This is a genomic window from Halovenus anhuiensis (genome assembly GCF_037080055.1).
Lineage (GTDB): Archaea > Halobacteriota > Halobacteria > Halobacteriales > Haloarculaceae > Halovenus.
This window is the reverse complement of the sequence record NZ_JBAOJI010000005.1, coordinates 166,327-256,181: the sequence shown is the minus strand read 5'-3', so window position 1 is coordinate 256,181 and position 89,855 is coordinate 166,327. Positions and strand designations below refer to the sequence as shown.

The following is an 89,855-nucleotide window of genomic DNA, read 5'->3' as shown; positions in this document are numbered from 1 at the left end:
GCTGGCTTCATCGAGCCAATCACCGAGGAACTGCCCATCGAATACGCCGTCGAACTGAACCGACTGATCGAACTCGAAATGGAGGGCAGTCTCGGATAACTCCGAGGTGATTACAATGAGTACGCAGGTACACGCAAATCTGACAGAGGAACAGGTAACGGAGATCAGCGAGTCGCTCGGCGAACCCGAGTGGCTGCTGGAGACCCGTCTCGACGCGCTCGACGCGCTGGACGACCTCGACATGCCGTCGGTCATCCGAACGCCGGGTCGAGACTGGACGAACCTCGATGCGCTCGAATACGAGGAGTTCATCGATCCGCTGGAGATGGCCCAAGAGAAAGACCGCGTCGACGCCGAGGGCGTCGAGGTGCTCTCGTGGGCAGACGCAGTCGACGAGCACGGCGACCTGATCGAAGATCACTTCGGTAGCGTCGTCGATCCCGAGCGAGACTACCTCACAGCGCTGTCGACCGCACTCTTCAGTGCAGGAACGGTCGTCTACGTCCCTGAGGGTGTCGTCGCCGAGGACGTGAAGATCCGCACCCGGATCAACTCCCAGTCGCTGTTCAACTACACGCTCGTCATCGCCGAGGAGTCGGCGAGTGTGACGATTCTCGAACGGCAATCTACAGGCGAAGAGCTCGACGGACGACAGTACTACAGCGGTGTCGTCGAGGCAGCCGCCGGCAAGAACGCCCACGTGCAGTACGGAACCCTCCAGAATCTCTCGGAGGAGACCTACAACTACCAGGTCAAGCGCGGCCACGCCGCCCGAGACGCCCAGGTCAACTGGATCGAGGGCAACATCGGCACCCGTCTCACCAAGAGTTCCGTCGAGACCCGCCTGCTGGGCGACGGCAGCGAGTCGAAAATCGTCGGGGCCTTCTTCGGCCACGAGGATCAGCACATCGATATCGCCAGCCGCGTCTGGCACGAAGCCGAACACACGACGGCCGACCTCGTGACCCGGGGCGTCCTCGATGACGAGGCGCGCTCGGTATACGAAGGTGTTCAGGACGTCGGAACCGAAGCGTGGGATACCAACTCCTACCAGCGTGAGAACACTCTCATGCTGTCGGACGACAGCGAGGCCGACGCCTCGCCGAAACTGATCATCAACAACCACGACACCGAAGCGAGCCACTCCGCGACGGTCGGGCAGGTCGACAGCGAGGATCTGCTCTACATGAACTCGCGGGGAATCGGCAAGGAGCAGGCGACGAACATGCTCGTCGAAGGCTTCTTCGTCCCCGTCCACGAGGAGATCGAGGTCGACGAACTCCGCGAAGACCTCGAAGACCTCATCGCTGCTCGACTGCGGTAACATACCGTCTCTTTCGGTCATTTTTTGCGCCATCCCCGAGCAGAGCAAGGTATGTTCGGAACCAGCGGTATTCGCGGCCCAGTCGGCGAGGAGGTGACGGCAGCGCTTGCGCTGCAGGTTGGCCACGCACTCGGTATCGAGTACGACCGCGTCGTCGTCGGTCGTGATCCTCGCGAGAGCGGCGAGACGCTACAGGCCGCCGTGACCGCGGGTCTACGCGAATCGGGAACCGACGTGATCGACCTCGGCGTTGCAGCGACGCCAACAGTCGGGCGGGCGGTTGGCTGGGAGGACGCCGACGCTGGCGTCGCAGTTACAGCCTCACACAATCCGCCAGAGGACAACGGAATCAAACTCTGGCAACCGAGCGGACAGGCTTTCGACGCGGAACTGCGCAAGCAGATGACCGAGCGCATCGAATCGGAGGCGACCGCGCTCGCCGACTGGAACGCGTTCGGCGACCAGTCGGCAGTCGATCACACCGGGACACACCGAAAAGCACTGCTCGACGCGGTGGATATCGACGGAGACCTTTCCGTCGTCGTCGATGTCGGCAACGGCGCGGGCGGCGTGACGGCGGCGGTACTGGACGAACTCGGCTGTGAAGTCGAGACCCTGAACGCTCAAGAGGACGGTTCTTTTCCCGGGAGACCGAGCGAACCGACCGCGGAGAACTGCCAATCACTCGCAGAACTCGTCGCGTCGACAGACGCCGACCTGGGAATTGCCCACGACGGCGACGCGGACCGAATGCGCGCTGCGACGGCCGAAGGCGAATTCCTCTCTGGAGATGTACTGCTCGCGCTGTTCGGCCGCGCGGCAGCGAGCGAGGGCGAGGCCGTAGCGGTCCCGGTCGATACGAGTCTGGCCGTTGAGGACCACCTCGCCGACGGTGGAATCGAGACACGGCGGACGCCGGTCGGTGATGTCTACGTAGCGGAGGCGGCGAGTGAACCGGGGATCGTCTTCGGCGGCGAACCGAGCGGGGCGTGGATCTGGCCGGAGGAAACGCTGTGTCCCGACGGACCGCTGGCGGCCTGCCGGATCGCCGCGATGGCAGCGGAGACACCGCTGGCCGAGCGCGCCGCCGCCGTCGAAACGTATCCGATTCGCCGAGACAATATCGAGACGGATCGAAAGGAAGCGGTGATGGACGCAGTGAGCGAGCGCGTGACCGAGGAGTTCGAGGATATCTCGACGCTCGACGGGGTTCGGGTCGACCTTGGCGACGGCTGGTTTCTCCTCCGGGCGAGCGGGACCCAACCGCTCGTTCGGATGACCGCCGAGGCGCGGACAGAAGCGCGGGCTGGAGAGATTGCCGAGCAAGCGATGGAGTTACTCGGGGATGCCAGCGCGGAGTGACCGCGCTTACGGAATCGCCCCACCGGAGAGTCGACGCCTTCCGAGCGACAGCACAACACCGACGAGGAAGGCTGCCGCGAGGTTGACGACGAGACCGAGGACACCGACAGCGACGACGAAGAAAATCGAGTCTGTCTGGCGCAGACTGGTCCAGCCGAGTTGGAGGGCGACCAGTGCGAGGATGACACCGAGGACGGCGGTCGGGTAGGCGGTCACCATCCCGACCGCCAGCAGTGCAACGGCGATGTAGGCGACGCCGAGGATGACGTTTGCCCCGGCAGTGCGGGCACCGAAGGCATATTTTCCGGCGATCCCGCCGCTGCCGTGACACATCGGGAGCGCGCCGAACGGAACGGCGGCGAGGTTCATCACACCCATGCTCATCGAGAGTTCGTCGGGTGAGATGGTTCGATCGAAGTAATCACCGAGCAAGATCGAGGCCGCCAGCGCTGCGTTACCGACAGTCATCGCGAACTGGCCCAGCGCCGCCTCGATGGTGCCGGTCGTGAGCGAGAGTGTATCGAACTGAACGAATCCGGCTGGAACCGGCGGGAGGGTGGGTGCTGGAAGGCCGGTCTGAAGGGCGGCGACCACACCGCCGACGAGGAGGACGGCGAACGCTCCGAGGTTGCGGTAGCCAACTGCGATGAACGCCAGCGCTACGACGGCGGCGAGACCAGCGAGTCGGAAATCGGCCGCTCCGAGTCGGAGTCCAGTCTCCAGCAAGACAAGCGCGACGCCGAACTGAATCGCCCGCACCACCGGATTGCCGATGTATCTGCCGAGACGGCTGAGCGAGCCAGTCCCGCCGAGGACGAGCAACGCCGCGCCGAGGATCAGCCCCGCGAGCAGTAGTTCGCCGGTCGTAATTGAGCCGGCGATAACCAGCGCAGCCAGCGCCTTCATCGGTTCGATGGAGATCGGAACCCCGTAGTACAGCCCCCAGACGATCTGAAAGACACCGAACCAGACGAGCATGACCGTAAGCGAGAGTTCCGTCAGAACGGCGACCGTGACAACAATCGGAAGGACAGTGACGGAGTCGCCGACAGCACCCGTGAGTTCGTTCCACGCGAACTCGACTCCGAACTCCCGTCGGTCGAATGCCCGTCGCACACGCCCCACTTATCGGGCGAGCGGCAAGTACGTTAGCACAGCCTGGGGGGAGAGTTGCCACTCAGGTGTGCAGTAGATAAGAGAGAAATCGAAGAGAGTCAGAGAAGAACAAAGGAGGGCGGTCAGCAACTACCCCCGTCGCGTGGACCGGGCCTGGCGCACGTCCGCACCATCCCGGATCTTGTCTTCACACTGTGGACACACACGCGGTTTGTCGATACCGTTCGGTGTGAATACTCGTGCGTAATCCGCCGTAACGAATGCACCGCAGTTCTGACATTCCGGCATACAAGCTATCTGTATGGCCCCGTCGTAATAATGGTTGGTGATAATTGGGGTTTCGTCCCTACAGCGAGGACGAAACCGAACCGTCCTCGTCGAGTTCGATCACGCCGTCGAATAGCTCGCTGAACGACTCGCGGACCTCCTCGTCGTGAACGCTGCGGGCCAGGTGAAAGAGTCCAACAGCGTCGTACTCCTCGAGCAGTTCGAGCAGTTCGGCGACGGCCTCCTCGGCCTGCTCCTCGTCAGCGTAGTAGATCATCTCGGTGATCGAGTCGAGACTGACCCGCAATTTGCCGTCGTGGGAATCGAGAAACTCACGAGTCTCCTCGATGATCGCGTCGAGGTCTTCGGGCGTCGAGACGTACTTCACGTGATCGCTCGGACGGCGGGTGTAGCCGCGCTCGACCGAGAGCGTGTCGAGGATTGTCGCACGGTCCTCGTCGACTTCGTAGTGTTCGAGTTTCTGTTCGACTTCACGGGCAGTCGTTCGCGTCGAGATGACGAGCAGGTGGTCGGTATCCGTTTTGAAAAACTGCGTATCGATCCGGTCGGTTTCGCCGATACTCGGGTGAAAGAGAAGCAGGCCGGTTCCGCCTGGAATCGTCTCCGGCGTGTTCTCGATCGGCAGCGTGTACTCCATGTACCACTACTCCGGGGTGGTAGCGTCTTAAGTTTGCGGGCTTTCGCCGTTTTCGACCGGCGGAACAGCCCCGGCGAGATCAGCGTCTCGGAGACGGTCGAGTAGCGAATCCGGGCCGACAATCGTGACAGTCGACTCTTCGGCTTCCGAGCGTGCTGCAGGCGTGATCGATCCGGTTGTGACGACAACAGCCGTATCCGAGTTCTGGCTGTCCTCGACTGTCGTGGCACACTGTTTGATGAGTTTCCGGTCGACCGGCCCTGCGTCGGCCGCAACCGTCCACAACAGCAGCCGCTCGTCAGCCCCCTCAGCCACCGCAACAACGTCGTACACCGCCTGCCCGGCCCCGTCGAGCACCGACGTGTTCCAGCGACCCGCCCCCCAGAGCCGTGCGACGAGTGCTCGCAGTTCCGCCGCATCGACGCCGTCGATCCGTTCCTGGAGCGCTCCTGAGTCGATTGATTCTGTCGGCGATGGGTCGGAACTGTCGGCGCTCTCTCCCTGGTAGGTAGAGTCCGAAGCAGTCGAGGTGTGATCCGTCTGTTTCTGTGCCTGAATCCGGTCGAGAACCGACTCCGAGTGCTGTCCATCGGCCTCGAACTGTGGCGGAGTGCTCTCCGTATTGGGAGTTGGCTCGTGAGACTGTGTCGCTGTCGACCCCGAGTCGTGGAAGGACAGTCCTTCCATGCCGTCAGCGGTCGCCTCCGCCGAGTCGTCGGCATCCGAGTCAGAATCCGCGTCTTCACCGGCTGTTTCTGCCGGGTCGAATTCGATGGGATCTGTGGGGACGGCCTCTGTCGGACGGTCACCGTCGAGTCGGGCGTCGGTGGCCGCGATCCCGTTCTCGGCCGAGTCGAGTCGATCCGGACGAACTTCGCTGGCGAGTCGCCGGGCGTGCTCGAACTGTTCGCCCGCCCGCTCATACACCTGCGTGGCCTGCTTGTCCCGGCCCTGGACGGCCAGTTTGTCGCCGGAACGGAGCCACTGCCGACCCGCCTCGTAGTGATCGCTGATCGCGTCGTCGGCGATTTCGGAGGTCTGCTCGCGAATTAGTTCGCGGTCGGCGACGAACTCGCTGTCTGATTCCCCCCAGTCGAGGCCGAGCAGATCGTGATACAGATCCAGCGCTCGTTCCCACTCGCCCGCTGCGTCCTCGGGGTCGGCGAGTGCCATCGCACGGCGGCGCGAACTGTCGGCGTCGACAATCGGGCCGACCCGGAGCAGTTCGCGCTCCGCGGCCGCGCCACGCAGGCGGCTCTGAAGTGATTCTGTCGTCGGCGCGGACCCATCGATATCGAGCGCCTGCTGGTAGGCCTCGATGGCCTGATCGTACGACGCCGCGGCGGCCTCGTACTCGTTGTGTTGCCAGAGGGACTGAGCGCCTGCGTGTGCGCGGGCACCGTCCGCGCCGGCGAGTTCGCGTTCGACATCGGTGAGCCAGTCTCGGAGTTCGTCGGCACGGTCGCTGATCTGTGTCCGGGCCGCCGGTCCGACCTCAGCGATCCGGTGGATCGCCGTCTCGATGGTCTCTCTGGCACCGTCGAGGTGCTCGCGAGCGGCGTCGGGGTTGTCGGCTGCCAGCTCCTGCTCTGCGACACCCAGCGCCTCCTCCAGATCGTCGAGCAATCGGGCGGCGTTCGCCCAGATCTGTGCAGCCTCTTCGAGATACTGTCTGACTGCCGTCGGATCACCTGAACACGGAAACAGCCACACCTCGTCGGTCAGCGTCTCGATCGAGAGCGAACTCTTTCGCAACCCACTCTCGGTGCTCACCTCGACGATGTCGGGGAGTCGGAGCGTCAGCGAATCGTCGCCGCCCTGTTTGCCGACGACGAAGATGATCCGGAGGTCGGTCACGAGCGCGAACGCCTGAAACTGGCTGTCGGGTTCGAGCGAGCGCTCGTCGTCGCCTTCGATCGTCACGCCGGATTTCTTGTTCCGAAGCACGTATTTCGGCTGCTCGTTCCCGTCGAGATACTGGCCGAGCGGCTGACCGTCGAGATACGTCCCGCCGAACAGCCCGTCGGCTTCCGTCGTCTGGAGGATTTTGTGGTCCTGCCCGTCGGTGAGGTCAATTATCGTACCCATGCCCTATTCGAGTATCGTTCACTTCTATGTGGGGAACAGTAAATACTTCGGCAGGGACGGAGAGTCGATACCCTCTTTGGACGGGGGGTGGTACGGGCTGGTATGACAGATACCGTCACTCCACAGCGCGAGTACGGCAGCAAAGGCGGGATGGGCGTTATCGGTTGGACGATTGCGATCCTGATCGGTCTGCTCTTTCTCCCGGTACTGCCGTTCGTACTGCTCGTCGTGGTCGTTCTACGGCTATTCGGAGCCGGCAAGCGACCGCGATAACCCACCCGAGGCTTTTTCTACCAGCACTGGACCACCTCACTCCGATGGTCGACAACAGAGGGGACCGACGTGGGTGAGCGTGCGCTCGCGGCCTGTCACGACAAGAAAGGCCACTACGATCTCTTCCGGACGCAGTGGACCGAGTCAGAGCGACTCGTCAATGCCGCGGCGCGTGGAGAGTGTCCGAGAAAAGACGCCGCTGGCGACGACCAGTGGCGCCGGTGTGGCAGAAATTGCTGGCCCGATATCGTCGACGAACTGGATTATCTCCAACTCGACCTCTGTCTCCGCTGTTACCCGGACGGCGTGAGCAGCTATCTCCCGGTCTGGACCGGTATTCCGACTACAGAGGGCGATGAGACGGACATTTCCTGTGGTGTACTGCTCCGCGTCGAATCACAGAGCGAACTGACACGGCTCAGAGACCAGATTCGCCGAGAGAAAGAGCGACTCGGGGACGCGATCGAGAGGGGAGCGAAGAGCCGAAGAGATGCCCAGCAGTCCTTGTTGTGCGTCGGTGGTGCTCGCGAGCGATATCTCTCGGCGTCGGCGTCCGAACGCTTGTGGGGGTCAGAGTAGGTCGGGGAAATCGCCAGCCACATGTAGATCCGCGCCGGATCTGGGACTGTGACCGAGCAGGGATTGCAGGCCCACAGCGCACCGACGGTCAGCGAAGCACTCGATCTGCTCGAAAGCGGAATCGCCGGGGAGCGGTTGATCACGCTGTTCGGTCGGTGCCGCGTCGAGTACGACGGCCGGGCAGCGAGTTCGCTCGATGCGGGCAACAGACTCGTCGTTCTCAAACCTGACGGGACGATCCTCGTCCACACCGACAGCGGCCAACAGCCCGTGAACTGGCAGCCGCCGGGCTGTACCCACGAGGGGCGGCTAGACGACGGTGAGTTGCTCGTCGAGAGCGTTCGCACGAACCCGGACGAACGGCTGCTGGTCGCCTTCGAGCGAGTCGATCAGGTGGTCGTCTATGATGGGACCGGCGACAGCGACGTGACCGTGTTGGGCACCGAGGCCGACCTGCGTGATCGGATTCTCGACCGACCCGAACTGGTCGAGGAGGGGTTCGAGCCGCGAGCGACCGAACGCGACACCTCGGCGGGCGCAGTGGACATCTACGGGACCGACAGCGACGACAACGCGGTTGTGGTCGAACTGAAGCGCCGTCGGGTCGGCCCCGACGCGGTGAGTCAACTGAATCGGTACGTCGAGGCACTGGAATCCGACCTACACGCCGGGCGGACCGTCCGGGGGATTCTCGTCGCACCCTCTGTCACAGACAGAGCGCACAACCTCCTCGAACGGCGCGGACTGGAGTTCGTCTCAGTCTCACCGACGCCGGAGTAATTACTGCGGGTCGAACTCGTCGTTTTTGAGGCCTTTGCGGACCGGGGCGTGTTCTTCGTCGGTCGGCGGCGGAGCCGTCACGAGCAGGGCTTCGAGCCGAGTATCGTCGTCGGCTTTGATTCCACGATCAGTCTCGGCCGGGACGACGACGATGTCGCCCGGTGAAACCTCGTGGTCGGTCGAGCCTTCACGAACGATGCCGGTTCCGGACTTGATGTGAATCATCACGTCGCTCGACGGCGCGTGGACTGGGATGAACTGCCCAGGCTCGAAGTAGCCACAGACGACTTTCATCCGGTCGCTGTCGAAGATGCCCGATGTTGCAAACTGCTCGTCGTCGAAAATTCGTTCTGTGTCGAATGTTGTCTTTGGCATGTTATTGTGGGCAAACAGTCGATTCCATCGCTGGTCGCGGCTGTGCTGGGGCCATACACTCGTTAGGAGAAGCGGCCGGCGGGAGAAACTACTGCCGAATATCTCCGAGAGCGGTCGCTGGTGACGAAAAGGACTGTCACCCGGAACACTATCCGACGAGGATCTACTAGTGGATCCGCACTCAAAGTACGGCAGTATATTCATTACGTAAGCACGCCAATTTCACAGTATGCCCGTGAGTATTGACGAGTTCGAATCGGGGAACTTGCCGGAGGGGCCGAGCGTACCCGAACAGGTGATTACGTACCTCCACACGCACCAAGACGCGGCGTTTGCTCGGTCGGAGATAGCTACTGCCATCGACGAGAACCCGAACACGGTCGGCACCGCGCTCACGCGATTGAAAGAGCGTGATCTCGTCCGCCATCGAGGGCAGTACTGGGCAATCACCGAGGACGAACAACGGGTCGCCGCAGCGTACGATCTACACGACGTGAGCGAACAGATCGACGAAGCCGACGGTGGAATCGAGTCGGAGCGTTGGGACGCTGTCGCACCCGACCAGCCGCATCCGAGCGAACAGAATTCGAGCGAGGACGAGTGATCGATGGAGCCGGAACGCGGCGATGTCGTCGCGTGGCAGGGCCGAGTTAGTGATGAATTCGTGGATCGCGTCGTAGACTCACTGGAGATGTATCTGCGGTAGTTCGAAAGTGTACGCCCGGAACACTATCCGACGAGGATCTACTAGTAGGCCTGGCGAAGGTGGAAACACCATAATGCGAGGGGCTCTGCTGAACATCACCAGCAGAGGACACGAATGGCGTGCTGAATATAGAGCGTGTATGTTGCGGCGAGATTACTGAAGATCCGGCGCTGTTTTGTGCGATTCCCTATCGGTCAGCCCCAGAAATCAAGCACATTATCCACAGCTCTGTCAACGAAGCTTTCCTGATATCGCACCAGGAGTTGCATGGTGAGGTCCTCGTCAGCGACAGTATAGTACGTGGTCCGGCCATCCTCTACCTCGGAGACAATTCCGTTCTCGATGAGGCGTGAGACGTGCCAAGACACCGTCGCTGGTGACACACCGAGTTCCTCGGCAATCGCTCCGTTCCGGGCCGTGGACTCCTCTACTAAAAACAGCAGAATGTGGCGTGTCGTCTCGTACCGAAGTGAAGAGAGGATTGCACGCTCGTCCTCGGCAAGTTCCTCGGCGACGAACAGTCGGCGTTTGCCCTGGTGATCTTCGCTGGTAAGCACGTCGTAGTCTTCGAGGGTGGATAGGTGATGTTGGACGAGCCCCGTCTCCATGTCGAGGTCGCGCTTGAGTTGGCTGAAGTGGACCCCCGGATTTGCCTGCACGTACTCGAAGATTTCCTTGCGTGTCTCCAACTCAAGGACATCTTCCTTGTTATCGTGCGAGTTGCGTCTACCCATCGTGTGTGCCCTCAGTTCTATTCATATGAGCCGACTCGGCGTGTTCGAAGCGTCATGATGGCTGCCGCTCAAAGCGCCACACTACCGTCGCCAACAAGAGGAGTGAAATCCCGAGTGCGAACAGACTCGTGAGCAACTCGAAGTGGGGGATACCTTCTTCGAGAAACTCGTCACCCACTTCCAACAGGAGGTCGGTTGCGAGTAAGGCAGCGAGCAGCGCGAGTATCAGGACGCGACTCACCCGGGTGCGGTAGTAGGCAAGTGCAGTGATGAGAAACACCACCATCGTTATCAAGAGCGTGAGAGTCCGGATGAGTGTCTCCGGTTCGAACAGTTCAATTTCCGTCATCGGATATCAGAGTATGTTGAATGTGACTAAATGGTTGGTGGGTCGATAGGGTGTGTTGATCGAGCAGGGGGTGAGTTGGCTCTTACTCGCCAGTTTCCTCGTCTTCAGTCTGGGTCTCCAGCACCGTCCCGTCGTTCGCGTGGACAGCGACTTCGGTTTCCGAGCTGTCCGACGTCACGAACTCAACCTCATAGGCGGGTGTGCCGTCCTCAGCTTCGAGTTCGACTTCTTCGACGTTTCCGTCAGCCTCGGCAGTTGCGATATCAATCGCTTGCTCCTCAGAGAGTGAGACATCGCCGGGCGCAACGGACTCCTCGTCTTCTTTCATCTCATCCTCTTCGTTCTCTTCCATCTCCTCGTTCTCGTTTTCTGACTCTGTTTCGAGGACTGTGCCGTCATTCGCGTGAACGGCGACTTCGGTTTCGGCACCGTCTGCTGTCACGAATTCGACCTCATAGGCGGGTGTGCCATCCTCGCTTTCGAGTTCGACTTCCTCAACGTCTCCGTCAGCTTCGGCGGTTGCAATATTAATTGCTTCCTCCTGAGAGAGTGAGACTTCACTTTCTGCAACCGAGTCATCGTCATCGTCGCCATCGAGTGGTGACGACCCCGAGTCCTGCGCGAGTGCAAAGCCGCTGCCGGCAATGACGAACAGGGTGAGTGCGATGACGCCGATTGCTCCAAACATCGTTCGACGATTCAGATTCATTTCGTTTGTGCCTCCATATACAGGTAGGTGTCCAGTAGTAAAGTGTCGTTTGGTATATGAGTCTAACAGTGGTACGCGCCTCTAACGACTGAGTATGGCAGATTTTTCTACGTTAGTTAATATAATATCCCAAATAGTTAGATTACAAGATGGCGGAAACCCGGAGCCAATCCAGTTTGAGCAAAGTGAGATTGTCTCTCCGATGTTGAAGTGTTCAAAATGCCCGAAATCGGGATCTGATTCCGTGGAAGACTCGCGCCTTGTATTCACACGGTCATCCAACGCTGACAGATGTCAATACTCCCGGTAGACCTCATTCCGGGCTCGTCAGCATCGACTGTTTCCAAAAATTCGCTAGGAAGAGCGATTACTACGAAAGAACCGATCTCAACGGTATACCGTAGCTGAAGCAATAGATATTATTTATAGATATTTCTAGGAGAATACTCAAAATGTACGCCCGGAACACTATCGCGCGAGAAGCTACTAGTAGGCTCGGTGAACGTGGAAACCGGACAGAACTCCAGTCCAGACGTTCAAGTATGATGGCGGCGTAGCATGTTGTATGAGCCAAGTGACGAGACGTATCGTGCAGGAACTACACGACGAGCCACATCTCGAAGGCCGGCGAATTACTGTTCAGTTCATCAAAGAGCAGGTTGAAGGGCGAGAGCTCGCTCCGAGAACAGTCGCTGATCGCCATGACCTCGATGTGGCCGATGTCTATCGGGCGCTCACGTACTATCACGACCATCCCGAAGAGATGCGTACGATTGAACGCCAGCGGCAATCCGCAGTCGAGGAGCACGATCACTTGACCAGCGATCCTGACGATGTGCGCGACTAATGGGGTATCGTATCCTCGCTGACGAAAACGTCGAGCAGGCGACGATCCGCTACCTACGGAAACTCGGATACGATGTCGAGTGGGTTGGAGATGTCGAAGAACTCGGCCTCGGTGCTGGCGATGAATCGATCGCTACATACGGACGCGAGACGGATCGCCTCATTCTCACGCAGGATGACTTCTTCTTCACCCAGATCGATATCGAAGAAACAGTTGGGATTCTTTTCCAGAAGGATCAGACCCTTTCGGCCCAAGAAGTCGGAGACATTGTATACGAACTCTCCGAGTACATAGACCAGTCCGACGTGATGCTCGAATACGTGAGTCGAAACTGGCTATAGAGACCTCTCTCTCGGACATATAAAATGTACGCCCGGAACACTAACGACCGGCGTCATTCCCGGCGGTGTGCCTTGGTCGGCCGGCTAACCCTCGTGCCGGGCGGGTTATCCGTCAGGATAACCGGAATGCCGAGACGGCGTCAGCCGTCGAGGCGGGTCATCCGTCAAGATGACCAGTCGCGCGAGCGGCGGTCGCCGCTCGTGTGGCCCCGAACGGGGCCGGATATCGCATGCCCGGGTTCACCGCGCTGTCATCGCACCCGAGCGGGTCTGCTCACGCGGGGACTAAGGCATGCATTCGAAAGAATGCCGGCCAGTCGTTTAGACCCTTCGTACACCCAGATTCGACTAAACACGACGACCAGCCCCGAATCCGACCCCACAACTGGTGGACAGAGAGCGGTATCAGTATCGACAATTGTATCGGCGGCAGTACGGCAGTAACCCAATTTTTGGTAAATGGTGGCAGGAGAGGGTAAAAAGTGGCGTTTAAACGCTGTGAAAACAGACTAAACGGTATGAACGGTTGTGGACGGTGTCGACAATTAAGGGTAGACTACTCCGATGATAGAACTAAGAGAATGACTGAGAACCTTGAGATATTAGTTGTCGACGATACCGAGGGCTGTCGGGATCTCTACACGCTCTGGCTCGAATCAGATCACGGCGTTCGGACTGCCCCGAACGGAACAGTCGCACTCGAAGAGATCGATCCCAGTGTCGATCTCGTCCTCCTCGACCGGAACATGCCTGGTCCGTCCGGTCTCGACGTGGCGGCGGAGATCTGCAACGACGGATACGACTGCCAGATCATCATGATCAGTTCCGAGAGGGCGAATTTCTCCGTCGCGGAGTCGCCGGTCGACGAGTACATCCGGAAACCGGCCGATAGAGAAACCCTCGAAACGACGATCGAAAAAATTGGGACGCAGAAAGCCTACCAGTCAGCGCTGTTGGAGTTTTTCGCGGTCAGCGCGACTGTCGGTCGGGTCGAAGCGAGCGCCTCTCCCGAAGACCTCGAAAGCGTCGAAGAGTATCTCAAGCTCTGTGAGCAAGCCGAACACAAACACTCGCAAGTCAACACGATTCTCGAAGGAAGCGAAATCAACTGGAGTGCGGCGTTCGAGTCACTCGAAACAACGTCGGGATCGGACAAATCCGGGCTGACATCGCCGACAGCCTCGATCCGTCAGTCCCCCTGAGCCAACGAACGGCCCCGAGTCACCAGTCGACAGAAATTGTCTCTCGTGTCCAGTCGAAGTACTCACCACCTGACGGGCCCACAAGTGCGGTGACTTCTCCCGAATGATACGGATCGATCAGTGCCTCAACCCGGTATGTGCAGGGCGTGACCCACCTGTCCGCTGCGGACCACTGATATATCGCGCCACGAATCGGAATGTCCGCACCCGCCGTGTCGTAAGTCCACCTGCGATCCGGTGGAAACGGCTCTGTGATCGGTTCTGGAGAATCGATAGTGGCAGACTGAACGACCGCCATCAAGCTGTGAAACCCACCGGAGGCGACGCGAGTAGTGATTTCCCACTCGCAGGTCATGATGACTGTCTCTCTGGTCGTGACTGCCGTCGAACTGAAACCGAGTTTAGTATTGACCGGTTCGGATGGCCGAGTCGCCTCGTCGCTTTTGTCCGCGGTCCGGCTCTCACCCCGACTGAGGCGACCGACCGTGGTGAACGTCGAGAGCGACGCCAGTCCAACTCCGACCGAACTGAGAAATACGCGCCGAGAACGAGAAACGGCCGTGCTGACCGAGTCGGACTGGTCGTTCATGGATGTCATGCTATACTGTGACACGCAATAGTGTTTTTTGAACGAGGTTAGAAAGTATCGGCTTGCAGTCATGAATGCGGGTAGTTGGCCGCCGAAGGAGCGGTTCACTCTGACAGAGTAGCGGCACCGGCATCGAGACGGATAGCAGTGGATTTAAGCACCGAGTGGCTGGCCTACAGGTATGGAGCGTGTCGACGTAGCAATCGTTGGTGGTGGGCCCGCCGGCACTGCCGCGGCAGCGGCAGCCGCGTCGACGGGTGCGAACGCGCTCGTCATCGAGAAGGGAGTTCCGCGGGAGGACCGCGAAGGACTCGGACCCGACTCGACCGACGCGGCGGGGTTGCTCGACTACTGGATCGACCTGATGGATTTCGAGCCCGACGAGATACCCGACGACGTGATCCTCAGATCGCTGGACGGCGCGGATTTTATCGGGCCCTCGGAGACGTTTCGGATCGACGAGACGGGTATCGACGCGAGTTACCCGGAGTTCGGGGTGGCATTCCACCGAGCAAAGTTCGACGATTGGCTCCGCGAACGAGCCGAATCGGCCGGCGCGAACTACCAGATCGGCGATAGCGTGACGAACGTCGAGAGCACGGTCAACGGCAGCCACGAGCACACGCTAACGCTGTCGAACGGCGAGGAGATCACGGCGGAGTATCTCATCCTCGCCGACGGTCCCCAGCGGACGGTCACAACCGAGACCCTCGATCAGTTCACGACGGAGCACGCCATCGAGAACATTCTCAACCCGACCGAGGTGAACCACATCGCCTATCAGGAGCACCGCGAGGTACCCGAGGAACTCTACGAGCCCGGACGCCTGAAGTTCTGGTGGGGGCTGATGCCCGGCCACACGGCCTATCCGTGGGTCTTCCCGAACGACGGCCAAGTCGCTCGAATCGGACTGACGATGCCCATCGGGCTGGATATCGACGACTACGATCCACAGCTCTGGGAGTTGCTTCGCGAAGAGGATACTCAGATCCCGCAGGGCCGAACTTACATCGAGCGACTGATCGAACGCGAGTATCCCGAATACGATATCGAGGACTTCCCGCTGGCGGAGGACCGAGGCAAGCGAAAGGGAACCGAAACCTACGCCATCTCCTCGACGCGCCCCATCGAATCCCCGACGGAGGCAGGAATCGCGGTCGTCGGCGGGGCGATGGGTGGCACTTCGGCGTTTCACGAAGGTGGCGACCACGTCGCAGTCAGAACTGGCAAGATAGCGGGCCGACTCGCGGGCGAGGGCGATCTCAACGGGTACAACCGCGAGTGGCAAGCAGCGCTCGGGACCGAGTTCCTGCGTAACGTCACGATGGCCGAACTCGTCAGAGGGTACCAGCCCAGTGACTGGGATCGTACCTTCGGCGCGGCCGAGACGATGGTCAACCGCGGCGAGTACAACTGGCGGAGTACACTCAGAGCAGGTCTGACTGGGTTCAAACTGCTCTACGGCTACAAGCGGACGAGAAGCCGGTTCAAAAGCGGCAACTACGTGCAGTTCCGGGAGTCGGAGTACGTTATCTGAGGAGGGATCCGGCTGTGGGGGGCGTTACTCGTCGAGGATTCGACCGTTGGGGTCGATTTCGCCGTTTCTGATTCGTGTACTACTGATTCGGGTCCCGTCTTCTGCGACGACAAATGGTGCGGTGTGAATCTCCAATCGGTCTAATCCGCGTTCGAGACGGTCCTCGTTGAGTTCGTTCGCCCGACGCTGGGCCTTCGCTTCCGGCGAGACGATCAGGGCGTCGGCGTCCGCTCGCGTCGCGGCAGGGCCGTACGTATCCTGTAATTTGACGATTTCGTAGCTAGCCGAGTACGTCTCGGCGAGAATGTCGAGTTCTCCCGCCAGCGCCTCTCGTCGGTTGGGGTAGGAGCCGAGTTGCTTCGCGTGTTTCGAGTTCCCCCGTGTCTCGGTTGCCAGGTCGGATGAGGTCAACCCGACGATGACGTGCCCGTCGCCCTCGCCGTCGTGTGAGGCGGTCTGGAATGCCTTGTGTAGCAGTGCTCGATGTCCGTTGTGAATCGGTGTGAACGTCCCACCCAAAATTGCAGTCCGGTCGCTCCCTGTCACACCGGAGCTTTCGTGATACGGTCACCTATACGTACTGGTCTGGAGCTACAGGTAGCCCCGTTCGAGCAACAGTTCGCCGTTCAGTACCGACGCGCCGGCCGCACCGCGTAGCGTATTGTGTGCCAGGCAGTTGAACTGCAGTCCGCCCTCTGTCTCCTGAACTCCACCGGCCGCGATGGCCATACCGTTCTCCGTATCGCGGTCCAGCCGCGGCTGCGGTCGGTCAGGCTGCTCGAAGACGTGGATGAGCTGGTCCGGCGAACTGTGGAGATCCAGCGTCGGGTAGGATCGCAGAGCCTCCTTCGCTTCCTCGACGGTCGCATCCTCGGCGGTGTCGGTCCAGACGTTTTCGAGGTGGCCGTCCAGCGTCGGAATCCGGTTGCAGGAGGCGTCGACCTGTGCGTCGTGCCAGGAGACCTCTGCGCCGTCGAACTCGCCGAGCAGTTTCCGGGATTCGGTCTCCATTTTGTTCTCCTCGCCGCCGATGTGCGGAATCGCGTTGTCGATGATCTCCATCGAGGTGACGCCAGAGTAGCCCGCGCCCGAGACCGCCTGCAGCGTCGAGACGGTGATCCGGTCGAGGCCGAAGGCGTCGTCCAGTGCCGCCAGCGGCGGCACCATCGTGATCGTCGAGCAGTTGGGATTTTTGACGAGCGCGCCGTCCCAGCCGCGTTCGTCACGCTGGACCTCGATCAGATCGATGTGGTCAGCGTTGATCTCCGGGATCGTTAGCGGCACGTCGTCGTCAGCCCGCGCGTTCGAGGAGTTCGAGGAGACGATATACCCCGCCTCGCAGAAGGCCGGTTCGACCTCTTCGCCGATGCTCGACGGCAGCGAAGAGAAGATGATATCGATGTCGTCGGGAACGTCCTCCGGCGCCGTCGCGCCGACTGTCATCTCGGCGACCGAGTCCGGAATCGGCATGTTGATCCGCCACTTGGCCGCCTCTTTGTACTGCGACCCTGCGCTGTCTTCACTCGCGGTCAGTGCCGCAATCTCGAACTCCGGGTGTGGTTCGAGAAGTTGGATGAGCCGCTGTCCGACTGCCCCTGTCGCGCCGAGGATGCCTGCACGTACTGTCATACCGGGTCATAGGTCAACCAGCGGTCTAAACAGTTTGGAAATGGATCCCGCTACAACTCCGCGACTGCATCCTCGATCTCCTCGCGTGGGACCGGCGAAATCCAGTCGTCGGCCACCCAGTCGTAGGCAATCTCCCCATCCTCGTCGACGACGAACACCGACCGCATCGGTGTCGACGTATCGGACATTCCGCCACGCTCGGTGAGCAGATCGAACGCCTCCGAGGCGTCGCCGTCGGTATCGGAGAACATCCGGAACGGGCTATCGAGATAGCGGATGAAGGCATTCTGTGCGTACGGGCCGTCCCGACTCACACCGAGGACGGGCACGTCGAACTCGTCCCAGTCCGCCCGGTCGTATCGTTTCCACCAGTTCTCGTCGATTGCGGAGAACGCGAAGCCAAAGAAGACGAGGACGCCGCCGCCGTCCAGCGCCTCCTCCAGTGTCGTCGATCGGAACGTCTCGCCTGTACAGAGCAACGCCTCGAACTCCGGTGCCTGATCGCCTGCCGTCGGTGCCATACAACGCCGATGCAGGCGAGGGAGTAAAATACCGCCGGGTCCGGACTGCTCACCAGCCCGGGTAGTTCGCTGCCAGTTCGTCGAGCGCGTCGATCCGTTCGGTGCTGTGCGGGGCTTTCAGCGGCGAGACGCTGATCTTGTTCTCCATGATCGCCCGCCGGTCCGTCCCGTCGGGATCGGAAATCTCGCCGTGGGCGAGTTTCTCCCAGATGGGATTGACGAGTTCGATCTGGTCGCCGTCCTGCTGCGAAGAGAGTTCGTAGACGTGGGAGGGCCGGGTGATCTCCATCTCGCCGTCACAGACCTTCGCCGACGGAGCGTTGATGTTCAGGTAATCTGCGACCTCGAACAGTCCCTCCTCGAAGGCCCGGTCGGCGAGATACGTCGCGGCGTCGACGGCGGGGGCGTACGACTCCCGCGGGATCTCAGAGTCTTTCTCCCAGTCGGGACTGGGGACGTACAGCGAGGCAGCGATGCCCGGAACGCCGTGGAAGGCCGCCTCGACGGCAGCGCTCACCGTCCCGGACCGACCGAGCACGGCCGCGCCCATGTTCGCCCCCTGATTACAGCCAGCGACGACCAGATCGGTCTCCGGACACAGCGAAGAGAGACCGGCGACGACGCAGTCGACCGGCGTCCCCTCGATTACGTAGCCGAGTTCGTGCTCGCGGACGGCGACCCGCTGGGAGACAGATCGTCCGACTGCGCTCTGGTCGTCTGCCGGCGCGACGGCGGTGACCGACCCGATCTCAGAGAGCGCGTCGTACAGCGCGTGAAACCCCAGCGAGTCGATCCCGTCGTCGTTCGTCACCAGAATATCGAGGTCGTCCATGCCTCTATTCAGTGGGGATATACTTTCAAGCCTGCGCTCTTAGGGCCGCCGCGGATTGCTCACCCCGGCAGCCCTTCGACGACCGTCTCGCCGTCGACGACGAGATTGTACGCCCCCTCGTCGTCGTTCCAGAGGACGAGGACGTTCTCGATCTGCAGAAAGTCGCCGTAGTCGGCCGCCCGCAGATCCTCGTTCAGCAGTGATTCCTCGGTGAGCACGGCGAAGTGGTCGATCTGTTCGCTGCCGTCGCCGATCAGAAAGAGGGGATTCCCGCCATCGGAGAGGTCGTGGCTCAGTTTGATCCCCGCGCAGTCGATCCGGTCGGTGACGTGGCGTTCGGTTTCTGCCATCTTGGCGAAGCGACCCCCCGACAGGTCGATATCCAGCGCCCGCTGGCCGTCGGTTCGCAGCAGCGAGTACGCGTACTGCACGTCGACGTTGACGAACTCGCCGTCACCGGGTACCCTGTCGCTGTCGGTATCGAGTTCAGAGTTCCGCTCGCCCTCGTCGAGACGACGCTGGAAGGCGGGCACCTCGAGGTCGGGTTTACGGTCGAACGACCACGAGGTGCTGTCGGGTCGCTCGTGGGGCCACAGCCGCACCGTCGGCGCGTAAATCGTCGCATCGGCCTCTGACTCGACAGTCCGTTCGAGGTCGCGCAGGTCGGTCGCTGTGTTGCGGTCCGCCGGCGCGAGCGCACAGAGCGTGCCGTCGTCGGCGAGGTGGTCCATCAGATCCAGCAGTACCGCTTCCGGATCATCGAGTTCCGAGAGGACGTTCGCACAGAGGATCAGATCGAACTCGCCGTCGACTCCCACTGTTTCGATCGGATCGCGGTGAATCGTCGGGTGGAAGTTCTGGCCCGTCTCGTCGAGCAGCGCATCGAGCACGTCGGCCGCGTCGCTCGGTTCGACGGCGTGGTACTCGACGAGCGCCTCGTCCGGCAGTAGAGCGTCGACTGCGAGCGCCGGCCCGCCGACACCCGCCCCGACATCGAGGATGCGGAGGTTACCGGAGACCAGTCCGTCGGCAGCAAGATCAGCGAGGACGTGCTGCGTCGCCGCGAAGTACGTCGGCAGGTGGTAGATCGCGTAGCCGAGCGCCGTCACGTCGTCGTAGGTCACCTCGCCGCCGCTGAGATACTGCTGTTTGAAATCACGGATCGTCGCGCGCAGTCGATCACCGGAGGTGCCGTCGGGCCACCCCGGCCCGAACGCGTCCAGCAACTGCTCTTCGACGGCGAGGGCGATATCCTGCGGGAGGGCGGTAATCCCGCCGAAGGATACATCGATTGGATCGGTCGGCGCGGGTTCGAAGCGACCGTCCTCGCGTTCGATCAGGCCGAGATCCAGTGCGGATTCTCGGAGCACCTGTCGGACGGCCGCCGGATGGGGCTGTCCCTCGACGTATTCGTGGATCTCCTCCGGATCGATCGGTCTGACTTCCCGGAGGTACTTCGCGTTGTCGAGCACCTGGCTGCGCTGTGTGTCGTCCATGTTATTCGGATTCCTCGGGTGTTTCTAATCGCGCCGCGTCGTACAATCGCTCGAATGCGTCGGTGTCGGCCTCGGCGAGTTTTCGGGCCGCATCGGCGACATCGTCGGCCCCCTCGAAGGCCGACTGGATGTCGGCGTACACTCTGCTCTCACCGCCGGTGACCTGCTCGGTTAGCGCGGTCAGTTCGGTCGAAATCGGCGTCTGAAACCGCTCGGGGACCTCCTCGGCTGCCAAGCCGAAGGCGAGAACGGCGGCGTGGGTTCGGGCCTGCACCGTCTCCATCGCTTCGTCGTGGTCCGTCACTGTCGTCTCGAAGACATCGTTGCCCCGGGCGCGCAACGCGTCGAGGACTGTCTCGGTGATCGGTCCCGCCGCGTCGACGACAGTCGGGATGTTTCCTGGTTCGTTCTCCGGGGCAAAGAGGGGGTGGATACTCAGCCGCTGGCAGTCGGGGGCGTGTTCGGTCATTGCCGCGACGGGCCCGGCCATCGTGCCAGTCACGTCGAGTATCGCGTCGTTAGCGTGAGCAGCGTACGTTTCGATCACTTCCTCGGCGGCAGGGATGGGGACGGCGATACAGACCAGATCGGCGTTCGGGGCGGTCTCGGGAGTCACCGCCTGGCCGTCGAGGGCCTCGGCCGTCTCCCGGGCGCTGTCGGGGTCGGTATCGAGAACGGAGATGCTGGCTGTGGCCTCTGCTTCGGAGAGGGCCGTGCCGAGCCAGCGGCCCATTGCACCCGCGCCGACGAGGAGTACGTCCATCGGCCGGTCTTTGCGCAGGCGAGGGCAAAAGCGGTTCGATGCGGACAGAAAAAGGGACGACACCCTTTTCTGGCGGGCAACAAAAAGCGGTTGTATGTCCGAAGAACCTGAGGAAGGCGAATCTGAGAGCGAGGCACAGGGAGCAGACGGTGAGGAGAAGTCGTTCCGCGAGCGCGTCGAGGAAATCCGTCAGCGCCGCGCCGAGGAAGGCGAAGGCGAGGGCGAAGAAGGCGACCGCGCACCCCCAGAAGAGATGATGGGCGGGATGGGCGGTGGCGGCATGGGTGGCGGCGGCGGCGGCAACCCCTTCGCACAGATGATGGGCGGCATGATGGGCGGCGGCCCGGGCGGCATGGGCGGCGGTCCCGGCGGCATGGGTGGCGGTCCTGGTGGTCGACCCGGCCAGGAAGAGGACGACTCCGGCAACGAAGAACTCACGCGCGAGATGCGGAAACTCCGCGACGAGGTTCACGATATGCGGCGCTCGCTCGACCGCATCGCCGACGCGCTCGAAGACAACTGAACGGAACCGACGACTTTTGTTGCGGTCGATCACACGGACAGCGACAGCACTACTGCAGCGTAGCTGTGGGATAGCGGGAAAGCGCGAAAACGAGGCTGCCGGCGTTATTCCTCGTAGGCGAGGTTCATGACCCACTGCGAGAAGGTGTCGCTCTGTGCGTCGACTTCCTCGTCGCCGACGAACGGCGAGAGCATATCGCCGGCCATCAGCAGCGAGAAATCCAGATCAGCGGCTGTCGGGGAGAGATGGTAGGTGTTGTGGCCCTCGTAGACGGTCTCTTCGCGGTCGATCATCTCCTTCTCGACGAGGGATTCGACGATACGGCTGCCCTTGCGCGAGGAGACGTCGAGTTCCTTCCAGAAGTTACTCTGGTGGATGCCGCCGGTCTCGCGGATGAGTTCGAGCCCCCGGCGCTCGTCCTCGGTGAGTTCGTCCTCGGAAGTCTGCATGCTCATGTTCCATACACTGTAGGAGAGCCGGATAAATTTGACCTTCGATTCGCCCGCTCAAACCGAAACGAGAATTCACCAAGTGGCAGAACTGCTTTCAGAACTCGCTGGCCCACTCGAGGGCAGCCTCTCGGTCTTTGAACCCTTTCGTCTCCATCCCTTCGGCTTCGTTCTTATTACTGATCGCCAGTCGGCCAATGCCGTCTGCGACGTAGGCGGTCGCATCGAGTCCGGTTTCCTCGCCAAGGGCAGTCCACTGCTCGTTGATATGATCGAGCACATCTTTCGAGAGGCTTTCGGCGTTTCCAACTTCGACAACTGACGCAGCCATCGAATCCTGTGCTGCCACGTCCCGAAAATGTTCTTCCCCCTTCTCGAGTTCCCCCGATTCGAGCGCCTTCGGCATGTCCTCGATGCTCCAGATGCCGACACCGTCCGCCTGTTCGTACGTAACCTGTTCAGACACCTGTTTGTGCTGTGCCATAAGCAAACGATTACCGCAAAAGTTCAAAACGATATCTGTCCAAATCTCAGCTGTGATATCTTACGTGTCGGAATTGAACAATAATCAGAACGGAACCTCGACGGGTTCGAAAGCGGTCTCGCAGGGCGGCCCGTCGGCATAGCGGTAGCGGAGACCGTCTTCGCCAGCGTAGAGCAGCGACGACGAGCGCGTCCCGAACTGATCGCGGTGGATGCAGACGCCGTACTCGTGGTCGGCGATCACCGCCGCGGCGCGGTCCAGCCATCCTTCGCCAGTCTCACCGGGTTCGGGATGCAGCGCAGAGCGAACGGCATTGGCGTTTTCCGCCTGCTCCTTACCGTCGGCCTCTCGCTGTGGCGGAATGTCGTACCGGCCGTTCGCGCCGACATTGACGACGACGTGAACGCCGGGGTCGAGCGTACTGATTCGGCGGTTACCGTCGTACTCGGCCAGCAACGCACTCGATTCGTCCGCAACGAGCAGGTTGAACCCCTCGTAGGTTCGCTCGTCGAGGTCCTGTTCGACCAGCCGCATCGCGTCGTCGGCGGTCGATTCGCCCAGCGCGTCACGAACGAGCAGGCCGCGAGAGCGGTCGCCCTCCAACCTGGAAGGCGTCCAGCGGTTCGTTATCGCGACCAGCAGGCCGTCCTCGTTGTAGCCGATCCACGTGCCGGCCGCCTCGCGGTCCTGCGGGGCGAGAACTCGCTTGCCCCACTCACGGACTGCGGGCGGGTCGGACGGTCGGTCGAGAAGTTCGTCGCGGTTGGCCGCAAGAATCAGCGGCGCCTCCTCGAAACACTGCCACGCGAGGGTAATCGTACACACACTCCTCGGTACGGGGTCCACCCTCAAAAAGACAATTGACTTCGGGTGTGTGTCGGGAGAACAATTACAACGGTGGCCGCCACTGCTGTGAGTATGTTCAGCGACTGGACTGTGATCGATCTCAGTATCGGGATCGAAGACGGCCCGGCCAGCGAGCCGTATCCACCGAGGATCGACCGGATGGATCACCGTGAGGGGGCCGAATCGCTCGCCGAAAATCTCCGAGAGATGGATCTCGATGTGACCGCAGACGACTTCCCGGACGGCACGGCGCTCGCCTGGGAAGAAATCGAGGCGATCACTCACACTGGCACGCACATGGACGCACCGTACCACTACGGGGCCGAGAGCGAAGGGGCACCGGCCCGTCGGATCGACGACGTACCGCTGAAGTGGTGTCTCGGCGAGGCTGTCGTCCTCGACGTGCGCCACCTCGACGCGGGCGAGGAGATCAGCGTCGAGGATATCGAAAATGCGCTCGATGCTCTCGACTACGAGCTCACCGGCGAGGAGATCGTCCTGCTCCAGACGGGTGCGGACGAGTTGTGGGGCGAGGCAAGTTATCTCACCGAATTCCCCGGGATGGGCCGCGAGGCGACGCGGTTCCTCGTCGAGCAGGGAGTCCGTGTCATCGGAACCGACGCCTACGGCTTCGACAAACCCTTCGCGGAGATGGGCCGACGATTCGAGGAATCCGGCGACTCCGGAGAACTCTGGCCAGCCCATCTCGCCGGCCGCGACGGCGAGTACTGCCAGATCGAAAAGATGGCGAATCTGGGCGAATTGCCCCGGAAGACGGAGGTGCCACTGATCGCCCAGCCGATCAAAGTCGAGGACGGCAGCGCCGGGTGGGTACGTCCGCTGGCGGTCTTCCCGGAGGTGGTTGCATGAGCGAACGCAGTGAGCGAAAGCAACGACGCCGAATGTTCGATCCGGAGGTGGGCGCATGAAACTCGCCAGTTTCGAGGTCGACACACCCGTCGGCCCGCAACGGCGGGTGGGCATCGCCGACCACGGCGACCTGATCGACGTGACGACAGCCTACGCGGCCGCGCTCGCGGCCGACGGCGAGGCTGATCCGGTGACGATTGCGGAGGCACACGCCCCGCCAGAGATGGTGGCCTTCCTCGAACGCGGCGACCGCGCGCTGGAGGCGGCGCGGCGGGCACAGGAGTACGCCACGGATGCGGACGAGCAGACTGGCCCGAACGGCGGGCAACTCAGGTTCGCCGAAGACGACGTACGAGTGCTCGCACCGATTCCGCGGCCGAATTCGCTGCGGGACTTCATGGTCTACGAAGAGCACGTCAAAAACGCGATGGGCGAGGATCCGCCGGAGGTCTGGTACGAGATGCCGGTCTACTACAAGTCAAACGCCGACAGCGTCGTCGGCACCGGCGTCGACATCGAGTGGCCGGAGTACTCGAATCTGATGGACTACGAACTGGAGATTGCCGCCGTCATCGGCAAGCAGGGGACCGATATCGCCGCCGAGGAAGCCGGAGAGTACATCGCCGGCTACACGATTTTCAACGACTTCAGCGCGCGGGATATCCAGGGCCAGGAGATGGAGGCCCGCCTCGGCCCGGCGAAGGGCAAAGACTTCGCCAACGCCTTCGGGCCGTATCTGGTGACGGCCGACGCCTTCGACCCGGAGACAGCGACGATGCGAGCAGAGGTGGACGGCGAGACGTGGTCCGAGGGCACGCCCGGCGAAATGTATCACTCCTTTGCCGACATCATCGAACACGTCTCCCAGAGCGAGACGCTGCACCCCGGCGACGTACTCGGCAGCGGCACCGTCGGCGAGGGGTGCGGCCTCGAACTCGGCCAGTTCCTCGAATCCGGCAACACCGTGACCCTGCACGTCGACGGCATCGGCACGCTCGAAAATACAGTTCGGTAACGGCGTCCTGTCAGCTGTTCTGTCGTTTTCGAATACGATAATGCAGGGCCGGTGTTTAAGCCACCTCACCGTCGAGTATGAAGTATGGGTCGGGCGGAATCCAGCAGTGTCTCGACGGAAGCGACGGACGGAGAGACACGGGCACAATCGTCAGATGCGTACATTTCGCCGCTCGCTGATTTCCTGTTGCTGTTTCTCGTGACAGCGGGCGCAGCGCTCGCTATCGCAGTGCTGTTGTGACGAATCTTTAATTATCAGGCCGCAGACGTTACAGTGTGTCGAGAAACACGGGAATCATCGCGACCGTGATGAGCAACCAGTCGCTGCTCTGGGTGCTCGGAGTCGTCCCGTACGGACTCGGTGATACGGTGACCACGCTGGTCGGTCTCAAAAGCGACGGCGTAACCGAGGGTGGTCCGGTCGCGCTGTACGCACTCGGCCAGGGTGGGGTTCCAGGCTTTCTCCTGCTGAAGATCGGATTCATCGGCGTGTGTTTTCTCGTCTGGTGGGTCGTCCGGACGCCGGGCCGTGTCGCGATTCCGCTCGCACTCGTCGTCGTGGGAGCGGTCGTAACTGGCTGGAATCTCGTCGTGATCGCGACCTGAGTTTGCTGTCGACCAACTCGGAACGAGCGGGAATTTTACGCCGACCGGATGTACATGTAGCGCGGTGGTCGACCGACAGCGTCACAACTATGAGCCACCTGGACGCAGTGGCTGGTAATGCATCGGGCTGTCGAGGATGATGTCGTTCGATTGGCTGCCGGAGGGAGCGGATGATACTGACCGTCAGTACCGCGGTTATCCTCTTGGCAGGCTTGCTTGGGGGTGTCCTCGGGGCAACACTCGGCGCGCTTTCGGCACTCGGACTCGCCGGCGTAGTCATCGTCGGCGGCGAACTGGTGGAACTGTTCGTCCTCGACGGGACGGCGGTCGGCCTCCTCGCGACGCTCGGGGTCGATGGTGCACCCGTCGCCGTCGGCCCACTCTCGACGGTCGGTCTTGGACCGCTACTCGGCCCACACGTCACCTTCGTTGGTGGCGTCGCAGCGGCCGCCTACGCCGGACGGAAGGAGACGATCGACACCGGCTTCCGGTACCATCAGGCCAAACAGATCCGGCGGCCCCTGTTCGGTCGCCCGTGGACGATGCTCGTCGGCGGTGTGTTCGGCGTTGTCGGTGTGTTGCTCGGTGCAGTCGGCAGTTTCCTGCCGGTCGATCCGATTGCCTTCGCTGTCGTCGGGTCCGCTTTTCTCGCCCGTCTCACGGTCGGCTATCCACTGCTCGGTCGGTTCGACGGAGGAGTGCTCGATATGAGTCCCTTCGAGAACGGCGCGTACTGGGGCGACGACGGCTACGAGACGGCGGAGGGCATCGCTGGACGACACGTCGTCGAACCGTGGCAACCGGAGTACTACGAGTGGTGGATTGTCGCCCTGCTCGGCGTCGCGGTCGGTGCCGCGGGCGCGGCGGTTGCGCTGCTGAGCGAGAGCGCTCTCCTCCCGTTTGGCCTTGCGCTCGTGAGTCTGTTCGGTGTCGTCGCCGGCGTCCGGGTCGAGGGCTATCCCCTTCCGGTCACGTATCACATCGCGTTCCCGGCCGGGGTCGGCGCGCTCGCAATCGGCGGTACACTCCCTGTCGGAATCCTCGCCGGAACGGCGATGGGGCTGACAGGGGCCATTCTCGGTGAACTGAGCCAGCGCGCCCTCTACGCCCACGCCGACACACACGTCGATCCTGCCTTCACTTCGATTCTCCTGAGCAGTCTCCTGATCGCAGCCCTCGGTCTCGCGGGCGTGTTCGACGCCGGAGCAGTCCCGTATCTCTGACCGACGGGCGTCTGATTTCTGGTCGTTTCCAGCGGTGAAACGAGGCGTAATCCCTATCGGCTGGTGTCAGAAACGGGAAAACATGAGCAATGACGACGACACCACCGCAATCGCACTCGGTGGAGGGCTCGGATCCGCGACAGGGACGGTCCTCGCGGGCGTGACATCGTTCACGCTCGGTACGCTCGCCCTCGCGGCCGGCATCGGTGCCGCTGTCGGGTACGGGAGTTATCGGCTGCTTCGCCGCCGGATCTGAAGATCAGGTCGCGTCCGCCCGCCACTGCGCGAAGGAATCGAGCGCATCTGCTTCCTCGAATCGCTCGATACACGGCACGTCGTACGGGTGGAGTTCGACGACCCGAGTTTTCAGGTCCGGGTAGCGCTCGTCGGTGGTCTTCGCCAGCAAAATCAGTTCGTCGTCGTCGTGAATCTCGCCGTCCCAGCGGTAGACAGACCGACAGTCGACGATGTTGACACAGGCGGCGAGTTCGTCCTCGACGAGCGTCTCGGCAATTGCCGGACCCTCCTCGGGCGGTGCCGTGATGTAGATGGTTGGCATCTCAGGATTCGGATTCCTGAAGCGGGTTGTACTGACCGTTGATATCCCACTCGTGGAGACAGTGTGGCTGCCCGAGTGAGTCGTCGCTCGCTGCGACGAAGGTCTGTTGATCCTCGTCCCACTCCTCGACGCGACCACAGCGCTCGCAGGTTCGCTCCGTCGGCGGTTCGATGGCACTCATACCCGACGGAAGGACACGGAGCGTAATGAATCGTGCTATCCATCGCCACCCGGAGTCAGTACCACGTCCCGCCGGAGTCGATGTTGATATCCTGTGCGGTGATCTGGCGGCCGGCGTCGCTGGCGAGGTAGGCGATCATCTCCGCGATGTTGTCGGGATCGATGAACTCCGCCAGCGCAAGGTCGTCGAAATACTCCTCTTCGCGGACTGTTTCGGTCGGAACGTCGCGGGCCTCCGCCTGTGCCTCGATGACGCGTTCGATCCGCGGCCCCTCGACGGGTCCGGGACAAATCGTATTGACCGTGATGTCGTCCGTGCCGAGTTCGTGCGCCCACGTCCGACTCATGCCGATCATCGCCATGTTGGCGGCCGCGTAAGGTGTCCGGTTCGGATACGGTCGCTTCCCGCCGATCGAGGAGATGTTGATGACCGTCCCGCGCTCGCTCTCCCGCAACGCGTCCACGCTATGTTTGAGACAGAGGAACGGTCCCGTCACCTTCACGTCGGTCATCTGCGTGAAGTCGTCTGTCTCGATCTCGCCGACCGGTGCGGTCGGCCCCTCGATGCCGGCATTGTTCACGAGGATATCGAGGCCGCCGAAGGTGTCGACTGTTTCCGCAATCGACTCCTCGACGTTCGATCCGTCGGTCACGTCCGTCTCGACGGCGAGTGTCTGCTCCGGCGCATCGATCCGGTCTGCCGTCTCGTAGATGCCGTCAGAACGGGCCGCGAGCGCGACGTTGACGCCGTAGTCGGCCAGCGTGACCGCGATCTCTTCGCCGATTCCCTGACTTGCACCCGTGACAAACGCGGTCGATCCTGCCAGTTCGTCCATGGAATGCGTTCGACGGGGGATCTCTTAGGAGTGTGTGCCGCCGAGTCGACAAGTCAACGCTGTTTGAGAAGACGACGGGTCACTGCCCCGTTCCCACCAGCCCGGCGTCGGTAATCTGGAACTGGGCCGTGCCGCCGGCTTCCTTGCTGTGATGTTTTTCGAGTGTCGCGCGCCGGTTCCCGCCGCGGAACCGATCCAGTCGAAGGATGAGCGCAGACCAGTGATCTAGCGTGTGTCCGCCGAGTCCGCTCGTCGCGTCGCTGTCCGGGTCGGTGTAGACCTGATTTGTAAAGGCAACTGCGAGGTCGTGTTTGCGCGCCAGCGAGAGGAGATGGGTGATCTGGCGGCCAATCGCCCGGAGTGCGTCGCCCTCGTCCTGTTCGGTGCGTTCGAGTCGATAAAAGCCGGTGGCGCTGTCCAGCGCGATGAAGTCGACCTGCTCGGCGAACTCTTCGGCGTCCTGCACCGCCTCGCGCTGTTCCGCAAAAGAGTGGGCCTCGGTGATGATAATCCGCGAAGCAATCTCGTCGAGGTCGGCGTCGTACGGCTGGGCGAGTTGTTCGAGCCGTTCGACCGGCATCCCTTCGGTGTCGATATACAGCGCCGACCCGCCGTCGGCGGCCACCTCGACGGCCGCCGCGAGGACGAGGTTGCTCTTGCCCGCCGCTGGCGCGCCGTAGATCTGTGTCACTGCACCGCGCTCGAAGCCGCCGCCGAGCAGGTCATCGATCGGCCCACAGCCGGCTGGAATCGGATCTGTCACTGTCTGATTCGTTGGTTCCCATCGGCATATAATCCTTAGTATGCACACGGCCGGTTCCAGTCGTCCACACTCGAACGCGGTCCGAACGACTCGCGGTCGGTGATGGCCGTCTCAGCGTCCGCCCTCGTCGTCAGATGTCGCTCTCGCTGCGAGATAGAGCAGACTGAGCGTCACCAGTCCCGCACCCGCCAGTTCCTCCTCAGACAGCGGGAGGCCCTCGTTCAGGTCGCCTGATCCGCCGTCTCCATCGTCGGATCCCCCGTCGTCGGATCCTCCGTTCGTCCCCGACTCTTCGTCGTCAGTCCGTGCGAGAAGCGCAACGGTGTGCTCGCCGGACTCGAACTCCAGGGGAGTCCCCCGAACTGAGACGTCGGGATCGACAGACTCGTAGCTCCCGTCGGAGAGGCGGACGAGTTCGCTGGTTGTCGTCTCGGCTCCTTCTGGGGGTGCGAAGGAAACTGTCGCCGAGCCACTGCCCTCAATCGTCACGCGGTACAGGCTGAGTGTCTCCGCGGGCGGTTCGGGTACCTCCTCCGGCGAGAGAGTCCGGACGGCCGCTCTCCGCACTGACTGATCCGCATCGAGCAACCGTGCCTCCTCGACAGTGCTATCGAGGACCAACACTGAAACCGGGATTGCGAGCGAACCAGCGTTCCTGGTATCGATGTCGAGCGTCCCCGCGAATCGGGTCGGCTCGCCGTCGAGTGTCGACTGCTCGGGTGTGCTGACGGCCACTCCCGCGGTTGTTCGCTCACTCGCGGGGATTCGGTCGGTGTCGACGTCGGCGGAAATCGTCTCTCCGGCCAGTTCGGTTCCCGCGCCGTTCGAGAGCGGCCCGGCGGAAAGGCGAAGCGCCTCGATCGCTTGCTGGTTGCCAACTTCGGTGACGGTGAGATTTCTACCGATCTGCTCGTCAGGGTTCCCGTACAGCGACAGTTGGGTAGGGTTGGTTCCGAGCACCGGTGGCCGCTCTGGCGTGTCGATCTGCAACAGCGTGACCGAGACTGGACGAGGCTCTTCCGGCGGAACGCGGACGGTAAGGGAAACCTCCGTCTCGGTGCTGGGATAGACAGCGATTTGTCGGCCGCCCGTATTCGTGCTAACGGTTGACTCGACACCCAGGTCGTCGCTCGTTCGCTCGGGGCCCGCGACGGCGGTCCCCGTCGGCCCCTCCAGGTGCAGTTCCGTGCTGGCTCCTGGCGGCCCCAGCAGCGTGAACGCCGCCGACTGTAGTTCGCCTGGCACCGTTATCGTCTGGGAGAGGGTGCTCCCGCCGTCGAGTCGCTCGCTCGCTAGGACTGCCGTTTCACCGCGGAGGTCGTCGACTTCCTGTGCGGTCATTGACCGCGCTGCCGGCGTGTCGGCGGTTGCGTACGGCGTCAGTTGCAGGGACTGCTCTGCAGTGCCGGCCGAGAGCTGATCCGGACCGGTCGGTGCACCGAGCGGTAGCGAGAGGAACCCAGGATCGTACTCCACGTCGGCGACCGCAGTCGCAGTATCTACGTGTCTGCCCGCGAGCACGAGATGAACGGTGAAGAAGTGCTGACGGAACTGGTCTTCGACGGGATGGTGGAAGACATAATCGAGGTTCCGCCGTCCGGCAGCCCCTTCTCCGACCTGCAGTGGGGACGCATTCGACGGCGGAGAGGTTGTCGCAAATCCCTGAAGCGGTGGCAGGTCCTCGCCCGCGCCGGAGTGATAAGAACTGAATCCGAGAATCCGTGCTGGAACGGACGCCTCGCCGGAGATTTCGTACTCGGTATCGATCTCACCGGTCACGAGTTCTTTCTCACCGTCGCCGGCGGATTCGGACGGTTTCAGCGGATTGTCCGGCGTGGTGTCGAACCCTTCCGGGAAGTCGATCGTTCCCGCAACAGTGCCGCTGGTCGGATCGTCGAACTGGCTATCGAGCCAGTCCACAGTCAGATCAGCGATCCGACCGAGATTGTCGATATCCCGCAGCGTCTCCAGATGGATCTGCATGTGCCGGGTCAGAATGGCCTCCTGGATTTCGAGTTCTTTCATCGAGCCGAGCAGATCTGTACTCACAGAGGCCACACCAGCGACTGTGGCCGCCGTGCCGATCGACTTGCCGGTCGAAATGAGGATCAAGCCCGCTCCGATGGTCGACGTGCTCGGCTCCGGAATGACGACCAACGCCACGCCGACACCGATGGCGACGACAGATGCCGCAGCGAGAAGGAGTCCGGTAATCTCCGTGCCGAGAGAGAACCAGTCGAAAACGCCCTTCTCCTCGTACTCCTCGGCGGCGGTCTGGATGGCCGGGAGATTGCCTGCTCCCCGCTGGGTGTTGAAGACCGTGCCGTCTGGGAGGACGACCAGATCTGTCGGGTACGTGCTGCGGCGTTCGAGGTCACCGATACCTGCGGGATCGGTCAGCGTCGCCGCCAACTGCAAGAAGACCGACTCAACGTGTCCGTCGTTGAGTGCGCTGGGCGTCGGCCGCTGTCCGAACGTCTCAATCCGGTCGACCAGTGTCCGCACGCTCTCGTTCGCCTCCTGATACGTATCGAGTTTCGTGTGGTCGACGACTGGCTGATCGACGGTGTAGCTGTGCGGTCTGAGAAACCACTCGTGTTCGGTGAGGTCTGCGACGTACTGGTTGTACCGCTTGGCATTCTGTTCCGGGTTCTTCGCGAGTCTGTCCATCGTCCAGCCTGCGAGCACGTTTCCGAGGGCTTCGCTCCCGACCTCTTCGGCGATGTCTGCAGCGATCAGTGCCCCGCCGCTTTTCAGATTCGAGTACTGTCCGGGGTTGATGAGCAGATCCTTCGTGCTATCGATGGCAACACTCAGTCCCTTTTTTACGCCCTCTTCCGTATCGACTTCCGGCAGGACATCGTCCTCGAGAACATCCGTGTTCGAGTACGCCTCTTCGAGCACAGCGTCCTCGCGTTCTTCGACGTGGCGTTCGAGCGTCTCCGAGAGCCGTTCGGCCGGCAGCGAAAGTGCCTCGACGAGATCACTCGCGGGTCCGGCGGTCTTCAGGATCCACCCGCTCGGTCCGGCGCCGGGTTCGCGCCGGACTCCGGCAGCGACGTAGCCGTCATCGAAGCGGAGGAGTTCCTGGAACCGGCCGACACCAGAATCGCCGTAGGTGTCTTCGAGGACGACACGCCCGCCCTCGTCGATGTGGAGCAGCCATCCGTCCTCGGAGCCACCATCCGTCGTGTAGCCGGCGACCACGTATCCCTGCGCGGGGTCGCGTTCGATCGCGAGCGCGGCAGTTCCGTCGGCCGTCCCGTAGGTTTCTTCCCACAGGAGTTCTCCATCGCCGTCGACGCGGCCGACCCACGCGAGCGGGGTATCCTGCCCCGGAGCGGTCGTCGTCCCGGCGAAGACGAATCCCTCGTCGTGAGCCGGAACGACACTGTAGGCCGTTCGATCACCGACGCCGCCGTAGGTCTCTTCCCACCGTAGCGTCCCGCCGTCGCCGACGACGCCGAGCCACGCCTGTCCGGAGCCACCGACCGCACGCGTCCCGGCGACGACGAACTCGGTTCCAGTGCGGCGGATGTCGTACAGTTCCCCCGGCGCTCCGCCGCCGTAGGTTTCTGCCCAGACTTGCCGCCCGTTTTCGAGACGGACCAACCGACCGACGCCGTCACCGTCCGCACCGCCGAGATACTGTGTCCCCCCGGCGACGATAACGCCGCTGTCGTCGGCCGCGATGGCGTGAGCGGTGTCGTTCGTCCCGTCGATGCCGGCCGTCGTGATCCCGGACGTTTCGTCGGGCGTCTCGAAACGACCGACGATCGTATCGAGCGAGTTCGAGCCACGAGTGCCCGATCCGCCAGCGAAAACGAGCTCTCCCGACGGAGTCGTGGTGAGTCCGAGCCCCACCTCGTCGCCGCCGCTGCCGACCGGTATCCCGCCGATTTCGCGACCGTTCGCGTCGATCTCTCGCAGTAGCAGTTCCTGTGTCCCGACTCCGCTCGAATCGATCTCGAATCCCGCCGCAGCGAGGGTTCCGTCGGGAGTCACAGCCAGCGAGTAGATCGTACTCGGTGACCGGTCGTGTGTCCACTCCCAATCGATCTGTGAACTGGTGTCCGCCGACTGTGCAGTCTTCGCCGTCGATGTCGACGCAGCACTTGGACTCACTGTGGGAAACAGTCCTGCCCCAGTGAGACCGGACAGCATCGCCCGTCGACCGAACCCGAACGAATCGTTACTCATCTCTCACCCCCAGCGAACGCTCGCGTCGTCTGGCTGGCATCATCTGTCCGGCCCCCGCTCGGAGTCGTCCGGAGCACTCTCGTCGGTCGGACTGTCGGACCCTGGTTGCTGTTGGGGCTGGTTCGGATCAGTTGGCTGCTGGGGTCGATTCGGCCCCTGTTGCTGGGGCTGATTTGGACCGTTCGGCTGTCGAGGCTGGTTTGGCCCGTTCGGCTGTTGGGGTCGATTCTGCCCCGGTTGCCGGGGCTGGGTCGGCCCGTTCGGTCCGGCAGGATGATTCTGACCGCCCGGCGGAGGGGATCCACCGCCGCCTCTCTTCTTTTTGAGATAGTAGTAGCCCGCCGCAGCAGCACTCAGCGCAGTGCCGCCGATCAAAAACGGGACGTTGAGTAGCGAACTCCCTGCGGGTTCGTCTTCCGGACGGTCCCACTCGAACGGCCGGATCGGCTCCTCGACGACCGTCTCGATGTTCTCGCTGTGGCGGGATTCCCGCTGGAGGTTCGGATACTCGCCACCCTCGATCGTCGCTTTGAACTCGTATTCGCCGGTCGCCGTCGGATGATAGTAGTTCGAGTAGATCCCGTCGTTGGCCACGTCGTCTGCCCCGTTGCCGTTGTCGTGCAGCGTGATCTCTTCGGGCTCTGCGTCCTCTCCCGGCGGCTGGATTTCGAGTGTCGCCGTCGCGCCGGTGTACCGCTGCATCGAATCCTCGACTTTGAGCCGGAGGCGGACGAACCCCGTCTGTTCGTACAGATCCCGGGAGACGAACAGGTCGGTGCTGATCGGGGAGTCGCCGTTGACCTGCGTTCTGGCCATCTGCGGATTTTCGGCCTCGTTGACATCGATTGTGTAGGAGTACTGTCCCGACTGCGGATCGTCGATCGTCCAGATCTCGTGTGCCGGGCCTTCTCGCTTCGTCACCTGGCCGCTTTCGCTCAGTTCGTTCCCGCTGGGATCCTCGATGTTGAGGGCCATATCGCTGCCCTCGTAAGTGAGTGCGAACTGAACGTCCTCACAGCTACTGTCGACCTGACAGTCGTCTTCGACCGTATCGCCCTCCTCGACCATCGCACGGGTTTCCTTCAGCCGGGCGTTGTCCTGTACGTCGACGCCCATCGTCTCGAAGAACTGCCGGATTTCGCCGGCATCGAAGTCCCACAGTGCCCGGGCGTTTGTCTGTTCGGCCCAGAGCTGAATGTCGCCGACGGGAATCTGGTCACCGATTCCAATCGTGTACACGCGCACGCCCTGTTCGCGCAGCCCCGGAAGCACTTCAGAGACGTAGGGAGCCTCGTTTTCCTGCCCGTCGGTGAGAAGCAGGATCACCTTGCGACCGGACTGATTCTCCATCGTCTGGTATGCGGTCTGCAATCCGTCTCCGATGCCCGTGTCGCCGCCATCTCGAAGCGAGCCGATGTCCGATCTGAACTGTCCCCGGGTGCTGTCGTCCAGGACCGCCGTATTGCTGACGACGCTGGCCCTGGTGTCGAACTCGACGATACTGAGCGCGATGCCATCTCGGAGGAATGCGAGAAACTCCTTGGCACTTTCACGTGCGGCGGCGATGCGGGAGAGTTGCCTACCGTTCTGTCGCCACCCGGTGTCAGTCTCGCTCATGCTCCCGGAGGTGTCGATCACGACCGAGATGTTCACCGGGATATCCTCGACCTCGTCATCGTCGACCTCCCACGTACTCGGAAGTACCTCACCGACGTGCAGTTGGTGCGAATCGCTGTCGAGTTCGAGCCGATCGAGGGAATCGGCGGAGGTCTCGGCAGACAGGACCCGGCCGTTCTTGCGCAGAATCGAGCCACCGACCGGCCTGTTGAGGTTGTCCTCGTAATCGACGGTCGTCTTGGCTCCGGTCAGCGTCGGTTCGGGGTGCTGTTGGAGGCCGACGAACGACGCCGAACGGCCGCTCGACCACTGCGACGTTGGCGTCCGGTCGACATCGTTGATCGACACCCGCTCGATCTCGAGATAGCCACCGTCACCCGACGAAATCGGTCCGTCACCGTCTGCAGTGTGTCGGATCGTCCCGGTGAGATCGACGACGCTGCCGGCTGCGGGTGCCGACCCCGACTCGACGACCGCGAATACGAACGGCGAATGGCCGTACAGTGAATAGAACGTCTGATCGCTCGGAATTGCGGTGTTCGTCGTGTCGATCCCACCCTGATAATTCTCCTGTTTCGTCCCCGTTAGCCACAGCACGTCGTACGAATCTAGGACCGACGGCGAAATCCCGTCTTCGAGCGGCCACGAAACCGGCGAGAACAGAGACGAAAAGGCGTTCTGTCCGGTATAATCGTACGCGTCCCAGTCGAACAGTTGCTGTAAGAGCGTCGCGTCGTCAGCCGACGCAACTCGACCGAGAACGAGCGCTGTGGTTTCGACCTGATTCCCAGTCGCCGGATTGTCTGCTCCGCTGACCTGGATGAACCGCTCGACGATCCAGGAAATCGGTACAGAACTCGGAAGCGCCTCCGTATCGAGTGCGTCGTACGACTCCGATTCGGCTTCCGAGGCCGGTTCCGCCCCAGCCTTCGTGGCCGCCCCCGCCGCCAGTGCACTCGCAGAGAGGCGCCGAACAAATTGCCGTCGACGCATACTCATTTGGCTCTCTCCGTCCTATTTAAATATTCCGGGTAGAAAACACGATGTGTCCGAATGTTCCCCACGGACGACGCTTCATCTCCGACTCATAACGGTATTTAAGTCAGAAAATCACAAATATTTCGTGGAGTCTTCGAGCAGCGATCAAAAGGGACAACATCACTGTCGAGGTGGGACGGAACGACGAGCGCTCGGAGCCGCGGTGGACGACAGGACTCAGTTCTCGACAGCCGTACAGGAGAGCTCCTTCGTTACCGAGCCGTTCTGCCACATCTCTTCGAGGGCATCGTGGTTCTGGTGGAAACTGCCGAACGAGCGGTCAGCCATCCGCTGGTAGTCGTCGAACGGTGGGCCTGTCGAGAACGTGATCGGCGTCCAGAGATTGTAGCCCATGACGCTGTTGTATCGCTCCGGGCTGTATCTCGTCGAGTCGACGCCATCGAAGGCACTATTGGTGATTCCGAGAGAGTGACCGAGTTCGTGCGCGATTGCACTCGATTCGTGTGTCGGCGTTGCTCGCTCGCTGAGTGTGCCGTCGATCATCATCCAGGACGGATCGTGTCTCGAGACGTACGCGACGCCAGCGGCCGCTTCGCCATCGAACTCGATCGAGCCGTCTTTGACGAGGAGGTACTGAAACCCAAGCCCCGTTACCGTCCGATACTGGTCGACGCGCCGTTGCATCTCCGAGATTCCTGAGACATCGCCCTGGTCGGCGTCACATCGGAAGAAATGGACGTTGATCGAGTCGTCGGTGGGCTCCGAGCGGAAGGTCTCGCTGACTTCCCGGAGTTGCCGGTCACTGGGCGGTGTCTGACTGCGGACGGTGTCGACTTCGACGTAGACATCGGGTTCGGTCGGGGTGACCGTCAGTCCGAGGTCACGCATCGGCCCCCAGACCAGATGGTCGGGATAGCCGTCGCCGCTGGTGTCCGCACGGTCGGGATCGGTCCCGAACTCGCGTTCCATCCCGTTGAGCAGGCGGTTCGGTGCCTCGTTGCCGAGTTGCCAGAGTTGGGACTCGGTGACCGTGCCGTTCTCGACTGCGGAATCGAGCAGGCCGAGTTGTCGTGCCTGGGCCCAGCGTTCGTACTCGTTGCCGCGGTACGCCGAGAGCTCTTCCAGCCGGTCAAGATAGGCAAGTTCTGTCTCGTTGTACCCACCGGCCCCCAGCGGCTCTGCGAGTTCACGAAGCCGCGGGTTGGCCGTCGACTCCTCGGCACCGAGTCGGGCGGCCATCGGATCGAGTAACCCGTCGCCGGACGAATCTGTCAGCGCCGCGCTGTCGGCTGCTGTGACACGCCCGTCTCTGACCGGCTCAGTGAGAAGGGAGAGTGCGCGCGCCTGCTCGTACTGAAACGAGGACTCTGTGATGTTGGCAGCGCGTTCCAGAAAGCTCAAAGCAGTCTCGTCGTAGCCTGTGTCGGCGAGCCGCGCCGCCAGCTTCCCGATCATGGCGCGGTCCGTCCGATTGGTGACGCCGATTTTCGCCTCGAAGCCGGCCAACAGACCCGCGTCGGTCGACTGGAGTTGCTCAACGGCGGCCTGATCGACCGAGCCCGTCGCTGCGGTTGCTTCGAGCAAGCCGAGCGACGCGGCTTGAGCCCACATCGAGCGGTTCTGCGTGAGCGCACCGATCCGTCTCAGGTACGCGAGTTCTGTTTCGGTATAGCCGGCGTCGGCCAGCGGGGTTGCGAGCGCAACGACAGGTGTGTGTTGTTCCGCTGGATCGAGTCCAAATGCCTCGGCGGTCCCGTCAAGCAAGCCGTCACCGGAGCCGTCCGTGATCGCCCGGCGGTCCGCGGCCGTGACCGAACCGTTCGCCACGGAGTCGTTCACGAGGCCCAGTCCGCGGATCTGTGCGAGTCGGAACGCCGAGTCGGTGTGTGTCGAGAGTCGGTCGAGATATCGGATCGAACGGTTGTCGTACCCGCCGGCGGATAGCGTGCGGGCCGCGGTCGATACCGTGGGATAGCGCTCGGTTCGATCCAGACCCAGCAGTCGCGTCTCGCCGTCCAGCAGGCCATCACCGGAGCTATCCCGGAGCCCATCTCGGAGAACAGTGCGAGTAACGTCGGGCGGAGCGGCCAGAATGCCGTCGAGCCGAGCGAGCCGTTGCTCGCTCACGCCACCAGTTGCCATCGAGCGTGCGACGGCATCACGTTGGGCAGGTCCGACCGCTTCGACGGTTTCGAGTCGGTCGGCCCACGCTTCGCCCTCCGTCGTCAGTTCACCCGAATCGTCGGTAATCGCCGAGAGGAACGCAGATTCGTTTTCCGCAGAGAGTGAGGCAGTCGTATTATCGATGACGGCAGGGTAGTCCGGACCATCGGGGCCGGAACCGCCCCCCAGTACGCCGAGGCCAGCGACCGCGAGCAGCGAGACAACCACTACGACGAGGAGAAGATGTTTCGGGTCGGCCGACAAATCCATTGTCCAGGATTCGGCCAGCAGCCAGATATGCGTATCGGCCGGGCGGTCAGGTCGTCGCCTCGATCAACCCAGCCACGTCGTCCCAGAACCCATCTTCGTATTTCGTGGCGGTATCGATGGTCGGCCGTGCGTTCGTCTCGTTGACGACCGCCCGGTCGTCGGTGACCAACAGGTCGACACCGAGCCACGGGATGTCGAGCGCTTCGGCCGCGAATTCGGCGAGTTCGCGCAGTTCTGTATCGAGAGTCACGCCCGTTGCCTCCGCCCCACGGTGGACGTTGTGTTTCCACTGACCGGCTTCGAGTGCCTCGGTCGGCAGGCGACGCTCGACGGCACCGACAACCTCGCCGTCGATCAGCATGACGCGGTAATCGCGGGCGTCGGGCAGATACTCCTGGACGAGAAAGGACTGATCGCCGGTCGCTCGATAGTCGTGGACGAGGTCGAGATAGTCACAGATCCCGAGAAACGAATCCAGATCGTGGGCCTTCGCGACGCCGACCCCGCGAGTCGTCGAGTTTGGCTTGATGACGACCGGGGGGTCGAACTGCCCGAAGGCGTCCTGCATTGCCGATTCGTCCGCCGGGTCAGAGACGACGACAGAGTCGGGAACAGGGACGCCAGCAGTCGAGAGCCGAGCGAGCGTCTCTCCTTTGAACCGCGAGCGAAGGATCTCTTCGCGGCCGTTCACCCACGGAATATCGAGGAGTCCGCTGGCGACGCCGCCCTCTGCCAGTCGGGAGGGAAACACGAAACCGGCGTCGAAGGAAGCGGTCATCTCGACGGGCTGGTATGCCCGTTCGCCTGCGGACAGGCTGATCGATCGTTCCGCCGTCTCGATATGCCGGGGGTTGATCCCGCGCTCGCGGAGCGGCGATTGCATCCGCTCGTACGTTTCCGCGTTCGTCGCCACGGCGAGCTGAAGCATACCGTTTGATTGGACGGGAATACAATAGGGTTGCTGGTCGTCGGTGCAGTCCGTCCGGGAGTTAGCGATCGGTATCGGCGGTGACGAGATAGTAGCCCAGCACGCCTGCCTCGATCAGCCGATCGATCTCTGCGGAGGCTTTGAAGCTGTCGAGTTGGGTCTCCGAGAGCACGCCGAGCACGCCGAGTACGCGACCGACGGGATGGGCGATCCGAGCGAAACTCCGGCGGCGTTCCGTACAGCGCTTGATGCCATCGGTCAGATCTTCGATCTGAACGTTGCCGAAGTTGGTTTCCGAGAGCGTCGTCTCGAACTCGTCGATGGAGCCGATCCGGAGCCCGAGTGCGTCGTTGATCGTCTCGATGCGGCCCTGTTGCTCCGGCGAGAGCGAGTCGGGATCGACCGTCAGGAACAGATCGGTGAAGGCGACGCGGCCCTCGGCGGTGAGTACGCGCTGTGCGGCCTCGAGTGCTCGGGCCCGATCTGCCGAGTGTGAGAGTGCTTCCAGTCCCCAGACCACGTCGACAGAATCGTCGTCGATGGTGTCGAGTTCGTGAAAGTCGTCGTAATTGAACGTCGTCAGATCCGAGACACCGTGTTCGGCGGCGTTCTCCCGAGCGATTTCGAGTTGGGTCTCGCTGATGTTGACGCCGGTCACCTCGGTATCGTAGGCCCGCGCGTTCCAGACGGAGTCCTCACCAGCCCCACAGCCGATGTTGAGGATGTGTTCAGAACCGTCGATGTCGGCCGCTTCGGAGAGTCGCCGCATCGTGTTCATCGCCGCCTCGGCCGGTTCGTCGTGCTCGTCGTCGTAATACGCGAGGTGGAGACTCCGGTGGCCGCGGTACTCCCACTCCGTCCGATAGGTCTTCAGGAGTTCGTCGTAGATTGCCGCAACCTCGTCGGTGTCGAGGTCTGAGTGACTCATTGCAGTGCCGTAGGGGAGACATACGCCTAAGCGTTGGTATCGTGTTGGATCGGCGAACACAAAATCGTGTCAGATCAAATGAATACCTATATGAGCCAGCCGGGCGTATGAAAAAATGAGGGATGATGCCACATAGCACAGTCTGTGAAAACCTCGGTATCGGATCGCTGGTACTCCAGCAGACCCGTACCGAGCGAGACGAATCTCCGACGTGGCTGGAACGATGGTAGGTGCACTGAGTCGACTACAACCGGCCGTGCGGGCAACAGGCTTCTGGAGTGCAGTCTGTCTCCCCTGGGTCGCACTGGGGTTCGTCGTGACGGGTTCGGTGACGACCTATCCCCTCTGGTTCAGTCTGGTGGTCCTCGCGGCGGGTGCCGCCGCCGTCATCGGCAGGGATTACACGAACGAGTGAGGGAGTCCCGGAACGTACAAGTTCGCCTGTCCCTGATCAGTGGATGAATGAGGAGGCCCTCTCGGCGCGAACTGCTGGCTGTCTCTGCGAGTGCCGCGGCCGTATCACTGTCGGGCTGTCTTGAGGCGTTCGCGAAGTATCTCGGCTCCGATGTGGAAGGCAAGCTGGTTGTCTCGCTGACGAACCTGCGTCGACCTACGGGGACCAGCGGTACCCCTGGGACCCCAGCAGATATTGTGGCGCGGGTCGACATCGAGAATCGTCGTCCGGAACGCGCCACGGGACGCCTCGAAATGGAACTCCGGTATATTCGGGACGGAACGACCGAGCAATCGTGGACAAAAAGCGAGCAAATCGACGTTCAGAGCGGAATCTCGCCACAAAAACGGTACGTCTTTGAGGATGCCTACCAGCGCGGAAGTGCAGTGCCCGACGATTACGAACTCGACGCAGAAATCGTCGATATCGAAATCGTCAATTCCTGATCGTCAACCCGGCGTCGTGGCCAGTCGCTTTATTACGTATCCATGTGTCGATCAGATATGGCAACTCACGGAATCGAAGCCTCCCTGCTGGTCCTCGCAGTGAGCCTGCTCATCGGCGGGCTTGCGATTCACATCGGCGCGAAATTCGCCTTCGCCTCCAGAGAGTACTCAGACGCCGTCTTTACAGCGCTGATCGGTGCAGTCGCCTGGACAATCGTCGACGTTGCGCTGGCGAGTGTCGGAATCGGCGGCCTGCTGGCCTCGATAGTCGGCCTCCTCGTCTGGATCTCCGTCGTCAGATGGCAGTACGGCGTCGGCTGGATCCGAGCGAGTATCGTCGGGATCGGTGCGTGGCTCTCCGCGCTGATCGTCCTCACGATTCTCGGACTCCTCGGCATCGGAAACGTCGACGCCATCGGTGTGCCGGGGATCTGAGACCAGCCCCACACAGTTTTTGTCACGCCACCCGAAAACCTGCATATGATTGCAGGCTCGGAAATGGCGGTCGTCGACGCCAACGCCGCCGCCCTCGGTGTACCCCGGAAACAGTTGATGGAATCCAGCGGGAACGCGATTGCCCGCGTCGCCCGCGAGTTGGCCGATCCCGAGGAGTCGATCACGATCGTCGCCGGCCGTGGTAACAACGGCGGTGACGCCTTCGTCGCCGCCAGATTCCTCGACCAGTTCGACGTGCGGGTGTTGCTGCTCGGCCGGGCAGATGCCATCGGAACCGAAATCGCCCGCGAGAACTGGGATGCCCTCGAACTGGCCGAGTGTACTCGCGAGGAGGTCCGTGATTCGACTGCGATCGATCTCGGCGAGCCGGATCTTCTGGTCGACGCGATGCTCGGCACCGGCGTGACTGGCTCACTGCGCCAACCAGAAGCCACTGCGGCCGAGGCGATCAACGACAGCGACGCATCCATCCTTTCGGTCGACGTTCCCTCCGGATTCGACGCCGAGACGGGCACGGTTCCGGCGGGCGCAGTCGACGCCGATCACGTCGTCACCTTCCACGAGACCAAACCGGGCCTTCCCGACCTCGACGTTCCGGTGACAGTCGCCGACATCGGGATTCCCGAGGCTGCCTCCGAGTTCGTTGGACGCGGTGATCTCCTCCGACTCTCGCGGGATCCAGACAGCCACAAAGGCGACCACGGCGAGGTGCTGGTGATCGGCGGCGGCCCCTACGTCGGCGCGCCGGCGCTGTCCGGGCAAGCCGCGCTCCGTGCCGGAGCGGATCTCGTCCGGATCGCGTGCCCGACGGCGGTCGCCCACGAGGTCCAGGGCTACAGCGAAAACCTGATCGTCCGTCCGGTCGAGGGCAGAGAGTTCGAGCCAGGTCACGTCGGGCAGGTCATGGAGTTTGCCGCCGAACACGACACGCTCGTTATCGGTCCGGGACTCGGCGACAGCGAGAGGACACTCGAAGCCGCCGAGGCAATCTTGACCGCCTTCACCGGCACCGCCGTCGTCGACGCCGACGCCCTTCAGTTAGTTCCAGACATCGAGACGGAGGCGACGCTGATCTGTACCCCGCATCAGGGCGAACTGGCGAAGATGGGCGGGCCGATTGCCGACGACTGGCGCGAACGCCGCGACGCAATCGAGGAATTCGCCGACAAACTCGGCCACACGCTGCTCGTCAAGGGCAGGTACGACATCCTCTCGAACGGCGAGCGAACACGAGTCAATCGGACCGGCAATCCGGGGATGACCGTCGGTGGGACCGGCGACGTGCTCGCAGGCGTGACGGGCGCGCTGGCCGCTCAGCACGATCCCATCCACGCGGCCAGCCTCGGTGCCTACCTCGCGGGCCGGGCGGGCGATATCGTCGCCGAAGAGCGCGGCGATGGGCTGGTCGCGACCGATCTGCTCGACGCGGTTCCGACCGCGATGCGGTACGAGGAGTGAAAGACGGAGCAGAAAATTTTATAGAATTACTCACACGAAGTTATTTTTCATCGTAAAGCTGCCTGGATACTCTGGTGAGTAGACGTGCGTATTAACGTCGAGATTTTGTCGCTAACCAATTATTCTACAGGCCGTAAAGGCTGGGGCCTCAGTATCATCCGGCAATCAGAGATTTCCATGATCACGAGGGTCTGGTGTTCTCGAACGATTTGAGCCTCAAGTGGTCTACACCGGTAACCTCGCTGAAGCGCACTCCTTCAGAGCGGATAACTGACTGACAGTTGGTTGACCGATCTCAAAAAACGGAAGGTGACAGATGACGTACCGGTTTAGTGCGTGTGTCCGAGAGCTTCGTTGACTTTCGTATTGAGTTCCTGCAGCTTCTCACGGACACTGTCCGGTTTATCCTGGGGCACTTCCTCGAGGGCTGGCTGCCCGTGGGCCTCAGGTTCGCCGACGATGATGGACCCGATCATACCTGGGGCCTCGTGTGGCGTACAGTAGTAGTGGTAGATTCCCTCGGTCTCGAACGTGTGTTCGAACGTTGCGCCCTGCTCGGACAGGAGACCGCTGTCCCACGATGCCGCCCCGTTTGGGATTAGTTGTGGCTGGTCGTTATCTGGGTGGTATGCGGTCGATGAGTGGCTTCCACTCTCGTTGTGGAACGTCACGGTACCCCCAACATTGACTCGTACAACGTGGGGCTCGAAGTGGTATCCGCCGCCTTCAGTCACCATCTTCACTTCGGCGGTATCGGTCGGTTCACCGACCTCTCCATCGTGCCCGTGTTCGTCGTCACCATGACCACCTTCTTCCTCTTCGTCACCATGTCCACCTTCTTCCTCTTCGTCGCCATGACCACCTTCTTCCTCTTCGTCCGAATGCGTCTCCGTGTCGTCATGCGATTCCGAGTCGTTATGGTCGTCGGTTTCGTTGTCTGCACTCGTCGAAGAGGGATCTCCCTCGCTATCGTCTGCAGATGAGTCGGAACACCCTGCAAGACCAACTATGAGACTACCACCGGTTACCTGTAACATCCGACGCCGCGTGACTAGTGTTTCATTACTCATCGTTTGCGACCTCACAGATGGAGATTCGAGATATGAGGGAGTATAACGTGAACCTGTTTTGGACGCTGTGCAAAACAGCTCTATTTATATAAGCAACTACGGTAATCATCAATTATAGCAAAACGTGTGCAAGACAGAGAGCCAGAAAAGCCATCTGAGATACTCGATCTGCTCGGCTACGACTATGTCCGAGAAATCCTGGTCGCTACCAGCCAGGAGCCGATGTCCGCGAAAGACCTCGGCGACGAACTCGGGGCCGATCTGTCCACTATTTATCGGCACACTGAAAATATGGCTGAGCATAATTTGCTTACCGAAAAAACACGGATTAGTGAAGATGGTAGCCACCACAGCGTCTACGTGGCGAACGTCGATCACATCGACATCGACATCGATAACGACAAACTCACCGTCGATATCACTGTGCGTGAATCCCCCGCAGAGCGGTTCACCCGTGTTTGGGATGATATCCGAGAGAGTTGATTGATTATGCATCTGGAACTCGTCATCGCGAAGGTTATCACGATGGGATTGGGGCTACTTATCGTCTTCCAGGCGTACAAAGGCTATCGCGTCCACGGAAGCAAACCGATGTTGTATGTCGCCATCGGATTTCTTTTTATCAGCGTTGGCGCAATAATCGAGGGAATTCTGTTCGATGTACTCAATCTCTCTATTTTCGTGGCCGGAACGATCCAAACGACCATTGTCGCGATCGGTATGCTCGTCATCCTGTACTCGTTGCACGGCGACATCGCGAGCCAGACTGAGAACGAAGAGGAGTGATGACCGACTTGAGAAGTGGTTTCGGGAGACAGAGATTTCATTGCCTCCGCTATCGACCTGACCAGTAGTACGAGTTGGTCAATGGTAGGACGATCCGACCAATGATGACGAAGCCAACTGGCAGGAAATCTCGCTCGGGTATCGGTGACCGGACTACAGACAGAACGCGTCAATTGATTCGTCGTTCGATAATTCCTGCAAGCCGTACTCGCTCGGATCGATGTCGGCGACAAACGGTTCGACGAGGTCGGCGAGAACGACAGGAAACTCCGGATTATCGTACGGAATGGGAACACGGTGGAACTCGAAGCCAGCATCGATTGTCTCATCTCGTAACTCGATATCGAGGTCACAGAGCGTCTCGGATTGCTCGTGCATGAAGCTAATGGGCTCGATGACGAGACGTTCAGCGTCGATGTCCGCAAGCGAGTCTTCGATTGCCGGTTCTGTCCACTCGACATCCCGGCTGTCGTGGTTCTGATAGCCAAGCGTGTATGTTGAGACACCTAACCGGTTCGACACCGTTTCACACCACTCCCTAACGTATTCTTCGTACTCACTCCCCGATTCGATATAGTGCTGAGGCGTGCCGTGAGCCGCAAAGACGAGTTCCGTCGTCTCATCAGCAAGGCTGAAGTCCTGTCTGCGCACGAACGAATTGATGTTCTCTGTCCGAAGGCGGACGTATCGCGGATGGCGGTGCCAAGATGTGAGCGCGACGCGATCGATGTCTGCATCGGCGAACCGCTCGAGCATTGTCTGGTCGAGGTTGGCCGTCGGTGCTGGTGTCACTCCCGTCCGCAAGGTGCTTGCGGAGGCGTATTCCATCAAATCGAAGAAGTCCAGTCGTTCCAGCGGATCGCCGCCCGAGAATACGAGAACTGGGGATGGGGAGCCGAAATCCTCGATCTGGTCGATGAGCTGTTTGCCTTCTGCGGTCGTAAGTTCATCCGGATGACGGCCAGGCTGTGCATCGGCCCGACAGTGATCACAGGCTAACTGGCAGGCTTGGGTCACTTCCCAGGTAACGACGAGTGGGTGCTCGCTGTAGTCGCGCTCATGTACCGAATCACGAGCTGCCCCTGGATGGTCAGTAGACATTTTTATATAAGTCTGAATAACTCGTGAAAGTGGGCGTGTGAGTTAACCCCGGCCCCTGAAGAGCCGTGCCATCTACATCAACAGTGTCAGTGTTATCGATCGTACCGTCGCTGTTCATGTGATTACCGCTAGTCCGTTCAGTCATCGTCTCTCCCCCTCGCTATCCAAGTATTAGTTCTCGGCTGAGAAAATCTCTCTAATTCGTACATACGACGATTTTGGTCATACCGTAGCGCAACGTTCATGTACCTAATTCGATGAGGGTTGTACCCACGAACCTCGGTCCCGTATATGTTGGGCGTTGAAAGGTTCGAGACAGTCGGAGCGGAAATATTACGCGCGTATGCACTTACTGCCGATTTATTAGGTCTGCAATACAGCTGGTAAATCAACATCATCATCGTACTCACGGGCAACCGCTTGCAACGACTTCGCCGCGGATTGACCGAATCTTTTGATGTACGAATCAGCAAGTGCCCCGGCGATGGCTTTTTCATTTCCATTGACCCACATGTCCCCAGATTCCGTACCGTTCTCAGAAACCACTAGCCCTGGTACGGCATTTGCGATTTCGATAGCCAGGCCGCCCCACACTTCTTCCTGATCCGCGATGAGACTCTCGATCAGGGCGTAGTAGTCCGCCGTATTATGATGAGACATGATACAGCGTTATGCAGTCGGTTGCATGACGTGGTAGGTCTGGATGAATCCAATCGCCATCAACACCGTCGCAACAATAAACAGAGTTTGTTCGGCCCCCTCTGGGAACGGGACGAAACCAAACTCGTGGAGAGAATGCCACAAACGCTGCGTAAGGAACGTGACAACACCGGTCGTGAGCGAGTAGAAGGCCCACTCGATGTGTCCGCCCCGCATCGTTTTGATCGCAAGGTAGGCCGTCGCGATTGCGATAACTCCGACTAACAACTGAACGATCTCGATAAACACATGCAGTAAATCAGTACTTTGACCGGCACTTGCGCCGTCCCCACCAGCAGCGACCGGTCGCACACCTACGGAAACGATCCAAATGAACCCGAGGACAACCAGCACTGCTAATCGTATTCTATTCTGCCGCCTCTCCAGACTGGATTGGTTCTCAGACGTTCGCATAGAAGAACCTTTACTGCCAGTTTAAGAGAGTGATTCGAGAACTTGGCCGAACGACAAATCCAAGTAAACTTTATGTAGGAGTGTCCACGGCACCGAGCGAGCCAGCATAACGAATGTGAATACCAATCTATTGACTGCACTCCTCAGGTTCAGTGACTTGTTAGTTCAGAAAAGGCGGTTGTTTCGACCCCGGTGATCTCAAACCTGGCCCCACCTTTCGTCCCACGAGTTGCGATAATTGTCCATCCGTGTGCGTCGACAATTTGCTTGACAATAGCGAGTCCAAGTCCGGTCCCGTCGTCTGAGGTCGTGTGTCCTGGCTCGAACAGGGTCTCTGTGTCGGTATCGGTGAAGCCCTGTCCGTCGTCTTCGACATAGAATCCATCGTCACATTCCCCGATATGAATTGCTACCTCAGAGCCCCCGTGTTCGATTGCGTTTCGGAACAAGTTTTCAAGTAACTGCTGGAGGCGGCTGGGGTCCGCCACAACTGCTCGGTCGTAGCTAACTGACAGCGACGCCTCGGATGCGCTGATCTGATTCCACGCCCGTTCGCACACCGCTCGAAGCGGTTGTGTTTCCGTCTCGCTGACTGATTCTCCCTGCCGGGCGAGAGATAACACGTCAGCGATGAGCTGTTCCATGCGATCCAGTGCTTGGCTGACGGCATCCAAGTGGTCGCTTTCACAGTCGCGTTTGGCCATCTCTGTTCGGCCCATCGCCACGTTCAATGGATTCCGCAAATCGTGAGAAACGACGCTCGCAAACTGGTCAAGTTGCTCGTTCTGTCGTTTCAGCTTGGCCTCATACTCTTTCAGTTCTGTGATGTCATTGTTGATTGCGATGAAATGTTCGATTTCGCCATCCTCGTCGGTCACGGGCGCAATCGTCTGATTGAGATGATACTGTGACCCGTCTTTTCGTTCGTTTACTATTTCGCTGTGCCAGATATCGCCAGCGAGGATCGTCTCCCACATCTCCTCGTAGAACTGCTCGTCGTGTTCACCAGATTTCAGAATCCGTGGAGTCGCCCCAATCACCTCATCTTTGTCGTAGCCAGTCTGCTCTTCGAACTTGGGGTTGGCGTACTCGATCCTACCTGTGGGAGTGGTCAGATAGATATTATGGCCCGCGTGTTCGACTGCCTGCTGAAACACTCGCAACTGTTTTGCATGCCGACGATTGTTGACATCGTACCAGCCAATAAGGATTCCGCCGAGTGCACCAGTTGTGGCAAAGTCCAAGAGGAGATAATAGAAGTGGGGTAGCTGAGCTCCTTCTATGACAGCATATAATAGAAATGTCCCGCTGACAGTCGTCATGCCCACCATTCCGGAGACAACCCAGAGGCCAACTCGTCGGATCTGAAGCACTTGTAAATCACTCCGCCAGAATCCATACCCAGCAATCGCAACACTAACCGCAAGAACGAACGGGAGAAATGCGCCAGTCACCAGCACCAATAGTCCCATCTCTCCAGTCACGTCTGCGACAAAATGTGGGATATGAAAGATAGCGACAACGACACCAACTGCTGAGATGAGTCCGGAATAGTGAAGCCGCTTTTTGTCGTCCGATTCGTTAATCGTGTCGAACAGCCGGTCAGCCCCAGTGTTTATATTGTACATTGGTACCTAATGAGTCCAAGCGACTGGCATGGAAGTTCGGTTCCGTGACATCCACTATTGTCGGTGGGTCGGTCTACGATGGGGGTGACATGGTTAGCCATTCTGGCCACATTGTTCTCCCCCGCACGAATCCGCCCAGATCCAACGTTTAGCGGCTTGTACAGACCCATCTTTTAGATGAGATTTGGAGAGAACGGCATATTTAGCTACGTGTGATTTGTAGGCTCTACAAAACAGCCAACTTTTTAAATACCATCTCCTCCACCATCATAATATCAATAAAAGCCTCATTATGATGGGTTTGAGATGCCTGGTTGGCGATCACTATTGTCACCTCTGCTCGGAGTATATGATAACCCCCGTAGAGTCCTCAGCAGTCAGTACTGACAGTATCAGCGTCGGGGTCCGTTCAAAAGACCAAACTCACGGTTGTCGTATTCAATATCGTTGTTGTGGACGTTCATTAAGTTCGTATCGGGAGCCTCTGCCGGACGCCTCTCGCTACAGGAGACTACAACACAATAGGGGTGTGAACTGAATGGTTGATGGCTGGGCAGTAGCGTTAACGAGTACTCGCATTATAGTATTGTTGCTCGGTATTCTGACGACAATAATCAGCTTCCGAGCGTATTATGAGCAAAGAGCCACGTATCTGCGGGATGCGACGATCGGCTTCGCTATTATGACAATCGGTGTCTTTGTAGAGGGGGCACTCTATCAACTGACCCCTATCGGGCTGACTCAGGTACATATCATCGAGTCGGTCGCGATTGGGTTCGGCTTCCTTGCCCTTCTCCGATCGTTCTTGCGTTGAGTCTCCAACTGGACAGTGAACCATGTCACGCCATTTTCTCCGAGAGTGCCCTCGGGAGCGAAAATGTGATACAAGTCCCTTGGAGGTCGTTGTCGCCGGTCTGCATTTCTCCGCCGATGCTGACAACGATCCGATAGAGAATCCAGAGGTCGATCCCCGTTGGGTGGATGAACCAGGCCTCTTCGTCCCGCTCAAAAAATCAGCAGATGAGCGTGCGAACTGTTCTATGACACCCTAGAAGCAGTCTACCGACTTGCTCCGACGCCCTTAATCCGCTCAGGGCCAACTAGAGGGTAATGAGTAACGGCGGCGCGAGTCACGCGCTCGAAGACGACGCGGCGGCCTTCAGCTTGCTCGGTACTGAGCTGCGAGATGCCCTCTCTGAGCGTGGGTTCGAGACGCCGACGGAGCCACAGCGCCGCGCGCTCCCGCCGCTGGTCGACGGCGAGAACGTCGTTGTCGTCGCGCCGACTGGCAGCGGCAAGACCGAGACCGCAATGTTGCCGGTCTTCGACGCCATCGTCGGCGAGGACACCTTCGGAATCAGCGCGCTGTACATCACGCCGCTGCGGGCGCTCAACCGCGACATGGAGGAACGCCTGGAGTGGTGGGGCCAGACGCTCGATATCGAGATTGACATCCGCCACGGCGACACGACCGATTACCAGCGCCAGAAACAGGCGAACAATCCGCCGGACGTGCTCGTGACGACGCCCGAGACGTTGCAAGCGATGTTCACCGGCGAGAAACTGCAGCGGGCGCTCGAAGACGTCGAACACGTCGTCGTCGACGAGATTCATGAACTCGCGGTCTCGAAACGCGGCGCACAGCTATCGATTGGACTGGAACACCTCAGAGAACTCGCCGGACCCTCCCAGCGGATCGGCCTCTCGGCGACGGTCAACGATCCCGACGAAATCGGCAAACTGCTTACTGGGGATCGAAAGTATACCGTCGCCGGCGTCGACATCGGAAGCGAACTCGACATCGACGTTCGCTGTCCCACCCCGACAGAACGGGACGAACAGATCGCCAGCGAACTCGTCACCGATCCCGAGATTGCGAGTCACGTCCGCGCCATCGACGAAATTATCGCCGAGAACGAGGCAACGCTGGTCTTCGTCAACACCCGCCAGACAGCCGAAGCAATTGGCTCCCGGCTGAAAGAGTATGGAACCAACATCGGGATCCACCACGGCTCGCTGGCCAAAGAGAAACGGATCGAGATCGAATCACAGTTCAAAAACGGCGAGATCGAGGGGCTGATGTGTACCTCCTCGATGGAACTGGGCATCGACGTGGGTCACGTCGATCACGTCGTCCAGTACAATAGCCCCCGGCAGGTGACGCGCCTGCTCCAGCGGATCGGCCGCGCTGGCCACCGCGAGGGCGCAATCTCAAGCGGAACGATCATCGCCAGCCACCCCGACGACGTGCTCGAATCGATCGTGATCGGCCACAGCGCACAGGACGGCCACGTCGAACCCGCTGCGATCCACCACGGCAGTCTGGATACCGTCGCCAACCAGATCGCCGGCCTCGTGATGGGCTTCGGCGAGATTCAGGCGATGCGTGCCTACGAGATTATAACGCGAGCGTACCCCTTCCAAGACCTCTCGCCCGAGCAGTTCAAACAGATCGTCCGCGAGATTGCCGACAACCGGATCGTCTGGTTAGAGGAGGAGGAAGACCGATTGGAGAAGCGCCGGGGAACGTGGCAGTACTTCTACCGGAATCTCTCGATGATCCCCGACGAAGCGACCTACGACGTGGAAGACGTGGCCAGCGGTCGGCAGGTCGGAACCCTCGACGAACGGTTCGTCGTCAACTTCGCCGAACCTGGCGAAATCTTCATCCAGGGTGGCGAGATGTGGCGGATCACCGAAGTCGACGAAGAGGAGGACGTGGTGACCGTCTCGCCAATCGAAGATCCCGCCGGTGAGGTGCCCTCCTGGACCGGTCAGGAGATTCCAGTCACGCGGCAGGTCGCCGAGCACGTCGGACAAGTCCGGGGCGTGGCGGGCACGCAACTCGACGCCGGCGGCAGCGAGGAGTCGGTCGCACGTGATCTCCAGCGACGATACGACTTCGACACGGAGACGATCACTGCCGGACTGGAACAACTCACTGATCAGGCCGAAACCGGCCACCCAGTCGCGACCGACGACCGAATCGTCGTCGAGTTCGGGGCTGGCTCGATCGTCGTCAACGCCTGTTTCGGCCACAAGATCAACGAGACACTCAGTCGCCTGCTCTCGGCCCTGTTGGGCCAGCGAACCGGGTCCAGCGTCGGGATGGAGGTCGACCCCTACCGGATCGAACTCGACGTGCCGCAGGGCATCTCGATGGCTGACGTGGAGGAGATCCTCCGCGAGACTGATCCCGACCACGTCCGCGGGCTGATTGAACTGAGCCTGAAAAACGCCGACGCGCTGAAATTTAAACTCGCACAGGTCGCCGCAACCTTCGGCGCGCTCAAACGCTGGCGGGGCAACGGCTCGACCGGATTCGGGAAGAGCCGACTACTCGATGCCCTCGAAGGCACCCCGGTCTACGACGAGGCGCTTCGGGAATTGATCCACGAAGAGCTATCCATCGAGGGCGCACAGGACGTGCTTCGCGGCGTTCAATCAGGGGAGATCGAAATCGAGACCGTTGGCGAGCACACGCCGGTCGGCATCGGCGGGCGCGGGTCGGGGACCGAACTCCTGACGCCGGAAAACGCCGACGCGAGCGTCATCGAGACGGTCAAAGAACGGTTGCAGGAAGATCGAGTGATTCTGTTCTGTCTGCACTGCCAGGAGTACGACCGGACCAAGCCGGTCAAGCGTGTCCGGGATCAGCCCAGTTGTCCGAACTGTGAGTCGACACAGATTGCTGCGTTGAATCCCTGGGCCGACGAGACTGTCGCGGCGGTGCGGGCTGACCAGAAGGACGACGAGCAGGAGAAACAGACCGAGCGCGCCTACAAAGCCGGGAGTCTGGTCCAGAGCCACGGCAAACAGGCCGTCATCGCGCTGGCGGCCCGCGGTGTCGGCCCGCGCAACGCTGCGCGGATTATCAACAAACTTCGCGAGAATGAAGACGACTTCTACCGAGATATTCTCTCACGGGAGCGCGAGTACGCCCGGACGCGGTCGTTCTGGGAGTAGTTACTTCACGTCCCGGCGCATCGCAATCTCGAACCACGGGCAGAGTCGCAGTTGACGGTACCACTGCGGGTTCTCGTGGAGTCGCTCGTAGGGCACCCACATCACGCCGCCCACTTCCTCGGGGTCGGGGTCGATGCTGGTGTCGTCGAGGGTGGCCTGCAAGACGGCACAGACTTCGTGTTCGACGCCAGCGTTCTCGTAGTAGCGTTTGTACTCGAAGCGGTCGGTGACTTCGAGGTCGTCGTACTGGTCGGGTTCGATCCCGAGTTCCTCTTCGAGTCGGACCGTCGCGGCCTCGACCTGTGATTGGCCCTCGACCGGGTGGGAGGCGACGGTGCCGTCCCAGTGGGTGTCCCAGAGGCGTTTGTCGGGGCTTCGCTGCGCGAGAAGAATGTGTCCGCGGTCGTCGAACAGAAGCGTCGTGAACGCTCGGTGGCGGATTCCATCGCCGGTGTGTGCATCTAGTCGGTTGACCATTCCCTGTTTGTTGTCGTCGGCGTCGACAGCGATCACGTCCTGCATCGCGTTCTCGTGATCGACATTTCCCTGACCAGTCATTACACATTCAATGCAGGAGGGGATTCATACCGTCTTCGTTTTTCCGGTCAGGCCCCCCGTTGGAGGAAACGGCTGACGACCGTCTGACGCACCTCTATTAGGGTCCGCTCGTGAATCGGCATATGAGCAGCGAGAGTCGAACGAACACCGAACCGACAGCCCACGAGGAGTGTACCTCCTGCGGGACGACACTCGGGGAGCGACGGCTCGCACTCCAGAGTTATCCCGAAGCCGAGGCGGGGTCGATTTCGGGGCTATCTGCCGGTGGACTCCTGTACTGTCCGGACTGTGGCTCCGAGCCGGTGGAACTCCTCGATAGCTGGAACGGCCACGACCAGCCACCAGTCGACGCGGACCGATCTATCGCCGCTGGCTATCGGGAGTCGGCCGAGCAGTGCAGTTTTTGTGCCGACGACCTCGACTCGGAGCCAGTCGTCGGCATCGAACTCTACCGCCGCCCCGGCGAGGAGTTGCCTGCGTACGCGAACTTCACACTCTGCGGGGACTGTCGAAGCGTCTTCGAGGAGTTTCTCGCAAACGTGAGCGCACAGCAGTAGCGCCTACTGGTCGATCCACTCGCGAGGGACGAGGTCGATGTCCTCGACTTCGCCGTCGTCGAAAAAGACCGGCGCAAGTTCGTCCGCGAGGTCGCGGTAGGCTTCGGCGGCCGGACTGTCCGGCGCTGTGGTGACCAGCGGCTCCGTCCCGACGGCCTCGGCATTCTCCGGGATCCCGCCCAGCAGCGGGAAGTCGAATTCGGCGTCGATATCGGCAATCGGCGTCTCTGTGGTCGCTCTAACGAGCAGCGCACCGAGAATCGGACTGTCGACCATCTCCGCGAGCGTGCCAGTTTTGCCGGTATCAGTCAGCGAAACGTGATCGGGTGTCGTCACGAGGATAACGCCGTCGGCCAGTTCCAGCGGGACCGTCGTCTCCGTGCTGAGCCCTGCCGCCGTATCGACGAGCACAACGTCGTGGGTTCGAGCGAGAGTATTGACGACCTTCGGGAGTTTGTTCGGGTCGGCCTCAGCATATGCGTCGAGGCTCGATTTGCCGGGGATGATCGTCACGCCGCCGGCATCAGTGAGCGTCTCGCTGATGGTCGCCGACCCCGCGAGGACGTCGTGAAGACACGTCTCGACATCGACGCCGAGTAACTCGGCGACGTTGGGCATCGCCAGATCCGCGTCGACGATAACCGTCTCGTAGCCGCGGTCGGCGAGGGCAGCACCCAGATTGATTGCTGTCGTCGTCTTCCCAACACCGCCGTTGCCTCCGGCGATCGTACACACGTAACCACCCATTGACTACTGCGAGGCGACGCGCGAATAAATATCTGTACACCCACGGCGATCCTCAGCCGGGAGATGGGACTTCTCGGGTGAGACTGGATCGACAAAAGGGAAACGCGACTGGGTGGCGACTGATCAGCCGTCGTAGTAATCGAAGCCGTCTCGCTCGTAGGCGGGCGAGGAACTTCGGATCGCGGTCGCGACGTGCTGGAGTTCCATACCGAGCAGGACGACCACGTCACTGATCGAAATAATACCGACGAGTTCCCCGTCCTCGACGACCGGAAGTCGGCGGATCCCCCGTTCCGACATGACTTCGACGGTGTCGTACATGCCCTCGTCGGCTTCGACGGTCGGAATGTCGCCGTCGATGAACTCCTCGACTGGCGTGTTCTCCGCGTCGAATTCGTCGTCGAGGACGGCACGGAGCAGGTCACGGGCCGTCACCAGGTCGAGTGGCTTGCCGTCGTCGACGATGACGAGTCCGGCGACCTCCTCCTCGTGAATCTTCCGTACAACGTCTGCGACGGGGGTATCTGGGGTGGCGGTGACAACGTTGGTCCGTGCGATGTCGATTACTGCCATATGCGTCACTTCTCAGGGGCCACCTACAATAGTTTCGTTTCAATCCTGATATGTCATAAACAAGAACCGGACCAGCTAGACTGGTCGGTTCCGGCCCGCTAGAAATGTACAAACGGCGTTTCGAAGCGGTGTGAACGCTAGAAAACTAAGCAAATGTTTATTTCGTCCGGATTGATCGGTTCCTTGTGGTCGCGGCGAATACTGACACAGTTTTCGCACCCAAGTCGCAAGAAAGCAGCCGGATAGGGTAGAACCTCGGAGACAGATACATAAAATACCCGGCAAAGTAACTATTAAAGGAGCCTCACACGTTCGTTATAGCAATGCATGGACGAAGACTCGCGACCACAGACAAGATAATCGTTCTCACGAGCCCGGATAGCGGGGAGCCGCTGGAGCGACTCCAGGACTGGGCGGCGGAGAAAGGAATCGATGTCGCAGTCGTCGAACTCGGTGAGGAGATCGGTGACGCCTACGATCCTGGTCGGGCGACGCTGGGTGTTACCCTCGGTGGTGACGGCACCTTCCTCGAAGGGATCAAGCTGTTCACGCCACTGGGCATCCCCCAGTTGGGTGTCAACGCGGGGTCGCTGGCGTTTCTCGCGCGTGTCGAGCTCGAAGAACTCGAAGCCGCACTCGACGAGGTCATTAGTGGCCGTGCCGAGGTCGACAGCCGGCAGAAACTCCACGTCGACGCACCCGGTGTCAACGCGACGGGGATCAACGACGTGATGCTCCAGCACGTTCCCCCAGAGAACCCCTTCGACCGGAAGATCACTCGACTCGATGTCTTTGTCGACGGCGAGTACGTCGGCCAATACGAGGGTACCGGCCTCTCCATCTCGACGCCGACCGGTTCGACCGGTGTTGCGCTCTCTGCGGGCGGTCCCATCCATATGCCGGGCGACAACCACACCCTGCAGATCACCCCGCTGCAGACCCACAGTATGGGTGTGCGACCGATGGTCGTCTCTGCGGATGCGGATATCAAAGTCGTCAGCCGAGAGCAGGCCAGCCTGCTGGTCGACGGCGGACGGGCCCACAAGATTCTCAGCGGCGGCGACGTGATCGACGTGACCGGCTCCGAGGAGCAGGCCCACGTCGTCCGAACGAGCTACGACGACCAGTTCATGACGGCGATGACCGAAAAGCTGAGTTGGGGTATCCGCGACGACCCCGACGGGCCGCGCGAACTGCTCGACGACGAATTCCCTGAAGAGGAACTGAGCGTCGTCGAGAAGGCCCGCGACGTAGCGACTGAGGCCGCCCGGAGCGCGGGTGAACCGCTCCGAGAACTGCACGGCCGCGTCGAAGACGTGACCGTCAAGACCGACAAATCCGATATCGTGACCGAGGCTGACCACCAGGCCAACAAGATCATCACGACGATCATCGAAAACGAATTCCCCGACCACAGCATCTTCTCGGAGGAAGCCGCCTTCCAGGAGGGAACGAGCGAGTACAAGTGGGTCATCGACCCCGTCGACGGCACGGGCAACTTCGCCCACGGCAACCCGCAGTACTCCATCTCCATCGGCCTGCTCGAAGACGACGAACCCGTGATGGGTGTCGTCTACGTCCCCGAAACCGACGAGATGTTCCACGCTGTCAAGGGCGGCGATGCCTACAAGGGCGACAAAAAGATCCACACCAGCGACCAGTCCGAACTCGACGAGAGCATGCTGCTCTCGGGCTGGGATCCGGACGGCGAGTTCCTCACTCACTTCTATCAGGAGACCCGCGGCGTGCGGGCGCTCGGCTCAGCGGCGCTCAGTCTCTGTTATCTCGCGAACGGCAGCGCAGAGGGTACCTGGGAGTACGGGACCTATCCGTGGGACGTGGCGGCGGGAGTCGTCATCGCCCGTGCCGCCGGTGCGAAAATCACCGACCGGCACGGTGAGGAGTACACCGTCGAGTTCGACTCAGACGAGCGCAAGGAACTGCTCGGCTCCAACGGCGAGGCACACGAGAACATCCTCGCACATCTACAGAAAAACGACGAACTGATGGACTGAAGGCGACGCCGAGACTGTTTTTCGTATTCTCCGGGAGACGCCGCCGGCACGGCAGACGAAACTGGGACAGCACCTGCTTCGGACGGCGTGGACGAAGAACTCGCCGACCCAATCCAGTCCGACAATTGACTGAGCGCGCTGGTTTCCGGCGGAACTGAGGACTGTGCAAGTGTTTATACTCACCCATACCTAATGAGTTAGTATCATTGAGCTATGAGCGAGGCGATCCAGGTGCGTATTGTCGGCGAGATGGCTGTATTGCGTGGGGAGATAGCAGGTGTACTGTCCGGGGACAACATACAGACCATCGAGAGTGAGTCCATCGCAGAGAGCGGGGGAGACTGTGTCGTTGTGGCGATGGACGATGCAGGGGGACTCCCTCCGGAACTCGGGGACTCGACGGCCCCGACAATCGTCTACGCACCCACGTCTGTGGATGCGGGCGAGATGTACGCGGCAGGTGCAACGGCGGTTATCAGACGTGACGGGGCCGGGAGTGAAACCGCACTCAGGCAGGCGGTGAAACGATCCGTCGGCCAGGAGAGAGCGATTGCGGCCGATGGCGGTCAGCAGGCCGAACCCGCGGAGTTTCCCCTGAAGAAACTCCACGATATCGCCGCCGACCGCGACCTCTCCCGGATGGCGAAAATCGACAAGTTGCTCGCCGCCGGGGCCGAGCAACTCGGCACCTCGAACGGTTTTCTCTCGCGGATCGACGACGACACGCAGGAGATTCTCGCGAGCGTCGGCGACCACCCGGAACTTTCGGTCGGTGACCGGACGCCGCTGTCGGAGACGTTCTGTCAGTACACCATCGCGGCGGGCGAACCGATGGCGGTCGAAGATGTGACCGAGAGCGAGACGGTCCCGGACAGACGCTCCGAACAGTGGGATCTCAAGTGTTACCTGGGCGCGCCGATCACCGTCAACGACGAGGAGTTCGGAACGGTCTGTTTCGTCGACAGCGAGCCGAAGAAGTCGAGTTTCGACGAACAGGACCGCCATTTCGCGGAGGTGCTGACTGACTGGATCGGCTATCTGCTCGAACAGCGGGCCTACGAGCGCGAACTCGACCAGCAGCGTGCATTCACCGAGAGCCTGATGGACAGCCTGCCCGATCCACTATTCGCAACGGACGATCTCGGCCGCCTCATCCGCTGGAACGACCGTTTCGAGGAACTCACCGCGAGCACAGAGATCGAGGGCAGAGAACCGGCCAACTTCGTCGTCGACGAGGACAGTGAACAGATCGCCGACGCCATCGACAGTGCGCTGGACGGCGAGGCCAGTGCCGTCGAAGCGACCATGCTGGTCGACGGTGAGAGACAGCACCCCTACGAGTTCTCGAACGCACCGCTACGGGACGATTCCGGCTCGATCAGCGGCGTGGCTACCGTCGGTCGAGATGTCACGGAACGGCAAGCCGCACAGGAGCAACTCGCCGGTATCCTGGACACGACTCGGTCGCTCATGCAGGCCCGCGACCGGGATCACGTCGCCGAAATTGCCGTCAACGCTGCCCAGGATCTCCTCGGATTCGATATTAGCGTCTTTCGGCTGTACAACAGCGATGCGGGAACACTCGAACCGACGGCAATGACCGAGGAAACCACCCCGGCACTGGGCGATCGGCCCGTCTACGACGTTGGCGAGGGCTACCCCGGCGAGGTGTTCGCGTCCGGTGAACCGCTCGTGATCGACGATCTGGACGCAGAGGAGGTGGCACCGGCGTTCGGCCCCGCCAAGTCGGTCATGTACTACCCGGTCGGCGTACACGGGACGATCAGTGTCTGTGCGACCGAACGGGACGCCTTCGACGAGCGGGATCAACAGATGCTCGCGCTGCTCGCGACCAGCGCCGCCGCAGCCTGCATGCGAGCCAAACGCGAGCAGGACGTTCGGGAGGCACAGGAACACACCGAGCGAGTGCTCGACCGGGTGAACGGACTCGTCCAGAACACCGTCGAAGTGCTCGTGCAGGCACAGACCCGCGACGAACTCGAAGCGGGCGTCGTCGACGAACTCGCTAACGCCGAGCCGTATTCTTTCGCGTGGATCGGCCAGCCTGACGTGGCGTCGGAGACGCTCAGTCCGTCGGCGTGGGCGGGCGACGCCTCGCTGCCGATCCAGGGTCGATCCTTCCCGCTGGCGGCGACCGACGAACCGGTCGGTGTCGCCTACCGGGACGAACAGCCACAGATTCTGACCGACCTCGCAGACGCCGAAACTGAACCGTGGGCGACTATCGTCGACGAAACGGAGATCAACTCGCTGCTTGCGATCCCGCTGGTCTACAAGGATGCCAATTACGGCGTGTTGACCGTCCTCGCCGAAGACGAGGACGCGCTGGACGAGCGTGAGCGAGTCGTCCTCGAATCGCTTGGTCGGGTGATTGCGAACGCGATCAACGCCATCGAACGCGGGCGGATTCTCGACGCGACCGAGATCATCGAACTCGAATTCTCGATTTCGGATCAGGAACTCCTCTTTAGTCGACTCTCCGGAGCAAGCGACTGCGTGATCGAATCGGCCGGCACAGATTACAGCTCCGACGGATCGATCCGGCTGTATCTCACCGCCCGCGGCGTCGATGCCGAGGAACTGGTCGCGCTCGCCGAGGACGACGTGGCCGTTCAGAGCGTGACCTGCATCGTCGATCACGAAGAGGAGTGTCTGCTGGAACTGACTGTCGAGGATTCCCTGCTCGCGACACTGACCGAGTACGGCGCCGTTCCGCGGGAAGTGACCGCCGAACACGGAACGGCTCGGTTCATCGTCGAACTCCCATACGAGGCCGAAGCGCGGGATCTGTTCGAACTCGTCGAAGACCAGTATCCGAGCACGGAACTGCTCGGCTACCACGAGCGCGAACGCCCCGTCGAGACGCGGCAGGAGTTCAGAGCCGCGCTGAGCGAGCGATTCACCGACCGGCAGGAGACGGCGCTCCGCACTGCGTATCTCGGCGGCTTCTTCGACTGGCCGCGAGAGGTCGACGGCAACGAACTCGCCGAAGCGATGGATATCTCCCGGCCGACCTACCACCAACATCTCCGCTCCGCACAGAAGAAAGTCTTCGACGAACTGTTCGATTAGGCCCCTGTGAGTTCGAGTTCGATCTCGAACCAGTTCGTGCCTGCTTCGTCGGCCGGAAGGCCAAGTTGTCCGTCGACGAGGAAATTTCCAGTCGAATCTTCGATCGTGAATTCGTTATCGACCAGCGTCGCAGTCAGCGGTTCTTCCTCGAAGTTCGTTTCGCCTTCGAGAGTGCCGCTTTGTTCCGACGTTGCTTCGATGTCGAAGCTGAACTGCGTGTCGAGTTCTTCGATGACGACACGAATCTTGCCGCTTGCGGTCATTCGCTCCTCGGAGACTCGGCCGGTCAACCCGTCGGGGAGTTCGAGAGACACGTCGGTCGTGATCGGATCGTCGATTCGGACCGTCGGAAACTCCGCCTTGGTGGACTCCCAACTGCCGTCGTCGGCGACCGTCGCTTCGAGCGTCGACACTTCTGCTCCCTCCGGGAGCACGAATCCCGCATCGCGCGCCTCTGAACGGCTATCGGTATCTTCGTCGATGGCGAGAAACCCACCATGTGTGGTGGCCGAAAATGTATCCGCAAACAACGGCTGTTCGTCCGCCCCGTCGTCTCGCTCATCTCTGTCCTCGGGTGCATCTGTCTCGTTGTTCGGGGCATCCGTGGTATTTTCGTCCGAGCCCTCGTCCGGTTCGTTGTCACCGAGACAGCCCGCAATCGTCGAGGTCACAACAGTCCCGGCGATCCCGAGAAGCGTTCGGCGTTTCATTGCACCAGATGACAGCCCCACCGGCCATGAACCTGACGGTTAGGTTACTCGTCCGCAGAGAGAAGCTTTCAAGCGGGTGGTTGCCGAATCCATTGTCATGTACGACCGGATCAAGGGATTTCGTGATTTCTATCCAGAAGAAATGCAGTCCCGCAGGCAAGTGATGGACACCGTCGAGTCTGTCGCCCGACGCCACGGCTTCCGCGAAATCGGAACGCCAGCGCTCGAATCGGCCGAGATGTACGCCGACAAGAGCGGCGAAGAAATCCTCGAAGAACTCTATTCCTTCGAGGACAGGGGCGGTCGACAGGTCGCGCTCACTCCGGAACTCACGCCGACAGTGGCGCGGATGGTCGTCGCCCGCCAGCAGGAACTCTCGAAGCCAATCAAGTGGATGTCGACGCGGCCGTTCTGGCGCTACGAACAGGTCCAGCAGGGCCGATTCCGGGAGTTCTACCAGACCAACATCGACATCTTCGGCTCCTCGGAACCGACGGCCGACGCCGAGGTGCTCGCCGTCGCCGCCAACGCCCTCACCGAACTCGGACTCACCGGCGAGGACTTCGATTTCCGTGTCTCCCACCGCGATATTCTCGGCGGCCTCCTCGATTCCTTCGAGGGCGTCATCGACACAGAGGAGGCGATTCGAGCAGTCGACAAGCGGGCTAAAGTCGACGCCGACGAATACACCGAACTGTTGCAGGACGCCGGACTCACCACGAGTCAGATCGACGATTTCGACGCGCTGCTGGAAACCGACGAGGATGGGCTCGACGAACTCGTCGACTTTGCAGGGACGGACCGCGTGGAGGCGGCCGTCGAGAATCTGCAAGCAGTGCTGGATGCGACAGCAGATCTGGGCGTGCGGGAGTACTGCACGCTCTCGCTGACGACCGCCCGAGGGCTGGATTACTACACGGGCGTCGTCTTCGAATGCTTCGACTCGACGGGCGAAGTCTCCCGGTCGGTCTTCGGCGGCGGCCGCTACGACGACCTGATCGAGGGCTTCGGCGGCCAGCCCACCCCTGCGGTTGGGTTCGCGCCGGGCTACGCCACGCTCAGTCTGCTCTGCCAGCGCGCGGGCATCTGGCCGGAAGAAGAACTCTCGACGGATTACTACGTCCTACAGGTCGGGGACACCCGAGACGTGGCATCTCGGATCGCTCGCGAACTCCGGGCAAACGGACATATCGTCGAATCGGACGTTGCGGGTCGATCCTTCGGCGCACAGTTGGATTACGCCGACAGCATCAACGCCGAAACGGTCGTCATCGTCGGTGAGCAGGATCTCGAAAACGACGAGGTGACGCTCAAAGAGATGGACAGCGGCGACCAAGTGGCAGTTCCGGTCGACTCCTTCCCGGGCGAACACGACGCGCCGACGTTCGAGGACTTCGAGTAGCCGACTCAGTCCGCCGCCGTCACAGCCTCGTCCGCGTCGATTGTCTCGTCGGTGGCGGCGTCGTCGGCGCTGATCGGATCGGCAGCGAAGCAGGCGCGGTCACTCCAGACGAAGTAGACGTACGGCGTTTTCGCGACAAGATCGATATACGCGATAACCATCGCCGTCCCGACCGCCGAGACGTAGCCGAGTCCCGCCGGACTGGCAACCCACAGGGCGGGGTACGCCAGCCAGAGCAGTCCGACGTGATTCTGCAGGACTTTGAACAGTCGGTATCGTTCGCGGTTCTCGCGGGCGTACCGCGGGAAGACTACGTAGAGAATTGCCAACAGGACGACGTGGAACCCGCCGGAGATGGCGAAGCCGATCCAGGTGGCGAGTCCGGTCGCCAGCGTTGCAGCGAGACCCACGGAGATCATCAATGCGTCCGCGGCACCGACGCCGATGATCCACTTCCGGGGCGCACCGGCGACGTAGCCGACGTAGCCGACCAGAAGCGGTGTCGTGACGATCCAGTCGAGATACCGGAACAGGTAGACTTCGTTGCCGCCGACAGTGACGACGCCGATTTCGGCCGCCATCAGAATGTACGAGAACGCTGCGAACCCGGGGATGATGAACAGCCAGGCGAACTTCCCTCGCGAGGCTTCGACCCGGTCGCTTTGCATCAGCGCGTAGACGATGCCGACGCCGGCGAGCAGTCCTAGCGCGCTGATAGCGTACGAAACCGTGATCGCCAGTTCTGCCATTATCGCTCACCTCCGTCGGAGACGACCGTCGAGTTCGGTGTGTGCGCCTCGTCGAGGCGGAACCGGGAGAGTTCGGTCACGAGATCCTCGGCGTTGCGCTCGAACTCGTCCAGCGTCTCGGCAATCGACTCGAATCGGCTCCGCTGACTCTCGATGGAGTCGGCGACCGTCCCCGCAGTCGACTCCGCTTCCCGGCTGATCTCTGAGACCTCGTCGATCGCAGCCGCGGTCTGCTGGACCGTTTGGGCCTGATCGCCGGTCGCGTCGCTGATCTCAGCGATACCGTTGTCGATCTCCTCTGTCGCATCGGCGATGGTGTCGATCTCACGGAGTGCCGACTCGACGGTATCGGTCCCGCGGTCGACGCGCTCGCGGGTCGACCGAACCGACTCGGCGGCGTCGGCGGTCTCCGCGCGAACCTCCTCGACCATTCGTGAGATCTCTTCTGCCCGTTCGCGGGTCTCTTCGGCGAGGCTTTTGACCTCGTCGGCGACGACGGCGAACCCGTCCCCGGCGTCGCTACCCGCATCACCGCCGGCTCGAGCGGCCTCGATAGAGGCGTTCAACGCGAGCATGTTCGTCTGGTCGGCGATTTCGTTGATCACTTCGACAATTTCGGTGATCTCTTCGGTACTGTCGGTCAGCGACTCGATCTGTTCGACCGCCTCGGCGGTCTCTTCCTCGATGGCTTCCATCTCCTCGATGGCTTCGTTCGCGGCCGTGCGTGCCTCCTGACTCGCCGCCGTTGCGCTGTCACTCGTCGCAGACAGATCGTCGGTCGTCGCCGCAATCTGCTGGGCGGCGGCCGACATATCGTCGATGTCCTGCGCGACCGCCTCCAGTCGCTCACGCTGTTCTTTCGAGTCCGCCGCGATGTCGCCGGTCGTCTCGACGGCCCGGTCGACCGTCGATTCCGCCTCGTCGGTCAGCCGAACGAGTTCGTCGGCGTCGCGCTGAATATCACCGGCGAAGGCGTTGACTGCCGACAGTGCTGTTTCGAGGTCTTCCATCGTGTTGTTGAACTCCCGACCGATGGTCTCCATCGCGTCGTGTTCGGTGTCCACGTCGATCCGCGTCGAGAGATCACCGTCGGCGGCCTGTTGCATCGCCTGTGCGTATCGCTGGGCCGTTCGCTGGTAGGCCTCGGCGAGTTCTGTCGCCTCTTGCTCGGCCTCTTCAGCCTCTTGGAGTGCCTGTTCAGCCCGTTGCTGTTCGTTCTGCGCCTCAGCACGAGCCTTTTCGACTGTGCCGATCTGTTCAGCCAGTGAGTTACGCATCACGTCGATAGCGTCGTAGAGACGACCGAACTCGTCGGTCCGACTCGATCTGAGCTCCGTATCGAGATTCCCCTCGGCAATCGACTTCGACAGCCGTTCGAGTTCGACGACCGAGGCAATCGTATTCGTTCCGGTGACGGAACCAAGTGCCAGCAACCCTGCCCACGTCATCATAATCGTTGCCGCTGCACTTCCCGTTACGAGTCCAACAGCGGTTACCATCCCGCCTGTGATCGCGTATCCCAAAACGAGTTTAATTCCGTACGAACTTCGTATCGGGTTTGACATGTAAGAGTGTATGCTGTTCCACGAATAAACGTTCGCAAGCAGTTATTATGTCTGATAACCGCAATACTCCGAATCCACAGAGATTAGGAGAAGAATGATAGACTTATGATAACAAAACGGTTGGTCGTCGAGCGGAAATCGATCAGCAGTCAGGAATCGCCAGTTCGGAAGGAGTAATCGAGCGTGTGAGCCGAGTGTGTCAACGATCCCATCGAGATGATGTCGACACCGGTTCGGGCGTAGGCGGGAACGTCATCGACGGTGATACCGCCGCTGGCCTCGGCGAGGGTGTCTGCTGGCAGCAGGTCTGTTCCGCGAGCAGTGTCCTCCGGCGAGAGGTTGTCGAGGAGCACAATATCAGCACCGGCCTCGGCCGCCCGCGGTCCCTCTTCTGGCCGTTCGACCTCGACTTCGATTTTCGTGGCGAAAGAGGTTCGCTCGCGGAAGTGTGCGATGGCTTCGTCCATCCCCATCTCCGCGATGTGGTTGTCCTTGACCATCACCATATGTGAGAGGTCGAGGCGATGGGTGTCGCCACCACCCGCAGCGACGGCGCGTTTCTCGATTCCCCGGAGACCGGGCGTCGTCTTTCGTGTGCCGGCGATCCGTGGTGGGTCGATACCGGCCGACTGTACCGCGTCCTCGGCGGCATCGACAGCCTCGCGCGTTCGCGTCGCGACACCGGAGGCGTGACCTGCGATGTTGACCGCAACGCGTTCGCCGCGAAGAACCGCTCGCGCGGAGCCAGACACTCGAAGGACAGTGTCACCGGCCTCGATTCGGTCACCCGCCTCGACGAGTGGTTCGGCGTCGACATCGAGATACGAAAAGACGGCTTCTGCGGCGTCGAGTCCGGCTGCCACGCCGGATTCCTTGGCGACGAGTCGCCCCTCGGTGTCACCGGGGACGTGGTTGGTCACGTCGTGGTGGCCGAGATCCTCTTCGAGCCAGCGTTCGACCTGACTCGTCGGGATCATTGTTCGGCGGCTGATTCGACCGCCTCGCTCTCGTCCTCCTCGACGAGGTAGTGACAGCCGACCGACCGCTCGTTCTCGGCGGCCGCCCGCGAGATGAGCAGCGAGACGACCGACGCCGACCGGAGTTCGTACAGCGACCGCGAGGTCCGCGTTCGGACGTAGGCATCGACCTCGCCTTTGAGTCGGCGGAGGACAGACTGCGAGCGTTTGAGACCGCTTGGCGTCCGTTCGATGCCGACCATCTCGTCCATCACGCGGCGCAGGCGGCGGAACTTGTCACGTGCGAAGTTGCCGGGCAGGTCGGGGTCACGTTCGAGCAACTCCGGCGGTTCGATCCGGTCGATATCGTTGCCGACGGCGTCCTCGCCGGCGCGCTGGCCCCAGACCAACCCCTCCAAGAGGGAGGTGCTGGCCAGCCGGTTCGCGCCGTGGACGCCGGTTCGGGCGCACTCCCCGACGGCGTAGAGGTTGTCGAGTGTGGTTCGGCCACGGTCGTCGACGACGACGCCGCCACAGAGGAAGTGCTGGGCGGGGGCGATTGGAATCCCCTCGGCCCAGTCGACGCCGTGGTCGGCACATTTCTCTGCGAGGTCCGGGAACTCGGCTTCGAAGTCGAGATCCGACACGTCGAGTGTCACCTCGCCGGTCTCCTCGCGTTCGGTTTTGACCGCTCGGGCGACGACATCCCGCGGTGCGAGTTCGGCGTCCTCGTGGTACTCGGGCATGAACCGCTCGCCGTCGCCGTTTCTGAGGAGTCCGCCCTCGCCGCGGACCGCCTCGCTGATCAGGAAGGTTCCCGAACCGGTGTGACACGCGGTCGGGTGGAACTGAACGTACTCCATGTCGTCGACATCGGCACCCGCGAGCGCCGCCATCGCGATACCGTCACCGGTCGCCGTGTCAGGGTTGGTCGAGCGAGGGTACAGCGCACCGATGCCGCCGGTTGCGAGGATGGTCGACCCGGCAAAGGTCGGCGCCCACTCGCCATCCTGTTCGAGAATCGCACCGTAGACCTGGCCCTCGTGGCGGATCAGTTCGAGCGCCGCCGTATCTTCAAGCACCGTGATATCGGTCTCGTCGGCGACGTAGTTCAAAAAGGGGACGTGGATATGCTTGCCAGTCTCGGCGTTGACGTGGAGGATACGCGGCTCGTCGTGGGCAGCCTCCTGTCCGAAATCGTATCCCTCGCCGTTGGTATCGAACTCGATCCCGACGGTATCGACGAGCACGTCAGTGACCGTTTCCGTCGCATTCTCGACGAGCACCTCGATTGCTTCGGGGTCGGCAGTGCCGGCGGAGGCGTCGAGGATATCCTGTTTGAACTGCTCGGGGTCGTCGCGGGTAACGGCGATGCCGCCTTGGGCCCACCACGTCGAGGCCTGTTCCGGTCGCTCGGCCTTCGTGGCGAGGGTCACGTCCGCGCCTGCTTGATCGGCCGCCAGCGCCGCCGAGAGACCGGCGATCCCTGTGCCGACGACGAGGACATCTGTTTCGCGTTCGTTCATATTTCGAGCATGCGGTCGAGTGCGACCTGCGCGAGTTCTTTCTCTTCGGGCGCGACGTCGATGACGTTGCGCTCGCGGCCCTCGGTCAGTTCTTCGAGCACCCAGGCCAGGTAGTTCGGATCGATCTGGCGCATCGCGTTGCAGTCCATACACGCATCGCCACAGAGCGGCACAACGTTGACCTCGGGATGCCAGCGATTCAGGTGGTTCGTCAGGTGAATCTCGGTGCCGATGGCCCACGTATCGCCGGGATCTGCCTCCTCGACAGTCTGGCAAATCGTCGACGTAGAGCCGACAACATCTGCGGCTTCGACGACCTCACGTCGGCATTCGGGGTGAACGACGACGTTCGCGTCCGGGTAGTCCTCTCGTACCTGCTCGATGTGGTCGGGACGGAACCGCTCGTGGACCTGACAGTAGCCCTCCCAGAGGATGATGTCGTTATCGACGACCTTGCTCGTGTCCTTGCTCTCGGGGTCCCACGGGTCCCACTCGACAGTTTCGTCTTCCATGCCGAGACGGTGGGCCGTATTCTCTCCGAGGTGTTTGTCGGGGAGAAAGAGAACCTTGTCACCCTTGTCGAAGGCGTACTCGAAGGCCTTGTGGGCGTTCGAGGAGGTGCAGACCAGACCGCCCTGCTCGGCGCAGAAGGCCTTCAGGTCTGCGTAGGAGTTCATGTACGTGATCGGGATGATGTTCTCGTCGGTCTCGGCGGTAATCTCCGCCCAGGCGTCGTCCACTTGCAGGGCTTCGGCCATCCCCGCCATCGGACAGGACGCTTCCATGCTCGGCAGGATCACCGTCTGGTCGTCGTCGGTGATTATGTCGGCCGACTCGGCCATGAACGTCACGCCGCCGAAGATCACGTACTCGGCGTCGGCGTTGGCGGCCTCCTTGCTCAGTTGGTAGGAGTCGCCGACGAAATCGGCGTGTTCGACGATTTCTCGGCGCTGGTAGTTGTGGCCCAGGATCACCACGTCGTCACCGAGTTCCGCCAGCGCGGCCTCGATGCGCTCGGTGCGCTCGTCTTCGTCGAGATCGCGGTAGTGGGCCGGCAACTGCTCCAGATTGTCGTATTTGAAAAGGCTCAGGTCAGTCTCGAACGCCGCAGTTTCCATCTCTGGCACACTGTGTCACCTTGTGATTAGTCTATAAGAGATCGTCTTTGAAAAGATTTTGTATTCAATAAGCCGAAAGCGTAGCTAAGGATATTCAGTTCGAGATATTGATTGAAAAATTCTTGCAAATAACCCACACCCAGTGGCGGAACGCTTGCGTTTCTGTATTCCAACTGCTGATTGTTCTTAAATGTTTTTAATTATACAGGGATCGGGAGACGAGAGGAGTCCTCAGTCGTCGGTTTTGAGCGTTTCGAGGTAGGCGTCGAGCATCTCCCGTGCGTGTCCAAGCCACTCAGTCTCGGACCCGGTCGAGCGGAGATAGAGCCCACCTTCGAGCATGACGTACAGTGTTGCGGCCACGTGATCCGGGTTGACATCCTTGAGAGTCCCTTCTTCGACTCCTTGTTCGATCAGCGTGGCGAGTCGTTTGCGGGCCATCCGATCGACAGTATCGAAGTACTCCTTGATTTCGGGATTGCGAGCGGCCTGCATACGGAGTCCGAGATAGACACAGTCCAGCCCCTCCGGCCTGATGTCGTCGAGGGTGATCCCGTTGGCTGTCTCCCCCAAAAAAACGAGATCCAGCGACCACTCCAGCCTCGTGACGGGATCACCCGCTGGATCCAGCAGAATTTCTTCCATATACCACTCCAGGAGTTCCCGCGCGTACTCCATCAGTAGGTGCTGTTTGTCGTCGAAATGGTGGTAGATCGTGGATTTACTCAGCGTCGCCTCGTCGGCGATCTGCTGAATCGAAAGATCGGAGAAGCCGTGTTCGATGTGCGCAACGTAGGTCGCACGGAAGATCTCTTCCCTGCTCGTGGCCGAGTCGGCGAACGGTTCCGCTGGAAGGGACATGCTGACCGACTATTCGGTCGGTTCGTACTTAAATCACCGACTGAGTCGATTGAGTGGACAGTGTCCATTAGTTTTTTAACCTGACCGAATGTTCGTTCGAGTATGCAACCGAACGTTCGTTCGGGAACGGCGGTGATGCAGTCGTGAGTATCGAACGCCTCGTGGCAGGAATCAGCCGGCACAGACGGCTCCTGATCGTGCTGTTTCTGGCGCTGACTGGTGGGTTCGCTGTCAGTGCAACGACGGTCGAACAGACCGAGGGATTCGGTGGGTTCCAGACCGAAAGCGAAGCCTCGGATGCTCTGAACTACATCGAGGGGAACTTCTCGGCGGAAGCGAACGCGACGACTGCGCAGGTAATCATCCGAGGCGAGAACGTTCTCGACCGCGAGACGCTGACGGAGACACTCGCCTACCAGCAGGATCTTCGCCGAAACGAGACCGTCAACGCGACACTCACTGACGACCCCTTCGGCTCCGTCGCGAACGCGGTGGCGGTCGCGGCGATCCAGCGCGAGCGAGGACAGCAGCTGAGAACCCGACAGCAGCGGTTGAACGAAACGGAGCGGGAACTGTCGGCGGCCCTCGATAGCATTCGGGCGGGAGACCACTCCATCGAGACGGAGTTCGCGGGAGTCCGTGCGAATACGACTGTCGAATTCTCGGACCGACAGGTCGAGACGTTCACTGACGCCGCCCGGTCGCTCCGGACCGCGGAAAACGAGTCGGCGATCACGGCGGCATATCGGCAGGGAACCGTCGGCGTGCTCGCCCCCGAGTACGAACGCCTCGACGAGCGGCGTCAGCGGCTCGATTCCGGACTCGATCCTTCACTGGCGGACCAACGTCGACAGCTCTCCGAGATGGACGATACAGAGATCGAACAACTCGTCTCGACAGTTCTGGACGCTGAGAACAACGAACTGCTGTCGTTGATGCCCTCGGGATACGAGCCCGGAGAGACGGAGGCGGAAGCGACGGCACTGCTGGTCACGCAGGACACCGGCGGGGAGTACATCGCCCCAGATACCGCGCCCGACTCGATTATCGACGCCCAGTACGAGATGCGAGCGATCGGCGAGCAGCGATCGGGGGAATATCTGGTCTTCGGGAGCGGGATCACGGCAAACGAGATCAATAGTGCGATCAGCGATAGCCTCTCGGTCGTCGGTCCGCTGGCGCTTCTGTTCGTGATGGTCGTGCTGACGATTGCTTACCGCGATCCGGTCGACATCCTGCTCGGATTCGGCGGCATCGTGGCAGTGCTCATCTGGACGATCGGCTTCATGGGGCTGGCGAACATCGAGTTCAGCCAGATATTCATCGCCGTCCCGGTGTTGTTGATCGGTCTCTCGATCGATTACGCGATCCACGTCTTCATGCGCGGTCGTGAGGCCCGAACCGGGACCGAGCGATCGGTTGAAGAAGCGATGTTCACGGGGCTTGCGGCGGTCGGCTTCGCGCTCGTGTTGGTCACGGTCACCGCGGCCGCCGGCTTCCTCTCGAACGTCGTCAGCCCGTTGCCGCCGATCCGGAAGTTCGGGATCGTCAACGCCTTCGGCATCGTCGCCGCGCTCTGCCTGTTCGGGGTGCTCGTGCCGGCGCTGAAAGTCGAGATCGACACCGCACTCGAACGGCACGGAATCGACCGTCAAAAGAGCGCCTTCGGGACCAGCGGCCTGCTCGAACCGGTGATGCGGACAGGCGAGATTCTCGCACGGCGCGGACCCGCTGTCGTTCTCGCGGTCGTGTTGGTGATCAGCCTCGCCGGCGCCTACGGCGGGACGCAGGTCGATACGACCTTCGACACCGACGAGTTCATGCCCGACGAGCCGCCGCGCTGGACCGACAACCTCCCCGACTCGCTCCAGCCAGCGGAGTACTCGGCGAAAAGTACCATCGAGTATCTCGACGAGACCTTCCTCAGACAGAGCAAACAGGCGCAGATACTCGTCGAAGGCGATCCGACAGATCCCGCGTTCCTCGAAGCGGTCCATACCGGAGAGCAACGGGCGGCGAACACGACGACGACTGCGGAACTCCCGAACGGTGCGCGCGCCGTTCAGGGGCCGGTCGAGACGATGCAGCAGGTGGCAGCCACCGACGCGCAGTTCAACGAGACGTTCACCGCGGCGGATACGGACGGCGACGGCGTCCCGGAAGAGAACCTGACGGCGGTCTACGACGCGCTGTTCGACGCGGACGAGGGGGCAGCGACAGTGCTCCACCGCGCCGACGGTGAGTACGAGTCGGCGCGGATCATCACCGTCGCGAACGGCGACGCGACCCAGGGAGAGATCACGGAGGAGATGCGGGCCGTCGCAACTGCGGTCGAGAGCGAGGAGACGACGGCGACGGCGACCGGGCAGCAGACCGTCCTCAACTACATCATCGAACAGAATATCCTCGAAACGGTCGTCCAGAGTCTTCTGGCGACGTTACTTTCGGTCGGGCTGCTCCTGATGGTCGTCTATCGGCTGACCGAGGGTAGCGCTACGCTCGGTCTCGTCACTACCGCGCCCGTCGTCCTAGCGTTGAGTTGGGTCCTCGGGACGATGTACGTCCTCGGGATCGGCTTCAACTCGATCACCGGAATGATCACCAGCCTCACCATCGGGCTGGGAGTCGCCTACAGTATCCACGTGAGCCAGCGGTATCGGCAGGAACTCGATCAAAGAGAGTCCGTCTGGGAGGCGCTCCGGACGACGGTGACCGGCACCGGCGGTGCGCTGCTGGGGAGTGCAGCGACGACAGCCGGCGGCTTCGGGGTACTCATGCTCGCGTTCTTGCCGTCGCTCCAGCAGTTCGGATTCATTACGGCGATTTCGATCCTCTATGCTTTCCTCGCGAGCGTGCTCGTCTTGCCGACGCTGCTCGTCGTCTGGACGCGTCTGGCTGGTCCAAAGTGGGCCCGGACAGAGTTGCGCACGAGGGCAACGAGTGCGGAATCGGTGCCAGATCCGTCTGACGACGACTGATCCAGCCCCGTTCAGTTCTCCGCGGAAAAAGTCGTGACGAACTTCGAGAGTCCCTCGACCTCCGGGATGGAGTCGTACGGTCGATCCACGACGAGATCACCGGCCGTCTGGCTGCCGACACCCGGAATCGCTTGCAGTTCGTCCATCGAGGCGCTGTTGACATCCAGCGGGTAGGGGACGCCCGTGATCGAGCGATAGCCGTGGTCGGTCACCGCCACGTCGACGATCTCGCCGAGCGGTCGCTCGCCCGGAATCGCGACCAGCAGCGGGTAGGTCCCGAGTTGGCGACCGAAGGTCTTGCCGTCCTGGTGGTACTCCAGATGGACGTCCTCCAGCACAGTGCCGGGCGGCGCGACGCGCTTCAGCATCGGGTTGTCGATCTCCTCGCGGATCTCCTGTTTGTACTGCTTGAACAGTTTCTTGTGGTCGTGAGCGATCTCCGCGCCAGTCTCAGACATCTCGGTGCCCTCGAAGGCCATCACCTGCCGGATGTTGATCCGTCGCAGCATCAGCCCCTCGTCGTAGACGCGCTGGAGGAACTCCCGGTTGTGCCTGAACGACTCCTTGCGTTCACCCATGAGGCCGTGGACGAGGTTGATCCCCGGCAGGAGTTTCGGAAGCCGCTGAGCAGCGTCGGAGCCGAAATTCGGTGCCGTGTCGGGGTCACCACCCGGCCGCCAGCCACCCTCCTCGTTGACGATTTTCACCGCCTCGAAACACTCCTCGGCGGAGACGTTGAGGTTGTTCTGTTCCTGTACCACCGGGTCGGCCGATTCCAGGCCGAACGCCGCGGTGTCGCCGGGCGTGTTGTGCTCGGCGATGATCCGGATGCCCTCGCGGGATTTCTCCGGCCACCGGACGATGGTGATCGGGTTCATATTGTCCAAATGCAGCGTCCGGAGGTCCGGAACCACCTCACGGATCCCAGTGTACAGTTCTCGGAGTGCCTCGGGATTCGGGGCTTCGCCGTCCCCGCCGTAAGCGAGAATATCGGCCTGTCGACCGAGGCGGAAGTCCCGGACGCCGTGGTCGGCGAGCGCTTCGACTTCGCCGACGACGGAGTCAGGTTGGCGGAAACTCGGATCCGCGCCGTAGAGCGGTTCCGTACAGAACGAACAGCGGTACGGACAGCCACGGGAGGTCTCCATCTCGCAGATCAGATACTCGGGATGGTTGGGATGCTGTTCGACGACGAAAGCCCCCTGCTGGGCCCAGCGAGTGATCTCCTCGTTGTCTCGCATCCGGTTGCCGAAGCCTTCCATCCCGCCGTGGACCAGATCGTAGGCTGCGGCCTCGATATCACCCTTGGCGACGAAATCGTAATCCAGATCGTCGCGTTCCATATCCTGTGCGCCCTCGTTCGAGTCGCCGACGCCGAAGCGGACCGGTCCGCCCATCAGCGTCGTTCCCTCGGCGGTCCAGGCCAGCCGTTTGACCTCGTCAGGTTCGGCGGGCGTCCCGCCGACGTACTTGCCGGGGACGGTCATCCCGCCGACGTAGATCATGAGGTCGGCCTCTTCGACCTGCTGCCAGCGCGCGCGTTCCTCCCGGAGGGCGTCGATGGTGAGATAGGTGATCGATTCCTCGTCGACCCCGGCGTCGACCAGCGCCCCGGCAGTGTACCGAGGGTACGTGGAAATGTACGGCGGCACGCCGAAGTGTGCCGGCTCGTCGACGTAGCCGTCGACGATTGTCACGTCGAGAGTAGCCGGGTCTTGCATGCCACAGCGTACCCGTTCGATCCTCAAAACCTCCTCGGTCGGTGACCCCGACGAATCCACCGCTCTCGGCCGACAGTTCGACACCTGCACCAGAACACCGAAAATGGAGTCTGGCAAATCGGTTGGTAATGTCTCTCCCGGACCCCGAGGAATATCCTCGTCGTGATTACCTCCGCGGGCCAGTCGCTGCATTTCATGTTCATGATCTGGGACGCGCAGACGGAGCAGTTGCTCCCGGTCAACGTCGCCGGGCCGATGCGGGTATACAATGACGAGTCGCTCGTCGGTCGGCCGGGGAGACCCTGGCCGATGATCTCTCAGGGGATGGGCTTTCACTTCGGCGACAATCGGCAGTTTGCGAGCGATGGACACAGCGGATCACTTCCCGAAGAGGGGACCTACGAGGTCGAACTTCAGTTGCGCCCGATCAACGATTCCGTCGTCCGCAAGACCGGACAGTTCGCGGGGCGATTCGAGGAGACGGTCACAGCGACGTTCGAGTTCGAGTTCACTCAGGAGAAACTCGAAACGGTCAACGAGCGGACCGAGACGTTCGACGAGCAGCGGCGCGGGTCCGCTGCCGCGGCGGAACCAATGAGTGGCGGCAAGATGGGCCGGAATATGCCGGCGATGGTGCTGCCACCCGCCGAGGAGTATCCCGGGGAACTGCTGGGCCAGTCGGTCGACGGCAACCCCCCGAACAGCCACGACGCGGAATTTGTCGTCTCGTATCTCGACGACTCCCGGCTTGCACCCGACGACACTGGGTACCTGCTCGTCTCCCCCCGGACGCCGTACAACCGGATTCCACTTCCGGAAATCACCCTCTCTGTCGAGGGAGTCGTCGACGGCGAACTCACCGAGACGATCGACGACGAACTCGGCCATCATTACGGGATTCCGGCCGATCTCGGCGAGTCTGCGTCGTTCGATCTCGTCGTCGATTCGCCGCCACAGGTCGCACGACACCGAGGATATCAGACGGCGTTTCTGAATATGCCGCCGATGTCGATCGAACGATGATCGACTCAGCCAGACCGACGGTCGGGCGCGAACAGCGTCAACCCGCCAAACATGATTCAGTATCGAACCATGAGTAACGATACAATGGTACAGTCTCGTCGAACAGTCCTCGGAAGCTGTCTCTCCGCGATTGCGTTCGGGGTAGCTGGCTGTGTCGGTGACTCCGAGGAAACAGACGACGAGCCCGACGAGCGCGGCGAGGGTCCCGAAACGCTGCAGGCAGGAAATCGCGTCCTCAACTCCTCGTTCCCGATGGAAGTCTACGATCCTGAGACTGACACGCGACTGGTCCAGATCCACTGGCACGGCCAAAGGTCGAACAGTCACTGGCACCAGCAGCCACTCGACGTGCCGCTGGATCGCTGGGAAACCTACGAGATGCGCGCGCTGGATCGCGACGGGGAAATCATCCAACTCGGAGAGCAACAGCCCCTCCAGTTGGTGATGGTCCGGACCGAGGAGACGCCGGAGGATCTCCTCGAAAAGGAGATCGACGGAAACATGATCGACATCCGCGGCCGGAATCCCGGGCGCGGTGAGTACTCCTTCCGACTTGTCAGTGGAAATCAGATCGAATGGGAGTCGCCGCTGGTGCAACTACGCGTCGAGTAGTGCGGTGCGACGTGGACGGCTGCACGCAAGGACGCCGTCAGCTTCGTTCTGCCAGGATTTTGTCGATAATTCGACCACTGGAGAGCAGTTCGTTGTCGCCGGCTTCGCGGCCGGAGACTCGTTCGACAGTACAGCCGATACCGCGGTCGGCGAGTTGGGCTTCGAGTTTCTCGATATCGTGGTGTTGATCGTGACCCAGCGCGATCACCGACGGCTCGATCTCCTCGATCGGCACGAAGATGTCCTCGGGGTCGCCGAGTCGGGCGTGATCGACCGGGTCGAGTGCCTCGACCATCTCGACGCGCTGTGCGCCGGGGACGACCGGATCGGGTTTGTGAGTCACATTGTTCGCCCGAGCGATGATGACGTGCAGTTGCTCGCCCATCGCTTTGGCCTCACGAAGGTAATGAACGTGACCGGGATGGAGGATGTCGAAGGTTCCCTGAGCAACGACCCGGTTCATCGCCGGTCACCCGGTCCCCGAATCCCGTCGGACTGGCTGCTATGAGCACGATCAAATATACCGTCGGGACAGTGTCCCCGAAGGCATCGCATGGAGTGAGGTCGGGTCTGCCGCCTTCTAAGGGTTCCGAATAGGCGCGCCGACAGATCGAAGCTTAAAAACCTGACAGTGTCCTACGTGGTGTATATGTCTACACCCAATGGTACCGGGGATGACGGTACCGACTTCGAGCGGTCGACGGTCGTCTACGATCTCGATTCACAGTGCGGAGTAGAGGACGTCGAAGAGGGGAACAAGTATCACGCGACGGTCAACGGTGTCGTCGAGTACGGCGTTTTCGTGGATATCTCGGAGGCGCTCTCCGGACTCGTCCACAGCTCGAATCTGATCGGCACCTACGATGTCGGTGACGACCTGATCGTCGAACTCGATGCGGTCCGCGAGGACGGCGATATCAGTTTCATCGAGGTACAGGTCGCCGAGTACGAGACGAAACCCGTCGGACCGGGGACGCAGGCGACGACGGTCGACTTCGAGGAGATCGCCGGTGAGGATGTCCACCTCGACGGCCAGGTCGTCCAGATCAAACAGACCGGGGGGCCGACGATTTTCCAGGTCCGTACACCCGACCGGGTCGTCCCGTGTGCCGCCTTCGAGGAGGCCGGCGTTCGAGCCTACCCCGAGGTCGACCTCGATGACTTCGTGCGGGTCACCGGAACCGTCGAGCGCCGAAACGGTGCCTACCAGCTCGAAGCCGACGAAGTCACGGTCCTCTCCGGCGAGGACGAGGCAGAGGCCGAAGCCGCAGTGACCGGAAGCGACGCAATCGGCGCGGCGGATGTCGAGCCGCTGGTCGAGTGGCCGGCCTTCGAGAAGCTCCACGACGACCTGCAGGCGGTCGCGACGCGACTCCGCGAGACCGTTCTTTCGGGTCGCCCGATCCGGATTCGCCACCACGCCGACGGTGACGGCCTCTGTGCCAGCGTCCCGCTGCAGTACGCCCTCGAACGGTTCATCGAGCAGACGTGGGAAGACCCGGAGGCCCCACAACATCTGCTCAAACGGCTGCCGAGCAAGGCACCCTTCTACGAACTCGAAGACGTGACCCGTGATCTCAACTTCGCCTTGGAGAACCAGACCCGCCACGGGCAGAAGCTTCCCCTCTTTTTGATGCTCGACAACGGGAGCACAGAGGAAGACACGCCGGCCTACCGGAATCTCGCACACTACGACGCGCCGATTCTCGTCGTCGATCATCACCATCCGGACCCCGAGGCGGTCGAGGAGTTCACCGAACACCACGTCAATCCGTATCTCCACGACGAAGATTACCGGATCACGACGGGGATGATGAGCGTCGAAATCGCCCGAATGATCGACCCCGAGGTCACCGACGAACTCCGCCACGTCCCCGCAGTGGCCGGCATCGCCGACCGCTCGGAGGGCGAGGCGATGGACGACTACCTGGATCTCGCGGGCGAGGTCGGCTACGATACCGCCGACCTCCAGGACATCGGCGAAGCGCTCGATTACGCGACCTACTGGCTGCGGTACAACGACGGCCGGGAGTTCGTCAACGATATCCTGAACGTCAACTGCGACGACCGCAGCCGTCACGAACAGGTCGTCGATCTGTTGAGCGAGCGTGCCGCTCGTGACGTCGACCAGCAACTCGACGCTGCGATGGAGCACGTCACCGAGGAAGACCTCGACAACGGCGCTCGCCTCTACCGGATCGACGTCGAACGCCACGCCCGGCGGTTCACCTACCCCGCACCCGGCAAGACGACCGGCAAGATCCACGACAAGAAGGTCGCCGAAACTGGTGATCCCGTCATCACCATCGGCTTCGGTCCCGACTTCGCCGTGCTCCGCTCGGACGGCGTTCGGCTGGATATCCCCGAGATGGTCGCCGAACTGAAAGAGGATGTACCCGGCGGTGGCGTCAGCGGTGGCGGTCACCTCGTCGTCGGTTCGATCAAGTTCGTCAAAGGCATGCGCGAACAGGTCATCGAGGCGTTAGTCGAGAAGATGGCCGACGCCGAAATCGACGAAGAACTCGGCAGTTCGGCGGTCATGCCGGAAGAAATCTGATCGCGAGAACCGACGCTTCTCGCTTGTGAACGAAGCGAAAACAGAAGACCGAATTACTCGTCGTTGCCGTCGGTGTCGTTACCGTCGCTCTCAGTTTCGTTGCCGGTACTTTCCGCTTCGATCTCTTCGTATTCGACAGCGACCCCGCTGGCCACTGGCTGGAGGTTGTAGCTGCCGGAGTTGCCGCGTTTGACCGGCGTGAAGTCGGCGGTGAACACGGTTCGGGTGTTCGCTCGAATCTCGAAGGCCGCGTTGAATTTCAGCGGTGCGTTGCCGGGCACTTCGACCGTCGCCGACTCACCGTTTTCGAGCGTCGCCTCGACACCGTCGGTATCCAACTGCAGGTAGCCGTGCTCACCGACTGTGAGTTCCCGCTCGTCGATGAGCTGCGTATTGTCACCCTGCAACTCGACGAGATCCGCTTGCTGCGGCTCGTCGAATTCGAGATACTCTCGCTCACTCTCTTCGCCGCCCTCGGTCTCTTCGTCGTCCGCGGAGCCGTCTTCAGTCTCGTTTTCGGCACCCTCGGTCTCGCTGGCGGGACCGAGCCAGACGCCGACGATAGTGACGACACAGGAGTCGAAGTCGGCGATGTCGCCGGGTTGGTCGGTCACTGCTGTTGCGAGGGTCCCCGTCTGTGCGACCACGCCACCGCGGTTACAGCCGGCGATACCGGCCACGCCGGCCGCGCCCAGTCCCGCGAGATAGCTCCGTCTATCCAGATGATGGTCTGTCATAGTTATAATTAATTATGAAATTACTGCGTATAACAGTTGGTTATTAGGCCGAGTCGCCGTCGGTCGTATCCTCGTCTGCGCTGGTCTCGCCAGCATCTTCATCTTCTGCACTGTCGTCCGCAGCCTCCTCGGCAACATCGCTGTCGGATTCGTCGGTAGCGGCACTGTCGGCGTCCGCAGCAGCATCGTTCTCGTCGGTCGATTCGCCGTCAGCGGCTTGTTCGCCGCCGCCAAGGGCGTTTTGCAGTGTCTCACCGAGGTCTGCAATCGTTCCGTCGAGGAACGATTCGATTGACTTGTGGATCTCACTGACGTGATCCGGAACCTGTTCGGGGGGTCCGTCACTCGGACCGACCGAGGTGTTGCCCGCGCGGTCCGCGCGCTTGTCGTCCTGTTCAGACTGGGCGTCTTCCGCAGCAGACTGCTCGTCTGCGTCCGCGGCCTGGTCGGCGGCCTCTGACGGAACACCGTCATCCACGGGTGCGTTATCTGCGCTCATCTCTCCAGGGCCGGCCGCGCTGACAGCGGCGACGCCGCCGAGCAGCATGACGGATCCGACCACGATTGCGAGTAGTTTTGGTGCGCTCATTGCATCCCAGACTGGGCGAGCGAGCCACATAAGGGGGAAAGACAGTTGCCGTAAATGAATTGTTCAGGCCCTTACAATACGATTTAAACGGATTTGAACCAAACTTTGGGAGGGGAGTGAACGACCACGAACGACGCGTGGCCGGGGTGCTCTCGGCCCGATGCCGCTCGCGCGGCGAGATCAGGTACGCACCGATTGGTCTTCGAGGCTCGACTGACTGCGTTTGGACCGGGACTCGAAGGTGAGCGTCCGGAGTCCGAGCCCCGCAAGCACGACAGCGAAACAGACTGCGATGATCAGTCCGACCGGAACTGCCCGGGGAGACTCCGTCGACGCTGCGGCCTCCCAGTCGGCGGCAAAGACCCGGCCGAAATACGAGGCCACCCCGTCGCTTTCGATCAACAGGGCCGCCTCCCTGTTGTTCTGGAGGGAGTTGTTGTTCCAGTTGATGCTCCCGACGACGGTGGTATCCCCGTCGACGATCAGCCCCTTCGCGTGGATTTTCTCGTAGCGCTCGCCGGGGTCGGCGACGCGGATCTCTACCGGGAGATTTTCGGCTGCGGCCCGCTCGGTGAGCGAGCGCCGGAGTCGTTCGTTCTCTTCTTCGACGTACCACGCGCCGCTCAGCAGGATTTCGACTTCGACGCCACGCCTCGCGGCATCGAGCACGGCCTGCAGGAGTGGAAACGATTCGTCGCCGATGCTGACCTGTTTGAGCCGAATGGACGTGCTGGCGTTTTCGATGAGTTGGCGGAGACGACTCTCGGCGTTGTCCGGCGTGAGAAGCAACTCCGTCCGCTCGACTGCAAACGAGCGTGTCTCGAACTCGGCAGGATACCGCTCTGATGGGGGCTCTGTCTCGGAAGATGAGTGACTCGGTGGCGACCACACCGTCGCATCGATCCAGCCGGTGTCTGAGCGAAAGGTCTGTACGAGGCCGTCGACGATGCGTTGTTGGTCGGTGATGACAGCCCAGCCGCGACTGGAGCGGCCGCCGAGGCCACTTGGCTTCCAGTTCTCGGTCGTGACGAGCGCACGGCCGTCGACGACGGCGTATTTGGGGTGATGGAAGCGATACCTGGCTCGCTCTCCGTCGACGAGCCGGAGGTCAACCCCCGAGCGGTCCAACTCTGTAAGCGCGGCCGCTGCGGCGTCGCTCAGTCCGCCGGCTGGCGAGCCGTCGACCAGGACCCGTACCGCGACACCACGGTCGTCTGCCGCCACGAGCGCGTCGACGACAGCCTGCGAAGAGAGCGTGTAGCCGGCCAGATAGATCCGCTCATCGGCCGAATCGAGAAACTCGACGGCGCGGGTCGGTTCGTCCGGCAGGACGAACGCTTCGACCGAGCCACCGCGAGCCGTCCTGATCGGGTGATCGGTCGCACACAGCGGTCGCCAGTCGCCGGAGCCGACCCCGTAGACCTCGGCCTCGGTCGCGCTATCGTAGCTGACACGCTGGACGGCCGTCCCGTCACGGAGGAGTCGAACGTCGTCACCGCCGTTGGCCAACTGGACACGGTCGGGGAGGGAATGGACCGTTCTGTTCGTGAATCGATCAGTGAGTGCCGGGTCCGTCGAGAACGTAATTCGGGTCCGTTCGCGGAGATGGCTCCGGTTCGTCCGGTCGCCGAGAGAGACGGGACTGTCCTCGTCGAGTAACGCGAAACGACTGAGATTGGTCCCCGCGGAAAACTCGACCGTGACGAACTCCCCAGCGTCCTCGTGTGCCGCAGGATCCGGGTAGAGTTCGACGATTCGCGGGCCCGTCGAGTCGGCGCCCTGAGTATCCGAGGAGTCGGTCGCTGACGGACACACCGCTGTCGGCGACGCTTGTACCGCGTCCGGCGACGACGCGACCGCTGTCGGGAGCGCAACAGTCACGGCGAGCACACAGCACAGCAGCGCGGGCCAGCGCACGCGGCGAGTTGGCCGCGCCTTCTGATATAAACCCGAGGGCAGAAGAAGACGGAATTCAGACGGTATCGGCCGGGTCGGTGACAGTCCCCTCAACCGGGTCGACGCCGACCTGCTCACAGAGGTTCGCCAGTGGGCAGGCTTCGGGGTCGTCAAGACAGGCCGGCTTGCGGGCCGAGCAGGACTCTCTGCCGAACTGGATCATCGCGGTGTGGCCGAAGCCGCATTTCTCTGGCGGGACGGTCGCCTCCAGCGCTTCGCGAACTGCTTCGTGATCAGCGCTGGGGTCGGCCAGCCCCATCCGGCGGGCGATCCGGTGAACGTGGGTATCGACGGGGAAGACACCGCCGCGTCCGCCCGAGAAGAGCAAGACACAGTCGGCTGTCTTCGGTCCCACGCCGTCGACGGAGAGCAGCGTCTCCCGAACCTCCGCGGGGTCCCCAGCGGTCACGAACTCGTTGAACGCCTCGGCAGAGCCGTACTCGTCGAGTACCCAGTCGGCGGCCCCGATGATCTTCTTGGCTTTCTGGTTGTACAGCCCGGCCGACTGAATCGTCTCGGCGAGGGTAGCGTGGTCGGCAGCCGCCAGCGTTTCGGCCAGATCACCGCCGTCGTCGTAGCGGTCGAGCAGATTCTCGTGGGCTGGCTGGCTCGCCGTGTCGCTCGTGTTCTGGCTGAGAATGGTCCGCACCAGACACTCGAAGGCCGGGCGGCCACCGAAGGTCTCTTCCCAGTCGCTGAGTTCGCCGTCGGCTTCGATCGTCACCCCGCCGTCGTCGGGAAAGAGCATGAAATCGTCGGGGTCGAGATTGTCGTGATAGAGCGCGCCGAGGGCGTCGACGACCGCCTCCGCGCGTGTTGCTGCGGTGACTTCCTCTGTCATTGCCCACTGGTTGGAGTGTCAGCCTCTTCAACGGACCCGTCGATGGAGAGATTTGCGGTCGTCTTGCGGTCGTCTTGCGCCCGTCAGACGCCCGTCAGACACAGCATGAGTATTTAATACGGTCGAAACCGCTCATATAGGTGTGTCGACGTTTCGCTCAGATCCACTCGACGAATTAGTGATTCCGGACGGAATCCACGTCGAGGAACACGACCTCGTGACGGAAGGGGATGTCATCATCGGGAGCCAGAGCACCGTCGAATTCGGGGTCCGGGCGGCCAACGTCATCGCGGGCGAGCGGGTGGTCTTCGGCGGCCACATCGAAGCCGAGGGCGACTGCCGACTCGATATGTGGTGTGAAGTGACCGACAACGTCCTCGTCGGGGAGGACGCTTATCTCGGCGAGCGCGTACAGATCGGCGGAGGGCTGCGCGTCGCCGGCGACCTCGATATCGGCGACGATGTCGACATTGAGGAGGGATTCGACGCCAACGGTCGGATCATTATCCGCGATCCGATGCCGACCATCGTCTTCCTCTTTATGTACCTCTCCCAGCTGCTCCGCATCGGCGAGGAGGAGGCCGCCGAGCAACTCGTCGCCTCGCTCGTCGACGACGAACACGGCCAAAAGCCGGTGTTGATCCCGAAGGGAAGCCGCGTCAGCGACGACGCCTGGCAAGTTTCGACGCCGGGCCGGATCGGCGACGACTGCCGACTCCACGGCAACATCCGCGCCGAATCACTGGTCGTCGGCCGGGACAACGAGATTTTCGGCAGTCTTCGCGCACGCGAAGGAATCACTGTCGGTGCCCGGACGGAAGTCACCGGCAACGTGACGACCCGTGAGGGGACGGTCCGCATCGGTCCCGACGCAGTAATCCGCGGCGACGTTTCCGGTGAGTTCGTCGAGGTCCACCGGGAGGCGACCGTCGAGGGCGGCATCCGGGCCACCGAGGAAACCTCGATGGTCTCGGAGAACGTCATCGAGGATTCGGTCGTCCCGGAGCCCGAACCCGCGACAGATGTCGACGAGCGGGCCGATGAAGCGGTCACCGAAGAGTCCGACCGGGAACGACTCGGTCCGGAGCCACCGGAGAACTGACTGTCGGGAACCGAAAAGGCATTTCCCCGGGGCTGGAAAGAGAGTGTATGCTCTCTCTCGCGCTGGCCGGCAAGCCAAACGCCGGCAAGTCCACATTCTATACCGCGGCGACGATGGCCGACGTGGAAGTCGGTAACTATCCCTTCACGACCATCGACGCGAACCGGGGAGTTAGCTACGCCCGTACGGAGTGTCCCTGTCTCGACCGGGACCAACGCTGTGACAGCGACAACTGCCGCGACGGCAAGCGATACGTCCCCGTCGAACTGTTCGACGTGGCGGGACTCGTTCCCGGTGCCCACGAAGGGAGAGGACTGGGAAATCAGTTTCTCGACCAACTGACCGACGCCGACGCGATTTTGCACGTCGTCGATGCCGCCGGTGCGACCGACGAGGAGGGGGAACCGGTCGAAGTCGGCGAACACGATCCGGTCGAGGATCTGGATTTCATCGAGACCGAGATGGATCGCTGGCTGGCTTCGATCATCGAGCGCAACTGGGAGACGATCGAACGGCAGTCGCGGTCGCCGGATTTCGACATCGACGACTCGCTGTCGGAGATGCTGACCGGCGTCGGCGCCACGGTGGCAGACATCGCGATCATTCTCCGCAACACCGAGTATCCCGAGGATCCCCGCGAGTGGAGTGACGACCATCGTCGCGAGTTGGCCCGGGAAGTGCGCGCCCAGACCAAGCCGATGATCGTCGTCGCCAACAAGGCCGACATCGCTCCAGAGGACAACATCGACCGCCTGCGCGAGGCCGCAGATCACGTTATTCCGACGACTGCAGACGGTGAACTCGCGCTTCGCCGGGGTGCGGAGGCCGGTGTCGTCGACTACGATCCCGGCGACGAGACGTTCTCGATCAGCGGCGACGTGAGCGACCAGCAGCGGGAGGGACTCGAACAGATCCGCACAGTAACGGAGGAGTGGGGCGGGACGGGTGTCCAGACGGCGCTGAACACGGTCGTCTACGACCTCCTCGATCAGATCACCACCTATCCGGTCGAAAACGAGACGAAGTGGATCGACGGCAAGGGCCGGATGCTTCCCGACGCACACCTGCTGTCCAGCGGGTCGACGCCACTGGATTTGGCCTACGCGGTGCACTCGGATATCGGCGAGGGTTATCTTCACGCGGTCGATGCCCGCGAGAACCGGCGCATCGGCGAGGATCACGAACTCGAAGAAGGCGACGTGATCAAGATCGTCAGCACCGCGAACTGAGGCGTCTCAGTTCCCAACGGGAGCAGAGTCAGACGAACTCTGAAGCTGTTCGCGCAACACCGCACCTGCGTTGAGCGCGATCAGCCCGAAGCCGACTTTCGTGATCAAATCGAGATAGGTCACCAGCAACACGTTCGTGAGGTTTGTCAGGAGACCGAATCCAGACGGGGCGAGCAGCCAGATGATCGGATAGGTCGCCCAGAGGATGACGGTCAGGTTTCGCAATCCCCGGAACAGCGATTCGGTTCGTTGACCGCGCGAGCGGCGGGTGAGCGGGCCGAGCAGAAGATACGCGAGAACGACGAAAGCGAGTCCGCCGACCGCGAACAGCCCAAAGCGCTCGACACCGGAAAGCAGCGCCGCGCCGAATCCGGCAACGATCACGACGATATTGGCGGCGATAATCTTCCAGAACAGAGCCCTGTCCGGGTCGACCAGCATCGCCAGATACGCCAACAACAGCGGCGTCGTGAGCAGCCAGTCGATATATCGGGGGATGAATACCGTCCGGTCACCGACAGTGACCGAACCGATCCCGAGTGCCATCACCACGTACGCCACTGTGGCGATCCCGCTGATCGCCGTCAGCGTCGCGTAGTACTTCCGGACGTCTGCGTCTGCTCGAAGCAATCCGCCGGCGAAGATGACTGTTCCGAAGGCCATCCCGAGCGCGCCGACCGCGAACCACGTCGAAATCTCGCCGATCATGCTCGTCCCTCCAGCGTCTCGCCGTCAGTTTCGCGATTCTGGCGGACCTTCGTCTCGTCGAGAATCTCTTGTAGGGAACTGGCTCGTTCGGAGAGTTCGTCAGTGCGGGCGAACACCGATTCGACGGATTCGCGCTGGCGGTCGGCTGTCTCGACCACTTCACTTGACTGAGCGGCGGTCTCTTCAGAGATATTCGCCACGTCGTCGGTCATGGAGACGACCTGTTCTGCGGAGTCGGCCTGCGTGTCCGTCGAGCGGTCGATCTCTTCGATTCCGGTGTTGACCTCCTCGACGTTCTCGACGATCCGTTCGAGCGCGTCGACGGTCTCTTCGACTGTCTCCAGCCCCGAGGAGATTCGCTCGCTGGTCTCGCGGATATCGCCAGCGGTCTCGTCGGTCTGGGACTGTACCTGCGTGATCAGTCCCTCGATTTCGTCGGTCGCCTCTTTGGTCTCCTCGGCGAGTGATTTGATCTCGTCGGCGACGACCCCGAACCCTTCGCCTGCTTCGCCCGCGCGGGCGGCCTCGATAGACGCGTTCAGCGCGAGCATATTCGTCTGCTCGGCAATCTCGGCGATCAGGTCGGTCACCTCACCGATGGCGTCCATCTCGGATTCGAGTTGTTCGATCGAATCAACGGCGTCGGCAGTCCGCTGTTCGACGGCGTTCATTTCGCTGATCGCTTGCTCTGCGGTCTCGCGGCTCTGCTGGCCGGTCTCGACCGCCTCCCGCGAGGTCGATGCCATCTGTGCCGCACTGGATGCGATCTGCTCGGTCGCCGCGGAGATATCTTCGATCTCCCCGGCGATGGTCTGGATTCGGTCGGTCTGGTCGTCTGCGCCGTCGGAAATCTCCTGAATCGCCGTACTGACCTCCAGACTACCCTCACGGACCGTCGACGCCTGCTCGTTGACTTCCTCGGAGGCGACAGCGACTTCCTCCGCGAAGGAGTGAATCCGGCCGACGAGCCCCTCGATCTGTGTCATCATCTCGTTGAACGACTCTTCGATCGCGACCATCGCGTCGTTGTCGCTCTGGGCGTCAAGCCGACGGGTGAAATCCCCGGCAGCGCAGGCGTCCATCGTCTCGCTGAACCGAGCCGCGTCGTCTTGCAGTCGTTGGTTGATCGTTTCGAGGCGTTCGCGCTCCTGTTCGACCTCCTGGCGGGCCTGCTCGGCTCGCTCCTTCTCCTCGGTGGCTTGTTCGCGAGCACGTTCGGCGTCCTGAATCGACTCCCGGAGCGAGCGGCGCATGTCGTCGAACGAATCGTATAATCGACCGATTTCGTCCGAGCGACGAGTCGAGAGATCCACATCGAGATCGCCGTCACCGATCTGTTCGGATTTGTATTCGAGGCGTCGCAACGATGCTGCCGTGTTTCCGCCGACTGTCGCTGCAAACAGACCGAGATTGATCACCGTCAACAGAATCAACCCCAGAAATCCGGACAGCGCTACAGTTTGAACGGACGTTACGTCTCCGGTCTCGGCTGCGGCCGACAGTTCGGCAGCCATCGCAGCCCCGAAAATCAGCGTCACCAGGACAATTTGGGCGAACCCGACCCCCATCTTGAGTGTAAAGCTCTGCCGGGCCCGGTCTGGAAAGAGAACCCTTGTGATTTGCATCAACTCGGGATAGACTGGCATCCGTATTATATCCTGAACCCCGATTTTCATCTTTGAGATCTCCTGAGGGTGAATTTTTCGCTGAACCCACGATTATTCGAGTGGGTTGAGAACAGTACACATAGGTTTATACTGATAGCGAGATTACAGATATACATGAGTGAAACAGACAATCAGCGCGAACTCAAACCGGGGACGACGGTGTACGACGAACACGGAGAACAACTCGGAACTGTCCGTGGGATCGATGAACAGGGCTTCTACGTCAGGGCTGAGGAGGACGTGACAGTGCTGCCGGGGCCGGGCGAGGCCGAGTACGGCGACGCGATCATGTGGCGCTGCTGGGAGTGCGGCGAGATGGGCCAGATCGAGGATATTCCCGACGAGTGTCCGTCCTGTGGTGCACAGAAAGAAGACATCTACTACTGGCAAGAAGACTGACAGCCCAAATAAGAGCCTGTAATAACGCATAAACGGCTGGCTCGACGAATCAGTGTATGAGCGAGATTCATCCAAACCAGCGTGTGGCCGTGCTGGCGGATTCGCAGAATCTGTATCACACGGCACAGAGCATGTACACGCGTAATATCGATTATGCGGCCCTGCTTGAGGAAGCGGTCTCCGACCGAGAGTTGACCAGAGCCATCGCCTACGTGATCAGAGCCGACGCTCCGGAAGAAGAGTCATTTTTCGACGCGCTCGTCGATATCGGCTTCGAGACACAGATCAAGGATATCAAAACGTTCGCCGACGGCTCGAAGAAGGCCGACTGGGACGTGGGGATCTGTCTCGATGCGATCACGCTTGCGAATCACGTCGATACGATCGTTCTCTGTACTGGCGACGGCGATTTCACGCGGCTCTGTCACCACCTCAAACACGAAGGCGTGCGGATCGAAGTGGTCTGTTTCGCCGAATCGACCGCCGACGAACTCGTCGAGGCTGCCGATAGCTTCGTCGATATGAGCGAGGAGACCGACCGCTTTTTGCTGTGATGTGCAAACAGAGCAGTTTTGCCGGTGGAGTCGAAACGAGCGGCCATGGCTGACGACATCGCCTCGCTGCGGACGGTCGCAGACTACCAGTTCGGCCCCGGCGCGGGGGTCGCACTCTTCCCGCCCGACGGCGAGGTGTCGGTAACGCGGACGAGTTCCGGCCGACTCCGCCAGATCCACGCCGACGGCGACCGGCTTGGCACCTACGAACAGGACGGCCGCATCCGACTCGGTATCGAGGGTGGCCGGCGGCTACAGGACAGACTCGACAGCGGGGGCTACCGCGTCGTCGTCGGTGACGAGAGCGAACCGTTCGTCCGCGACGGAAAGAACGCCTTCGCGAAGTTCGTGACCGGTGCCGACGGTGCGATCCGACCGCGAGACGAAGTCCTGATCGAACACGACGACGGTCGGCTACTGGCCGTCGGGCGGGCGGAACTCTCCGGGCAAGGTATGGTCGATTTCGAGACCGGAATGGCCGTGAAAGTCCGGGATACGATCGGTTCCGCCTGAGCTAGTCAGCCGTTCCCGACTCCTCGCCTGTCTTTTCGTCTGGGTCGATGTCGAGCACTTCTGTCGGGTCGATATCCGCCGGTTCGTCACTCCCGCCGACACGGACCTCGCCGTCCGGCCCTTCGACGTAGACGTCGTCTGCGAATCCGCCCTCTGCGTAGGGGTGTTCCGGTTCCTCCAGTTTCTCGGGCGTCGAGGGTGCCGTTGCGATGCCGTCGGCAGGTCGGAAGTTGCCGAGTGGGTCGTCGACGGAGATGCTGTGTGTCTCGAAGAAATCCTCGTAGCGGTCGTAGTGGTCGCCGAGTTCGTCGGCCGGGAACTCCATCATCTCCGTCCAGCCGTGGTTGTAGAAATCGAAGTTGGCCTGAATGTGGGTGATCTCTCTGGCGTCGGCCTCAGGATAGCTGGCGTCGAGTGCCGCGACGTAGGTATCCATCGTAGCGTCGAAGAAGTCGTCGAGATGATCCCGACGGGCCTCGCGCTCGCTCTCCGCTGCGCGGTCGAGGAAGATGTCGGTGTGCATCTCCACGAGCCGGTCTTCGACGATGTCCCCGACGACCGGCATTGTCAGCGCCTGCTTCGATGCCCAGTGGCGGACGTTCTGGCGGATTTTCATCGGACATTGATTAGTGAGCGAGACGTTTCATTTCGTCGGTCCCGGCGACGACTGGCCGGAATTCTCGACGAGATGGTTGCAACACCGTTCCATAACTGAGAGCCATCACTGAGACCTGACAGTGAGCGAACCAACGGAGGTTCAGCACCCGCAAAACACGGGGTGTTCTCCTTCAAAACATCATCGGATTGTAGACAAAATACAGTATTTGAAAAATAATCGTGATGATTACAGCACGGATGGGAGAGATGACAGTGGGAATTACACGAATAGCAACCCACATTAACCCCGGCGTTCAACTACCGATATGAGCACGTCGCATGTAATCGTCGGCGACGGAATTGCGGGGAGTTCGGCGGCCGAGACCATCCGTGAGCAGGATCCGGACGCGGACGTGACTGTCATCACGGACGAAGGGGAGGCGCTGTACAACCGCATTCTGATCAAGGAGTTCGCGAAGGGGAAACTCCCGGAAGCACCGATTTCGATTCACGAACCCGAGTGGTACGACGAACGGGACATCGACCTGCAGTTGAACACGTACGTCAACCGCGTCGATACTGACGCGCAGACGATCCACACCCACGAGGGAGACAGCTACGAGTACGAC

Annotated in this window: 90 protein-coding genes and 1 pseudogene (1 of these 91 running past the window's edge); 39 read left to right on the top strand and 52 right to left on the bottom strand. The window is 61.4% G+C overall.

Going from position 1 to position 89,855, the window contains the following annotated elements; genetic code table 11:
- The first annotated feature begins 115 nt into the window (after window positions 1–115).
- Complete coding sequence (gene sufD / locus V8P86_RS13685) at window positions 116–1,324, top strand: Fe-S cluster assembly protein SufD (RefSeq protein ID WP_336327839.1); 1,209 nt, start codon at window positions 116–118, stop codon at window positions 1,322–1,324.
- Between the two features lie 51 nt (window positions 1,325–1,375).
- Window positions 1,376–2,686, top strand: a complete 1,311-nt coding sequence (gene glmM / locus V8P86_RS13680; RefSeq protein WP_336327838.1) for a phosphoglucosamine mutase — start codon at window positions 1,376–1,378, stop codon at window positions 2,684–2,686.
- Between the two features lie 6 nt (window positions 2,687–2,692).
- Here glmM and V8P86_RS13675 read toward each other — a convergent pair whose 3' ends face one another.
- The 4 genes from V8P86_RS13675 to V8P86_RS13665 all read right to left on the bottom strand — a co-directional run bounded on the left by V8P86_RS13675 (window position 2,693) and on the right by V8P86_RS13665 (window position 6,815).
- Window positions 2,693–3,802 carry a putative sulfate/molybdate transporter gene (locus V8P86_RS13675; RefSeq protein ID WP_336327837.1) on the bottom strand — a complete coding sequence of 370 codons (1,110 nt, stop codon included), beginning with the start codon at window positions 3,800–3,802 and terminating at the stop codon, window positions 2,693–2,695.
- Between the two features lie 129 nt (window positions 3,803–3,931).
- Window positions 3,932–4,090, bottom strand: coding sequence for a DUF7563 family protein (locus V8P86_RS18950; protein WP_436900536.1), 159 nt, complete (start codon window positions 4,088–4,090; stop codon window positions 3,932–3,934).
- A 58-nt stretch (window positions 4,091–4,148) separates the two neighbouring features.
- A complete protein-coding gene (locus V8P86_RS13670; protein ID WP_336327836.1) occupies window positions 4,149–4,727 on the bottom strand; it encodes a DUF7090 family protein in 579 nt (192 codons plus the stop codon).
- Window positions 4,728–4,754: 27 nt separating this feature from the next.
- Window positions 4,755–6,815: a restriction endonuclease gene (locus V8P86_RS13665; RefSeq protein WP_336327835.1), complete on the bottom strand. Its 2,061-nt coding sequence runs from the start codon at window positions 6,813–6,815 to the stop codon at window positions 4,755–4,757.
- Between the two features lie 102 nt (window positions 6,816–6,917).
- Here V8P86_RS13665 and V8P86_RS13660 point away from each other — a divergent pair, with 102 nt between their 5' ends.
- The 3 genes from V8P86_RS13660 (at window position 6,918) to nucS (ending at window position 8,447) form a co-directional block, all read left to right on the top strand.
- Window positions 6,918–7,088 (top strand): DUF7535 family protein, encoded by a 171-nt coding sequence (locus tag V8P86_RS13660; RefSeq protein WP_336327834.1) that lies wholly within the window; start codon window positions 6,918–6,920, stop codon window positions 7,086–7,088.
- A gap of 69 nt (window positions 7,089–7,157) precedes the next feature.
- A complete protein-coding gene (locus V8P86_RS13655) occupies window positions 7,158–7,667 on the top strand; it encodes a hypothetical protein (RefSeq protein ID WP_336327833.1) in 510 nt (169 codons plus the stop codon).
- Between the two features lie 48 nt (window positions 7,668–7,715).
- The gene (gene nucS / locus V8P86_RS13650) at window positions 7,716–8,447 is read left to right on the top strand and encodes an endonuclease NucS (protein ID WP_336327832.1); all 732 of its coding nucleotides are present in this window, start codon (window positions 7,716–7,718) and stop codon (window positions 8,445–8,447) included.
- Here nucS and V8P86_RS13645 read toward each other — a convergent pair whose 3' ends face one another.
- Complete coding sequence (locus V8P86_RS13645; protein ID WP_336327831.1) at window positions 8,448–8,822, bottom strand: cupin domain-containing protein; 375 nt, start codon at window positions 8,820–8,822, stop codon at window positions 8,448–8,450. It lies immediately after the preceding gene.
- Window positions 8,823–9,051: 229 nt separating this feature from the next.
- Here V8P86_RS13645 and V8P86_RS13640 point away from each other — a divergent pair, with 229 nt between their 5' ends.
- Complete coding sequence (locus tag V8P86_RS13640; RefSeq protein WP_336327830.1) at window positions 9,052–9,426, top strand: hypothetical protein; 375 nt, start codon at window positions 9,052–9,054, stop codon at window positions 9,424–9,426.
- A 296-nt stretch (window positions 9,427–9,722) separates the two neighbouring features.
- Here the strand turns inward: V8P86_RS13640 and V8P86_RS13635 are convergent, their stop codons facing one another.
- The 3 genes from V8P86_RS13635 to V8P86_RS13625 all read right to left on the bottom strand — a co-directional run bounded on the left by V8P86_RS13635 (window position 9,723) and on the right by V8P86_RS13625 (window position 11,299).
- A complete protein-coding gene (locus tag V8P86_RS13635) occupies window positions 9,723–10,262 on the bottom strand; it encodes a winged helix-turn-helix transcriptional regulator (RefSeq protein WP_336327829.1) in 540 nt (179 codons plus the stop codon).
- Between the two features lie 52 nt (window positions 10,263–10,314).
- The gene (locus tag V8P86_RS13630) at window positions 10,315–10,611 is read right to left on the bottom strand and encodes a hypothetical protein (protein ID WP_336327828.1); all 297 of its coding nucleotides are present in this window, start codon (window positions 10,609–10,611) and stop codon (window positions 10,315–10,317) included.
- 82 nt (window positions 10,612–10,693) lie between these two features.
- A complete protein-coding gene (locus V8P86_RS13625; RefSeq protein WP_336327827.1) occupies window positions 10,694–11,299 on the bottom strand; it encodes a PepSY domain-containing protein in 606 nt (201 codons plus the stop codon).
- A gap of 586 nt (window positions 11,300–11,885) precedes the next feature.
- Between V8P86_RS13625 and V8P86_RS13620 the strand changes: the two genes are divergently transcribed.
- From V8P86_RS13620 to V8P86_RS13610, 3 genes are all read left to right on the top strand, one after another.
- On the top strand, window positions 11,886–12,167 hold the full coding sequence (locus V8P86_RS13620; RefSeq protein ID WP_336327826.1) for a DUF433 domain-containing protein: 282 nt from the start codon (window positions 11,886–11,888) through the stop codon (window positions 12,165–12,167).
- Window positions 12,167–12,508, top strand: coding sequence for a DUF5615 family PIN-like protein (locus V8P86_RS13615; protein WP_336327825.1), 342 nt, complete (start codon window positions 12,167–12,169; stop codon window positions 12,506–12,508). Before V8P86_RS13620 ends, V8P86_RS13615 begins: the two co-directional genes overlap by 1 nt.
- A gap of 581 nt (window positions 12,509–13,089) precedes the next feature.
- Entirely contained in the window at window positions 13,090–13,710 is a 621-nt protein-coding gene (locus V8P86_RS13610) for a response regulator (protein ID WP_336327824.1), read from the top strand.
- Between the two features lie 19 nt (window positions 13,711–13,729).
- Here V8P86_RS13610 and V8P86_RS13605 read toward each other — a convergent pair whose 3' ends face one another.
- Complete coding sequence (locus tag V8P86_RS13605; RefSeq protein WP_336327823.1) at window positions 13,730–14,299, bottom strand: hypothetical protein; 570 nt, start codon at window positions 14,297–14,299, stop codon at window positions 13,730–13,732.
- Between the two features lie 181 nt (window positions 14,300–14,480).
- On the opposite strand from V8P86_RS13605, the gene V8P86_RS13600 reads away from it, so the two are divergent.
- Window positions 14,481–15,836: an NAD(P)/FAD-dependent oxidoreductase gene (locus V8P86_RS13600; RefSeq protein WP_336327822.1), complete on the top strand. Its 1,356-nt coding sequence runs from the start codon at window positions 14,481–14,483 to the stop codon at window positions 15,834–15,836.
- Between the two features lie 24 nt (window positions 15,837–15,860).
- Here V8P86_RS13600 and V8P86_RS13595 read toward each other — a convergent pair whose 3' ends face one another.
- From V8P86_RS13595 to V8P86_RS13570, 6 genes are read right to left on the bottom strand one after another with little or no spacing between them, the layout of a single operon-like run.
- Window positions 15,861–16,382, bottom strand: coding sequence for a phosphopantetheine adenylyltransferase (locus V8P86_RS13595; protein WP_336327821.1), 522 nt, complete (start codon window positions 16,380–16,382; stop codon window positions 15,861–15,863).
- Window positions 16,383–16,427: 45 nt separating this feature from the next.
- Window positions 16,428–17,465 (bottom strand): aspartate-semialdehyde dehydrogenase, encoded by a 1,038-nt coding sequence (gene asd, locus V8P86_RS13590; protein WP_336327820.1) that lies wholly within the window; start codon window positions 17,463–17,465, stop codon window positions 16,428–16,430.
- A 50-nt stretch (window positions 17,466–17,515) separates the two neighbouring features.
- On the bottom strand, window positions 17,516–17,986 hold the full coding sequence (locus V8P86_RS13585; RefSeq protein ID WP_336327819.1) for a peroxiredoxin family protein: 471 nt from the start codon (window positions 17,984–17,986) through the stop codon (window positions 17,516–17,518).
- Window positions 17,987–18,035: 49 nt separating this feature from the next.
- Window positions 18,036–18,818, bottom strand: coding sequence for a 5'/3'-nucleotidase SurE (gene surE / locus V8P86_RS13580; RefSeq protein WP_336327818.1), 783 nt, complete (start codon window positions 18,816–18,818; stop codon window positions 18,036–18,038).
- Between the two features lie 59 nt (window positions 18,819–18,877).
- Window positions 18,878–20,314, bottom strand: coding sequence for a small ribosomal subunit Rsm22 family protein (locus V8P86_RS13575; RefSeq protein ID WP_336327817.1), 1,437 nt, complete (start codon window positions 20,312–20,314; stop codon window positions 18,878–18,880).
- Window position 20,315: 1 nt separating this feature from the next.
- Complete coding sequence (locus V8P86_RS13570) at window positions 20,316–21,077, bottom strand: prephenate dehydrogenase/arogenate dehydrogenase family protein (RefSeq protein ID WP_336327816.1); 762 nt, start codon at window positions 21,075–21,077, stop codon at window positions 20,316–20,318.
- 94 nt (window positions 21,078–21,171) lie between these two features.
- Here V8P86_RS13570 and V8P86_RS13565 point away from each other — a divergent pair, with 94 nt between their 5' ends.
- The gene (locus V8P86_RS13565) at window positions 21,172–21,600 is read left to right on the top strand and encodes a hypothetical protein (RefSeq protein WP_336327815.1); all 429 of its coding nucleotides are present in this window, start codon (window positions 21,172–21,174) and stop codon (window positions 21,598–21,600) included.
- Window positions 21,601–21,704: 104 nt separating this feature from the next.
- On the opposite strand, the gene V8P86_RS13560 is transcribed toward V8P86_RS13565, so the two are convergent.
- From V8P86_RS13560 to V8P86_RS13550, 3 genes are all read right to left on the bottom strand, one after another.
- Window positions 21,705–22,055 (bottom strand): helix-turn-helix transcriptional regulator, encoded by a 351-nt coding sequence (locus V8P86_RS13560; protein ID WP_336327814.1) that lies wholly within the window; start codon window positions 22,053–22,055, stop codon window positions 21,705–21,707.
- Between the two features lie 91 nt (window positions 22,056–22,146).
- Window positions 22,147–22,533: a hypothetical protein gene (locus V8P86_RS13555; RefSeq protein ID WP_336327813.1), complete on the bottom strand. Its 387-nt coding sequence runs from the start codon at window positions 22,531–22,533 to the stop codon at window positions 22,147–22,149.
- Window positions 22,534–22,617: 84 nt separating this feature from the next.
- Window positions 22,618–23,358, bottom strand: coding sequence for an NRDE family protein (locus tag V8P86_RS13550; protein WP_336327812.1), 741 nt, complete (start codon window positions 23,356–23,358; stop codon window positions 22,618–22,620).
- Window positions 23,359–23,451: 93 nt separating this feature from the next.
- Between V8P86_RS13550 and V8P86_RS13545 the strand changes: the two genes are divergently transcribed.
- The 6 genes from V8P86_RS13545 (at window position 23,452) to V8P86_RS13520 (ending at window position 27,348) form a co-directional block, all read left to right on the top strand.
- Window positions 23,452–24,249, top strand: coding sequence for a cyclase family protein (locus V8P86_RS13545; protein ID WP_336327811.1), 798 nt, complete (start codon window positions 23,452–23,454; stop codon window positions 24,247–24,249).
- Between the two features lie 55 nt (window positions 24,250–24,304).
- Window positions 24,305–25,264: a fumarylacetoacetate hydrolase family protein gene (locus V8P86_RS13540; protein ID WP_336327810.1), complete on the top strand. Its 960-nt coding sequence runs from the start codon at window positions 24,305–24,307 to the stop codon at window positions 25,262–25,264.
- 84 nt (window positions 25,265–25,348) lie between these two features.
- Window positions 25,349–25,504, top strand: coding sequence for a hypothetical protein (locus tag V8P86_RS13535; protein WP_336327809.1), 156 nt, complete (start codon window positions 25,349–25,351; stop codon window positions 25,502–25,504).
- A 35-nt stretch (window positions 25,505–25,539) separates the two neighbouring features.
- Window positions 25,540–25,869: a DUF5658 family protein gene (locus V8P86_RS13530; RefSeq protein WP_336327808.1), complete on the top strand. Its 330-nt coding sequence runs from the start codon at window positions 25,540–25,542 to the stop codon at window positions 25,867–25,869.
- Between the two features lie 170 nt (window positions 25,870–26,039).
- Window positions 26,040–27,092, top strand: coding sequence for a DUF7973 family transport facilitator (locus V8P86_RS13525; protein ID WP_336327807.1), 1,053 nt, complete (start codon window positions 26,040–26,042; stop codon window positions 27,090–27,092).
- Window positions 27,093–27,174: 82 nt separating this feature from the next.
- On the top strand, window positions 27,175–27,348 hold the full coding sequence (locus V8P86_RS13520) for a hypothetical protein (RefSeq protein WP_336327806.1): 174 nt from the start codon (window positions 27,175–27,177) through the stop codon (window positions 27,346–27,348).
- A 3-nt stretch (window positions 27,349–27,351) separates the two neighbouring features.
- Here V8P86_RS13520 and cutA read toward each other — a convergent pair whose 3' ends face one another.
- The 9 genes from cutA to V8P86_RS13475 all read right to left on the bottom strand — a co-directional run bounded on the left by cutA (window position 27,352) and on the right by V8P86_RS13475 (window position 40,535).
- Window positions 27,352–27,651: a divalent-cation tolerance protein CutA gene (cutA, locus tag V8P86_RS13515; protein WP_336327805.1), complete on the bottom strand. Its 300-nt coding sequence runs from the start codon at window positions 27,649–27,651 to the stop codon at window positions 27,352–27,354.
- Between the two features lies 1 nt (window position 27,652).
- Window positions 27,653–27,832 (bottom strand): HEWD family protein, encoded by a 180-nt coding sequence (locus V8P86_RS13510; protein ID WP_336327804.1) that lies wholly within the window; start codon window positions 27,830–27,832, stop codon window positions 27,653–27,655.
- A 55-nt stretch (window positions 27,833–27,887) separates the two neighbouring features.
- The gene (locus V8P86_RS13505) at window positions 27,888–28,667 is read right to left on the bottom strand and encodes an SDR family NAD(P)-dependent oxidoreductase (protein WP_336327803.1); all 780 of its coding nucleotides are present in this window, start codon (window positions 28,665–28,667) and stop codon (window positions 27,888–27,890) included.
- 79 nt (window positions 28,668–28,746) lie between these two features.
- Window positions 28,747–29,430, bottom strand: a complete 684-nt coding sequence (gene radB / locus V8P86_RS13500; RefSeq protein WP_336327802.1) for a DNA repair and recombination protein RadB — start codon at window positions 29,428–29,430, stop codon at window positions 28,747–28,749.
- Window positions 29,431–29,541: 111 nt separating this feature from the next.
- Complete coding sequence (locus tag V8P86_RS13495; RefSeq protein WP_336327801.1) at window positions 29,542–33,630, bottom strand: hypothetical protein; 4,089 nt, start codon at window positions 33,628–33,630, stop codon at window positions 29,542–29,544.
- A gap of 39 nt (window positions 33,631–33,669) precedes the next feature.
- A complete protein-coding gene (locus tag V8P86_RS13490; RefSeq protein ID WP_336327800.1) occupies window positions 33,670–36,240 on the bottom strand; it encodes a VWA domain-containing protein in 2,571 nt (856 codons plus the stop codon).
- 222 nt (window positions 36,241–36,462) lie between these two features.
- Window positions 36,463–38,679 (bottom strand): hypothetical protein, encoded by a 2,217-nt coding sequence (locus tag V8P86_RS13485; protein ID WP_336327799.1) that lies wholly within the window; start codon window positions 38,677–38,679, stop codon window positions 36,463–36,465.
- A 46-nt stretch (window positions 38,680–38,725) separates the two neighbouring features.
- On the bottom strand, window positions 38,726–39,607 hold the full coding sequence (locus V8P86_RS13480) for an ATP-grasp domain-containing protein (protein WP_336327798.1): 882 nt from the start codon (window positions 39,605–39,607) through the stop codon (window positions 38,726–38,728).
- Window positions 39,608–39,668: 61 nt separating this feature from the next.
- Complete coding sequence (locus tag V8P86_RS13475) at window positions 39,669–40,535, bottom strand: class I SAM-dependent methyltransferase (RefSeq protein ID WP_336327797.1); 867 nt, start codon at window positions 40,533–40,535, stop codon at window positions 39,669–39,671.
- Between the two features lie 163 nt (window positions 40,536–40,698).
- On the opposite strand from V8P86_RS13475, the gene V8P86_RS13470 reads away from it, so the two are divergent.
- From V8P86_RS13470 to V8P86_RS13455, 4 genes are read left to right on the top strand one after another with little or no spacing between them, the layout of a single operon-like run.
- On the top strand, window positions 40,699–40,950 hold the full coding sequence (locus tag V8P86_RS13470) for a DUF8028 family protein (RefSeq protein WP_503629730.1): 252 nt from the start codon (window positions 40,699–40,701) through the stop codon (window positions 40,948–40,950).
- 47 nt (window positions 40,951–40,997) lie between these two features.
- A complete protein-coding gene (locus tag V8P86_RS13465; RefSeq protein WP_336327795.1) occupies window positions 40,998–41,435 on the top strand; it encodes a hypothetical protein in 438 nt (145 codons plus the stop codon).
- Window positions 41,436–41,492: 57 nt separating this feature from the next.
- Window positions 41,493–41,870: a hypothetical protein gene (locus tag V8P86_RS13460; protein WP_336327794.1), complete on the top strand. Its 378-nt coding sequence runs from the start codon at window positions 41,493–41,495 to the stop codon at window positions 41,868–41,870.
- A 45-nt stretch (window positions 41,871–41,915) separates the two neighbouring features.
- Window positions 41,916–43,349, top strand: a complete 1,434-nt coding sequence (locus tag V8P86_RS13455) for an NAD(P)H-hydrate dehydratase (RefSeq protein WP_336327793.1) — start codon at window positions 41,916–41,918, stop codon at window positions 43,347–43,349.
- 329 nt (window positions 43,350–43,678) lie between these two features.
- Here the strand turns inward: V8P86_RS13455 and V8P86_RS13450 are convergent, their stop codons facing one another.
- Window positions 43,679–44,419: a cupredoxin domain-containing protein gene (locus tag V8P86_RS13450; RefSeq protein ID WP_336327792.1), complete on the bottom strand. Its 741-nt coding sequence runs from the start codon at window positions 44,417–44,419 to the stop codon at window positions 43,679–43,681.
- Between the two features lie 126 nt (window positions 44,420–44,545).
- Here V8P86_RS13450 and V8P86_RS13445 point away from each other — a divergent pair, with 126 nt between their 5' ends.
- A complete protein-coding gene (locus V8P86_RS13445; RefSeq protein WP_336327791.1) occupies window positions 44,546–44,902 on the top strand; it encodes an ArsR/SmtB family transcription factor in 357 nt (118 codons plus the stop codon).
- A gap of 6 nt (window positions 44,903–44,908) precedes the next feature.
- Window positions 44,909–45,205, top strand: coding sequence for a DUF7521 family protein (locus tag V8P86_RS13440; protein ID WP_336327790.1), 297 nt, complete (start codon window positions 44,909–44,911; stop codon window positions 45,203–45,205).
- Between the two features lie 153 nt (window positions 45,206–45,358).
- Here the strand turns inward: V8P86_RS13440 and V8P86_RS13435 are convergent, their stop codons facing one another.
- From V8P86_RS13435 to V8P86_RS18945, 5 genes and pseudogenes are all read right to left on the bottom strand, one after another.
- Window positions 45,359–46,306: a ferrochelatase gene (locus V8P86_RS13435; protein ID WP_336327789.1), complete on the bottom strand. Its 948-nt coding sequence runs from the start codon at window positions 46,304–46,306 to the stop codon at window positions 45,359–45,361.
- A gap of 363 nt (window positions 46,307–46,669) precedes the next feature.
- Complete coding sequence (locus V8P86_RS13430) at window positions 46,670–46,966, bottom strand: hypothetical protein (protein ID WP_336327788.1); 297 nt, start codon at window positions 46,964–46,966, stop codon at window positions 46,670–46,672.
- A 9-nt stretch (window positions 46,967–46,975) separates the two neighbouring features.
- Window positions 46,976–47,419, bottom strand: coding sequence for a hypothetical protein (locus tag V8P86_RS13425; RefSeq protein ID WP_336327787.1), 444 nt, complete (start codon window positions 47,417–47,419; stop codon window positions 46,976–46,978).
- 149 nt (window positions 47,420–47,568) lie between these two features.
- Complete coding sequence (locus V8P86_RS13420) at window positions 47,569–48,576, bottom strand: two-component system sensor histidine kinase NtrB (protein WP_336327786.1); 1,008 nt, start codon at window positions 48,574–48,576, stop codon at window positions 47,569–47,571.
- 21 nt (window positions 48,577–48,597) lie between these two features.
- Window positions 48,598–49,047, bottom strand: a pseudogene (locus V8P86_RS18945) (hypothetical protein); the annotation flags it as partial.
- Between the two features lie 538 nt (window positions 49,048–49,585).
- Here V8P86_RS18945 and V8P86_RS18940 point away from each other — a divergent pair.
- Window positions 49,586–49,861, top strand: coding sequence for a DUF7521 family protein (locus V8P86_RS18940; protein ID WP_442909404.1), 276 nt, complete (start codon window positions 49,586–49,588; stop codon window positions 49,859–49,861).
- A gap of 296 nt (window positions 49,862–50,157) precedes the next feature.
- Window positions 50,158–53,013, top strand: coding sequence for a DEAD/DEAH box helicase (locus V8P86_RS13415; RefSeq protein WP_336327785.1), 2,856 nt, complete (start codon window positions 50,158–50,160; stop codon window positions 53,011–53,013).
- Here V8P86_RS13415 and V8P86_RS13410 read toward each other — a convergent pair whose 3' ends face one another.
- A complete protein-coding gene (locus V8P86_RS13410; protein ID WP_336327784.1) occupies window positions 53,014–53,571 on the bottom strand; it encodes an NUDIX hydrolase in 558 nt (185 codons plus the stop codon).
- Window positions 53,572–53,693: 122 nt separating this feature from the next.
- Between V8P86_RS13410 and V8P86_RS13405 the strand changes: the two genes are divergently transcribed.
- Window positions 53,694–54,128: a hypothetical protein gene (locus V8P86_RS13405; protein WP_336327783.1), complete on the top strand. Its 435-nt coding sequence runs from the start codon at window positions 53,694–53,696 to the stop codon at window positions 54,126–54,128.
- Window positions 54,129–54,131: 3 nt separating this feature from the next.
- On the opposite strand, the gene V8P86_RS13400 is transcribed toward V8P86_RS13405, so the two are convergent.
- Together V8P86_RS13400 and V8P86_RS13395 are read right to left on the bottom strand one after the other, a co-directional pair.
- The gene (locus V8P86_RS13400) at window positions 54,132–54,875 is read right to left on the bottom strand and encodes a P-loop NTPase (protein ID WP_336327782.1); all 744 of its coding nucleotides are present in this window, start codon (window positions 54,873–54,875) and stop codon (window positions 54,132–54,134) included.
- 123 nt (window positions 54,876–54,998) lie between these two features.
- Window positions 54,999–55,448, bottom strand: coding sequence for a CBS domain-containing protein (locus V8P86_RS13395; RefSeq protein ID WP_336327781.1), 450 nt, complete (start codon window positions 55,446–55,448; stop codon window positions 54,999–55,001).
- A gap of 323 nt (window positions 55,449–55,771) precedes the next feature.
- On the opposite strand from V8P86_RS13395, the gene V8P86_RS13390 reads away from it, so the two are divergent.
- Window positions 55,772–57,463, top strand: coding sequence for an NAD(+)/NADH kinase (locus V8P86_RS13390; RefSeq protein WP_336327780.1), 1,692 nt, complete (start codon window positions 55,772–55,774; stop codon window positions 57,461–57,463).
- 213 nt (window positions 57,464–57,676) lie between these two features.
- Complete coding sequence (locus tag V8P86_RS13385; RefSeq protein WP_336327779.1) at window positions 57,677–60,556, top strand: GAF domain-containing protein; 2,880 nt, start codon at window positions 57,677–57,679, stop codon at window positions 60,554–60,556.
- Here the strand turns inward: V8P86_RS13385 and V8P86_RS13380 are convergent.
- The gene (locus V8P86_RS13380) at window positions 60,553–61,266 is read right to left on the bottom strand and encodes a hypothetical protein (protein ID WP_336327778.1); all 714 of its coding nucleotides are present in this window, start codon (window positions 61,264–61,266) and stop codon (window positions 60,553–60,555) included. The two genes, V8P86_RS13385 and V8P86_RS13380, sit on opposite strands and share 4 nt — an antisense overlap.
- Window positions 61,267–61,363: 97 nt before the next feature.
- Between V8P86_RS13380 and hisS the strand changes: the two genes are divergently transcribed.
- Complete coding sequence (gene hisS / locus V8P86_RS13375) at window positions 61,364–62,668, top strand: histidine--tRNA ligase (RefSeq protein WP_336327777.1); 1,305 nt, start codon at window positions 61,364–61,366, stop codon at window positions 62,666–62,668.
- A gap of 5 nt (window positions 62,669–62,673) precedes the next feature.
- Here hisS and V8P86_RS13370 read toward each other — a convergent pair whose 3' ends face one another.
- The 6 genes from V8P86_RS13370 to V8P86_RS13345 form a co-directional block, all read right to left on the bottom strand.
- On the bottom strand, window positions 62,674–63,417 hold the full coding sequence (locus tag V8P86_RS13370) for a bacteriorhodopsin (RefSeq protein ID WP_336327776.1): 744 nt from the start codon (window positions 63,415–63,417) through the stop codon (window positions 62,674–62,676).
- Entirely contained in the window at window positions 63,417–64,982 is a 1,566-nt protein-coding gene (locus V8P86_RS13365) for a methyl-accepting chemotaxis protein (protein ID WP_336327775.1), read from the bottom strand. Before V8P86_RS13365 ends, V8P86_RS13370 begins: the two co-directional genes overlap by 1 nt.
- A gap of 149 nt (window positions 64,983–65,131) precedes the next feature.
- Complete coding sequence (gene nadC, locus V8P86_RS13360) at window positions 65,132–65,959, bottom strand: carboxylating nicotinate-nucleotide diphosphorylase (RefSeq protein ID WP_336327774.1); 828 nt, start codon at window positions 65,957–65,959, stop codon at window positions 65,132–65,134.
- A complete protein-coding gene (locus V8P86_RS13355; RefSeq protein ID WP_336327773.1) occupies window positions 65,956–67,464 on the bottom strand; it encodes an L-aspartate oxidase in 1,509 nt (502 codons plus the stop codon). Before V8P86_RS13355 ends, nadC begins: the two co-directional genes overlap by 4 nt.
- Window positions 67,461–68,582, bottom strand: a complete 1,122-nt coding sequence (gene nadA / locus V8P86_RS13350) for a quinolinate synthase NadA (RefSeq protein ID WP_336327842.1) — start codon at window positions 68,580–68,582, stop codon at window positions 67,461–67,463. Before nadA ends, V8P86_RS13355 begins: the two co-directional genes overlap by 4 nt.
- Before the next feature lie 231 nt (window positions 68,583–68,813).
- A complete protein-coding gene (locus V8P86_RS13345) occupies window positions 68,814–69,443 on the bottom strand; it encodes a TetR/AcrR family transcriptional regulator (RefSeq protein ID WP_336327772.1) in 630 nt (209 codons plus the stop codon).
- Between the two features lie 143 nt (window positions 69,444–69,586).
- Between V8P86_RS13345 and V8P86_RS13340 the strand changes: the two genes are divergently transcribed.
- The gene (locus tag V8P86_RS13340; protein WP_336327771.1) at window positions 69,587–72,421 is read left to right on the top strand and encodes an efflux RND transporter permease subunit; all 2,835 of its coding nucleotides are present in this window, start codon (window positions 69,587–69,589) and stop codon (window positions 72,419–72,421) included.
- A gap of 11 nt (window positions 72,422–72,432) precedes the next feature.
- Here the strand turns inward: V8P86_RS13340 and V8P86_RS13335 are convergent, their stop codons facing one another.
- Window positions 72,433–74,142, bottom strand: coding sequence for a radical SAM protein (locus tag V8P86_RS13335; RefSeq protein ID WP_336327770.1), 1,710 nt, complete (start codon window positions 74,140–74,142; stop codon window positions 72,433–72,435).
- Window positions 74,143–74,304: 162 nt separating this feature from the next.
- Here V8P86_RS13335 and V8P86_RS13330 point away from each other — a divergent pair, with 162 nt between their 5' ends.
- Window positions 74,305–75,165, top strand: a complete 861-nt coding sequence (locus V8P86_RS13330) for a DUF7350 domain-containing protein (RefSeq protein ID WP_336327769.1) — start codon at window positions 74,305–74,307, stop codon at window positions 75,163–75,165.
- Window positions 75,166–75,234: 69 nt separating this feature from the next.
- Window positions 75,235–75,777: a hypothetical protein gene (locus V8P86_RS13325; RefSeq protein ID WP_336327768.1), complete on the top strand. Its 543-nt coding sequence runs from the start codon at window positions 75,235–75,237 to the stop codon at window positions 75,775–75,777.
- Between the two features lie 37 nt (window positions 75,778–75,814).
- On the opposite strand, the gene V8P86_RS13320 is transcribed toward V8P86_RS13325, so the two are convergent.
- Window positions 75,815–76,240, bottom strand: coding sequence for an FAD synthase family protein (locus V8P86_RS13320; RefSeq protein ID WP_336327767.1), 426 nt, complete (start codon window positions 76,238–76,240; stop codon window positions 75,815–75,817).
- A 186-nt stretch (window positions 76,241–76,426) separates the two neighbouring features.
- Between V8P86_RS13320 and han the strand changes: the two genes are divergently transcribed.
- Window positions 76,427–78,334 carry a Hef-associated nuclease gene (han, locus tag V8P86_RS13315; protein WP_336327766.1) on the top strand — a complete coding sequence of 636 codons (1,908 nt, stop codon included), beginning with the start codon at window positions 76,427–76,429 and terminating at the stop codon, window positions 78,332–78,334.
- Between the two features lie 53 nt (window positions 78,335–78,387).
- On the opposite strand, the gene V8P86_RS13310 is transcribed toward han, so the two are convergent.
- The 4 genes from V8P86_RS13310 to V8P86_RS13295 all read right to left on the bottom strand — a co-directional run bounded on the left by V8P86_RS13310 (window position 78,388) and on the right by V8P86_RS13295 (window position 82,457).
- Window positions 78,388–79,071 carry a DUF4382 domain-containing protein gene (locus V8P86_RS13310; protein ID WP_336327765.1) on the bottom strand — a complete coding sequence of 228 codons (684 nt, stop codon included), beginning with the start codon at window positions 79,069–79,071 and terminating at the stop codon, window positions 78,388–78,390.
- Between the two features lie 43 nt (window positions 79,072–79,114).
- Window positions 79,115–79,660: a hypothetical protein gene (locus V8P86_RS13305; protein WP_336327764.1), complete on the bottom strand. Its 546-nt coding sequence runs from the start codon at window positions 79,658–79,660 to the stop codon at window positions 79,115–79,117.
- A gap of 180 nt (window positions 79,661–79,840) precedes the next feature.
- Window positions 79,841–81,577 (bottom strand): phospholipase D-like domain-containing protein, encoded by a 1,737-nt coding sequence (locus V8P86_RS13300; protein ID WP_336327763.1) that lies wholly within the window; start codon window positions 81,575–81,577, stop codon window positions 79,841–79,843.
- Window positions 81,578–81,632: 55 nt separating this feature from the next.
- Window positions 81,633–82,457, bottom strand: a complete 825-nt coding sequence (locus V8P86_RS13295) for an endonuclease III domain-containing protein (protein ID WP_336327762.1) — start codon at window positions 82,455–82,457, stop codon at window positions 81,633–81,635.
- A gap of 142 nt (window positions 82,458–82,599) precedes the next feature.
- On the opposite strand from V8P86_RS13295, the gene V8P86_RS13290 reads away from it, so the two are divergent.
- Both V8P86_RS13290 and V8P86_RS13285 read left to right on the top strand, forming a co-directional pair.
- Window positions 82,600–83,559 carry a polymer-forming cytoskeletal protein gene (locus tag V8P86_RS13290; RefSeq protein ID WP_336327761.1) on the top strand — a complete coding sequence of 320 codons (960 nt, stop codon included), beginning with the start codon at window positions 82,600–82,602 and terminating at the stop codon, window positions 83,557–83,559.
- 47 nt (window positions 83,560–83,606) lie between these two features.
- On the top strand, window positions 83,607–84,788 hold the full coding sequence (locus tag V8P86_RS13285; RefSeq protein WP_336327760.1) for a redox-regulated ATPase YchF: 1,182 nt from the start codon (window positions 83,607–83,609) through the stop codon (window positions 84,786–84,788).
- Window positions 84,789–84,794: 6 nt separating this feature from the next.
- Here the strand turns inward: V8P86_RS13285 and V8P86_RS13280 are convergent, their stop codons facing one another.
- The gene (locus V8P86_RS13280; RefSeq protein ID WP_336327759.1) at window positions 84,795–85,496 is read right to left on the bottom strand and encodes a bacteriorhodopsin; all 702 of its coding nucleotides are present in this window, start codon (window positions 85,494–85,496) and stop codon (window positions 84,795–84,797) included.
- A complete protein-coding gene (locus tag V8P86_RS13275; protein WP_336327758.1) occupies window positions 85,493–87,121 on the bottom strand; it encodes a methyl-accepting chemotaxis protein in 1,629 nt (542 codons plus the stop codon). Before V8P86_RS13275 ends, V8P86_RS13280 begins: the two co-directional genes overlap by 4 nt.
- A gap of 156 nt (window positions 87,122–87,277) precedes the next feature.
- On the opposite strand from V8P86_RS13275, the gene V8P86_RS13270 reads away from it, so the two are divergent.
- The 3 genes from V8P86_RS13270 to V8P86_RS13260 are packed head-to-tail and all read left to right on the top strand — an operon-like array spanning window position 87,278 to window position 88,629.
- Entirely contained in the window at window positions 87,278–87,562 is a 285-nt protein-coding gene (locus tag V8P86_RS13270) for a DUF7130 family rubredoxin-like protein (protein WP_336327757.1), read from the top strand.
- Window positions 87,563–87,618: 56 nt separating this feature from the next.
- Entirely contained in the window at window positions 87,619–88,116 is a 498-nt protein-coding gene (locus V8P86_RS13265; protein ID WP_336327756.1) for a LabA-like NYN domain-containing protein, read from the top strand.
- A 45-nt stretch (window positions 88,117–88,161) separates the two neighbouring features.
- A complete protein-coding gene (locus tag V8P86_RS13260) occupies window positions 88,162–88,629 on the top strand; it encodes a PUA domain-containing protein (protein WP_336327755.1) in 468 nt (155 codons plus the stop codon).
- A gap of 1 nt (window position 88,630) precedes the next feature.
- Here V8P86_RS13260 and V8P86_RS13255 read toward each other — a convergent pair whose 3' ends face one another.
- A complete protein-coding gene (locus V8P86_RS13255) occupies window positions 88,631–89,245 on the bottom strand; it encodes a DUF6149 family protein (RefSeq protein WP_336327754.1) in 615 nt (204 codons plus the stop codon).
- A gap of 307 nt (window positions 89,246–89,552) precedes the next feature.
- On the opposite strand from V8P86_RS13255, the gene V8P86_RS13250 reads away from it, so the two are divergent.
- A protein-coding gene (locus V8P86_RS13250) for an NAD(P)/FAD-dependent oxidoreductase (protein ID WP_336327753.1) crosses the window boundary here: on the top strand, window positions 89,553–89,855 show its start. The gene runs 942 nt beyond the window's last position; 303 of the gene's 1,245 nt are visible here — the first part of the coding sequence; it begins with the start codon at window positions 89,553–89,555; its stop codon lies beyond the right edge, outside the window.

What these genes read in the sequence shown, in the direction of transcription:
- sufD (WP_336327839.1), top strand. Translation starts at nt 116, where the DNA reads ATGAGTACGCAGGTACACGCAAATCTGACAGAGGAACAGGTAACGGAG.
- glmM (WP_336327838.1), top strand. Translation starts at nt 1,376, where the DNA reads ATGTTCGGAACCAGCGGTATTCGCGGCCCAGTCGGCGAGGAGGTGACG.
- V8P86_RS18950 (WP_436900536.1), bottom strand. Translation starts at nt 4,090, where the DNA reads ATGCCGGAATGTCAGAACTGCGGTGCATTCGTTACGGCGGATTACGCA.
- V8P86_RS13670 (WP_336327836.1), bottom strand. Translation starts at nt 4,727, where the DNA reads ATGGAGTACACGCTGCCGATCGAGAACACGCCGGAGACGATTCCAGGC.
- V8P86_RS13665 (WP_336327835.1), bottom strand. Translation starts at nt 6,815, where the DNA reads ATGGGTACGATAATTGACCTCACCGACGGGCAGGACCACAAAATCCTC.
- V8P86_RS13660 (WP_336327834.1), top strand. Translation starts at nt 6,918, where the DNA reads ATGACAGATACCGTCACTCCACAGCGCGAGTACGGCAGCAAAGGCGGG.
- V8P86_RS13645 (WP_336327831.1), bottom strand. Translation starts at nt 8,822, where the DNA reads ATGCCAAAGACAACATTCGACACAGAACGAATTTTCGACGACGAGCAG.
- V8P86_RS13640 (WP_336327830.1), top strand. Translation starts at nt 9,052, where the DNA reads ATGCCCGTGAGTATTGACGAGTTCGAATCGGGGAACTTGCCGGAGGGG.
- V8P86_RS13635 (WP_336327829.1), bottom strand. Translation starts at nt 10,262, where the DNA reads ATGGGTAGACGCAACTCGCACGATAACAAGGAAGATGTCCTTGAGTTG.
- V8P86_RS13630 (WP_336327828.1), bottom strand. Translation starts at nt 10,611, where the DNA reads ATGACGGAAATTGAACTGTTCGAACCGGAGACACTCATCCGGACTCTC.
- V8P86_RS13625 (WP_336327827.1), bottom strand. Translation starts at nt 11,299, where the DNA reads ATGTTTGGAGCAATCGGCGTCATCGCACTCACCCTGTTCGTCATTGCC.
- V8P86_RS13620 (WP_336327826.1), top strand. Translation starts at nt 11,886, where the DNA reads ATGAGCCAAGTGACGAGACGTATCGTGCAGGAACTACACGACGAGCCA.
- V8P86_RS13615 (WP_336327825.1), top strand. Translation starts at nt 12,167, where the DNA reads ATGGGGTATCGTATCCTCGCTGACGAAAACGTCGAGCAGGCGACGATC.
- V8P86_RS13610 (WP_336327824.1), top strand. Translation starts at nt 13,090, where the DNA reads ATGACTGAGAACCTTGAGATATTAGTTGTCGACGATACCGAGGGCTGT.
- V8P86_RS13605 (WP_336327823.1), bottom strand. Translation starts at nt 14,299, where the DNA reads ATGAACGACCAGTCCGACTCGGTCAGCACGGCCGTTTCTCGTTCTCGG.
- V8P86_RS13600 (WP_336327822.1), top strand. Translation starts at nt 14,481, where the DNA reads ATGGAGCGTGTCGACGTAGCAATCGTTGGTGGTGGGCCCGCCGGCACT.
- asd (WP_336327820.1), bottom strand. Translation starts at nt 17,465, where the DNA reads ATGACAGTACGTGCAGGCATCCTCGGCGCGACAGGGGCAGTCGGACAG.
- V8P86_RS13585 (WP_336327819.1), bottom strand. Translation starts at nt 17,986, where the DNA reads ATGGCACCGACGGCAGGCGATCAGGCACCGGAGTTCGAGGCGTTGCTC.
- surE (WP_336327818.1), bottom strand. Translation starts at nt 18,818, where the DNA reads ATGGACGACCTCGATATTCTGGTGACGAACGACGACGGGATCGACTCG.
- V8P86_RS13575 (WP_336327817.1), bottom strand. Translation starts at nt 20,314, where the DNA reads ATGGACGACACACAGCGCAGCCAGGTGCTCGACAACGCGAAGTACCTC.
- V8P86_RS13570 (WP_336327816.1), bottom strand. Translation starts at nt 21,077, where the DNA reads ATGGACGTACTCCTCGTCGGCGCGGGTGCAATGGGCCGCTGGCTCGGC.
- V8P86_RS13565 (WP_336327815.1), top strand. Translation starts at nt 21,172, where the DNA reads ATGTCCGAAGAACCTGAGGAAGGCGAATCTGAGAGCGAGGCACAGGGA.
- V8P86_RS13560 (WP_336327814.1), bottom strand. Translation starts at nt 22,055, where the DNA reads ATGAGCATGCAGACTTCCGAGGACGAACTCACCGAGGACGAGCGCCGG.
- V8P86_RS13555 (WP_336327813.1), bottom strand. Translation starts at nt 22,533, where the DNA reads ATGGCACAGCACAAACAGGTGTCTGAACAGGTTACGTACGAACAGGCG.
- V8P86_RS13545 (WP_336327811.1), top strand. Translation starts at nt 23,452, where the DNA reads ATGTTCAGCGACTGGACTGTGATCGATCTCAGTATCGGGATCGAAGAC.
- V8P86_RS13540 (WP_336327810.1), top strand. Translation starts at nt 24,305, where the DNA reads ATGAAACTCGCCAGTTTCGAGGTCGACACACCCGTCGGCCCGCAACGG.
- V8P86_RS13535 (WP_336327809.1), top strand. Translation starts at nt 25,349, where the DNA reads ATGGGTCGGGCGGAATCCAGCAGTGTCTCGACGGAAGCGACGGACGGA.
- V8P86_RS13525 (WP_336327807.1), top strand. Translation starts at nt 26,040, where the DNA reads ATGATACTGACCGTCAGTACCGCGGTTATCCTCTTGGCAGGCTTGCTT.
- V8P86_RS13520 (WP_336327806.1), top strand. Translation starts at nt 27,175, where the DNA reads ATGAGCAATGACGACGACACCACCGCAATCGCACTCGGTGGAGGGCTC.
- cutA (WP_336327805.1), bottom strand. Translation starts at nt 27,651, where the DNA reads ATGCCAACCATCTACATCACGGCACCGCCCGAGGAGGGTCCGGCAATT.
- V8P86_RS13510 (WP_336327804.1), bottom strand. Translation starts at nt 27,832, where the DNA reads ATGAGTGCCATCGAACCGCCGACGGAGCGAACCTGCGAGCGCTGTGGT.
- V8P86_RS13505 (WP_336327803.1), bottom strand. Translation starts at nt 28,667, where the DNA reads ATGGACGAACTGGCAGGATCGACCGCGTTTGTCACGGGTGCAAGTCAG.
- V8P86_RS13495 (WP_336327801.1), bottom strand. Translation starts at nt 33,630, where the DNA reads ATGAGTAACGATTCGTTCGGGTTCGGTCGACGGGCGATGCTGTCCGGT.
- V8P86_RS13490 (WP_336327800.1), bottom strand. Translation starts at nt 36,240, where the DNA reads ATGCGTCGACGGCAATTTGTTCGGCGCCTCTCTGCGAGTGCACTGGCG.
- V8P86_RS13485 (WP_336327799.1), bottom strand. Translation starts at nt 38,679, where the DNA reads ATGGATTTGTCGGCCGACCCGAAACATCTTCTCCTCGTCGTAGTGGTT.
- V8P86_RS13480 (WP_336327798.1), bottom strand. Translation starts at nt 39,607, where the DNA reads ATGCTTCAGCTCGCCGTGGCGACGAACGCGGAAACGTACGAGCGGATG.
- V8P86_RS13475 (WP_336327797.1), bottom strand. Translation starts at nt 40,535, where the DNA reads ATGAGTCACTCAGACCTCGACACCGACGAGGTTGCGGCAATCTACGAC.
- V8P86_RS13465 (WP_336327795.1), top strand. Translation starts at nt 40,998, where the DNA reads ATGAGGAGGCCCTCTCGGCGCGAACTGCTGGCTGTCTCTGCGAGTGCC.
- V8P86_RS13460 (WP_336327794.1), top strand. Translation starts at nt 41,493, where the DNA reads ATGGCAACTCACGGAATCGAAGCCTCCCTGCTGGTCCTCGCAGTGAGC.
- V8P86_RS13455 (WP_336327793.1), top strand. Translation starts at nt 41,916, where the DNA reads ATGATTGCAGGCTCGGAAATGGCGGTCGTCGACGCCAACGCCGCCGCC.
- V8P86_RS13450 (WP_336327792.1), bottom strand. Translation starts at nt 44,419, where the DNA reads ATGAGTAATGAAACACTAGTCACGCGGCGTCGGATGTTACAGGTAACC.
- V8P86_RS13440 (WP_336327790.1), top strand. Translation starts at nt 44,909, where the DNA reads ATGCATCTGGAACTCGTCATCGCGAAGGTTATCACGATGGGATTGGGG.
- V8P86_RS13435 (WP_336327789.1), bottom strand. Translation starts at nt 46,306, where the DNA reads ATGTCTACTGACCATCCAGGGGCAGCTCGTGATTCGGTACATGAGCGC.
- V8P86_RS13430 (WP_336327788.1), bottom strand. Translation starts at nt 46,966, where the DNA reads ATGTCTCATCATAATACGGCGGACTACTACGCCCTGATCGAGAGTCTC.
- V8P86_RS13425 (WP_336327787.1), bottom strand. Translation starts at nt 47,419, where the DNA reads ATGCGAACGTCTGAGAACCAATCCAGTCTGGAGAGGCGGCAGAATAGA.
- V8P86_RS18940 (WP_442909404.1), top strand. Translation starts at nt 49,586, where the DNA reads ATGGTTGATGGCTGGGCAGTAGCGTTAACGAGTACTCGCATTATAGTA.
- V8P86_RS13415 (WP_336327785.1), top strand. Translation starts at nt 50,158, where the DNA reads ATGAGTAACGGCGGCGCGAGTCACGCGCTCGAAGACGACGCGGCGGCC.
- V8P86_RS13410 (WP_336327784.1), bottom strand. Translation starts at nt 53,571, where the DNA reads ATGACTGGTCAGGGAAATGTCGATCACGAGAACGCGATGCAGGACGTG.
- V8P86_RS13405 (WP_336327783.1), top strand. Translation starts at nt 53,694, where the DNA reads ATGAGCAGCGAGAGTCGAACGAACACCGAACCGACAGCCCACGAGGAG.
- V8P86_RS13400 (WP_336327782.1), bottom strand. Translation starts at nt 54,875, where the DNA reads ATGGGTGGTTACGTGTGTACGATCGCCGGAGGCAACGGCGGTGTTGGG.
- V8P86_RS13395 (WP_336327781.1), bottom strand. Translation starts at nt 55,448, where the DNA reads ATGGCAGTAATCGACATCGCACGGACCAACGTTGTCACCGCCACCCCA.
- V8P86_RS13390 (WP_336327780.1), top strand. Translation starts at nt 55,772, where the DNA reads ATGCATGGACGAAGACTCGCGACCACAGACAAGATAATCGTTCTCACG.
- V8P86_RS13385 (WP_336327779.1), top strand. Translation starts at nt 57,677, where the DNA reads ATGAGCGAGGCGATCCAGGTGCGTATTGTCGGCGAGATGGCTGTATTG.
- V8P86_RS13380 (WP_336327778.1), bottom strand. Translation starts at nt 61,266, where the DNA reads ATGAAACGCCGAACGCTTCTCGGGATCGCCGGGACTGTTGTGACCTCG.
- hisS (WP_336327777.1), top strand. Translation starts at nt 61,364, where the DNA reads ATGTACGACCGGATCAAGGGATTTCGTGATTTCTATCCAGAAGAAATG.
- V8P86_RS13370 (WP_336327776.1), bottom strand. Translation starts at nt 63,417, where the DNA reads ATGGCAGAACTGGCGATCACGGTTTCGTACGCTATCAGCGCGCTAGGA.
- V8P86_RS13365 (WP_336327775.1), bottom strand. Translation starts at nt 64,982, where the DNA reads ATGTCAAACCCGATACGAAGTTCGTACGGAATTAAACTCGTTTTGGGA.
- nadC (WP_336327774.1), bottom strand. Translation starts at nt 65,959, where the DNA reads ATGATCCCGACGAGTCAGGTCGAACGCTGGCTCGAAGAGGATCTCGGC.
- V8P86_RS13355 (WP_336327773.1), bottom strand. Translation starts at nt 67,464, where the DNA reads ATGAACGAACGCGAAACAGATGTCCTCGTCGTCGGCACAGGGATCGCC.
- nadA (WP_336327842.1), bottom strand. Translation starts at nt 68,582, where the DNA reads ATGGAAACTGCGGCGTTCGAGACTGACCTGAGCCTTTTCAAATACGAC.
- V8P86_RS13345 (WP_336327772.1), bottom strand. Translation starts at nt 69,443, where the DNA reads ATGTCCCTTCCAGCGGAACCGTTCGCCGACTCGGCCACGAGCAGGGAA.
- V8P86_RS13335 (WP_336327770.1), bottom strand. Translation starts at nt 74,142, where the DNA reads ATGCAAGACCCGGCTACTCTCGACGTGACAATCGTCGACGGCTACGTC.
- V8P86_RS13325 (WP_336327768.1), top strand. Translation starts at nt 75,235, where the DNA reads ATGAGTAACGATACAATGGTACAGTCTCGTCGAACAGTCCTCGGAAGC.
- V8P86_RS13320 (WP_336327767.1), bottom strand. Translation starts at nt 76,240, where the DNA reads ATGAACCGGGTCGTTGCTCAGGGAACCTTCGACATCCTCCATCCCGGT.
- han (WP_336327766.1), top strand. Translation starts at nt 76,427, where the DNA reads ATGTCTACACCCAATGGTACCGGGGATGACGGTACCGACTTCGAGCGG.
- V8P86_RS13310 (WP_336327765.1), bottom strand. Translation starts at nt 79,071, where the DNA reads ATGACAGACCATCATCTGGATAGACGGAGCTATCTCGCGGGACTGGGC.
- V8P86_RS13305 (WP_336327764.1), bottom strand. Translation starts at nt 79,660, where the DNA reads ATGAGCGCACCAAAACTACTCGCAATCGTGGTCGGATCCGTCATGCTG.
- V8P86_RS13295 (WP_336327762.1), bottom strand. Translation starts at nt 82,457, where the DNA reads ATGACAGAGGAAGTCACCGCAGCAACACGCGCGGAGGCGGTCGTCGAC.
- V8P86_RS13285 (WP_336327760.1), top strand. Translation starts at nt 83,607, where the DNA reads ATGCTCTCTCTCGCGCTGGCCGGCAAGCCAAACGCCGGCAAGTCCACA.
- V8P86_RS13280 (WP_336327759.1), bottom strand. Translation starts at nt 85,496, where the DNA reads ATGATCGGCGAGATTTCGACGTGGTTCGCGGTCGGCGCGCTCGGGATG.
- V8P86_RS13275 (WP_336327758.1), bottom strand. Translation starts at nt 87,121, where the DNA reads ATGCAAATCACAAGGGTTCTCTTTCCAGACCGGGCCCGGCAGAGCTTT.
- V8P86_RS13270 (WP_336327757.1), top strand. Translation starts at nt 87,278, where the DNA reads ATGAGTGAAACAGACAATCAGCGCGAACTCAAACCGGGGACGACGGTG.
- V8P86_RS13265 (WP_336327756.1), top strand. Translation starts at nt 87,619, where the DNA reads ATGAGCGAGATTCATCCAAACCAGCGTGTGGCCGTGCTGGCGGATTCG.
- V8P86_RS13260 (WP_336327755.1), top strand. Translation starts at nt 88,162, where the DNA reads ATGGCTGACGACATCGCCTCGCTGCGGACGGTCGCAGACTACCAGTTC.
- V8P86_RS13255 (WP_336327754.1), bottom strand. Translation starts at nt 89,245, where the DNA reads ATGAAAATCCGCCAGAACGTCCGCCACTGGGCATCGAAGCAGGCGCTG.